The organism is Rhodococcus sp. KBW08 (genome assembly GCF_003852455.1).
Classification (GTDB): domain Bacteria; phylum Actinomycetota; class Actinomycetes; order Mycobacteriales; family Mycobacteriaceae; genus Rhodococcus_F; species Rhodococcus_F baikonurensis.
In genome coordinates, this window is sequence record NZ_QAJJ01000005.1 from 346,029 (window position 1) to 461,371 (window position 115,343).

Below are 115,343 nucleotides of genomic sequence, written 5' to 3' on the forward strand. Positions count from 1 at the left end.
TCCTCGGTTGCCAGGTCCTCACCCGCGGAGTCGTAGAACGAGAATATGGTTGACACCTGGCGGTCCCGATTGCCGAAGCCCTTCTTCGCATACCGCCACTCGAATACCGCCGGGATACTCATCCCCGTCGACTTCTGAGCAGTCTGCTCCGGAAGCGAGCCACCCTGGTTCTCCATGCCCTTGAGCAGAAGTTCCAGATCCGAGGAGAGTCCCGCCTTGCCGCCGGGGGAATCGATCGACGCCTGGAATCGCTGCGCAATAGTGGTGTAGAGATCGCGCTGCAGGACTGCCAGCATCACCGTCTTGCCGGATCCGCGGACCCCGACCAGACCGAACATCGGCGAGTCGCTGTCGAAGTTGCGCGGCAGTCGGGAGTGGCAATGCGGACACACTCGAATTGCACTTTCAGAACCACAGAGACCGCATGTCGCCTCGTTGCGACTCAGCTTCTGGGCTCCCGCGGCATCAACGATGGTCGGACGAACAGGAGTCGCGTCACCGAAGTACTTCACCCGATTCTGATCGGTGGCTTCACCGCAGGCCTGCTTGCCGGGCGCCGCCTTGCCCGAGCAGCGCACCGCCAACGCGTTCGGGTTGATCTGGTCGTAACAGTAAGGGCATGCCGTTGTCCGCTGGAAGATTCCCACAGTCAACCTTTCAACATTGCAGTCGGAGGATCTTGAACTTTGAAGTCGCTGCCGTCGGCGGCGAACAGCCGCACCCAGAACGGACTCGGCATCTTCGGAAGGTCGAACTGTCCCGTGGTGGTCGATCCCGACGAAAAGTCAAGGCGCAGAGGCACTGTGACGTCGTCGATTTCGACGCGCGTCGGCATGATCTTTCCCGCCCGCACAACCGCAACCAACGACACCGGTCCGGAATGGGACTGCGACGTCGCAGTGACTTCGACGGGCTTGCGCTTGCCGAATCGACTCCCCGGAATATGCAATTGGTAGCTGACAACCGGCGTAGGCACGTCCACCGGGATCGATACCGGAGCCGAAGTCCATTCGCGCCCGTTTCCGAACGCAATTGTCGCAACTTCCAGCGCCCGGATCGACCCCGCCGACGGCAACCGGACTCCGCCGCTCTGCCGGTACTCGGCCCGGGTAACTACCGTGACCTGCGCTCCACCCGCACCCTGCCACGTCAACCGACTCGCATAGTCGCCGTGCGGCCATACCCAGGACACAACCAGTTCGTCACCGAAGCGGTCTCCGCGTGCATCTTTCGGCGATGGTGCAGATCCCGCGATGTGTGATGCGCCGATGACACTCCGGCCGGAATCGACGGTGACGGCAACAAGGATTCGAATATCCGAAAAACCCGCGAACTCGAGAGTCGTGGATCCACCGGCGTCCCCGATGATTCCGCTGACCTTTCGGCCACCCATGCCGTCGAGAGCTTCGATATCCATCACCGTTCCGACCGGCGGAACCTTCTCGTCGACCGGCAACGCCCACAGCTCGACCGGGACACCGTCGACCCGGGCCCACGCTGCGCGAAATCCCTGCCGCCCGTTCTTCAAGGTGGTCTCGTAGATCTGGAGATCTTGTACTGCAGCGATGGTCCCGCGCGGCGTCGCGTCGACCGTAACCTTGTTCGACAGGACTTTCGACCCGTCGGCCAGTACGTAAACTGCCTCCAGAACAATGCGATAGCGCTGCCCGGTCACCAACCCGGACAATGTCACGTGCGATGCCCCGCCGGTATCAACCGGAGTACTGGTGCCCGCCGTGTCGATCACAGCGCATCGAACGCCGATGGCATCGGCTGAAATTCGCCACGATGCGGTGATCTCGGTCAGACCTGCTGTCGCCGTCAACTCGGTCGGCGGCGGTACCGCGACAACGCTCGCCGTGCCGGGGAGGGAATAGACCGATTCGCGGAGCGCGAACACCGCATATTGGAGAGTGCGGCCGATCGGTGCGCCCTTGTCGACGTGGGTCTGTGCTTTGACCGTCGCGATACGAGTGCCGTCACCAGGATTCGCCGGCACATGCCCGTCACCTCGAACGACGGCAAAACTGCAGTCGTCAACACCCTCGAAACGCCAGGTAAGCGCGACATCTCCGGCCGCATTCAGCTTCGCTGTCACCGGAGTGGGCGTAGGGGGCGGGAGCTTGCCGAGCAAACCGACCAACCGCTCGTCCGTCGTGTCGATCCGGACCGCTTCGCGGAGCGCGACCTCGGCCGCACCGAAATCCTGCCGCACACGAGCATCTTCGTACGACGCAACCAGCAACTGCTTCTTGTGCTCCGCAGCTCCGACAACCGACGCGATGCGGGCCAGTTCGGCAGCATCGTGCAGCTCAGGATTGGCTATCGCGTCGAGCATCCGGCGAGCATCAGCGAGGGCACCGCTGGCAACCAGATCGGCTACCTCGTCGAGACCCCGACCGGAATGGTTGTCCACCGACAGATGGGCGACGATTCTGGCTGCCTCGACCCGATCCAAACCGGTTTCGGCGAGCCGCTCGACAACCGTCGCGGACGGCAACTTCTCACCGAGAATCGCTTTGGCTTGGTAGAGCGCCGCCGCAAAAACCATCTCATGCAACGCTGTCGGATCGGTAAAGTCCGACCTCACCAGCGTCAATACCTTCTGCGCGACCTGCATCGCGTCGGAGTCCTTGGCTGTCGTCGCTTTTCGCTGCGCCGCATCGACCTGCGCCGAACCGACGCTTTTGCCACCGTCATAGCTGAATCCGTCGACGACTTTGACGTCCTGTGGCGAACTCGCCTCTCCGAGCAGGAGAACGTCGACGACGCTGCGGAACTCCGGATGCTTGAGCGCCTGCTGAACCACGTTGGGTACTGCGCCGGTCGGAGGCACGATCGCCGGCCGCACGGCAACCCCATTCGCCTCCACTGCCTTGCACAGATCCGAAATACTCGCATCCGGCAACGACTGCGCGCGCTCGGCGAGCTCCTCCTTGGTGACAAGCTTGAGTGCCTGATGCTCGAGCGAAATAGCCTTGCCGAATTCCGTGATCCGCTTCGCGAGCGCCTCACTCTTTGCCGACCGAATCGCCGCCCAGAAGGCCGGATCGCCAAGATCTCGGCCCTGCTCCTCGAGGACATCGAGCAGGCTGGACAGCAGCACCACGCCGCCGTCCGATGTCCGTTTGTTGAAAACGCTCTGCCGCAGTGCCGCCAAGTGCTGCCGAATATCCGACATCCCGGGCGTCACCGCAAACATTTCGGCGATGTCCACCACCCCGAGGGCCGTGAGGTCACCGGTCTCCCGAAGATCGCGGAGCGCGCGCGCCAATTCTCCCTTCTGCGCGCGGAGCCGCTTCTTCAGAACGTCGGCGATATAGGCGTTCTTGTCGAAAGTCATGACCGGGTCATCAGGCCTGACACGATTTCCTTCGCCAGCTCGACTTCCTTCTCCTCGAGCACGGAAATTCTCGCCTCGATCTCGAGTTCTTTACCGGACTGCGGTTCACGCGCCGAAAGCCGGATCAGTCCCTCGTTGTTCACATTCAGCACCAATTCGATAGTCGATCCCCTTGGTAACGGCGGAAGACCGGTGATATCGGCGTCCTTGAGTAATGTATTGGCCTCGATCTCCTCGGATTCGACCTCGCCACCCTGCTCGAAGAGGGCCACATTCACCTGTGACTGATTGTCGACAACAGTGCCTGCCTGCAACACCTCGTCGACGATGGGGAGGGCGTCGTTTGCGTGAACCATAAACCCGACGTACGGGGTTCGCGCAGCGTCTTGCTTGACGAACTTGACGCCGATACCGCGCGAGAGCACATTCTTGATGTTCAATGTCGAAGCGCCACCGAGGAAGTACTTCGGCTCGGCATTGACCGGCACATCGCCCACAGAATCCGAAGAGCCAGCTTCACCCGAAGCGTCGAACGGAACAGCACCGCTCAGCAGAGCCTGTCCGTAGATCGCAGCACCCTTGGCCACCGCAAGGTCGTACTCGGTCGGTACCGGATCCCAACCCTTGGCCCGCAAAGCGCGATCGACCATCGGCATACGCGACGATCCACCCACCAGAATTACCCGGTCGATCTGAAGTCCCGGCTTGATCTGCTGAGCAGTGGCCACCGTTCGTTCGGCAATGTCGACCGTCTGGCTGATCAAATGCGCAGTCACTGCCTCGAAATCAGCGACCGTGATGACGACCTTCTCGTCGTAGTCTTCGAACCTGCAGCGGACCGTCGTCTCACTCCGCTTGGTCAGCGAAATCTTCTTGTCTTCGACGAGTTGCAAGAGTTCGGTCATGAAGTCCGGGTCCTCGCCAGGGTCTGCGTCCGTAATCCCGGCCTGCTCCACGAAACGCTTCACGACGAGCTGCGCAAGCTCACTGTCCCAGTCAGCGCCACCGAGCACCCGGTTTCCGTCAACAGCAACAACTTCCACATTGCCTGGCTCGGCAATCATGACCGTCGTATCAAATGTTCCACCGCCGAGGTCGTACACCAGTAGTGTTTCTTTTTTCTCGCCACGCACACCCACCGACAGAGCGGCTGCGATCGGCTCGGCAATTATGCCCACAACCTCGAGCCCCGCAATTTCGCCGGCCTGCTTTGTCGCTTCTTTCTCTCGCACGCCGAAATACGCCGGCACCGTGATGACGGCCTTGACGATGTCCGTGCCACCCTCGGCGTTGGCAGCGTTCACCATCTCCTTGAGTATCAACGCCGACAACGACTCCGGCGTATACGTGGTTCCGAAGTACTCGAGTGGATGCGTCGTTCCGACGTGCCGCTTGATCAACGAACAACCGTCGTCCGGGCTCGCGATAATCTCGGACTTGGCTTCCGCTCCGACGATCACATTGCCGCCCGGCTCGAAAAAGAGCACCGACGGCGTGGTGTCCAACCCGCTCGCGTTCTTCAGAACCTCGGCCTGGTCGAGGTCATTGATCTTGGCGACCGCCGAGTACGTGGTTCCCAGGTCGATACCGAAAACATCACCGGACACTAGTTCACTCCTTCTGATTCTGCGAAAGGCTCGTTGTTTGATGGCTGCATATCTTGCAGCACAACAGAATTGGGATCGAAGCGATAGACTTTGACCAATGCAGGCAGAAAAACACGCTCGGCACCCACGTACGTGAATCCCTGTCGAACTACGCTGGCCACCTTGCGGTCCAGGCTCTGATCGCCGGTGACGGCGGTACCCCGTGCCGCATGTCGGGTAGCATCGAACTCGTCGTACACCTGTGTATCAAGTGACTCGATATCCAACATGCCGAGCCCTTCTTCGACCTCGTCCGCGAAATAGCCGAAGTCCTTCTGCGACTTCAGATCGCCACGGTCTGCAGCTCGTTGCGCAGCTGAGACAGCTTCGGTGTACAGCACAGCGAGCCGGTTGATCACCGGCTTCAACAGCGTTCGCACCTGGTCACTTTGCAGATCCTCGATCTTGGACTGCATCCGCCGAATAATCGACTCGTACTGTTCAGAGCGCGCATGGAACATTTCGAGTTGGGCTCCCATGGCGCCCAACTTTTCACCGATATCGCCTAAATCGCAGAATTCCACAGTGGAGTTGTCATCGTCTCGAGAGCCGACGTCGACAAGTTTCAGTTCCTCGTCCGCAGTACTGTTTCGCGAATCCTCCTCGTTTCCCGAAACCCCACTGACTAGCGGTTCCTCACTCACGTCGCCGTTTGCCTTTCGTTTGGTGTACCAACCAACAGTTAGTTACTCATGAGAGAATTACGTGCACGCACGAGTGACGCGGCGAGCGCGGGCGCGACAGCCGAAGCAAAATCGAAATGGGAATCGTCCCAGTAAGAAGTAGCCAAACGGAACGTTTGAATATCCGACAATCGCCTCTACCCATACCTTATTTTTCGCAGGTCTCAACTAGCAATCAATGTCCCCATCAGAACCGTCTCACCTTCGGATACAACCAACCATTTCTCCCCCAGGCCAGAATAGAGCCGGTTCGAGCATATTAAACCATGTCCACTTTGTCTGTCGTTCGAATGAAGGACACCACGCAAACCGCACTGTCATTCAAACGGAGGACAATTCGAGACAAGAATATCGTTCAGCTATTCTTACGTGTTTAGTCGACGCGTCTCTGACCCGAAACCACCGATACTGAATTATGTATGGCGTTCCCTAGCGCCCACGACGGCCGATCGCAGGCCAGATCCTCGTCTACAAGTACAGATGCGTCGCCGCGAATATTGTGCCCGATCCGACCGACCCGGTTACCGGCGTGCTGGATCGGGAAGTCCCGGCGAAAGTCGTTGGCGTCGTACTGTTCACGGAAGGCGACCGCGCCGCCTACGAAGCTCGAATATCCGGTCTGTAAGACCCAAACCTTGCCGGCGCACACAAATTCGATTGCTTCGACCACGCAGCGACGAGGACGAGCATCGAGACAAGCACACCATGCGCATGTTCACTGATTCCCGGAGCACGGACGCAGTCAAACGTCTACGCCAAACTTCAAAGATTTGACGCCTTCAATACGCTAGACGCCAAGTAATCGATAGAAGTTGGCCACTTGCCTCAGCCAAACACAAAGGTCGCAGACCCCGTGAGGGTCCGCGACCTTTGTTTGGTGGGCGAAGGGGGACTTGAACCCCCACGTCCCGAAGGACACTGGCACCTGAAGCCAGCGCGTCTGCCATTCCGCCACTCGCCCGAGCAACGCCGAAACATTATCACGACAAACTTTGAAAGTTCTATTCGTGCAGCTCAGGGCACGAATCGATGAACACCGAGCACCCGAAAGCCCAGAACCGATACCATGCTGAAACAGCGGCCAGGTACTGCCGAAGCGACATTTGACAGTACCGTGGAACCTGTACAGCAGTTTGGACGACACGCGACAAGGCGGTGCCGGCGCCACTTGCCGAGCATTTTGCCGTCGTAGATGTGAGGCGAGAGGAGGGCCCGATGGGCATCGTGCAGCGATTCGAACGAAAGCTCCAAGGAGCTGTCGGCGACGCATTCGCGCGGGTCTTCGGTGGTGGTGTTGTGCCGCAGGAAGTAGAGGCGGCGCTCCAGCAGGAGGCACGTGACCGCGTCGAGCACCTCGGCGGCGGAATCCTTCTCGCCCCCAACAACTACGTGATCACCATCAACAACTCCGATCACGAAGAGTTGGCAGCCGATCGCGAACTGACGACAAAAGCTTTCAGCCGACACCTGCAGGATTTCATCCGCGATCAGGGTTGGCAGACGTACGGCGACATCTCGGTCACTTTCGAGCCTTCGCCTACGCTCCACACCGGTCAGTTCCGCACCCGCGGAACCGTCGACCCGGATGGTGACGCCGAGCAGGCATCACCGCCGTCGCATGTTCCGCAGGTTTCGTCGCGGCCTCCACAACGGCCGCCTCAGCGACCCGCACCGATTGTTCCCCCTGTTTCCAATCCAGTCCCGTCACAACCAGGAGCCGGCCCCATGACGCAGAACTCAGGCTACGAACCAAGCCGCGAACCGGCGGGTCGCCAGCCCGAACCGCAGCAGCCGGCACGGAACGGGTACTCGCACGACGACGGCGGTTACGCCGCTCCGCAGGGCCAGGAAGCGCCGTACCAGAACGGTTACGACCGCGGCGACGGTTACCGCACGGGCGACGACCAGCAGGGCTACAACCAGCAGCAGGGTGGCTACGACCAGCAGGCGTACCCGAACCAGCAGCAGCCGTACGAGCAGGCCGGTTACGACCAGCAGGGTTATGACCAGCAGGGCGGCGGCTACGACCAGCAGGGCTACCAGCAGCAGCCGTACGACCAGCAGGGCTACGGCCAGCAGGCGTACCAGGGTGGGTACGACCAGCAGGGTTACCAGCAGGGCGGCTACGACCAGCAGGGTTACCAGCAGCCGTACAACGGCCAGTCCTACGATCAGCCGGGCTACGACCAGCAGAGCTACCAGCAGGGCGGCTACGACCAGCAGGCGTACACACAGCAGCCGTACGAGCAGGCCGGCTACGAGCAGGGCGGCAACTTCGAGCAGACGCAGGCCTACCCGCAGCAGGGCTACGCCCAGCCGCAGGGCGGTTACGCACCGACGGCCCAGAGCCTGACGGCAACCCTGCAGCTCGAGGACGGCAGCGGACGTCACTTCCAGCTTCGCGACGGCAGCAATGTCATCGGCCGCGGCCAGGAAGCTCAGTTCCGCCTCCCGGACACGGGCGTCTCACGTCGCCACATCGACATCCGTTGGGACGGCCGCACCGCGATGCTGTCCGATTTGGGATCCACGAACGGCACCACCGTCAACGGAGCACCGGTCCAGGACTGGCAGCTGGCAGACGGCGACATCATTCGCGCAGGTCACTCGGAGATTCTGGTTCGCATTCTCTGAGCTGAGAAACGGACGCCAGGATTTTTCCGATAACAATCGAACATTCGGCGGTCCGTCGGCGCGCCGCCGTCACGCGGCTGTCAGTATCGTGATCTTCGGGGCCCAGAGCCCCCTATGATGCTGCCAGTCGACAATGCTCGAACCCCGCTGCGGCGGGGCTCGAGCCATAGAAGGAGGTGGACAGCCGTGCAGGGCCTGATTCTGCAACTCACACGGGCGGGCTTCCTGCTCCTACTGTGGCTGTTCGTCTGGGCAGTCCTCCGCACTCTCCGCTCCGACATCTATGCCGGTTCCGGGGTCAGGGTTCCGCCGCGGTACACCCGTGCCGGAAAGGTCCTGCCCTCGCTGGGCAAGGCGAAGGTGCCTCGGTACCTGGTGGTCACGCAGGGCGCCCTCGCCGGTACCCGCATCACCCTCGGTTCTCAACCCGTCATGATCGGCCGCGCCGACGATTCGACGCTCGTTCTCACCGACGATTACGCGTCGACGCGCCATGCGCGGCTCTCGCAGCGTGGCGCTGACTGGTACGTCGAGGATCTCGGTTCGACCAACGGCACCTATCTGGACCGCGCCAAGGTCACCACTGCGGTGCGCGTCCCGCTGGGCACCCCGGTTCGCGTCGGCAAGACGGTAATCGAGCTACGCCCGTGACCCTTGTTCTCCGCTACGCGGCGCGCAGCGACCGCGGTCTCGTGCGCTCCAACAACGAAGATTCCGTGTACGCCGGTGCACGCCTGTTGGCTTTGGCCGACGGCATGGGCGGACACGCGGCCGGTGAGGTCGCGTCGCAGTTGATGATTGCCGCCCTGGCGCATCTCGACGACGACGAGCCCGGCGAGGATCTGCTCGGCAAGCTCGAGGCAGCCACCCGCGAGGGCAACGATTCCATCGCCGATCACGTCGAGGAAGAACCCGAACTCGACGGCATGGGCACCACGCTCACCGCGATCCTCTTCTCCGGCAGCAAGCTCGGTCTCGTGCACATCGGCGACTCGCGCGCCTACCTTCTGCGCGACGACCACCTGACGCAGATCACCCGCGACGACACTTTCGTGCAGTCGTTGGTCGACGAGGGCAGGATCACCGCCGAACAGGCACACACGCACCCGCAGCGATCCCTGATCATGCGGGCGTTGACCGGCAACGAGATCGAGCCGACGCTCACCGTGCGCGAAGCCCGCGCCGGCGATCGCTACCTGCTCTGCTCCGACGGCCTCTCCGATGTGGTCAGCGACGAGACCATCGAGAACACGATGCGCGAAGGCTCGCAGGAGCAGTGCGCCGACCGTCTGATCGAATTGGCGCTGCGCAGCGGCGGTCCCGACAACGTCACCGTCGTCGTTGCCGATGTCATCGACCTCGATTACGGCCAGTCGCATCCCATCGTCGCGGGCGCCGCGTCGACGGAAGAGGAAGAGGACTCCCCTCCCCCCAACACCGCAGCCGGCCGCGCCGCTGCCATGCGTCCGCCGCGCGCGACGCCCAAGCGAGTTGTCTCACAACCCGAACCGGAACCGAAGAAGAAGCGGAACCGGTTGTGGTGGGTGGTCCTCGCCGTGGTGCTGATCGCACTGGTCGGCGTCGGCGCCGTGATCGGCCGCGCCGTCATCCGCAACAACTACTACGTCGGCGAAGACAACGGCCGCGTGACGGTGCTGCGCGGAATCCCCGGTTCGGTGCTCGGCTACTCGCTGCAAGACGCGGATCTGGTGGGTTGCGTCGGCGACGACGACGTCCTGACCCTCGTCTCCCCCGACGCGATTCCCAGCAACTGCAACATCCTCGAGGTCACCGATCTGCAGCCGTCGGCGCAGGAGCAGGTGCGCGCCGGGCTGCCGTCCGGCAAGCGTGAAGATGCGCAGAGCCAGATGATCCGTCTCATCGGCGGCGATCTGCTGCCTCGTTGTGAGCCGGTTCCGACAACGACGGCCACGCCCACTCCCCCGCCTGCACCGGAGACCACGCCGCCCCCCGCACCACCCGGGGAGCCTGCTGCGCCGACGACGGCAGCACCCACGACTACGCCGACGCCGACCGAAGTTCCCGGTCAGACTTGCAGGACGGTCAACTGATGTCGTCCAACGCAGCTGCGGGGACGGCTTTTCCGAGTCCGCCCGGAGGTTTTGCCCCGGCGCCGGTCCAGTCGACCCGTCGAAACATGGAGCTACTGCTCCTGGGCTTTGCCGTCATCATCACGACGGTCTCGCTTCTGCTCGTCGAGGCGAGCCAGGAACAGAAGATCACGCTGGACCTCGCCAAGTACGCGCTTGCGTACACGGGCTTGTTCCTGATCGCGCACTTGGCAATTCGGCGGTATGCGCCGTACGCCGATCCGCTGCTGCTGCCGATCGTCGCCCTGCTCAACGGCCTCGGGTTGGTGCTCATCCACCGACTCGACCTCGCCGACGAACAGACAGCGCTCTACAACGGCGTCGAGGCACCGTCTCCGGATGCGAACCAGCAGGTCATGTGGACTGCGCTGGCGATCACCGGTTTCGTGCTACTGCTGGTGTTCTTGAAGGACTACCGCCTGATGGCGCGGTTCAGCTACACCCTCGGCCTCGCAGGTCTGGTGTTCCTGGCGATTCCCGCGATCCTGCCGGCGAAGTTCTCGAGCGTGAACGGCGCAAAAATCTGGATTCGCCTGCCCGGATTCAGCATTCAGCCAGGTGAGTTCGCGAAGATCCTGCTCATCATCTTCTTCGCGTCCGTGCTCGTCGCCAAGCGCGACCTGTTCACCTCGGCCGGTAAACACTTCCTGGGCATGGACTTTCCGCGTGCCCGCGACCTCGGCCCGATTCTGCTCGCCTGGATCGTCTCGGTGGGCGTGCTCGTCTTCGAAACCGACCTCGGTACGTCGCTGCTGCTCTTCAGCACCGTGCTGGTGATGCTCTACATCGCGACCGAACGTGTGGGCTGGCTGGTGATCGGCGGCGGACTGCTCGCCATCGGATTCTTCTTCGCCTACAAGATGTTCGGTCACGTCCGCGTGCGCGTCGACACCTGGCTGGACCCGCTCGGCGATTACGCCAACACCGGGTATCAGATCTCGCAATCGCTGTTCGGCCTGGCCACCGGTGGTATCGCCGGAACAGGTCTGGGCAGTGGCCGACCCAACCAGGTGCCGTTCGCGAAGACAGACTTCATCATCGCGACCATCGGCGAAGAGCTGGGCCTGATCGGCCTGGCCGCTGTGCTGATGCTGTTCCTGCTTCTCATCGTGCGCGGCCTGCGTACGGCGTTGGCAGTGCGCGACAGCTTCGGCAAACTGCTCGCCGCCGGTCTGTCGTTCACCATCGCGATCCAGATTTTCGTCGTCGTCGGCGGCGTCACCAAGTTGATCCCGCTGACGGGTCTGACAACACCGTTCATGTCGTACGGCGGCTCGTCGCTGCTCGCGAACTACCTACTGCTGGCCATCCTCGTCCGGATCTCGGACGCGGCTCGTGCGCCGGTAGTGACGAAGAAGAAAGGTCCGCCCCCAATCGCTGACGCCAATACCGAGATGATGCCGCGCGTATGAACACTCCACTGCGCCGCGTCGCGATGGCCGTCATGGTGATGGTCGTCGCGCTCCTCGCCAACGCCACGTACGTACAGGTCATCAAGGCTGACGACCTGCGAGCCGACCCGCGCAACTCGCGGGTGCTGCTCGACGAGTACTCACGCCAGCGAGGTCAGATCTCGGCTTCCGGTCAGGTGCTTGCCGCCTCCCGCGCCACCGACGACCGGTACAAGTATCTGCGCGAGTATCCGAATCCGTACCCGTACGCACCGGTCACGGGCTTCTACTCGATGCAGTACGGCAGCGCCGGCCTCGAACGCACCGAAGATCCGATTCTCAACGGCTCGGACAACCGGCTGTTCAGTCAGCGCTTCTTCGACCTGGTGTCCGGACGCGATCCGCGCGGGGGCAACGTCGTCACGACGCTCAATCCGGCGATGCAGCAGGTGGCGTACGACCAGCTGACCAGCAAGGGCTACACCGGTTCCGTCGTCGCGATCGAGCCGAGCACCGGACGCATCCTGACGATGGTCAGCACCCCGAGCTACGACCCGAACCTGCTTGCCAGCCACGACGGCGCCGAAACCACGAAGGCGTGGGACGAGCTCAACGCCGATCCCAACGATCCGTTGGTCAACCGCGCTATCTCGCAGACCTACCCGCCCGGTTCGACGTTCAAGGTGCTCACCACTGCCGCAGCTCTGGGCAACGGTGCGACGCCGGACGACCAGCTGACCGCGGCTCCGCAGATCACGCTGCCCGGCACCAGCACGACCCTCGAGAACTACAACGGCAGCACCTGTGGCCCCAACCCGACGGCGTCGTTGCGCGACGCGTTTGCGCGCTCGTGCAACACGGCGTTCGTCGAACTGGGCATCAAGGACGGCGCCGATGCCATCAAGGACGAGGCCAGCGCCTTCGGCATCGGACCCAACACTCCCGCGATCCCGCTGCCGGTTGCTGACAGCACCGTCGGCGACATCTCCGACGACGCGGCTCTCGGCCAGACCAGCATCGGCCAGCGCGACGTCGCGGTGACCCCGCTCGAGAACGCAGTGATCGCCGCGACCGTCGCCAACGGTGGTGTGCGGATGCAGCCCAACCTGATCTCCCAGTTGCAGGCACCGGATCTGACCGATCTCAGTACGCCGTCACCGGTGTCGATGGGTCAGGCCATCTCGCCGGCAGTGGCCGCAACGCTGACCGATCTGATGATCGGCTCGGAGAACTTCACCGGCGGCGACGGCAAGATCCCCGGGGTTCAGATCGCGTCCAAGACCGGTACCGCCGAGCACGGCGTGAACCCGCGGGAAACTCCGCCGCACGCCTGGTACATCGCTTTTGCACCGGCGCAGAATCCGACGGTCGCCGTGGCCGTCATCGTCGAGAACGGTGGTGACCGCGGACTCGCCGCTACCGGTGGCTCGGTTGCTGCGCCGATCGGTCGTGCAGTCATCGCAGCCGGAATCCAAGGGGGCTGAACCGTGGCGTTGAACAACGGCGCTTTGATCGCCGATCGTTACCGATTGATCCGTCTCATCGCCACCGGTGGGATGGGTCAGGTGTGGGAAGCCACCGACTCCCGCCTCAACCGTCGCGTCGCCGTCAAGGTACTCAAGTCCGAGTTCTCTTCCGATCCGGAGTTCTTGGAGCGCTTCCGCTTCGAGGCCCGCACCACCGCGCAGCTCAACCACCCCGGTATCGCCGGAATCTACGACTACGGCGAGACCCGCGACAGCTCGGGCGATTCCACGGCGTACCTGGTGATGGAACTCGTCAACGGTGAACCGCTCAACGCCGTCCTGGCACGCGTCGGCCGCCTGGCGGTTCCGCATGCCCTCGACATGCTCGAGCAGACCGGCCGCGCTCTGCAGGTCGCACACGACGCCGGTGTCGTGCACCGCGACGTGAAGCCGGGCAACATCCTCATCACGCCGACCGGCCAGGTGAAGATCACGGACTTCGGCATCGCCAAGGCCGTCGAGAACTCTCCTGTCACGCGTACGGGAATGGTGATGGGCACCGCCCAGTACATCGCGCCCGAGCAGGCCCTCGGTCAGGACGCGACCGCGGCGAGCGACGTGTACTCGTTGGGAATCGTCGGATACGAAGCACTTTCGGGTCGACGCCCGTTCACCGGTGACGGCGCGCTGACCGTCGCGATGAAGCACGTGCAGGAAACCCCGGCACCGATGCCGGCCGACCTGCCGCCGAACATCCGCGAGCTCATCGACATCACGTTGACCAAGGATCCGGCCGGCCGCTACGCCAGTGGCGGTGAGTTCGCCGACGCCGTTGCAGCCGTTCGGGCAGGGAGGCGTCCACCGCCGCCCGGTCTGCTCGCCACCGGTGCCGCGAGCGCGTTGCCGGCAACAGGTGCCACGCAGGTCATGCCGCCGACGTACGCGGGCCCGGTGACGGGCGCAGCTGCTGCGGACGACGCGGCAGCCGGCGGAATGACCAGTGGGCAGAAGGCCGTGGCATGGGCCGGCGGCGGATTGATCTTGTTGGCGTTGATCATCGGCGGAGTCTGGATCGCGACCGACGGTCCGAGCGACCCGACGCCGCCCGTCGTCACGTCCACGACGTTGCCGACCACCACGACGACCAAGCCCACCACGACGACAACTCGGCCGACGACGACGACCACCGAGCCGACAACAACGACGACTCGGCCGACGACAACCACGACCGAGCCGACAACCACCACGACAACGCCGACCACGACAACAACAACTCCGACGACCACAACCACCACCACGACGACAACGACGACCACAACGACCACTGAGCCGTTGGCGGATCCCGGAGACGCTGAAGAACCGCTAGGACAAGACCAATGACGACACCCCGCAATCTCTCCTCCCGCTACGAGCTGGGTGAGATTCTCGGCTTCGGCGGAATGTCCGAGGTTCACCTGGCGCGCGACCTCCGACTCAGCCGCGACGTCGCGATCAAGGTGCTGCGTGCAGACCTCGCGCGCGACCCCACGTTCTACTTGCGGTTCCGTCGTGAGGCGCAGAACGCTGCCGCGCTGAACCATCCGGCGATCGTGGCCGTCTACGACACCGGTGAAGCCGAGACCGACGCCGGGCCGCTGCCGTACATCGTCATGGAGTACGTCGACGGCGACACGTTGCGTGACATCGTGCGCAGCACCGGGCCGATGGCGCCGCGCAAGGCGATGGAAGTGATCGCGGACGTCTGTGCCGCTTTGGACTTCAGCCACCGCAACGGCATCGTGCACCGCGACGTCAAGCCCGCCAACATCATGATCAACCGTGCCGGCGCCGTGAAGGTGATGGACTTCGGCATCGCCCGCGCGATCTCCGACGCGTCGAGCCCGATGACGCAGACGGCCGCCGTGATCGGCACCGCTCAGTACCTGTCGCCGGAACAGGCGCGAGGTGAGCAGGTGGACGCGCGTTCGGACGTCTACTCGCTCGGTTGTGTGCTGTTCGAGATTCTGACGGGAGAGCCGCCCTTCAAGGGTGATTCACCGGTCGCCGTGGCGTACCAGCACGTTCGTGAAGATCCGCAGACGCCGTCGGAGATCAATCCCGACATTCCGCGCGAGCTGGATTCGATCATTCTCAAGGCGATGAGCAAGAACCCGGCCAACCGCTACCAGAGCGCCGGCGACATGCGCAGCGACTTGGTACGCGTTCTGGGCGGTCAGCGTCCGAGTGCGCCGATGGTGATGAACGACGAGGACCGCACCACCATCCTCGGCGCCGTCGGCTCCGATACCGGGAACTACCGCACTGCGCCTGATCCGGTCGAGCCGGTTCCTGCGCGGACTACTCGCGCCGCCGAGCCGCCTGCCAAGAAGAAGGGCGGACGCTACGCCCTGATGGGCATCGCGGCGCTTCTGGTGATCGGCCTGGTGACGTTCTTCCTCATTCGGGTGAACTCGCCGAAGGTCGAGATGGTGACCGTTCCGGGTGACCTGACCAACCAGCCCGCCGACGTCGCCGAGGCGACGCTGACCAACGCCGGATTCCAGGTGGAGCGTCAGCAGAAGACCGACAAGGTGATCGCTGCCGGAAACGTCATCACGACGCGTCCGGTTGCCGGGGTTCGCATCGAGAAGGGCAGCACCGTCACCATCGACGTGTCCACCGGCCCCGAGCAGGTCGCGATCCCGCGCTTGACCGGCCTGAGCCAGGACGACGCCGAGAAGAAGCTCAACTCCGTCGGTCTCCGACTTGATCCGACCATCGGCAAGGCGGCATCGACCGTCGCCGAGGTCGACAAGATCGTCAATCAGGATCCGGCCGTCGGAGTATCGGTGGTTCTCGATTCCGCGGTCTCGATCACCGTGGGCACCGGACCGGAGCAGGTTCGTGTCCCGGATGTGACCGGTCAGCGTGAAGAGGTGGCGAGGCCCAACATCGAAGGTGCCGGGTTCGTCGTCCAGATCACGGAGATCGATTCGGGTCTGCCGAAGGGACAGGTCGTTTCGACCGACCCGACCGGTGGCACGTCGGCCACCAAGGGTTCGACCGTGACGCTGCGAGTGTCCAACGGCAACCAGGTCGCGATGCCTGATCTGACCAACAAGACGGTGTCCGAGGCGTTGAGCACGCTTCGCGCAGCCGGTTGGGCGGGAACTGCGTCGCAGCTGGTGCAGAACCAGAGCACGACGCTCACCCCGGAAATGGTGGGCAAGATCGTCTCGCAGACCCAGCCTCCGGGATCGGAGATCTCCAAGGACGCGGTCATCACCGTCAGCGTCGGAGCGCTCGGAATCCCCGGCCGCTAGCAAACTGAAAAAGTGCCTCCCGGAGATTTCCGGGAGGCACTTTTTTGTGGACAGATGTCAGAGAATTGCGGGCAATGCGCCGCCGAGCGCCGACGCGACCTCGGCCTCGAGGGCTGCGACGAGTCCTTCCGGGGGCGCCTCACCGCAGACTGCGAGCCAGTTCGCGAGCATCCGGTGCCCACCCTGGGTGAGTACGGACTCGGGGTGGAATTGGACGCCGTGAATCGGCAGTTCCCGGTGACGCATCGCCATCACGACGCCGCTCTCGGTGTGGGCAGTCACCTCGAGTTCCTCGGGAATGGTGTCCTCGAGAACCGTCAGCGAGTGGTATCGGGTAGCGGTGAACGGATCGGGTAGCCCGGCCAGGACGCCGACGTCCTTGTGGTGAACCAGACTCGTCTTGCCGTGGAGCAGTTCGGGCGCGCGGTCGACGGTTCCGCCGAAAGCCGCACCGATCGCCTGGTGTCCGAGGCAGACGCCGAGCAACGGGGTCTTGGTGTCGGCGCAGACCTTCACCAGATCCATCGTCGCTCCCGCGCGCTGCGGGGTACCGGGGCCGGGGCTCAGGAGAATGCCGTCGAACTGCGCTACTGCACCCTCGAGGTCGGCCGTCAGTTGTGGATCGTCGTTGCGCCAGACCACGGCTTCGGTTCCGAGCTGGCCGAGGTACTGCACCAGATTGAACACAAAGCTGTCGTAGTTGTCGACGACGAGAATCCTCATGAGAGCAGGGTAAACGCCCGTGCTATCCGCCGGTATAGGCGGGGACCGTGATCTGCGACGGCGTCGCCTGCGTGTACCCGAGGCCGAAGCGGGTCGCGTACTGCTTGTAGATCCGAATGCCCGGTTCGGCGGCGAGTGCCGCCTCGAGGCGCGCAACATCGCCGATCGCGCTCATCACGTACGGCGGACTGTAGGTACGGCCGTGAAGAAGGAGGGTGTTTCCGATGCACCGCGGCGCCGACGTACTGATGATCCGTTGGTCCTGCATGCCCACCGCTTCGGCCCCGCCGGCCCACAGTGCGTTCAGGACGCTCTGGACGTCCTGCTGATGCACGACGAGGTCGTCCGGGGTGGCGTCGACCGGATACTTGCCGTCGGCGTTGCGCGGGGCGTCCGTCATGGTGACCACGACACCGGGGCCGGTCATCTCCGTCAGTCCTGCGTCGGCGGAGATGTTCTTGATGTCACCGAGAGCCGCTGCCACGCCGGCGTCGGACCGAGCGGCGTCTTCCTGCAGCGAATCGAGCTGAGCGGCAAGTTCGTCCCGGTCGGCCGAAACTTTCTCGGCATTGGCCTGGGCGCTGCGGACCAGATCGGAGAGCCTGGTGCTTTCGGTGACCTGGAGCTGATTTTCCTCGGCGGATCTCTGCGCCGTGGCGACCATCAGACCGGCTACCAGGCAGACGGCAAGTACACCGATGTGCCAGACGGTTCGTGAAGATTCACCCGAAGACACGTGGCTCCTCCCGGATTGTGCAGGTCGGCCGGTGACCAACTGGACACAGCTACGTTAGCGTGTAGGTAACACATGCAGGTCACACCGTAGAGCGAGGACGTCATGCCCAAGTCGAAGGTCCGTAAGAAGAACGACTACACAGTCAACCCGGCAAACCGCACTCCGGTGAAGGTGAAGATGGGTCCGTCGAGCACGTTGTACGTCTCGGTGATGCTCGGATTCATGCTTGTCGGCCTGGCGTGGCTGATTGTGTACTACTTGGCCGCGGATTCGATCACGTGGATGAACGACTTGGGAAACTATAACTTCCTCGTCGGCTTCGGCTTCATGGTTGTGGGCCTTGTGATGACCATGAGATGGCGCTGACCAGCGAGTATCTGATTCGACCCGGATCGTGACCGTCATTCAATTACATGGGTGTCATTCATCCCCATTGTGGATAACTCCTGTGGACAACCTAGGAAGTTATCCACATGCTCGAGGATGAATTTCATCCACAGCCTCGTGACAACGCCACGGAGGTCGTCTCGTGGGCCACACCGATGGGTGTTGTCTACGCGATGTTCGGCGGCGGAATTGCCCTCGCGATCGCCTCGATAATCGCGCCCACCGAGCCTGCCGGACGCTTCCTGCTCGCCCTCGCGGTGATCGGGCTGTTCGTGATGGGCGGACTCGCCCTGCGTCAGCGTCCCCGCCTGGCGGTGATCGAAGACGCGGGAACCAAGTCGATCGCGGTGCAGCGATTGCGCGCCCGCCACGAGTTCACCCGCGAACAGATCGACCGCGTGCGGCTAGTCCGCTACCCGCGTCTAGGTCGACGCGTCCCGATGCTCGAGATCGACATCGTCGACCGGCCCACCGACACGGAGAAGCTGTTGATCTTCGGACGCTGGGATCTCGGCACGTCGCCGGACGATGTCCTGGACGTGCTTACCGTCCACGGTTTGGTGCCGCCGGAGAAGTAAGCGCGGGTTACATGGCCAGTGCCGCGAGGTCCGGCTGCACGATGTCGAGCGCTTGCTGCGGCACCGCGACGGCGTCGCTCGACCATCCCCAGATCGAGTACAGCTCGCGGCCGGGGTCGGTATACCCATCGCGGCCGTGCAGCACCCGGTAATTGTCGATGCAGATCATCTCGCCGGCTTCGGCACGGAACATCGGCCCGCTGTCTCGCACGTGAATCACGGCCTCACTCCACTGCTTCACCAGCGGCCACTGCGCTTCCTCCGATTCACCGGCGATCGGCGCGAGGTACGGGTGATAGCGAACCTGGTTGCGTCCACTCGGCACCGTCCGGGCGATCGGCGCAAATGTGTTCTGCGGGAAGTTCGGTTCCGAATGGTCGATGTCTGTGCTCCAACAGAATTCGGCCAGCTCCGCTGTTGCGGGATCGAAGGCGAGCAATCGCGTCAGTTTGACCGCGTCGATGAGAAACGAGTCGCCGCCACTCGGGTACGCCGGACGCTTGCACCACAGAAATAGATAGTCGGGCGCGTAATCACCGAAAGCAAACCCGTCGTTGTGGGCGGTCATCCGCTCGCCGGAGATCCCGAACGAGCGCTTACGGCCGCGTTCGTCCACCGGTTGCGTGTCGACGACAGCGGCTTCGGCATCCTGGCTTCTGGCGCTCGCCTCGAACTGTCGGCCGACGCGAATGCACTTCTCACCGAGCAACTTCGACGCGAATGCAATGGCATCTTCCTCGGTGTGCAGCCCACCGAAGACCGCGGCGCCGTCGAGAGCGATTGCCGCCCGGACGGCCTCGACCGTGTCCACGCGCCGCGGAACAACACTTGCCAGCGTCAATTCGGAAGAGAACATTCATGACTCCATACGTCGAGTTGGCCAAACGGTTCAACTCGAGCGTAGGAACTCGTCATTTCGACGGCGTAACCCCGGAAACCGATTCGGTTACGGAGCTAGCCTTCCTTCAGATCACCTTGCCGGGGTTCATGATTCCGTGCGGGTCGAGTGCGCCCTTGATTGCATGATGCATCGCGACGACGGCCGGCGACAGTTCTTGCGCGAGGCCGCCCATCTTCAGCAGGCCGACGCCGTGTTCACCGGTGACGGTTCCGCCCAACTCGAGGGCGTTGTCGATGATCTCGGCAAAAGCCGCCTGAGCACGCCTCCGCGCCGCTTCGTCGTCGTGTGGCGTGATCAGCAGCGGATGCAGGTTGCCGTCACCCGCATGCGCGATGTTCGCGATGTGCGTGTCGTGCCTGGCCGAGATGGCCTCGATGCGCGCCAACATCTCCGGAACCGCCGCCTTGGGAACACAGATGTCCTCGGTGAGCACCGGGCCGAGCCGCTCGAGGGCGGGGTAAGCCAGACGCCGGGCAGAGAACAAAGCGTCGGCTTCCTCCTGATCGGTGGATCTGGCGCTCCAGGTTGCCCCGGAACGGTTGAAGCAGGCCAACATTCGCTCGGCTTCGGCGTCACCGATCTCGCCCGGTGTGTCGATGCGGCCGAGCAGGACAACCTCGGCGTCGGCCGAGAGGCCCATGTTCTTCCAGGCGTCGACGGCAAGCAGGCACTGTCGATCGATCAACTCGAGGGCAGACGGCGTGAGACCGTCGGCAGCTACGGCTTCGACGGCCTTGCCCGCAGCGACGATGGAGTCGAAGTATCCGACGATGGTGCGTTCGGGATCGCGCTGAGGACGAAGCTTGACGGTCACCTCGGTGATCACGCCGAGAGTGCCTTCGGAGCCGACCATGAGCGCCGAGAGATCAAATCCTGCCACTCCCTTGGCAGTTCGACGCCCGAGCCGAACCAGCTCACCGGTTCCGGTGACCACCTGCATGCCCAGCACGTAATCCTTGGTGACGCCGTACTTGACGCAGCACAGGCCACCGGCATTGGTCGCGACGTTGCCTCCGATCGTCGACCAGGGCGCGCTGGCTGGATCGGGCGGATACCAGAGGCCGTGCTCGGCGCAGGCGTCGCGGAGGTGATCATTGACCACTCCGGGTTCAACCACGGCCAAACGCTCGAGGGTGTTGATCTCCTTGATGGCGTTCATCGCGTCGAAGGCGATCACGACGCCACCGGCAACTGCGTTGGCTCCACCCGACAGACCGGTGCCGGCGCCGCGCGTGACGACGGGCGCACCGTGGGCGATGCACGCCTGCACAACTGTCTGTACCTGCTCGGCTGTGCGCGGACGGACCACCGCTACGGGCATCTCGTACGGAGCCCACTCGGCGTCGTCGTGGATGTAGCTCGCCATGATGTCGGGGTCGGTGATCAGTCGATCCGCATCGATCTGCGAGCCGAGCGCCTCGAGGAGTGTCATGCCTCCACGATAGTGACGGCGGCTACACCACCCCATGTAGATTTACTCCGAGAAACCGGAAACCGTATGGGCATTCTCTCCATACTCGCCGTTCGTCTGACAAGGGAGTGCCGATGCACGAGAACTGGCTGCAGCTTCTCCTGGCCGAGGCATCCACCGAGGAACTGATCGAGCATCGCGATCAGTTGGCCGCCGGGTCAGCCCCGGAGGCCGCTGCCGAGATCGAGCGAGAAGCCCGATCGGCGCTTCAACTACGAAGTCTCCTGGCTCAGCGCCGACAGCGCGCCACCGAACTGGGGGCGCTCAACGACATCGCGTCGCTGCTCACCACGATGCACGATCACCACGCCCTCCTGCAGGAGATCGTGGATCAGGCCAAACGACTACTCGGCGTCGACCTTTCGTACCTTGCTCTCATTCATGACGACATCTTGATCATCGAAGTCACGAGCGGGGCGTATACGTCGCAGCTGCTCGGCCTCACGGTTCCGTTCCGCGAAGGTCTGATCGGTCGTGTGGTCGAGAACTCCTCTCCTGCTTGGTCTTCGGACTATCGCAACGATCCATCGTTTGCACACATCGGGCCGGCCGACGACGCAGCACGGGCCGAGAACATGCGCGGCCTGCTGGCCGTGCCACTGACGTTGAACGGCAAGATTCTGGGTGCTCTGTGCGCGTGCAAACGTCAGGAGCGCCGATTCGGCAACGAGGAAGTTGCGTTGCTGTCCGCCCTCGCAGCTCATGCCTCGGTGGCGATCGAGAATGCCCGTTCTCTCGAACGCTATCGCGCGACGGTTGCAGAAGTGAATGCAGCGAACACCGAACTTGCCGAGCGCACAGCACTTCTCGAACAGACACTGACCTGGGACCGCTCGCTCACACAAGTTGTCCTGCGCGGCGGTGGAGTCCGTGAACTCGTGGAAGAAACCTCGGCGTCGACGGGTTCGCCGGTGTTCTTCGTGACCGGAACATCCGAGATTCCACCGGGATTGCAACGGGTGAGCGAGAGTGTTCGTCGAGTTTTCGACATCTTCGCCGCAGACCGACGCGAGCAGGAAGTGACGCTCATCGTCGGTGAGCAGTTCCTCTTCGCCACCGAAGTGCGCAGCGCCGGTGACCAACTCGGGGTTCTGTTCCTGCTCTCGCGCCGAGAACCCACCGCCGCCATGAGATTGGCACTCGAAAGGTCAGCCCCGGCCATTGCGCTTGCGCTGGTGGGCGAACGGGCGGCCCGGGAAGCCACCCGTCGAGCACGCGACGCATTTCTGGTCGATCTGATCACCAGGCCCGCGCCGACGCCGGCCGAAGTCACCGGCCAGTTCCGTCTGGCCGGGCTCAACCCCGACCGCTCGTACACCGTCGTGGTGGCCCGCCCGGCAGACGCCGTCGACCGTACTCGTCGCAGTATCGAGGAAATTGCATTTCCCTCGGGAACTGTTGTTGCCGAGCATGGTTCACGGGTCATCGCATTGATTCCCGGAATGTCACCGGCAGAGGTCGCGGCGGTGTGGGTGCAGCCGGCGGAGAACCCGACCGTCGGAATCGCCGATCCCGCAGTGGGAGCGGAAGGTCTGGCGCGAGCCTATGTCGAGGCGCAGCACACTGTCGACGTCCTCGAGACGCTCGGGCGGGCCTCACACGTGGAACCGGCAAGTTCACTCGGCATCTACCGAATTCTGCTCAGCCGCACCGGCCGCGAAGAACTGGAAGCACTGACGCAGCGGTCCCTCGGCCCACTCCTCGAGGAGGAGCAGCGACGCGGCGTTCCGCTATTGGACACCCTCGCGTCGTACCTGTCGCACAATTGCAAGCACTCCGCGACCGCCGCAGCGCTCGCGATTCACGCCAACACCCTGTACCAACGCCTCGAATCGATCGACCGGTTGATCGGCACACAGTGGCGTCAGCCGGACCAGGCGCTCGATCTTGCGCTCCTGATCCGGCTGCGTGCCAGTGCGGGGAAACTCGGTCAGATCTGAGCGGGCTTGCTCGATCGCTTGGCCAGAACCACTACAAGGATTGCGGCGCAGAGCATCACGGCGCCCACCACCCACAAACCTGCCTTGGCATTTCCGGTCACATCGGTGAGCCAGCCGGTGATGTACGGAGCGCCGAAGCCCGACGCATTGCCGATCGAGTTGATCATCGCGATACCCGCAGCCGCGCTGGCGCCCGTCAGGAACGTGGTGGGCAGGTACCAGAAGACGGGGAGCGCGCACAGGACGCCGACGGCCGTGAGCGAGACCGCAATCATGACGGTGAACGGTGAATCCAGATACAGCGCAATCGGAATGGATACCGCGCCCAGGAGCGTCGGAGCTGCAACGTGCCACATCCGTTCACCCGTCTTGTCGGAATGGCGGCTCCACAGCACCATCGCGACAGCGCCGATCGCGTAGGGGACGGCCACGATCAGACCCGTCTCGACGAGCGAGAAATCAGTATTGAACGTCTGCTTGAATCCCGCGACGATGCTCGGCAGGAAGAAGCTCAAAGCGTAGAGGCCGTAGGTGATTCCGAAGTAGACCAGACCGAACCCGATGACGCGGGGATCACGCAGGGTCTTGCCGGCAGACTGGTGACCGGCGTCGCCGAGTTCCTTTTCCTCATCCGCCATGGACTTCATCAACCACGTGCGCTCCTCGAGGGTCAACCACTTGGCGTCGGCGGGACGATCGGTGAGGTAGAACCAGACGACAAACGCCAAGATCACGGCGGGCAGACCCTCGATCAGGTACATCACGCGCCATCCAGCCAGGCCGAACAGACCGTCGCCGTACTGGATGATGGCGGCCGAGAGCGGGGCGCCGAGCGCCGACGAGAGCGGAAGCGTCAGCAGGAACAAGCCCATCAGGCGTACGCGGTACTTCTTCGGGAACCAGAAGGTCAGGTAGAGAAGGACTCCGGGGAAGAAGCCGGCCTCGGCGATACCCAGCAGGATGCGCAGGAAGTAGAGGCTGCCGACATTCGGCACGAATGCCAACGCGGCGGCGAGGATGCCCCAGGTGAGCATGATGCGCGCGATCCACAGCCGGGCGCCGAAGCGGTGCAGGGCCAGGTTGCTCGGCACCTCGAACAGTAGATAGCCGACGAAGAAGAGCCCGGAGGCGAGGCCGAACATAGTCTCGGTCATCCCGAGGTCGGCGCTCATGGTGAGCTTCGCGAAGGCGATGTTCGTACGATCCAGATAGTTCACGAAATAGAGCAGGATCAGAAAGGGGATCAGCCGTCGCGCTACCTTCTTCACCACGCGAGATTCGATCTCGCTCGGTGCAACCCCACCGTCAGTGGTGGTGCTATCGGTGGAGGTCATGGCAGGGGTACTCCTCGGAAAAGGTCAGCGGTGCTATCGACGAAGTGACTCAAGCCACAGTAGAAGCACCACCGAGCTCAACCTATGTGGACAATCTCTACAGAAGCCGTCCCCGCATGTGCGATTACTCCCGACGATCCGGCAAATGATTCCGGGCAGCTTGACGAACGTCCTTGAACAGTCGAACGCGACAAAACCGTCTGAGCTGCGGGTTTAGAGCTACTGGCATCGAGTCAGTGGCTAGTGTTGTCGGCGAAATAGCCGGAGCAAGTGCGCACGCACCGCATGACTTGAAGGACAGAACATGACGAAGTTGGTTCGGACCACGATGACCCGCCGGTCCTCCACCGCAGCCGCTGCCACCATCGCGGCGGTCGCTTTTTTCACCGCCGCCTGCGGCAGCGACTCCGACAAGACTGACTCGGAAAAGACCGCTACCGGCGCTTCGTCCGCTACGTCCTCGGTCAGCGTCGGTGGGAAGGCACTTGACGCCAAATTCGAGACGAAGTGCGCAAAGGACGGCGGCACGACAGTGATGACACTGCTCGACGCGGAAAATGCGACCTACGGCGTATTGACCGCCTCGGCCATCATCGATGAATCCGGCACGGTTCAGACTGCTGGAATCGCCGGAAGCGAGGGTGGATCGAACGGTTTGCCGTACACCGCCGGATTCGCACCGGGTCTGCCCGGCGGGTCTGCCAGTGCCAAGCAGGACGGCAATACCTTCGTGGTGACGGGCGAGGGAATCGGCGCCCGGGACGGGAGCAACCCGACGGAGACGTCGAGCTTCGAGATCACGTTCGCCTGCGAGTCCGTCATCGGCGGCTGAACGATAGAAGCAGGAGAATCGTGCACCTGTGCTCAGGTGCACGATTCTTGCTAGCTGATCCCCAACTGTTCGCGCAGTTGGACGACGCGGAGCACGATGACTCCGATTGTCACCACGGTGACGGCACCAAAAGCGATCCAGCCGATCCGCACTGCTTTCACTCGGTTCTCGCCGGCGCCCAACCACTGCGGGACGTACAGGAAGGCAGCTGCCGTTGCGGCACCGGCCACCAGGCCTCCCGCGTGACCCCAGAACGAGATCCCGGGCAGCGAGATGCTGATGATCACGTTGATCGCGATCACCGAGATGATCGGGACCGGGCTTCGACGCAAACGCAGGAGAAGAACTGCCTGTGCACCCATGATGCCGAAGATCGCACCCGACGCCCCAGCAGTCCAGGACAGGGCCGTGAGCGAGGAGAACACCGGCTGGAACGCCATCACCGAGGCGGAACCGCCGAGGAGCGAAACCAGGTAGATGCCGATGTACCGGGAGCGGCCCATCACTATTTCGGTGTCGCGCCCTAGGATGTAGAGCGCGTACATGTTGACCGCGAGATGCAAGATGCCGAAGTGCAGGAACCCGGAGCCGATGAGCCGGAACCAGTCGCCGCTGGCGACCAGACCCGGATTGAGTGCCCAGTTCGCGAAGATCGACGAGCCGACCTGATTGTTCATGATGCTTCGCGACTGCGCGAAGGTCGCGAGGAACGCCAGGACGTTGAGCCCCATCAAGGTGTACGTCACGACCGGGACCGCTCGGGTGGGGCTCACGGTGTTTCCGGCGACGCCCCGAACGGGACGGACATCGCGTTGACCGGCAGCTACACAGTCGACACATTGGTATCCCACCGCCGCCTCGCGAAGGCAGTCCGGGCACGCCGGGCGTCCACAACGATTGCAGGAAAGTGCGGTAGGTCGATCTGGATGGCGGACGCACCGCGGTTGGGGCGGGATGCCCTCACTCGCACCGCCGCCCCAACCGGGGTTCGTCATCTGCTTGTTTTACCTGTTCAGGAGATGGTGATGCTGTTGATCACGACGGGCTCGACCGGACGATCGCCACGATCGACGGCGGTCGAGGAGATAGCGTCGACAACCTTCTTGGAATCGTCGTCGAGAACCTCACCGAAGATGGTGTGGCGACGGTTCAGGTGCGGCGTCGGGCCGGTAGTGATGAAGAACTGCGAGCCGTTGGTTCCCGGGCCTGCGTTGGCCATGGCCAGCAGGTAGGAGCGGTCGAACTGCAGTTCCGGGTGGAACTCGTCACCGAACTTGTAGCCCGGGCCGCCGGTGCCGGTGCCGGTGGGGTCGCCACCCTGGATCATGAAGCCGTCGATGACGCGGTGGAAGATGGCACCGTCGTAGAACGGGCCGGTCTTGGTGCCGGCGGCGTTTGCGGTGGTGTACTCCTTCGAGCCGTCGGCGAGGCCGACGAAGTTCTCGACGGTCTTCGGCGCATGGTTGCCGAACAGAGCGATCTTGATGTCGCCGCGGTTCGTGTGCAGCGTTGCGGTTGCGGTCTGATGAGTTGAAGTCACACCACCATCGTGCCATTGCCGACGTTCTCGCGGATGTGAGCCCGCCAATTCCGCTCGACGGAGCACGCGTCACTGCAATTCGATGTCGGCGGCGACGACCGGATCGGAAATGTCGATTCCGTCCGCAGCGGCGCGTTGGTACAGCCGGTACAGAGCATGATCGAACTCGTCGCGCGTTCGCCCCGCCGACCAGTACGGCAATGCGATCATCCGGGACGGCGGTAGGCCGTTTTCGATCGCTTGGTTGCGCAAGCGGGCGACACGACTTTTCTCGCCGCCGATCCACAACATCGTCGATTCCGTCCGCACCTTGGTCCGATCCAGTATGTCCACCCATTCGATATCAGGGAATCCGTGCTCGCCTGACGGACCCGTGAAGCTGTGTATTCGAACTTGTTCGGCGAAATTCGTCAGGGATCCGACAGCCGGGCGCGCAGATCTGTCGCCCACTGCAACGACGTCAGTGACGCCCGGAACAAGCACGAGTTCGTGTTTGAACCCGATCACCCCAACGCGACTTCCTACGCCCGTACGGTTGAGCCACCAATCCGGCTTCCCGAGATCTATGACATCGAATGTGATCTGATGATCGCCCGGATTGAAATCGATTGCCGTGTACGAACGTCCGATCGGACGCCGGGAATCGGCCTCCCAGCTGGGAACCGCGAGTTTGTCCGACCCCAACGTGGGGAGCATCATCTCGTCCGCCGGATCCCGAGGCACGAACAACTTGAACACCGGCGCTGCCCCGCGAACGATCAGGTTCCCGAACTCACTCGACTGCAACACAACTCGAGCGGTGTCGTCCGCGCGCTGTTCCACCTCGGCAATCGAGGCAACGGTCATGACCATGCCCTCAGGTAGCCGAGATTCTCTTGCACTGTCCATGCTCGGCTAACCCAGTCCGCTCAACGCGGTGCCCAGATTTCCCGGCAGCCACGTCTTTCCGAGTACACCGGCATTGTTGATCGCCTCTCCTTGTGCATCACTGAGCCATACGACGCGGGGTTTGAGATTCGACTCCCAGAAGGGCGATTGTTCGAGGCTCGCGATGGAATCCCGGGGTGACGGCATCAGAAGTACGGCTTCGCCGTCGACGTCGCCGGCGGTCTCACCCGAATACGTCACCGGAGTTCCCGTCGATTCCACCGTCGCCTGGTCCTCAGCCGGTCTCATTCCGAAGAGGCGCAGAATGTTTCCCCCTGAACCCAGCGAAATCTGCTCCTTGTAGTAGAGCCCGAATGAGTACGGCCGCTTCGCAAGTCCCGGGTTCGCCGCTGCCACACCGGTGAACTCGTCGACTGCCGCGGAGATCAGCGCCTGGCCTTGCTCGGATTTGCCCAACGCATCCGCGACCTGCTGAACGCCGACTCTCCAATCGTTGTCTGCGTCCTGCATGTCGAATATCAAAGTGGGAGCGATTGTTCGGAGCCGCTCCAACGTAGCGGGCTCGGTGAAAACCGGCCAAGCAGGCGCGATGATGAGATCCGGTTCGACCGCAAGCATCCGCTCGAAATTCACTTGCCCTGCATAGATGTCAGCCAAGGACTCGTCGAGCGCCTCGTTTCCCACGTAGTCCGCCAGATAGGGAAGCTTGTCGATGTTGGTCACGCTCGCGGCCACGGGGTGCGATCCCAGCGCCACGACGTTCTCGAACGCCGGGTTTCCCAGAGTCACGATCCGTTCAGGTGCCGACTCGATGATCACGTCTCCGGATTCCGTACTGATGGTCACCGGATAACTTCCACTCGCTGCCGGACTTCCATCGTCGTCCACGTCCGTGTTCGATGAACATCCAGCGAGCGCGAGCACTAACGCAGCCCCGGCTGCAACCAGGAATCTTGGCCTCCACCTGTGTCTATTCATAATTGCCACAGTAGCAATAATTAATGTGGGTTGCCTTACCTTCCTATCGAGGGCATGGCATCTAGTGATCTGAAATGTGAGTCCACGAAGCGTCAGGAGTTGGAACGACCGTGGGTATGAGACCGGAGTCGATCATCTTCTCGGCACCGACCAGGAAGGCGTCGAGCGTCCAGGAAACAACAGCCGAGAGGGTGTCAGGCTTCGGATACCGCGAATCCGGGTAACGATTGCGCGCCGGTGTATGCAGTGCCGCCGAAATGATCAATGTCCGAGAACCGAGTAAATGTGCTGTTGCACGGTCGAATTCGGGATTCCGTAGAAGTACCTCATTCATGATTCGCTCGAACTGCTCCAGAGTGCCCTCTTCGTAAGGCCCTCGAAGCACATAGTCCTCGAGCCCAGGCGTAGCAGTCACGAGTTCAGCGAACCGCTGACCTAGCGTCCGAAGGTAGTCCTGCCAGGACTTCGAATCCGAATCCAACTGCAGACGTCCGAAAGCTCTCGCGCATGCCAACGAGTACAGACGATCGGTCGAGTCGACGTGATGGCGAATCGTCGCGGCAGAAACGCCCAGGACCTGTGCGACCTCCGCCCTCGTCAAGCGGTCCAAACCCACCCGCTCCGCTGCATCGAGAATCTCGTCAGTCGACGTAATCGCAGGTCGGCCTGGGCTTCGACGGGACCGTGCAGGGGAGGTCGACATTCACCCATCGTAGGTCCGATCTGCGACCGACCGACCCCGGTACAGCCGTTGTGGCAAAGTGAAGTCATGACACGAGTGACCGAGTCCCTCAGCACGCAGTTGCCCGACACCTTCGATCACGCGCGCGCCCGCGTCGAAGACACCTTCGACGAGACTGCCGCCTACCTCGAAGAGACAGCGGCTCGTATCAAAGAGTCCGAGGCAGCCGACAACGCTCGCCGCATCGCTGCGGTGGTCGCCACTTCGGTTGCTCGCGGCGCCGGGCAGGTCGGGTTGTTCCTGGGTCGCCAGGGCAAAGTCCTCGCCAAGAAGGGCGTCGAGCGCGCCAAGGCCATCCCCGCCAAGTCCGCGGAACGCACCGAGAAGCCTCGCGGCCGCAAGCGCGTCACCGTGTTCGTCATCGCCGGCGTCGCGGTGATCGGCGGCGCGGTGTTCTTCAAGAGCCGCCGACGCGAACATCCGCCGGTCGCTTCCGCACCCCCTCGCCTCGAGGAGAACTCGGCCGAAAAGACCGCTTAGTCGACATGAGAAAAGCCCCGGAACATATTGCGTTCCGGGGCTTTTCGATGTTCACGTTCAGCAGTTGGACGGTGCCGGGACGTTGTTGAAGCGATCGATCATGTATCCGACGGATTCGGGGGTGCCCACCAGGTACGGCGTCGCGTGATTGATTGCCAAGCCCGGAATGATCGGGGGCAGTTCGTTGACGGAGAACTGCACCGTTGCGCCCTTACCGCACCAGTCTCGCGCCAGTTGCTGTCCCTGGCCGAACGGAACGATGTCATCGGAGCGGCCATGCTGAATGAGCACGGGCGACTCCGGCGTCAGCTTGCCGATCTTCTGCTCGTCGAGGATCGCCTGCGCCATGGGCAGACGGGCCAGAACCGCGGACAGTGATTCACCGGAATTGGTGAAGCTCGACGACTGCTGGAAGCCGAACTGCAATCCACTTTCGGCGACGCACTGGTTCTTGGTGGCGGCCAACATCTGTCGGCCACGATCGTTGATCTCGGCGTCGAGCAGCGGCTGAACCTCGGGGTACTGCGCAAGGATCCCGTTGAGCGCGTAGCCGATCACTCCGGTGAGGAACGTGCCGTCGACCTGCTGCAGCGTCGCCGCCAGATCGGCGGGCGGTGCACCTGCGTAGGTGCCCTTGAGATCAAGCTCGGGAGCGTACGACGGCTTCAATTCCGTTGCGGCAGCGGCAGCTCCACCACCTTGCGAGTAGCCCCACAGTCCGACGGGGCCGTCGGCGGGAATGCTCGTGTTCGGGAGCTGCTGAGCGGCGCGCACCGAGTCCAGAACCGCATGTGCTTCGGCTTCACGGTTGACGTAGGTGTGATCGCCCGGAGTCCCGAGGCCCTCGTAATCGGTGACTACGACGGCAATGCCGTTGAGCAGCAACGTGTTCACCCAGATGGACTCGTAGCCGACCATGACGTCCGTCGGGAACTGGTACTCGATGCCGGTGTTGAACAGCTTGGACGGTGCGCACTGATCGCCCTGTCCGTGCGTTCCCACCGCCGCGGCAACCAGTGGACGCGCCCCCTGCCCGGTCCACGGATTCGACGGTTCGAGATAGGTGCCCGTCACGGCAACGGGGGCACCCTTGGCGTCCTCGCTTCGGTACATGATCTTGGTGGCGGTTGCCGGCCATGCACCATTCGATCCGGGCACGCTCAGCAGCAGTGGTGACGGCTCACTCTTGATGAGATCTCCGTTGGCACCGTCCGGGAGCTCGGACGGCGGCGTGTAGAAATCCGCCGGTTCAGCCATTGCGGCGGGGGCCGTCACAGCACCCATGACCAGTGCTGCGACGGAGACCCCGGCCGCCCACCATGCTCTGCTCTTCACGTTTCGATCTCCCCACGTTCGCCTGCGCTGTGGCTTGGCACACAGCGAACGCAGAGTAACACATACCTCACGTAACACTTTTTCGTGAGGTTTTCGCCTTAACAGGCTGTATTACAACCGTTTACGACTACTTCGTGGGCTCCAGATTAGTGGTCAGCAGCGCACGAAGCTTGTCGGTATCGGTCGAGGTCCAGGCCTCGGGATGCAGGATCTTGGCCCACATGTCCGCTGCATCCTCGCCGTAATTGTGACCATGCCCGGACGGGACGTCCGCCGAGAAGACCATGTCGAGGGTGACCTGCCAGAAGGTCACGAGAGGCACCCACGTCATTCCCGGATCCACGTCGCGGCCCAGCGGTTCCTTGAGCCAATCCGGCTTGTTGAGCAGCAGGTCGAAGGACCACCACGTGATCGGGTCGCTGGCGTGCTGCCAGTACACGATGCGATCGTCGTCCCAATCCGACTTCAGCTCCAGATCCTCCGGATCACCGGCAAACCGAATGGCGCGTCCACCGTCGATCACCGGCAGAATTTCCTTCGACCCCGAGTCGCGACTGTCCGTGATTTCCTGCCATTGGGCAGTGAAGTTGGGGGTTCCGACCCACAGTGCGCCGTCGACGCGCGTCATCATGTCCTGGGCGCCGGCAAATGCGGCCTGGCCACCGTAGGAGCCGAGGCTCTCACCGAAGACAACCAGCTCCGGCCGCGTCTCCACGGGCAGGTCGATCCACTTGGCGTAGACCGCGTTGAAGAGTGCCCGCCCGGCGATCATCGGCGTCTCGCGGTCTGCGATGAAGGCCAACGGACTCGGAAGGAACGAGTACTGCATCGACGCGATCGCCGTGTCGCCGCCCTCGACGTACTCGAATGCCGACGCGACGTCCTCGTTCACCCAACCACGACCGGTGGTCGTCACGACTGCGAGAGTTCCGCGGTCGAAGCCGCCTGTGCGCTCCAACTCGTCGACGACGCGCTCTGCAACACCGTTGATCGAGTCCGAGGATTCACGTCCGGCGTACACGCGGATGGGTTGTTTCGCTTCACGTCCGGTCAGCGCAGAGATCTCGGCTGCGGTGGGACCGCTGCCCATGAAGGTGCGCCCCTCCTGGCCCAGGGAATCCCAGGCTTCCGCCGACATCGGCGAACCACTGCGCTCGGCGATCATGGGTTGCTCGATGCCGTCCGGTGTTTCGTGATCGGCACCGGAGAAACTCCAGTTCGCGAACGCGATCAGCCCGTTGTACAGCGCACCGTTCACGATGAAGATGCCGAGCGCGAAGATGACGATCAAGCTGCCGACCTTCGCCGCCTCGAGGGGAACGAACCGAAGTGCGACTGCGGTGAGCTTGTTGGTGGTGAAACGAAGACCGCGACCGGCCTCGAGCAGGATGAACCAGATGCCGAGCGAAATCATCAGCACCAGAAGGTAATTCGCCTGATTGGTGCGGGGAGCTTCGACAAGATCCCGGACGATCTGCTGCCACCACGAACCGAGGACCAAGAACGTCGGAACAAGAATGACGGCCGCGACCAACAGGACTCGCCAGCCGGTCTTCTTGGTGCGATCCGACCACTGCGGTTCGACGCCGCACTTGCGGATCATCCAGGCAACCGTCACGCCGACGCCGTACCCCATCGCGAGCGAGATGCCTGTCGCAACGCCCTGCAGGTACCACGCGCGCGGCAACAGGGAGGGACTCATCGACCAGGTGAAGAAGACCAGAGCAAAGGCAAGCCCGACCGGATGCAGCGTCTTGCAATAGAGGCGCAGCCGTTCCCACACACGTTTCATGCCGGAATCGTATGCGCCCCGTGCCCGAATAAGGTCACGAGGCGCACACGCGTCCAGTCTGTTTACGGGGCGAAGCGCAAAATCGCGGCAACTGCGCCGCCGCCCGGAATGTCCTCTGCGCGTACAGCGAGTACCCGAGCACCCGTCAGGAGCGCACGACGAGCGATCTCGTCGACGACCCCGTAGGTGCTTCCGTTGGTCGACGCGCCGGTCGTGAGAGCGCCCGTCTGGGGATCGAGACTTCCGGGTACGACGGAATCGATGTCGATGAAGACGGTGTCGACCTGGCCGTAGGTCGCGGCGGTGGCCACGTCGGCTACGTCGGTTTGAGTGCGTCCCTGTTCGGTGCGCACGTTGAAGGTGTCACGCACCGCCGCGAGCTGCTCGGCGTGGAAATCGTCGAGCGCAGGACGCGAACCGTCCGCCACTTCCTGCGTCGACAAGGCTTCCGGGTTTCCCTCGACGGTTTTGTCGACCAGGTGGCGGTACGAGTTCACGGAGCGGTACACCGACGCGATGGGTTCCGCAGCGGCCAGAATCAAGGGGACGTCACGGCCGGCGAGCACACCGCGAACCTCGTGATCGACTGCGCGGGCGTACTGATTGACGCGCAACTTTCGGCTGTCCGACCCCGACAGTCGACCCGCTTCGGTGCGACTGTTGATCGAGGACTTGCCCGCGTGATCCGCAGCGTTCTTCGGCATTCCCTGGACACGAACCTCGTCGGCGGGCTGATCGGCGGCAATCTCGATCAGTCGCACCGACCCCTCTGCCAGAGCGAGAACGAACGCCGTCTGGGGGAAGGTCACAGAACGAAGCAGCGGCTTGAGATGGAACCGATCGCTGACCGTTTCGAGCGCTTGCAGACGGTTGGGGAGGCGGAAGGTCACCAGACGCTCCGGCGTCGCGTACGTGACCAATGAGCGCGACTGGAAGCGCCAGAAATCGTCGTCGTCGTCGAGCTCTGCGTATTCGGCCTCGAACAGTTTGCGCTCGGCCGGATCCTCCACCGATGCGAGTGCCGAGCGGACCTGGTCCTTGAAGGCGATGCGCGCTTTGTCATGATCCTGCGGCGCATCTTCAGTCGGAGTCACGATGGTGATGCAGGTGGGCCCTTCCACCTCCGCGAGTGCGGCAATTTCACCGTGGCTGGGAATGTCGTTGTGAAGCACTACGAACCTCCTGAAATTGGGTTCTCCTCACGCTACGCCCGGCTGGTTATGACCACTAGACTTTCCGGAGAATTCGGGACGAACGGTCCATAGTGGGCGCGGTTCTAGCCACCCCACTCCGAGCGAACGGCATGTTCATCGCCTTCAGTGCGCCGAAAGTGCCGTTCGCTCAAAAGGGGGAGGGCCACGAGACCGTCGGTGGGTCGACAAACAGAGGGTCGACAAACAGAGGGTCGACAAACGGTGGGTGGAGATACAAAAACACCCTCCCGGATCCCGGGAGGGTGTTTTCTTACTGTGGAGCCTAGGAGATTCGAACTCCTGACATCTGCCTTGCAAAGGCAGCGCTCTACCAACTGAGCTAAGGCCCCGTTCGGTTTTCTGACCGGAGTCAGAGTACCTAGGTTCTATCCTGTTTCCAAATCGTGCCAAACCTTGTCCCCGCGCTGACTTTTGATCAGCTTGGTGACCCCGAGAGCTACCAGAATTCCGGCCCCGACAAGCAGGAAAACCTTCATTCCAGCAACCCTTCTTCGGCACATGGGAGTGGGCCTAGGAGGACTTGAACCTCCGACCTCTTCATTATCAGTAAAGCGCTCTAACCACCTGAGCTATAGGCCCCTGAACCGATTCCAAAGATTACCCCACCGGGCCGCTGACACCAAAACGGGCCCGGCGGAGCAATGTTTTCGCAGGTCAGTCGCGGTCGGCGAGAGTTACCTCGACGCCACCAACCAGGTCGCTGCAGAGGTTGTAGATGAACGATCCGATCGTGACGAGCGCCGTGAAAAGCACCATGTTCGCGATACCGATCAGCGCGGCGTAGCCGAACACCTGGCCGGCCGTCACCAGACCGTCCGAGCCGCCGTCGGCAACGATGTCGGTGAACGCGTTGTTCAGGCGATCCCAGACGCCCATACCGTCGAGGACGACGTAGAGCAGTCCGACGGCCACCATCCACACGAAGAACAGCGACACCGAGATCACGGAGGTGATCTTGAGCGTGGACCACGGGTCGATCCGACGGATCTGGACCGTTGCGCGCAGCGGCGCACCGTCGACAACCGAAGCCGGTCCGGCGTGAGTTTTCTCACCCTTCACCGCAGCAGGCAACGGATGCTTGGCCTCGGAGAGGTCAGGCATGTCCTTCGGCAGATCCTTGCGATCGATGTGCCGGGTGGGCCCGTCGATCGCGGCGGCTTTTGCTTTCGGATTTGCAGCCCTCGGATCTGCGCCCGCGGGTGCAACTGCCTTGGCTGCGACGGTCGGTGCGTTGCTCTTGGCTGCTGCCGCGCCGGCGATACCACCGGTAGCTGCAGCCGCTGCCGTTCCTGTCACGACGGGACGTGCCGGCTGTGCACCGGTGGGTCGGCCCGATTGCGGCTGTCCCTTGGGTGCGGGAGATTTAGCCGGGCCACCCTGCGCCGGGCCGGCCGCGGCAGGACGCTGCGGACCCGTAGGCGGCTTACCCCCGGCCGGAGCTGCCGGTCGACCCGCAGGGGCACCAGCGCCGGCAGGGCGCGTGATGTTGGTCTGCGGCTGACTTTGCGGAACCTGGTTCTGCGGTGCCGGAGCCTTGACTGGGTTCTGAACAGCCGGGTTCTGAGCACTCGGGTTCTGAGCAGGAGCCTTCGGCGCCTGAGACGGCTGACCCTGGGGCTGGCCTGACGGCTGGGGTCCGCGCTGCCACGGCGGTGCCTGGCTGCCACGAGCCTGATTGGCAACCGGTTGCGGCGGAGCCTGACCATCACCCTTCGCCGGAGTTACCGGCGCAGCCGGAGCCACAGAAGGAGCAGAAGGAGCCTGTCCCTTGGCCGCACCCGCACCCGCGGCCTCGGGAGCCGCAGCCGCCGGCTTCTGAGCCGAATCCGACGGGCCGCGAGGCGGCTCCGGTGCCTTGGGCGCCGGAGCTGCCTCGGAAGCTTTGGGTCCGCCGTCCGCTGGAGCTGCAGGTTTCGAGGTCTGCGGCCCCGCCGGAGCAGTTGCCTGCTCCGGCTTCGGTGGCACCTGACCTGAAGGGCTTTCGCTCTTCCGGTCACTGCCCGGCTGGTTGGGAGTGCTCACTAGGACTCCTTAGCTCCATCGGCATTGTCTGCGTTGTCGGTGGTCTCTGCAGCGAGCTCTTCGGGCTCGTCGGCGTTGCGCGCAATCGCGAGCAGTGTGTCGCCTTCGCCGAGGTTCATCAGACGCACGCCCTTGGTCTGGCGTCCCGCCTTACGAACCTGCTTGGCAGCCGTCCTGATGACGCCGCCGCCCGAGGTGATCGCGTACAGCTCGTCGTCGTCGTCGACAATGAGCGCACCGACCAGAGTGCCACGTTTCTTGTCGTACTGAATCGTGAGTACGCCCTTGCCGCCGCGACCCTGCACCGGGTAATCCTCCATGCCGGTTCGCTTGGAGTAACCGCCCGAGGTGGCGACCAGGAGGAATGTTCCTTCACGAACGACGTTGAGCGAAAGCAGCTCGTCGTCGCCGTTGAAACGCATGCCCTGGACACCGGAAGTGGCGCGGCCCATCGGACGCAGTGCCTCGTCGGTGGCAGAGAAGCGGATCGACTGGCCCTGTGCCGAGACCAGGAGCAGGTCGTCGTCGGCGGAGCAGAGAACAGCGCCGACCAGTTCGTCCTCACCACGCAGGTTGATGGCGACGATGCCACCGCTGCGGTTGGAGTCGAAGTCGGTGAGCTTGGACTTCTTGACCAGACCGTTGCGTGTGGCGAGCACCAGGTATGGCGCGTCTTCGTACGTCTTGATCTGGATGACGGACTGGATGCGCTCGTCCGGCTGGAAGGCCAGCAGGTTGGCAACGTGCTGGCCGCGAGCGGTACGGCTCGCCTCGGGCAGCTCGTAAGCCTTCGCGCGGTAGACGCGGCCCTTCGTGGTGAAGAACAGCAGCCAGTCGTGCGTCGAGGTGACGAAGAAGTGCGAGACGATGTCGTCCTGCTTGAGGCCGGCACCCTGAACACCCTTGCCGCCGCGCTTCTGCGAGCGGTAAAGATCGGTCTTGGTGCGCTTGGCGTAGCCGGTCTCGGTGATCGTGACGACAACGTCTTCGCGGGCGATCAGATCCTCGTCGTTGACGTCTCCGTCGGCGGCGATGATGCGAGTACGACGGTCGTCGCCGTACTTGTCGACGATTTCCTTGAGCTCGTCACGAACGATCGCGCGCTGACGCTCCGGGCGAGCCAGAATGTCTTCGAGGTCCGCGATTTCGAGTTCGATCTCGGCCAACTCGTCGACGATCTTCTGACGCTCGAGGGCGGCCAGACGACGCAACTGCATTCCGAGGATGGCGTCGGCCTGGATCTCGTCGACGTCGAGGAGCTCCATCAATCCGGCGCGAGCGATGTCGACGGTCTGCGACGCACGGATCAAGGCGATGACCTCGTCCAGAGCATCGAGGGCCTTGACCAGACCGCGCAGGATGTGGGCGCGCTCCTGTGCCTTGCGAAGCAGGTACCTGGTACGACGAACGATGACCTCGAGCTGATGCGCCGTGTACAGACGGATCATCTGGTCGAGGCGCAGCGTGCGCGGCACTCCGTCGACGATGGAGAGCATGTTGCAGCCGAAGCTGGTCTGCAGCTGGGTGTGCTTGTAAAGGTTGTTCAGCACGACCTTGGCAACGGCGTCACGCTTGACGGTGACGACGATGCGCATGCCGACGCGGTCCGAGGACTCGTCGTGGATGTCGGAGATGCCACCGATCTTGGCGTCACGAACCTGCTCCGCGATGGAGGTGATCAGGTTGTCCGGGTTGACCTGGTAGGGCAGCTCGGTGATGACGATCGTGGTGCGGCCCTTGGCATCTTCTTCGATCTCGACGACGCCGCGCATACGAACGGAGCCACGGCCGGTGGTGTAGGCGTCCTGGATGCCCTGTCCACCGACGATGAGCCCGTGCGTCGGGAAGTCGGGTCCCTTGATGCGCTCCATGACGGCCGCGAGGGTGGCTTCCTCGTCCGCTTCGAAGTTGTCGAGCGCCCAGTAGATGGCCTCGGCAACTTCACGCAGGTTGTGCGGCGGAATGTTGGTGGCCATACCGACGGCGATGCCGTTGGAACCGTTGATCAGAAGGTTCGGGATACGGCTGGGCAGAACCGTCGGTTCCTGCGTCTTGCCGTCGTAGTTCGGGGTGAAATCGACTGTCTCGTGGTCGATTTCGCGCAGCATTTCCATCGCGAGCGGCGTGAGCCTGCACTCGGTGTAACGCATGGCGGCTGCGCCGTCGTTGCCGCGGGAGCCGAAGTTTCCCTGACCGTCGACGAGCGGGTAACGCAGCGACCACGGCTGGGCCATACGGACCAACGTGTCGTAGATCGAGGAGTCGCCGTGGGGGTGGTAGTTACCCATGGTCTCGGCGACCGGTCGGGCAGACTTCACGTATCCGCGGTCCGGACGATATCCGTTGTCGTACATCGCGTAGAGCACGCGGCGGTGCACCGGCTTCAGTCCGTCGCGGACATCCGGCAGAGCGCGACCGACGATGACGCTCATGGCGTAGTCGATGTAGCTGTTCTGCATTTCCTGCTGGATGTCGACCGGTTCGATCCGGTCGTGTTGCGGACCGTCCGGTGGCAACGTGGTGTCGGTCATGAGCTCACTTTCTTAAAAGAGGGGGCAAGCCCCTGTGCGCGGAAAGGGAGTCCAGGGACTCCTCAACCGCGCACAGGGCTGCAGGCCCTACACGTCGAGGAAACGAACGTCCCGGGCATTGCGGGTGATGAAGCTGCGTCGCGCTTCGACGTCTTCGCCCATCAGCACGCTGAACAGCTCGTCGGCAGCAGCCGCGTCGTCGAGCGTGACGAGACGCAGAACGCGCACCGTCGGGTCCATCGTGGTTTCCCACAGCTCCTTGGCGTTCATCTCGCCGAGGCCTTTGTAGCGCTGGATGCCGTCGTCCTTGTTGATCTTCTTGCCGGACTCGAGGCCGGCCTTGACCATCGCGTCGCGCTCACGGTCGGAGTACGCGAATTCCGGCTGCGCACCCTTCTGCCACTTGAGCTTGTACAGCGGCGGCTGCGCGAGGTAGACCTTGCCGTGCTCGACGAGCGGCCGCATGAAGCGGAACAGCAGCGTGAGCAGCAGCGTTGCGATGTGCTGACCGTCGACGTCGGCGTCGGCCATGAGCACGATCTTGTGATAGCGCAGCTTGGCGATGTCGAACTCGTCGTGGATGCCCGTGCCGAACGCGGTGATGATCGACTGGACTTCGGTGTTCTTGAGGACGCGATCGATACGCGCCTTCTCGACGTTGATGATCTTTCCGCGAAGCGGGAGGATCGCCTGGTACATCGAGTCTCGGCCGGACTTGGCCGAGCCGCCTGCGGAGTCGCCCTCCACGATGTAGATCTCGGACTTCTCCGGATCGTTGGAGCGGCAATCGGCGAGCTTGCCCGGCAGGCCACCGAGGTCTGTCGCGCTCTTACGACGGACCAGCTCACGCGCCTTACGTGCGGCGACGCGGGCCTGCGCCGACGAAACAGCCTTGTTCACAATGGTTTTCGCGTCGGCGGGGTTCGCCTCGAACCAGTGCGCGAGGTGCTCGTTGCACGCTTTCTGCACGAAGGACTTGACCTCGGTGTTGCCGAGCTTGGTCTTGGTCTGACCCTCGAACTGGGGTTCACCGACCTTCACCGAGATGATGGCCGCGAGTCCCTCACGGATGTCGTCACCGGTGAGCTTGGGATCCTTGTCCTTGAGCAGCTTCTTCTCGAGCGCGTACTTGTTGACCGTTGCGGTCAGTGCGGCGCGGAAGCCCTCTTCGTGGGTGCCACCCTCGTGGGTGTTGATCGTGTTGGCGAAGGTGTGCACGGACTCCGAGTAGCCGGAGTTCCACTGCATCGCGACCTCGAGCTCGTGGCCGGTGCCCTTGGCGGTGAAGCCCACGACCGAGTTGTGGATCGGGGTCTTGCTCTTGTTGATGTGCCGGACGTAGTCCTCGAGTCCACCGGGGTAGTGGTAGATGCGAGTCTTGGACTTACGCGGCGCTGCCTGAGCAGCTTCTTCGGCTTCTTCGGCAGCAGACTTGGGAGCCTCGGCCACCTCGGCGGCTTCGTCGTCGATGACCTCGGCGCGCTCGTCGGTCAGCGTGATGGTCAGGCCCTTGTTGAGGAAGGCCATTTCCTGCAGACGACGCGCAACGGTCTCGAAGTTGTAGCGGGTGGTCTCGAAGATCTCGGGATCGGCCCAGAAACTGACGGTGGTGCCGGTCTCCTTCGTCGGATCGCCCTGTACGAGCTCTCCCGGCTTGGAATCGGTGTACGTCTGCTGCCACCGGTAGCCGTCGACCTTGATGTCGACGTCGAGCCGGGTGGAAAGCGCGTTGACCACCGAGATACCGACGCCGTGCAGACCACCGGAGACAGCGTAGGAGTCGGAGTCGAACTTGCCGCCGGCGTGCAGCTGGGTCAGCACGACCTCGACGGTGGGGACTCCGGAGGCGTGCATGCCGACCGGGATGCCACGGCCGTCGTCGATGACGCGGATTCCGCCGTCTTCGAGGAGGGTGACCTCGACCTTGGTGGCGTGTCCGGCCATCGCCTCGTCGACCGAGTTGTCGACGACCTCCCAAATGAGGTGGTGCAGGCCGCGTTCACCGGTGGAACCGATGTACATGCCTGGACGCTTACGTACCGCCTCGAGTCCTTCGAGGACGGTGATGGACGACGCGTTGTAGTCCTTGCTGGAAGTGCTTGTATCTGACTTCTGGGCAGCCACGGGTGGGTAGCTCTCCTTCTCCGTCAATACTCGAGCGCAGCCGTCAGCAAGCCCTTGCGGGTGTCGTCGGAGCGGGTTCGAGAATGTTGCCGCTAGTTACCGTTGACCATCTTACTGGTAAGCACCGACTAGAAGCGGCCAATGACACCCCTGGCTGCGCCGCAGACGAATTTTTACGATCCCCTGAAGGTGAAACGCTAGGAACTTTGCTTCTCCGAGCGACGCTCTCTCAGGCTCGCGATAAATGCCCGCGCATGTTCGGCAACTTCGCCCGGATGTGAAAACGGCGACCAGTGTCCCGCGGCAATTTCGCGTCGCTGCAGGTCGGAGACCCATTTTTCGGTGTCTTCGTATCCCACCGGACGAACGGCTTTGTCGTACTTGTTCAAAATGAGCTGAACAGGCACGTCCGTGTACCGATCCCGCGGCTTGCCGAGAGACGGCCGGATATTCGCGCGATAGAGCTTGAGTCCGTTCACCATGTCGTCCGCGATGGTGGGCGCGGTGTTGACCACACGGGGGTCCAGACCGTCGAAGAAGCCCAGAAATGCCGGCCAGTGCTTGGAGAACCACAGACGCAGCGGAAGGGTGCAGAGGCCCGGAATCTGGAACAGAACGGTGTAGGCCGACGCGATTCCCTGCGCCGCCGGACCGAGGAAACGACGCTTGGACGCGCTCGCCCGGATCCACTTGCCGAGATGATCGAGATTCGGGCCCGAGATGGACGAGAACGACGCGATCTTCTCCTCTGCACCCGGCTCGCAGACCGCTTCCCAGGTTTCGACGGACCCCCAGTCATGCGCCAGGACGTGCACCGGCTTGCCGGGGCTGACCGCGTCGATGACGGCAAACAGATCGCCGGCCAGTGCGCTCAGTTGGTAGTCCTGCACCCTCGAGGGGATCGTGCTCTCACCGGCCCCGCGGCTGTCGTAGCTGACGACGCGGAAATCGTCCGCCAGCAACGGCACGATGCGGTTCCACAGTTCATGGGTGTCGGGCCACCCATGCACCAGGACGATGGTCTCGCCGTCCGCTTTGCCCTGCTCGAACACAGCCAGGCTGACGGAACCGTTGGTCACGCGACGCGCGGTCACGGCATGGACAGGAGAGTGCTTCGACATTGTCGAACCCTTCGGAGTCGGGAATATCTAGAGATCGAGAACGAGACGTCCACCGTCGGAACGGGATACGCAGATGAGCATTTCCGTTTCCTGTTCGGTGTCGGTCAGACGCCTTTCGCGGTGATCGGGTTTACCCGCGAGCACCTTCACACGACAGGTTCCGCAGAAACCCTGCTGACACGAGTACCCGACACCGGGCAACGTCTTCTTGATGACGTCGAGCGCGGACTCGTCGGCGGGCACGGTGAGCACCTGTCCCGAATTGACCAGCTGCACTTCGAATTCTTTGCCGTCGATCACCGGCGGAGCCCCGAACCGCTCGAAATGCAAAGCAGTGGATGGTGTATCGCGGAAACCGCGGCGGACGGCGTCGAGCATGGGCGTCGGGCCACAGCAGTACACGGCACCGCCGACCGGTGCTCGCCCGAGAAGGTCTGCGGTGGTGGGCAATCCGAACTCGTCGTCCGGACGCACGAAGACACGCTCGGGATCCCAGGTTGCGATCTCGTCGAGGAACGGCATGGATTCACGGGAGCGGCCCGAGTACACGAAGTACCAGTCCATTCCCAATTCTCTTGCTGCACGGACCATTGCGATGATCGGCGTGATGCCGATGCCACCGGCAACGAACAGAGCGCTACCTTCTCCGACGAAAGGGAATCCGTTACGAGGGCCGCGAACAGTGACGTGCTCGCCGGGCTGCAGGGCGTGCATCTCGATGGAACCGCCACCGCCGTCGGGGATTCGGCGCACCGCGACGCTGTATCCCGTGCGATCGGCAGGGTCGCCGCACAGCGAGTACTGCCGCCGCAGACCCGAAGGTAGATGGAAGTCCAAGTGCGAACCCGGATGCCACTGCGGGATCGCTGAACCGTCGGCAGATTCGAAACGGAGGCGAACGACGTTCTCGTCGGTGGCCACCACCTCACGCGTGGTGACCACCATGGTCATGGCCGTGTCGGGGTTGTGGCCCGCGATCTCGGGGTTGTAGTCGTAGGCCGTCAACACCCGAAGGTACTTGTCCGCCAACAATTCCGTGATGCGCATGGCACGGTCGGGACGGCTCTTGCCGGACAGATCGGGTGGCGCCGGAAAACGCGGCAACCCGTCGTGACCGGAGATGACGTCCTTGACCCTCGAGAGTGAAATCACCGTGCGGCCGCCTGCGCTGCGGGTGACGACGCCAGGTATTGCACCGCCTGGGCGGTCGAGCCCTCTTTGCTGGGGTGGTACGACTTGCTGAAGTACGTCGACATCCGTTTGGCCAGCTCGAACGACGTGGGAACCGTGCCTCGTTTACCCGCCGCGATGAAATCGGACAGGTGAGGGCGTCGACGGCTGGGAGCCTGAGCGGCCAGTTCGGGATCGTTGCGCATGAGGAACCTGGTGCCACGAATCCACAGCCACACCAGTACCGGCGTGACGACGATCTGCGTTCGGATGCGGCGTGTCTCGCGCTTGTCGAAGTAGCGCATCACGTCGTACGCGACGGAGCGGTGTTCGACCTCTTCGGCGCCGTGCCAGCGGAGCAGATCGAGCATGGTCGGGTGCATACCGGCTTTGTCGAGTCCCTTGGCGTTGAGCACCCAGTCACCGAGGAAAGCCGTGATGTGTTCGATGGCCGCGATGATCGCCAAGCGCTCCACCAGGTGATTCTCGGCACGCAGTCCTGTCATCGGACGCGGTCCGAGCAGTTTCGAGAAGGTCCACTCCATCTGCTGCGTGTACGGCGTCGGATCGAGACCGTTTTCCTTGAGATGGACCAGGACGCCCGAGTGCGCGTTGGAGTGCATCGCCTCTTGGCCGATGAATCCGACGACGTCTTCACGGAGTTTCTCGTCCTCGATGAGAGGAAGAGCTTCCTTGAAGGTCTCGACAAACCATTCCTCACCGGCAGGGAGGAGAAGATGGAGCACGTTGAGAACGTGTGTGCTGAACGGATCGCCCGGAATCCAGTGCATGGGCAGATCGGACCAGTCGAACTCGACATTGCGAGCCTGCAACAGGATGTGATCCGGCTCGGCGAACGACGAAGCGGGTGTCGATATCTTCTGCGACATCTAGCTACTCCTTCATGCCTGCCGATCGGTAGGGAACGACAGCCTTGTGACACAGTTCACTCACTAGCGAGTTTTAACTGTAACACGAAGTAATAGGTAGAACCAGGGCCTGGTTGAGTTTTCCTCAGCCGTACGTATCGCGAGGTCCGCGGCCTTTCACATGCCTTTCACCCTTGCGCCAGCTAGGCGCGCTCGGACCGGTGATGCGCAGCGTCTTCACGACACCGTCACCGACGGCAGCAGCGATCTTGGCCAGGATCTGGGACTGCATCATGCGCAACTGGGTAGCCCACGCCGTCGACTCGGCGGAGATACTGAGAACACCTTCTTTCAGAGAAATCGGCTCGGCGTGCGCGGAGATGTCTTCACCGACGACCTGCGGCCACCGACCGAGGACCGTGCCCTCGGACACCTTGGGGGACCACCCACGCGACTTGGAGATAGCGCTGGTGAGAGCACCGAACGGCTGAGGGTCCCGCGCATCCGGGCCGGGGCCGGACCAACCGCTGCGCCGACGCGGGCGGCCGCTTCCGTATTTGGGCGAAGAACGCCCCTGCCCGACGGCCTTGCCGTTGGCCTTGGCTGTCGCGCGCGCCTCCTCGAGGGCACGGCGCGCCAGATCGATCCCCTTGAGCTCGGGCTCCGGAGCCGCGCTGCTGTCTTCAGTCATCGATCTCGACCTCCTGATCCGTCGAGCCTACGGGCACTATCCGCGATATCCGACCGTCTCCGGTATCGGAAGCTTCGACGCCGAACTTGGTCGCCTCGAGTTCGTCCGGCACGTCCTCGGGAACAGCGGCCGTGATCAGCACCTGTTCTGCGGTGGCGGCAACGGTGGCGAGCGCACGACGCCGACGACGGTCCAATTCTGCGAACACGTCGTCGAGCATCAATACCGGGTCGCTGCCGTCGGCGCGTAGCAGGGCGAAACCTGCCAGTCTCAGCGAAAGCGCAAAAGACCACGATTCACCATGGCTGGCAAAGCCTTTCGCCGGACTGTCGCCGAGAATCAGCTCCAGGTCGTCCCGATGCGGACCGACCAGACACACTCCGCGATCAATTTCCTTCGATCGCATCTGCGCCAACTCGAGATGGAATCTCTCCTCGAGGTACGCAACGTCGTCGATACCGGAAATCCTTGCAGGGTCGGTGAATTCGGGATCCAACGACGCACCCAGGCTGCTCTTGTATCGAATCGAGGCCGGCCGGGATTCGGGCGCGATGGAACGATACGACTCCGCCAGGTGCGGCGCCAGATCGTGGACCAACTCGAGGCGCCCAGCCAACAATTGTGCGCCGTGAGCGGCCAGATGCCCGTCCCACACCTCGAGGGTGGAGAGGACGTTGTCCGACTCACCACCACGAGAACCGCGGCGCAAAGCCGCACCGGCAGTTTTGAGCAGCGCCGAACGCTGGCGTAAAACTTTGTCGTAATCCGCACGGACAGCAGCCATTCGGGGAATCCGCGACGTCAACAACTCGTCGAGATAGCGTCGACGATCACCAGGATCACCACGTACCAACGACAGATCTTCCGGCGCGAACATCACCGACTGCAAAATCCCCAGCACTTCGCGTGGGCGACGCGTCGGAGACTGATTTATCCTGGCGCGGTTGGACTTTCCCTCGATCAGTTCGACGTCGATGGTCAGTTCGCGCCCGTTGTTGACCACTGTTGCACCGGCAAAAGCACTGGCGGAACCGCTGCGGATCATCGGTGCATCCGTGGACACTCGATGAGACGACAGCGTCGACAGATACCCGAGTGACTCGAGGACGTTCGTTTTACCGTGCCCGTTCGAACCGAGGAAAACGGTTGTTCCCGGTGTGAGGTCAAGCGTCAGCGAATCCCAGGATCGGAAGTCCCGCAGCGAAAATCTACGAACGAACACTTAGCTTCCAGAAGCCGAATTCTTGGGCGAAGCGCTCTTTACCGCGTGACCACCGAACTGATTGCGCAAGGCGGACACAGCCTTCATGGCCGGTGAATCATCCTGTCGTGAAGCAAATCTCGCGAACAGAGCAGCGGAGATGACGGGAGCGGGCACAGCGTGCTTGATGGCTTCCTCGACGGTCCAGCGGCCCTCGCCGGAATCCTCGGTATAGCCCGTGATCTGCGCAAGCTCCGGATCCTCCTCGAGGGCGTCGACAAGCAGATCGAGCAACCACGAACGTACGACGGTTCCCTTCGACCAGGCTCGGAGCACACCGGGAACGTCCGCGATCAGGCTTTCCGCCTCGAGGAGCTCGTACCCTTCGGCATACGCCTGCATCAGGCCGTATTCGATGCCGTTGTGCACCATCTTTGCGTAATGACCAGCACCGACCGGGCCGGCATGGACAAAACCGTCGGCCGCGTCGCCGTCGGGGCGAAGGGCGTCGAAGATCGGCATTGCCTTCGCCACGTCGGGTTCGGATCCGCCCACCATCAGTCCGTAGCCGTTCTCACGGCCCCAGATGCCACCGGAGACACCGCAGTCGAGGAAACCGATCTCACGGGCGCCCAACAGCTCGGCATGAACGGCGTCGTCGGTGAAGCGAGAGTTTCCACCGTCGATGACCAGATCGCCGCCCTCGAGGGCATCCGCCAGTTCGGCAATGGTGCTCTGAGTGATTTCGCCGGCAGGAACCATCACCCACACGACTCGAGGTCCCTCGAGGGAAGCAGCGAGTTCGGCAAGAGACCCGACGTCGGTGACTTCAGGTCGAGGGTCGTATCCGATCACCTCGAGGCCATGCGCGCGCAAGCGCTCACGCATGTTGAAGCCCATCTTGCCGAGACCTACGAGTCCGATCTTCATACTGTTCTCCCTGGTCAGGCGCGAACTGAAGTGCGGGGTACCACTCAGCCCGGAAGGCGAACCGGCATCAGCAGGTACGTGTACTCGCTCGAGGGCGCCGCGAAGTTACCGGACTCGTCTGCCGTGGGCTCTTCCTCGGCCGCGGGGCGAAGAACAGCCGGGCGGCTGGGAGTGGTGAAGCCGAACAGAACGTTTTCGCTGTGAAGCGAGTTCAACCCGTCGATCAGGTAACCGGGGTTGAACGCAATGGTGAGTGCTTCGCCCTGGAACGAGGCGTTGAGCGTCTCTTCCGCGCGGCCGGCGTCGTCGCCACCAGCGGAGAGGAGCAGGCCGTCAGCGGAGAACTGCATGCGAACCTGTGCGCCACGCTCGGCGACGAGTGCCACACGCTTGATGGCCTCGATGAGAGGCGTGACCTCGACCGTTGCCATCGCGGTGTGCTGAGCGGGCAGCAGCTGACGGAACTTCGGGAACTCGGCGTCGAGGAGACGCGTCGTGGTGCGGCGTCCGTCGTTGACGATGCCGAGAAGTCCGTCGTTTCCGATGGTCGTGCCGGAACCGAGAGCCAACTCGACCGGCGAATTTGCATTGCCGGCAAGCGTTTTCGCGGACTCCGACAGAGTCTTGGCCGGGATGAGAACAGCAGCCTGGACGTCGGGATTTGCCGGAGTCCACTCGAGTTCACGCACAGCGAGACGGAAACGGTCGGTAGCGGCGAGGACGATCGAATTCTGTTCGATCTCGACACGGATACCCGTGAGCATCGGAAGGGTGTCGTCCTTGCCGGCTGCAACGGCTACCTGGCTGATGGCTTCGGAGAACAGGTCGACGGGAATGGACCCGGACTGCTGCGGAAGCGTCGGAAGCTGGGGGTAGTCCTCGACCGGCATCGTGGGCAGGGAGAACTTGGCGCTTCCGCACGAGATGAGCACGCGAGTGCCCTCGAGGGTCACATCGACCGGCTTGTTGGGAAGCGACTTGGTGATATCGGCAAGGAGGCGACCCGAGACGAGTGCCTGGCCTGCAGTTGTGACATCTGCCGAGACGCGGACCTGCGCAGATACCTCGTAGTCGAACCCGGAAACGGTGAGGCCGGCTTCGGTTGCGTCGAGAAGAACTCCGCCGAGAACCGGCACAGGCGGCCTCGAGGGCAGGCTACGAGCAACCCACGCTACTGAATCAGCGAACTCTTCCCGGGAAACGCGAAACTTCAGGCTTCCAAGCTCCATCGCCGGGTTATTCCTCTCGGTAGGCATGTTCGTCTGCTGCGGATCTGCATCAGCTCACTTGAAGTCTGACACAGACCAAGCGATGCCCACCGTATGCCCTCGAGGGCGCAAGTGGAAAGCCGAAGCCGGGACGAGCGCAGCCTGAGGCGAGGTTCTCAACAGGAGTTGTCCCCAGAACTATTTTCAAAGAGCTTTTCCTAGGAAATTCTCAGTAGTAGTAATAAGTCCTGTGCAATCTGTGGAGCAACGGTTGTCGACGCTGGTAGGTCCCCTCGAGGGCCTGTGCACTTCTCGAGGACAGACTCGAGGACCAATCGACCCCCTCTGTGCACTCTCTGAAAGTTTTCGGATTCCTCCTCGAGAACTCCACAGACTTTGAGAGTTATCAACACAGTTATCCACAGATGTGAATACTTTTCACAAGAAACGAAGAGTTTGTTCTCATCGGCGTGTCCGACTCCGGCGTGTCGTCCCTCGAGGTGGACAACCGCCCTCGAGGGACCGCATGTGGAACCCTTCGAATACACCGATGCCGCTCGAGGGAAACCTCTGCCTCGAGCGGCATCGATCGAAATAAGTGCAGGTCAACGCTTGGAGCGCTGCTTGATCCTTGCGGTCAACTCCTGAACCTGGTCGTACACCTTGCGACGTTCCGTCATTTCTTTACGGATCTTCTTGTCGGCGTACATGACCGTCGTGTGGTCACGGCCGAACGTCTGACCGATCTTCGGCAATGACAAATCGGTGAGCTCACGGCACAGATACATCGAGATCTGGCGGGCCTGAGCGAGTGGCCTGGCCTTACCCGGCCCACACAGGTCGTCGATCGACATGTTGAAGTATTCGGCCGTCACCGCCATGATCGTCGCCGCGTTGATCTCGAGGCTCGACGAATCGGGCATCAGATCTCGCAGGACCACCTCGGCCAACGTCAGATCCAACGGCTGACGGTTGAGCGAGGCAAAAGCCGTCACGCGGATCAACGCGCCCTCGAGTTCACGAATGTTGCGCTCGATACGGCTGGCGATCAGCTCGAGGACGTCGTGCGGGACCTCGAGGCGATCCATCCTCGCCTTCTTGCTCAGAATCGCGATGCGCGTCTCGAGCTCAGGCGGCTGAACGTCGGTGATCAGGCCCCACTCGAAGCGCGTCCGCAGACGCTCCTCGAGGGTTGCCAACTGCTTTGGCGGACGGTCCGAGGAGACGACGATCTGCTTGTTCGCGTTGTGCAAGGTGTTGAAGGTATGGAAGAACTCCTCCTGGATACCTTCCTTGCCCTCGATGAACTGGATGTCGTCGACCAGCAGGACATCCGTTTCCCGGTATCGACGCTTGAACGCGACCTTGCGGTCGTCACGAAGACTGTTGATGAAGTCGTTGGTGAATTCTTCGGTCGAGACGTACTTGACCCGCATGCCGGGGAACAGTCGCTGTGCGTAGTGGCCGGCGGCGTGAAGAAGGTGCGTCTTGCCCAGGCCCGAAGCTCCCCAGATGAACAAGGGGTTGTACGCACGCGCCGGCGCCTCCGCGATCGCGACGGCAGCGGCATGCGCGAATCGGTTGGACGATCCGATCACGAAAGTGTCGAAGGTGTACTTCGCGTTGAGACTGTTCGCGCCGGACCCAGAAGCAGAAGGAGTAGCGGGCGGCTTCGTGAAGTACGACGGCCACGATTCGTGAACGCTTGCCAGTGCTTCGCGGTCGTCGTCGACTTCTTCGGACTCGGCAGTCTCGGAGTCCGACGGTTCGCCGTCGCCTTCGGTGAACCGTCGACGACGGTATGCGCCGGAGGAGTTGACCGACTCGAACTGACGGCTGCCCGTGCGCTCCTCGACCGGTTCGGCGGGTGCGTCGGCATCGTCTTCGAGTGCGATGCGGACACCGAGTCCCTCGACCTGGCCGCCGAGGTGGCGGCCGAGTGCCTGCAGGATCGGCTCGCGGAGATCGCGCTCGATCGTTTCTTGAGCAAATGGCGATGGAACCGAGAGGAGTGCAAAACCCTGAGCAAGTGTGAGAGGCCTCACCAGACGGACGAATGCCTTCTGCTTGCTGCTCAAAGCCGGAAGATTACTTCCGGGGTCATCACTCGTGAGTTCTGCAACCACGTCGACCCAGACCCGTGCGAGCGCGTTGGGATCGTCGTTCACGTGGTTCCTTCCCGTGTTTCGCCGACAGTGGGTGTGCTGCAGCTGCCGAGCGTATGGCTGCGGCGTCGAATGATTCGGTGGATTACCACCCGGGGTGAGAACCCCGTAACAGGCTACGAATATGCCACCTGGGCTGTGTTTCCACACAATTATCCACAGATGTGGACAAACCTGCACTGAGTCGGTTTTTTCGTCAACCAAATTCGTCAAAGTGATCGAGAAATTGATCTACCTGCAACTTTGCTGGAACTCGAGGCGTTCGCCACTTGGTGTCGGGGATGCGTCAACACTCACAGCCCTGTGGATGAATGTGGAAACTCGGGATTCGGGGTCGCGTCCGGCGCTCATCCCCGTATGTGCTGATGAGGCCTTGTCGAGAGCACGCGCAGGTGGAACTGTCCGGGTTGCCCGCAGGCCACCTGCGGTCCGTAGCGGAACTGTTGCCAAGGTCACACTTGCCGCCTCGCTCGAGGTCACGGCCGTATGCACACCGAGAATGGAATCTGCGGAATAATGGAAGTGTCGGCGTGTCGCCGCAGTTGCCGCGGAAGGGCTCCGAATCGGGCTGGTTTGACCTTGGCAACGGTGGTAAGTAACCTCGAACGGTCACCCGCTGGTGGTGATCGCTTCGTGCTGGCTACATATGTCAGGTCGGATCGGTCTTCCAAGCCACAACGAGTGAAGTTGATTGTTCTGTACCTGTTGGATCCAAAGACGCCGTAAGGCGTCGATCACTGAATGACGCCGGGAGGCGTCAATGAACTTCGAGGAGTGTTGACCGTGGCCAAGGGCAAGCGGACGTTCCAGCCGAATAATCGCCGCCGCGCGCGTGTTCACGGCTTCCGTCTTCGTATGCGTACCCGTGCGGGTCGTGCAATCGTTTCGGCGCGTCGCCGTAAGGGCCGCGATTCCCTCACCGCCTGATCTGATTTCGAGTTCAGGAGCTCGGGGTGTTGCCTGAGCCGTTCCGGTTGCGTCGCCACGCGGATTTCTCCGTGGCGGTGCGACGTGGGCGTCGTATGGGAAGACGCGACCTTGTCGTGCACGCGTTCGATCGCGAGCAAGTAGAGGCGCTGGTAGTAACAAATCACGGTCCCCGTTTCGGGCTGATCGTGAGCAAGGCTGTCGGGCCGGCGGTGATTCGACATCGAGTCGCACGCCGGCTTCGTCATATCTGTGCAGATTTCGTCGGACAGGTTTCACCGGAGACGGACGTGGTAATCCGCGCACTTCCGGGCGCAGCTACCGCCAGTTCAGCTGAACTGGCCAAGCAGTTGCGTGGGGGCCTGACCAAAATGAACCTATTGGTGTCGGTAAGTGAAGAGCCATGAGTACTCCGCTCTCTGAGCAGATCGAGACTCCCAGAGCCTCCCGTGTCATCACGGTGTTGAAGGCTGTGCGTCGCGCTCCCGCCACTGTTCTCATCTTCTGTATCGAGTTGTACCGGACGTATGTGTCGCCCTTGAGGATGCCGACCTGCCGGTTCACCCCCACCTGCAGTGAATACGCAGTCGAAGCGCTGCGCACTCACGGGGCGATCAAAGGCCTTTTCTTGACTGTGGTGCGGTTGGCGAAGTGTGCCCCCTGGCATTCTGGAGGGTGGGACCCTGTCCCTGCCCGTCGTGACCGTGATGCGGGTAGCCGCCATAGCTGTCCGGAAGCACGCGCAGCGTGTCACAGTCCGACGGACGAACAGAGGAGTACTTAGAGCCGTGCTCAATTTCATCTACTATCCGGTATCCGCGATTCTGTGGGTCTGGCACAAGGTCTTCGGGTTCATTCTCGGCCCGGACAACGGAATAGCCTGGGCGCTTTCCGTGGTGTTCCTGGTGTTCACCTTGCGTGCGGTTCTGTACAAGCCGTTCGTGAAGCAGGTCCGCACGACCCGCCAGATGCAGGAACTGCAGCCACAGATCAAGGCATTGCAGAAGAAGTATTCGGGCGACCGTCAGCGCCAGGCCGTCGAGATGCAGAAGCTCCAGAAGGAGCACGGATTCAACCCGATCATGGGCTGTCTGCCGGTCTTGGCTCAGGCACCGGTGTTCATCGGTCTGTTCCACGTCCTGCGCTCGTTCAACCGCACCGGCACCGGCATGGGCCAGCTGGGCATGAGCGCCGAGGACAACCTCAACACCCCGAACTACGTCTTCTCGGCCACTGACGTCCAGTCGTTCCTGGATGCTCGTCTGTTCGGCGCACCCATCTCGGCGGCAATCACGACGCCGGTTGCTCAGCTCCAGGCTTACGTCACCGAGAACGTTCCCGAGCTTCCGTCACGCCTGAACATCATTCTCGTGGCAGCTCCGCTGATGATCATCGCCAGCATCGCGACGCACTTCAACTCCCGCGCTTCGGTTGCACGTCAGAGCGAAGCAGCTGCCGCGAACCCGCAATCCGCGATCATGAACAAGCTCGCGCTGTACGTCTTCCCGCTCGGCGTTCTGGTCGGTGGACCGTTCCTTCCGATCGCGATCCTCCTGTACTGGGTGTCGAACAACATCTGGACCTACGGTCAGCAGCACCTCGTCTTCCGCAAGATCGACGCCGAAGAAGAAGCCAAGAAGCAGGAAGCGATTACCCGTCGCAACGACAATGCGCCCAAGCCCGGTGCCCGTCCCGATCCCAGTAAGAAGAAGGGATCCCCGGCTGCGCTGAAGACCGCGGATTCAGCCGACGACGACGGCGATGCCCCGGAAGTTTCGCTCAAGAAGCCACAGCCGAAGCCCTCGGGTTCCAGTGGTGGTTCCACGTCGAAACCGAAACAGAACCGGCCACAGAGCAACCGCGGCAACTCCCCCAAGCGCAATAAACGGCGCTGATCCAGGAAAGAGAACGACCAATGTCCAGTGAAGCTGACATCGTTGTGGATGGAGAGAACGCAGACGTGAGCACCGAGACCACTGCGCCGGTTACCGATGTGGATGTAGACATCGACGATTCCGATGACGATTTGATCGAAGAGGGCGAGATCGCCGGCGACTACCTCGAGCAGTTGCTCGACGTTCTCGATTTCGACGGAGACATCGACCTTGACGTCGAGGGCGATCGGGCGATCGTCAGCATCGACGGCGGCGACGACCTGACCAAGCTCGTGGGACGCAAGGGTGAGGTTCTGGATGCTCTTCAGGAGCTGACTCGTCTGGCTGTTCAGCAGTCGACCGGAGAGCGCAGCCGCTTGATGCTCGACATCGCCGGGTGGCGTGCGGGCCGGCGCGAGGCACTCAGTGCTCTCGGTGCGGAAGCTGCACAGCGTGTTCTCGAGACCGGCGAACGCGAAGAGCTTGCTCCGATGACGCCGTTCGAACGCAAGATCGTGCACGACGCCGTCGCCAAGGTCGCCGGTGTTTCCAGCGAGAGCGAAGGCGCTGAGCCGTCTCGCCGAGTGGTTGTCCTCAAGGACTGACACTCCCCCTTGATCGAATGCGGGCCCCGGATTTTCCGGGGCCCGCTTTTGTGTCCGAGAGGTGTTTCACGTGAAACCGAATCCGGCGGCACGGTGAAGGTCGGGTGCTTATCGTTGTCGACATGTCCTACGAGCGCTCCGGATTCCCTCTCGGATTGATGACCCTTGGGGCCTTGATAGGGATGCTCGTGTGCGGCCTGAGTTATTGGCCCGTGGTCTTCGAACTGCAGCAGAAAATGAAAGTCCAGCCTTTCCCGCCGGGCGGTCTGAAGTATTGGCTCTGTTGGTTGTTGCCGCTGGGAGTAGTCGCCGTCGTATTCATTCCACTTGCACTGGCGTGGCGATCCGGGAGACCGGTCATGCTCAGCTTCGCGATTGCCTTCTTGTTCGTCGGGGGTGCACTGTGCATGTTCGGATATTCGATCGACAACATGCCGTACTACATGTGAGCCCCTCCCCTCCCCCAGACCGAATAGTCGGCCTTCGTTTCACGTGAAACCAGATCGTTGGTTGTTGCCCCGCGCCCTGGATCTCCGCCCCAGATTACCGCCACAATGGATCACCGACGTGACGTCGTCAGGCCTGCTGGCAAGGTCGTCGCCTTCGGCACTGGCATCCGATGACCGACAACCCGCCAGCCTTCACCTCCTCCGCCTCCCGATCGGGCCGTCGTCAACAACGATCAAGAAGTAAGTAGCATCCACACATGCACGTCGACATCGAAGGCGCCACCCGTATCGCCCGCCTCGCCGCAGAATTCGACTGGACCTGGGCCGTCGACGACCTGGAACCCTTCTGCGCACAGGCTGGATGGGAACTCGTCGAACTCAGGCAAGGTGGCGGCTCGATACGAACGAACCTTCATGTCAGCCGGCCGAAGGCGAACATGTTCAGGCGGAACCGTTCGATGCACTACATCTCAATCTTCGTCTCGGACCTGGCAGATCTAGGTATTCCCAAGGCAAAAGTTCGCCCGTTGCTGGTCGAGGGGTTCACGAACCTCGATGTGGCATTTACCGCACTCCTGGGGACAGCCACGAGCGCCGAACCCGGACCTGAAGCAACTATCCGGTGGGATCTGCCGAAAGCGGTCATTACGCTGAACCTGGGTTTCAGTGCGAGTCACCTCGCTCTGAAGAGTCCGAAGTATCAGGCATGGATGGATGAGCCTGAACCGGAGTACGAGGACGAGGACTAGCGATCGAGGTCAGCGAGATCGCATCCGGTGTGGGAACAGGTTTGCGCGCTCCTCACACGAATCGGACCACTCACATCGAATGGGCTTCGTCGCCACGCAAAGTCGATGATGCTGTTGTGTGCTTCGGGGGTGAGATCGGCGGCGACTACTTTGCCGAGCAAGCAGGAATCGACCTCATTTACAAGGGCTCCGGTCAATACACTGCGGACCGGGTCGGGGTAATCACGGGACCGCCCTGAGCTCGGTTGACTCGCGGGGTGTGCGCGATCGGCGTCGCGCCCACACCCACTGCTGGTGTCGGCACGAGAGCGGGTCCGGGCTGTTCGAGGTGGAATGACTTGGCGGTGCCCGGATCGAACTAGTAAGCGGTGATCTTGTTGGTTCCGGGTTCGGTATGCACCAACAGATAGTCGTAGTCCTTGCCGTCCAACAACTCCTGCTCCAAGCGCGGATCGTAATCGCGCAGAGCCTGAAGCGCTTTCGAATCCAGGCGCAGGAATTCATCCTGCACATAGGCCAGTGTCACCTGCTCGACTTTGATCTTCCCGCCGACATCGGGCTCCACATCGAAGGCGAACTCTCCGATGAGCGATATGTGTTGCGAAGCTCTTCGGATTGATTCGCGGTTTGTGATGCCAATTCTCCGGTCCCCCGCAACGGGAGAGTCATGCCGACGCGATGAGATATCGGAACTGTCCGAGACTTGGTATCGAAGACCATCCGCGTCAAAAAATGGACTGCGTCAGACTGACCGAGTCGGCTCGGCAGCCCGACGTCCGCGATTTTGTGCAACCGCTTTTTCGTTGAAAATTGCCCATTTTGGATCAGAATTCCATCCATGTAACTACCCACTGCAGTTTCGTCACTGTGATGATACTAGGAATCGCGTTGCCATCCGCATTCGATCGCCCGGCTATGTTTCACGTGAAACGCATCAGAATTGGAAGATTCGTCAGCGCGATGTTTCACGTGGAACGTGAACCCCTCCCCTCCCTCGCTTGAATTTCGGTCTGAATACTTCCCAAAGAATGAGCGAGTCGGCAGACTCACAGCGAGTCGGTGTGCAGAAGCGAACACATGTCGGCTTCAGAGCGGATAATGATTTCGGTCTTGATTGTTGATTTCGCGGTTTACGCGGGAGGATGTTTCACGTGGAACAGAATGGTGCGGCGTCGGTTGACTGGGACGAACAAGAGACTGCGCGCGCAGTGTTCGGTGACAGATACGAGATCGCGGAACGGTACTACCAATCCCTTGCGACGGATGGTGTCGAGCGCGGGCTCATTGGTCCCCGTGAGGTTCCTCGGCTGTGGGAGCGCCACCTTCTCAATTGCGCAGTGATCGGTGAACTGATCGCCGAAGGTGAGTCGGTTGTGGACGTAGGAAGCGGCGCCGGCCTACCCGGAATCCCTCTCGCGATCGCCCGCCCGGACTTGAAGGTGACTCTCGTCGAACCATTGCTTCGACGTTCGGTGTACCTCGCGGAGTTCATCGAGTCGAACGGATTGGACGTACTGGTTGTCCGCGGGCGAGCCGAGGAATCGGGTGTCGTGAAGGAAGCAGGCGGTGCGGACGTGGTCACCTCACGGGCCGTGGCGCCTCTGGAGAAGCTCGCACGTTGGTCCCTTCCGCTCATCCACGAGCACGGTCGGATGCTGGCACTCAAGGGTTCGAGCGCCGCCGAGGAGATCGAGCGGGACCGAACGGCGCTCACCAAATTGGGCGCAGGTAAGTTGGAAATACTCGAATGTGGAGCCAAGATTCTCCGCACCCCCACCGTGGTGGTGAAGGCCGAACGTCTCCCGAAGCGTCGCCAGCGTTGATGATTTACACGCATGCAATCGAGAGCAATGTACAGATGATGAGAGCACCTAGTGATCGATTCCCAATCGAAGGAGCAGTCAATGTCGGGTCGATCTGAATCCGCCGTTTCACGTGAAACACCGAAGCAGCACACGAGCGCGGGTGCGGATCAGATTGTCAACGACGACGACAATTTCACCGCCCCCTACGCGGCGATCTCTTCGGAGGAGACTCCCATCGGGGCGGCCGCGCATCGAGCGAGCCAGGTGCTTCATCCACATTCGGTGACACTGCCGAAACCGGCGTTCCGTCGCGTAATCACCATCGCGAACCAGAAGGGTGGCGTCGGTAAGACGACGACCACGGTGAACCTTGCGTCAGCGCTCGCTCTTCAAGGACTCACGGTCCTGGTAGTCGATTTGGACCCTCAGGGCAACGCCAGCACGGCGCTGGGCGTCGTCCATACCTCGGGCACCCCGTCGAGCTACGAGTTGCTCATAGGCGAAGTGAAGGCCCCGGAGGCGATTCAGACCAGCCCGCACAGTGAGCGGCTTCTCTGCATTCCCGCGACGATCGATCTGGCAGGCGCCGAGATCGAATTGGTCTCCATGGTTGCCCGCGAGAATCGACTCAAAGGCGCGCTCAACGACAAGGTGCTCGCAGAGCTAGACGTCGACTTCGTCCTCATCGACTGCCCGCCCTCGCTGGGACTGCTGACCGTCAACGCGATGGTCGCTGCCAAGGAAGTTCTGATCCCGATCCAGTGCGAGTACTACGCCCTCGAGGGGGTCGGTCAGCTGCTCCGCAACATCGAACTCGTCCAGGCTCATCTGAACCCGGATCTGCATGTCTCCACCGTCCTTCTGACGATGTACGACGGGCGTACCAAGCTGGCCGATCAGGTCGCCGAAGAAGTACGCAAACACTTCGGCGAGGCCGTCCTACGCGCAGTGATTCCACGCAGCGTGAAGGTTTCCGAGGCTCCCGGATACGGAATGACAGTTCTCGATTACGACCCAGGTTCACGTGGCGCCATGAGTTACCTCGACGCCGGACGCGAACTTGCCGCCCGCTCTGCCACCACGACGACCCAGGAGCAGTGAGATGAGTCAAGCACGCAAAGGTGGATTGGGCCGCGGCTTGGCTGCTCTCATTCCCACTGGGCCGGCGACGGCGCCGGGTCTGGGATCGGCTGCAGCGGACGTCGTAATCGGCGTCGACAAGCGCAACCCCTCCCCTCCCCCACCGACGAAGGCCGCCCCGAAAACGCCGAAAGCCACCAAGGCGACGGCTGCCAAGGCCGCCGTCGAAGCGGAGCCGGAGACAGAACTCGAGCCGACCGGCGCGGTCTATCTCGAGATCGAACCGAGCCTGATCGAGACGAACCCGAAGCAGCCTCGCAGCGTTTTCGACGAGGAAGCACTCGCGGAGTTGGTTCACTCGATCCGCGAGTTCGGCTTGATGCAGCCGATCGTGGTCCGTCGTCACGGTGACAAGTACCAACTTGTCATGGGTGAGCGTCGCTGGCGTGCGAGCCAGGAAGCCGGGCTGGAGAAGATTCCGGCGATCATTCGTGAAACCGATGACGACTCGATGTTGCGCGACGCGCTCCTCGAGAACATCCATCGAGTGCAGTTGAACCCCCTCGAGGAGGCAGCGGCGTATCAGCAGTTGCTCGAGGAGTTCGAAGTAACGCACGAAGAATTGGCCAATCGGATCGGACGTTCGCGTCCCGTCGTGACCAACATGATTCGTCTGCTGAAGCTGCCGGTGGCGGTTCAGCGCCGTGTGGCGGCCGGCGTACTTTCGGCCGGCCATGCTCGCGCACTACTGTCCCTCGAGGCGGGTGCCGACGCGCAGGAAGTCATGGCGGCGCGCATCGTCGCGGAAGGAATGTCGGTTCGGGCGACGGAGGAAGCCGTCACTCTTGCCAACCGGGCGGACAATGAGATCGCTCCCCCGCAGAAGCGCAAGCCCATCGTGATGCCGGGTCTGCAGGATGTGGCCGAACGTTTGTCGGACTCGTTCGACACCCGGGTGACTGTCAGTCTGGGCAAGCGGAAGGGAAAGATTGTGGTCGAATTCGGCTCGGTCGACGACCTACAACGCATCGTCGGAATGATGGAAGCGCAGAAATCGACGTAGTGAACTCGGACGCCCGTTTGGTGACGTAATGACGATGACCGGGCACACCACCTATTTTCGTCACTGTGACGAATTTAGGTGGTCCGAGCTTCTCGAAATCTTGAACCGGGACGAAAGATGTTGAACAGCAATACATTAGAGCGATCAACTCTCGCGCCACTGCCGACTCGGTACAGCTGGCCTATCCTGGAGAAGAAAATAGCGGCGGGCGAGCATCGAAACCGCTTCGGGGACCTACGGAGAGTGAGTTAGTCAGTGTCGACTCACGTCATCACCTCTCTCACGCTCGACAGCCTCGATCAGCTTTCCGCCCATGCGCGTCGATGCGTGTTCTGGGAGATGGACCCGGGCGCGCTTCACGACGCCCGAGGATTCTGCGATCAGGAATTCGAGAAGGAAGCCTGGCTGTCGATGGTCATGCTCGAGTGGGGTTCGTGCGGACAGGTCGCCGTCCGCGACGGAAAGCCGCTCGGCAGCGCGCTGTACGCCCCTCCCCGCATGATCCCACGCGCGCAACTGTTTCCCACCAGTCCGGTCAGTTCGGACGCAGTGCTTCTCACAAGCCTTCGCCTCGAGCCCTCGGGCATAGAGGAAGAGCTAGGGCCAAGCCTGCTGGCCGCTGTCGTGACAGATCTGGTTCGACGCGGAGTTCGTGCGCTCGAAGCATTCGGTATCCGTAGCGACGACCTGGGACCTGCTTCCGACGTGGCCAGTGCAACGGCAGCTCTGGAATGTTCACCCGCAGAATGCATGATCAGTGCCGAGTTCCTCGAGGATTACGGTTTCGAGGTTGTGGCACCGCACCATCGTTACCCGCGCCTTCGCCTCGAGCTAAATCGAGACCACGAATGGAAAGTCGACGTCGAAGAAGCCCTCGACCGTCTACTGAAGGCCGCAGCTCTCGAGATGGTGGAGATCAGCGAACTCGCCAGAGTGTGAACAGGTGCCGACCGCAGGACCTACGAAATGCGGTCGGCTACCGAAAGTTCTTCTGCGAGAAGCTCGGCGAAGGTGAAGGTGCCGGTCGGCTGATCGTCTTGACCCAGCAGATACAGCCGCTTGACCGAGATCAAGATGGCTTCGGCGATGGTGTCACGCATCCGCGGATTCGTCAGTACCGCAACGTCGGACGCGTTTGACAGGTAGCCGAGATCGATCTGCACCGTCGGCATGTTGGTGAGGCGCAACAACTCCCACGTCCGACCGTGAGTTCTGCAGTCCCGCAACGGGGTTCGCGCAACGATCTCGCGCTGAACGAAACCGGTCAACACCTGCCCGATCATCGAGACCGAACCGTGCGAATTGCCGAAGTGGAAGCTCGCGACGCCGTTCGCCGATGGGCTCGAGTTACTGTCGCAGCGCAGCGAGATCATCAGATCGGCGTCGAATGCGTTGGACGTCAGTGCGCGCTCGGCCTCGGTCGGATCGGCGTTGTGCGGTCGGGAGAGGAAGGTTTCCATCCCGGTTGCAGCCATCCGCCCCTCGAGGCGCATGGCCAGATCCCAGAGGATGTCGGCTTCGGAGATGCCGTTGACGATGGTGCCGGTGGACGGCCCACCGAGGCCTGGGTCGATGACGATGCGCTTTCCACCCAGCTGCGGGCCCTTGCGCCTGACCAATTCCTCTTCGCTGATCGCATGTGGCGATCCGCCGGTGACGCGAGTTCCCAGCAGTTCCAGTGAGCGCAGTGTCTGCGGTCCGCAGATACCGTCGGCCGCAATCCCGATTTCGCGCTGGAAAGACGAGAGAGATTCGTGGGTCTGCGGGCCGAAGAAACCGTCGACCCGGCCTGCGTAGAAGCCGAGGTCCTGCAGTTTGGCCTGCAGAGCTGCGACGTCGTCGCCGTAGAGCGGCGCTGACAACTGGTAAATCAACGTGCGGGCACCCAGGCGGTACGAGGCCTCACGAAGTGACCGATAGGTTGCCGGACCCACAATGCCGTCGACAAGGAGCCCACGCTGCTGCTGGAAGGCACGAACGGCACTGTCAAGTTGATGATCGAAGATGGCGTCGGGTGCAACCCAGTGGGCACCGTCGGCGCTTTCACGTCGAATGCCGGAAGTTCCGTGATGGAGGTATCCCAGCTTCGTCAATGTGCCCCGAATCTCGGCGACGGCCGGGCCGTGATCGCCGTGTCGGAGTCTGTGCATGCGTGAAAGCCTCTCGGATCGGTCAACGAATTCGATCGATGTGCCTGGTCGTAGACCCGATCAGGCACATCGATCGATTATCTCAGAAATTCTGTGGATTGCGAGAATCCACGATGCTCACTCGCTCGTCAGAGAACGTCTGCGAGGTCCTTGAGCAGCGCGGCCTTGCCCTTGGCGCCGACGATCGTCTTGATCGGCTTGCCGTCCTTGAACAGGATCATCGTCGGGATCGACATGACCTGGAAATCGCGCGCGGCCGCCGGGTTGGCATCGATGTCGAGCTTCGCAACGGTCAGCTTCTCGCTGTTCTCGCCGGCGATCTCCTCGAGGACCGGGGCGACCATCTTGCACGGGCCGCACCAGGTTGCCCAGAAATCGACCAGAACGGGCTTGTCGCTGCCCAGGACGTCCTGCTTGAAGGAATCGTCGGTGATGGTGACGGTATTCGACACTGTTACTCCTCGAGGGTTGGGTACGACAGCTTGGTGAATCAGGGAGCGCCGACGACGTCGACCGTGTGGCCGGCTGCGTCGAGCGTGTTGGCGGTGATGTCGCCGCGGTCGGCCAGCCAGCGTTCGGCGTCGATAGCTGCGGAGCATCCGGTGCCGGCAGCGGTGATCGCCTGACGGTACGTGTGATCGACCAGGTCACCGGCAGCGAAGACGCCGTCGACGGAGGTCGCGGTGGAACCGGGGGCGACGCGGACGTATCCGGCGTCGTCGAGGTCTACCTGGCCCTTGACGAGCTCACTGCGCGGGTCGTGGCCGATGGCGACGAACATGCCGGTGATCTCGAGTGTGGAGGTCTCGCCGGTGACGGTGTCGCGCACGACGAGGCCGGTGACGCAGTTCTCACCAAGCACCTCGACGGGCTCTGCATTGGTCAGGAAGCGGATCTTCTCGTTCGCCTTGGCGCGCTCGAGCATGATCCGTGAGGCGCGGAACTCCTCGCGGCGGTGCACCAGGGTGACCGAGCGAGCGAAGCGGGTGAGGAAGGTTGCTTCTTCCATCGCGGAGTCGCCGCCGCCGACCACGACGATGTCCTGGTCACGGAAGAAGAAGCCGTCGCAGGTGGCGCAGGCGCTGACGCCGCGGCCGAGGAGGCGTTCTTCACCGGGAATGCCGAGGTAACGGGCAGCCGCACCCATGGCAAGAATGATCGCGTGCGCGGCGTATGTTTCGCCGTTCGCGACAACAGTCTTGATCGGGCCGCTGAGATCGATCTCCTCGACGTCCTCGGTGCGGATGTCGGTGTCGAAGCGAAGTGCCTGCTCACGCATCTGTTCCATCAGGTCGGGGCCCATGATTCCTTCGCGGAATCCGGGGAAGTTCTCGACCTCGGTGGTGGTCATCAGGGCGCCACCGAACTGGGTTCCCTCGAAGAGCAGGGGCTGGAGCTCAGCGCGCGCGGTGTAGACACCAGCGGTGTAGCCGGCCGGTCCGGAACCGACAATGATGACGTCATGGACCGCGGGCGTGTTTTCCAGCTGGGTGGTCATGCGAGCCTTCCAATAGTGAGTGCAGACCCTCCGCTTCTTGGAGAGCCGTACCGATCAACACCAGGATAAGGGGTGTTGTTCCCGCACTCGGCTGGAAAGTGGCTCACAGCCGGCAGCTCACAGCGCGGGGCTCACTGGGCGGGGCGCAGTGCCTCCCGAACCACCAGCGCGTCCCGAACCACACAGCGCGTGCCGGTGTAGATGGTGGGCATGCACTTGTTGCAGTGGATGCACAGTCCCTCGTCGGCGCTCTCGGCCTGGAATTTGTTGACCAGTTGCGGGTCCCTGAGGAGCGCACGCGCCATGGCGACGAATTCGAATCCTTCATCCAGTGCGTGGTTGACGGTGTCGACGCGGTTGATGCCGCCGAGCAGGATCAGCGGCATCCTCAGTGCCTGCCGGAACTGACGGGCGTAGGGAAGGAAGAAGCCCTCCTCGAACGGGTACGTCGGAAAGAGTTTGGGACCGTAGAACTTCAACCCGTACCCGACGAGTTTCGGTTGGGAGGCGACGAATTCAGCCAGTGGTACCTCGCCACGGAAGAAGTACATTCCGTTGAGAAGTGAACTGCCACCGGTCAATTGCATCGCGTCCAGGTGGCCGTCGCCTTCGAGGATCTGTGCGATCGGCAGACTCTGGTCGAGCCACAGACCTTTCGGCACCCCGTCGGACATGTTGAATTTCGCGGTGACCGCTACGTTGGATCCAGCGGCCCGTCGCACCGCTTCGATGACTCGACGCGGATACTCGGCGCGCTTGGCGACGCTGCCACCGTATCGATCGTGGCGCTTGTTCAGATTGGGGCTCATGAAGGAACTGAGGAGATAGTTGTGACCGAGATGGACCTCGATGGCGTCGAATCCTGCGTCCACTGCGACGCGGGCGGTCCGTTCGAAGTCGGAGACGACACCGTCGAGTTCGGCAAGTGTCGCGCCTTTGGCGAGGCCCATCGCGGGCGGACTCAGCCGGGTCGACGGCGCCAGAGTCTTCGTCTTGTTGGAAAGTGTATTGGCGACCAGTCCCGCGTGGCCGATCTGCGCCGCGGCAAGTGCGCCTTCGGCGTGGACGGCGTCGGTCAGCCTGCGCAGTCCCGGCAGCGCGCGCTCGTCCATGACAAGGGTGTCGCGGTGGACGCGTCCACCTGGTGAGACGGCGCAGTAGGCGACAGTGGTCATCGCGGCCCCGCCCCGAGCCACTTCGGCGTGGAAGTTGATCAGATCGTCCGAGACCGCTCCCCTGGGCATGACGCCCTCGAACGTCGCAGCCTTGACGATGCGGTTACGCAAGGTCAGGGGGCCGAGACGTGCGGGTTCGAATATCGACGGTGTGGGCGCTGTGGTCATTTTCAACTTCCTGCGGCGGCCTGATCTTTACGATGCCAGTGGACTCGTAACTACGACGATATAGCGCCTACTCCCAATCTGTCCGACAATTCGACACGATGAACGCCACAGGATCAGGTCGCCCACGAGACCCACGCATCGACGACACAGTCCTCGAGGTCACCCGAGCGATGCTCCTCGAGGTCGGATGGGAGCAACTCAGTCTCCGGGCGATCGCGGCACGGGCAGGGGTCAGCCGAGCTTCGATGTCACGGCGATGGCCGTCGAAGGCACATCTTGTTCTCGGGTCCATTCTGGGCGCGACACCAGACCTGACACCGTTCGAGGGCACCGACCGTGACGGTTGGATCCGTTGGGTGGTGGAGGGAAGTGCTCAGCTGTTCTCGCGGCCCGAGGTTCGCGCCGCGTCGCCGGGGCTGCTGGCTGCGCTGCGTGACCATGACGACTTACGTAACGAATTGTGGCGCGGTTTCAGCGGGCCGAGCACGCAACTCTTCCTTCAGAATGCCGAAGATCCCGAATCGGCACTGCTCGATGCCAAGGCCGTGCTGGTATTGGCGGCCGGAGCAGCGATGTTTTCGAGTCTGATAGCGGTCGAGGACGATACGGATGCATTGCGCGGGAGAATCCTCGAGCTCCTGCTTCCCGCGGCAACGCCGCGCTGACACCGTCAACCGATGTTCTTGATTGACAACGTATTCGGATTCTCGTCGCTGCAGTTGATGCCAACAGTCAGTGCGGTGATCTGACGCGGCTGCGATCCCGCGAAGAGGATGACTATCGCAGGTGCACCGTCGATGCGAACCTCACCGGAGCCGAGGACAGGCCTGCCCTCGTCGATGCCATTGGCGCTGAGGCAGCCGGCAAGCTTGGACGGATCTTCCAGTGGTCCAAGGTTTTCCGAGCCGATGAGTGAGAGAAGGGACGCCGAATCCGGATCGTCGACAGCAGACGTCGCCGGTGTGCTTGGTTGAGCGACAACGCTTTCGGCAGGCTCGGAATCTCGGGTTCCGACCACTACGATCACGAAGGCCACCAACACGGCTGCTGCGGCACCGAGCACCCACGCTTGTGGGCGTCGCCGGAACGGCACGACGGTTGTCTCTGCTGGCGGCTCGACCTGGCTGGACTGTTTATCCAGTGCCGAATTGATTCGCTCGGCAAGCGAATTCGGAATCCGTTCGTGAGAGGCCTCGCGCGAGTTCAGTGTCGCGAGTGATGCTGTGACGCTGTCGAGAGTAATGACAAATGCATGGGCGTCGGGGTCTGCGTGCACCCGCGGCCACAGGGCCGCACTGGTTTCGGGATCGAGAACCCCGGCGTGAAGATCCGCTAGTAGGTCTTCCGAATACGGAGGCGACGGAACACGAACAGACGGATCTGTCATGAACCCTCCCTCGGCAGTCGGTGTGGACGCTTACAAGATAGGACGCGTCCGGTTCACGAATGGTTCCCGCCTTCGCGAAAGTCTTCCAACTGGGTGGCGAGGCGCTTACGCGCGCGGGCGCAGCGACTCTTCACGGTCCCTACGGGCACTCCCAATCTCTCGGCGGCCTCGGCCACCGGATACCCCTCGACATCGACGGCGACGACGGCAGCACGCTGCTCAGGGGGCAGCGATGCCAGTGCCTGTTCGACGGTCAGGCTCATGTCCACTCCTGCCGCGTAATCGCGGTGATCGCGGGGTTCCTCCGCATTCTCGGAAGACAGAGAGAATGCGGCCCGCGATTTGTTGCGTCGGATCCGGTCGAGGCAGGCATTGACCACGATGGTGTGGAGCCAGCTACGCACCGCCGCGTCACCGCGAAACTTCGCCGCCTTGCGGTGCGCGGACAGCAGACCCTCCTGGAGAGCGTCTGCCGCGTCCTCCTCCGAGTAGCTCGTTCGCCGGGCAACGTGCCACAGATGATCCTGATGCCGGAGCAGTAGTTCACGGAACGCGTGTCGATCGCCCGCGACATGAGCGGTCAACAATTCGAAATCCGTCGCCTCGAGATTTTTGTTCTCGAGACTTCTGGATTCGAAATTTCCGGCTCCGCCCCCGGTGCCCCCCCGATAACTGTGCACGGGCGGATATTAGCCCAGTCGGTAGGTTTCGGAAGGGCCAAGGGCGATCACTTTGCAGCAGTGAAAGCAATCTCCGAGATGGATGTCTGGTTTTGTCCGGATTCGGTGCTGAGCTGCGTAATCCAAACCAGGACATACTGACCCGAGCCATCCGAAGTGACTGGAATGTCGGTCACACCGTTCTTCAGGACACCCGATCCGATTTCCTTGGTCTGATCCAGTGAAGTATTCGCAGAAGGGGCAGAACGGATTTCAACGACGGTTCCCGGCGAATCAGACGTGATTGCAACGTTCTTCAGGTTGGCTGCATCGGCAAGACTCACCATCAGGCCGACACCGTTCTTCAGTGACGGGAACGGCTGGAAGTACGAGTCCGACGACCACGCAGTGGCCGGATTGCCGTCGATGGCGTTCTTGGCCGTTGCCGGTTGATCCGGCGTGCCCTGGGGTGAGAACACCGTTACGGCCGAGGCAGCTACCGGCACGGTTGCCGCCGCCGGTGCGGGCGCGGGTGAATTGTTCTCGGGCGCAGTGGCTTCGGTGGTCAATCCGAAACTCTGCTCGCTGAGAGGGGTGTCGTTACTACCACCCGAGAGGAAGCTCGCCACCCACACCACAAGGAGAATCAGGACGATCACGGTGAAGACACCGAGCGCCGTCAGTGCCGCGAGCATCCGCGTCGACTTCTTCTTCTCGGCCTCGATGGCTTCGGGGTCGTTCAGTGCATGACCGGACGCTCCCTGTTCGCGGTGGCCGAGACGAAGTGCCGGAATCATTTCCGTCTTGTCGTTGACGACGGATGCCTGATCGAGGATGTGCTGCACGGTGGCAGCAGTGCGGATTCCACTCTCCGACTGCAACGCTCGAACTGCCACGGCCGAGATGTCGAACGGGACCTCCGGACGGACGACTCGAGGCTCGACGATGTTGCCGTCGGCGCCGCGTCCGGCGGGAAGCAAACCACCGACGGGACCGGCGGACGGTTCGGCCAGCGGCCAGCGCGCCGTGATGAGCGAGTACAGCATGGCGCCGAGACCGCGAACGTCGCTGGTGGAATCGGCGTCGGCAAGCGTCGCCGGGAACGCCAGTACGGCGTCACCGTTGATGCTGATGCGAACGCGGTCCGGGTGATCGATGGACAGTGCGCCGCCGGTGCGGTGAGCAGCTTCGGCAGCGGCCGCGAGGGCGCGAATGGCGCGGGCAGCACCGATCGGTGACGGCGTGGTCTCGGCCATCTCACGCAGCGAGCGACCGGGAGTCCATTCGGCGACGACGATGCCGCCCGAGCTTCCGCGGACGACGTCGAGGACGCGAGCCAGACCGGGCGAGTTGATCCGTCCCAGGCGCAGCGTGCGCGAGAGAACCGCCTGTGGTCCGGCCTGGCTGTCGTCGTCGCCGCGCTGATCGGCGTCGACGAACGTCAGGGCTACTTCACGGTCGAGCTTGACGTCGAGAGCTTCCCAGAACTGCAATCCGCGGGTTCCGCCGTGCGGCGCGAGCAGACGGTAGCGTCCGCCGGCAACAGAGGCGCCCGGGATGAGCTTGGGTCCACGGGGCATCGGTCGCTGGGCCGGTCGTGATGCGGATCCGGCGGCAGGTGTGCGAGGCGCAGCTGGCGGCGGTGTCTGAGCGGCAGCCGTCTTCTGAGGTTCGGGTGCCTTCTTGTCCGGAGCAGGTGTCTTCGACACGGGTGCCGCGGGTGTCTTCGACACACTAACCGGAGGCACCGGCGGAGCGGCCTTCTGCACCGGCTGCTGCGGCTTCTGACCCTGCGGGCTTTGGCCCTGCTGCGGCTTCTGACCCTGCGGGCTTTGGCCCTGCTGCGGTCGCTGTGCAGGCTTCTGACCCTGCTGTGGTTTCTGGCCGGCAGAGGCGGAGGAACTCGTGGATGCAGGTGTGCCCGACGATGCCGTTGACTTCTGTTCGGACGCTTTCACGGCAGAAGTCCCGGCACTCTTGTTGCCGGAAACGTTGTCGTCGCTCACCCTCGCTCCTTCTCCATCGATAGCCCGTCCCCGAATACGCGCGGGTTGCGATCCTGTACGCCCATGACCAGGGTACGGGAGCGCACCCGGTCGTTCTTGCTCGTTTGATTCCGTTCTGATTGCAGGAATCAGCTCGGTGACGTCGTCGTCGGTGTTGTTACGTGTGTCCGGTTCGGCGCGACCTGTCAGTGAACGAATCTTGCGGGAGACCGCAACCGTTACCGACAGAACCTCCGGAACCTTCTTGAAGTAGAGAATCGTGAAGGTGATCGCGAGCATCAGGATGCCGCCGACGGCAACGCGAACCATCGAGCCAGGTCCGCCGAAACGCTCGGTGAGTTGATCGAATCCGAGGACTCGGTCGACCGCGAGCATGGTCAGCGAACCGGCCAGCGAGGCGAGTACGACGGACCAGACCGTCTTGCCCACGTTGGCCATCTGCAGGTTTCCGAGGCTGCGGTGCAGGAGGTATCCGCCGATGACGGCGCCGGTGATGTAGCCGAGACCGTTGGCCGCACCGAGCAGGATCACGACCTGATCGCTGTTGGAGGCGAAGACCGGAGCCAGCGCCGAGAAAGCGATCTTCACTGCAGTGATGCCGAGAACGATCCACGTCGGCGTCCAGGCCTGTTCGCGGGCGTAGAACACTCGAAGTTGGATCAGGACCAGCGCGTACGGAATCAACGTGAATGCCGACCAACTCACGGCGGTACCGAGTCGTTCGGCCTGTTCGGGCCCGAAGCGTCCGTAACCGTAGAGCGCTTCACCGACCTGCGGACCCATGAAGGTCAGGAACATGATGATCGGAACCAGCGTGATCATTGTCAGACGCGTCGCGACCGACAGATCGTCCACGACAGCCGGGGTGTCGTCGGCAGCTGCGTTGCGGCTCAAGCGCGGCATGATCGCCGTCAGTACCGTCACTCCGAGCACGCCGTACGGGAGCTGCAGGAGTAGCCAGGCCTGGCTGTAGATGGCAGGGCCGGCTTCGTCGGCGTGGGAGGAGATCTTGGTCGCGAAGATCATGCCCATCTGGCTGATCAGGACGTACAAGACGATGGCGACGGCCATGCCGCCGAACTGGCGCAGGCGATCGTCGAGACCCCACAGCGGCTTGAGCGAGATCTTCTCGCGGCGAAGCGCGGGGATCAGGCTGGCTGCCTGCACGATGACGCCGATGGTGATGCCGATGCCGAGGGTGAGCAGCTTTGCATCGCCCATCGAGACCGGATCGAGCGAGATCTCGCCCGGAGTCAGGCGGTAGACCACGAGCACCACGAGGACGACGACATTGTTGAGTACGGGAGCCCAGGCGCCGGGCTTGAAGATCTGTCTGGTGTTCAGAAACGCTGTGAACAGCGCCGACAGCCCGTAGAACAGGATCGCCGGCAGAAGCAGATACGACAGCGCGGTGGTCAGGTCGGTGCTGACCTTGCCGTCTTCGGACAGGAAGACGTATTTGGTGAGTACGGGTGCTGCCAGGGTCGCGAGCAACGCGGCCATGCCGAGTAGAACTAGCGACGCCGTGAAGAGGCGTCGGACGAACGCTTCGCCGTGATCGGCGTCCTCCCGCTCGGCGCGAACCAGCACGGGGACGACGATGGCGGTGAGCACGGCGCCCAGAACCAGTTCCGCGATCATGTTCGGGATTTGGCTGGCGACGGTGAACGAGCTGGCGATGGCCGGACCGAGGACCATCAGGATCATCAACTGCTTGGCGAATCCCGTGATGCGGCTCGTCAGCGTCGCGATCGCGATGGAACCCGTTGCCGCGAGGAGTCGTGAGTTCGTCTCCTTGCGTTCCCCGACCTGGACATGGGCGTCGGTGTCGAACTCGTCCGACTTGGTCGTCTGCCGGTCCGCGAACTCCATCTCGGCTTCGCGGTACCTGGGGTAGTCGCGGATCACCGGGATGGTCATGGTGGGTGCGTCGTCGAAACGTGCGTCCGGGTTGACCGGCTGAATCGGGTAACCGCGCTCCCACGGTGGCATCCGAGGATGCGAGCGGGTCGTGGCACTCTTGCGGGTGATCGCCGAGCGGCGACCCTCCTCGGGTGGATTCCCGGTCATGAGCGTTCGTACCCTTCATCTGCTGGGTCCGGCTGACCCTTGAATCGATGCCACAGCCGTCGCCCTGCCAGGAACAGCAGCAACCCTCCCGCTGTCGCCGTCACGGCGGCCAGGGGACGACCGTACGCATTCGACCGTACGGTCACGCTGGTCGGCGTACCCAATTGGCGGCCATCTGTCGTGGTCAGCGAGAAGTTGACTTCCAGCTTGCGAGAATCGTTCATTTCCGCGGGCACAGTCAACTGTCGGCTACCTCGCGGCGGCAGCTGTTTGGGACCGATGTCACTGATCTGCATCTCGGGTGGGGCTTCCACACGCAGGTCGACGTTGATGGCGATGGGCAGCTCGTTGCGCGCCACCAGCAGGAGCGGACTCTGCCCCGACGCGAGGGTGTAGACGCCGCCCGGCGACACGACACTGACGGCCCGGTACATCCCGTCTACGGCTTCGGTGACGTTGTCGGCGCGGATGGTCGCGGCGCGCTCCGCCCGATTGACCGAGGCGGAGTCGACGTTGCGGCGATCGGCCAAAGTCATCGAGCGGAGTAGATCTTCGCGGAGCGGCGCCGTGAATCCCCGGGGGGTGAGCAACACCGCCGGATCGTCCACGAGCGAAGCTTCGAGTCCGTCGATACGCGGAAGTTGGGTGGTTGCGGTCTCGACGACGGACGTCTGCGGGCCGTCCTGGGTAGCTCGGTCCGGGTAGTCGAGCGTGGCGGCGTCCGTGGCACCCGGTTGTCTGCCGAGCAGCGCCGGCAGGGCCTGCGGTGAGGCGAGACCGGAGCGGATGAGGGTCGCGAGCATCGAGAGCACCGCGGTGGCGTCGTTGCTGTCTGCGGTCCACAGCTGCGGCGGCGCGAAGATCTGATTGCGCGGCAATGACGTCGGCGTCAGCGCCGCCCAGGCCATCGCTCCCAGCGCGTCCTGACGCCGGGCGCTGCGCGATTCGATGTCGATGGTCGGCGCGGTGTCGTCGGGGATGTACGACGGGACCTGCGGTTCCGAGCCGGTGGCGGCCAATGCTGCGGCTGCCGAGGTGTCGAAGGCAAGCGCGTCGAGTGAGCCGGTTATCCGCGACGACAGTTGCGGGGCTGCCGAGTCGACGGAGGTGTCAGCCACCATCGCTGTGGTGGGATTCACGCTCAGCACCTCTGCGGTGGCCGAGTCGAGGACACCTGAATCGGGCCATACGAAATCTCGCAGTGAAGTCACGCCGAGGATGTTGTCGACGATGTCTGCCGGGCGTGCGAGCGCGGTAGCCGTCAGTTCCGGATTGGCCACCGAGGTGACCGCGGCGAGATCGGCTTGCGCGAACGGAACCGCCGTCGTGCACATCGAGGACGCGAGAGTCTTCACCCGGCCGAGCCATTGGTTGGCGGCGTCGCTGCCACGGCCTTCGTGCGACGGCCCGGTGGGATCGGACGAGTTGTCGGCCACGAGGTATCCGCGAGTCATGTTCTCGACGGTGATCAGAAGATCCGGGTCGATTGCCAGGCAGAGCGCGTCGGTGACGCGGCGATCGGTATCGCTCTCGGGCTTGGTGGCGCTCTCCACCGCGTCGACCAACGCGTCCAGGCGGCCGCCGTCGGAAAGTTCGGTGGCAAGTTCGTCGTCGATCAGGCGGACGGGCTCGTTGACCGAGCCGGGGATTCCGCCGACGAGTCGGGGAGAGTCGGCCAGCGGCCACATGAGCGTGACGCCGATCGGGGCGGACGTGTCGGGGGGAACGACGGCCGTCGCCGACGAACTGGGTGTTCCGGATGTGGCGTTCGATTCGGCTGCGGCCGGCACACCGAGGACGGGGAGCAGGAAGCGTGCGTCGTCGAGCCGGGCGGCACCGCCGTACTCGGGGGTGCCGTTCACGTTGACGAGCATCGGGTACACGCCGGGTTCGGTGATGTCGAGAGACAGACCGGTGGTGCTTCGGAGCGGCAAGGTGAGTGTGAACTGTTTGGATTGTCCGGTGTCGAGGGTGGTGGCAACGGTGTCGAATTCGCCGACCGTGTCGAAAACAGCCTGATCGAAATCGAGTGCTGCGCGCACGTCCGAACTGGAGTCGATCGCGGGAGCGCGTTGCAGCCTCACTCCGACGTCCTCGACGGGACGGTCACCGACATTCTTCACCGTGCCTTTGACCACGACGTTGCGGTCACTGGTGGTCGTCACCGTGGTCGGTGCGGTGGAGTCGATGGTCAGCTGCAGAAATTTGGCATCGTTGGTGTTTCGCGCCGGGGCGCGCTCACTGGGCTGGCTGGACGGAGCGGCCCAGGAGACGGCAGTCGTTGCAGGCCCGAAACCGACAGCGGCCATCACCAGAGCGGCCACACCGGCCCGCCGCAGAGCCATTCTCATCCGGCGTCCGGTTCCTTCGGGTGCTGTTCTTGTCGTATTTCCGTTCGCGGCATTTCGGCGATCATCTGCGATGCGAGTTCGGCCAGCTTGCGCTCGTCGGCGTACGCGAGTCTCGAGTGCAGTTCCGTCAGTGGCACCCAGGCGACTTCGGTGACCTCGATGTCCTCGTCGGAGAGTTCACCGCCGAGAAAGCGGAGGAGATAGTGGTGCACGGTCTTGTGGACGCGTCGACCTTCGGTCACGAACCAGTAGTCGATGCTGCCCAGCGGTGCCAGGACAGTTCCCTGAATGCCGGTTTCTTCTTCGACCTCACGCATCGCGGTCTGTTCGGCGGTCTCACCCTGCTCGATATGGCCCTTGGGTAGCGACCAGAGCAGGCGTCCACGGCGGTCGGTTCGACCGATCAGTGCAGCGCAGAGGCGTTCCGGGGGTCCTCCCCAGCCATCGACGACCAAGCCGCCCGCAGAAGTTTCACGGACGGTTCGCATCAGAGGTTTATCGGGGTTGCCGACGGCAGGTCGACGCCGCGGGTTGCGGCGACTCCTGTTTGTTCGTTCGGCACCAGACACCTCATCGATACTAGTTGGCCTTGCTGCGTTGCCCGGTAACCCGCGCAAAGCGGTCTATCGCGTTCGTATGCGCGTTCTGCTATTTGCGCACCTTAAGTAAGCTCCTTTCACGTGACTGTCCCTACCTCCGACGCTGATCGCCGCCTACGACTGCTTGCCGACGCCACTGCAACGCTCGGCACGTTGTCCGACGTGTTGAACCCGCTCGGTGAGCGTTTTGCTGCGGCCGGTCACGAGCTGTTCCTGGTGGGTGGCAGTGTTCGCGACGCGATCCTCGGCCGCTTCAGTGGCGATCTGGACTTCACGACGGACGCGAGGCCGGAGAAGGTTCAGGCTCTGCTCAAGGGCTGGGTGGACAAGCAGTGGGACACCGGCATCGAGTTCGGGACCATCAGCGCCATCAAGCACGGCCAGGAGATCGAGATCACGACCTTCCGGGCCGACGCTTACGACCGCGTCTCCCGCAATCCGATAGTCGAGTACGGAACGACATTGGCCGACGATCTGGTGCGCCGCGATTTCACCGTCAACGCGATGGCGATGAAGATCGGCGCGGACGGTTCCTACACTTTTGTCGATCCGCTGAACGGCATGGACGCCCTGCTGGCCGGAGAGCTCGATACGCCGTCGGCGCCGGAGAACTCGTTCAACGACGATCCATTGCGGATGCTGCGCGCAGCCCGGTTCGTCTCGCAGCTTGGTTTCACGTTGAACAATCGTGTTTTCGAGGCCATCAAGGAGATGGCGTCGCAGATCGAGCGGATCACCGCCGAGCGCGTGCAGGTGGAGCTGAACAAACTGATGCTGGGCATGTACCCGGTGGACGGCATCAACATGATGGTCGACTCCGGGCTGGCCGCGTACGTGCTGCCCGAGGTTCCGCAGATGAAGCTCGAGATCGACGAGCATCACCAGCACAAGGACGTCTACCAGCACTCTCTCACCGTGCTCCAGCAGGCGATCGACCTCGAAGAAGGCGATCCCGACCTCGTATTGCGTTGGGCTGCACTGCTCCACGACATCGGGAAGCCGGACACCAAGCGCAACGAGCCGGGCGGCGGCGTCAGCTTCCACCACCACGAGGTGGTCGGCGCCAAGCTGGTGCGCAAGCGCATGCGGGCCTTGAAGTTCTCGAAGCAGATGGTCGACGACGTTTCGCAGCTCGTGTTCCTGCACTTGCGTTTTCACGGTTACGGCAAGGGGCAGTGGACCGATTCGGCGGTGCGGCGGTACGTCACCGACGCGGGCGAGTTGCTCCCCCGCTTGCACAAGCTCGTCCGGGCCGACTGCACCACGCGCAACAAGCGCCGCGCCGCGCAGTTGCAGGCCACGTACGACGACATCGAAGAGCGGATCGCGCGCATTGCGGAGCAGGAAGACCTCGCTCGGGTGCGTCCGGATCTCGATGGCAACGCCATCATGGAACTGCTCGGCATCCCGGCCGGCCCGCAGGTGGGCAAGGCATGGACGTTCCTCAAGGAACTACGTCTGGATCGCGGGCCGCTCGAACGGGACGAGGCCGAAGCCGAACTGCTGAAGTGGTGGGCTACCCAGTAGGGCTGGTTTCTCGTTTCTTGCGGTTGATCAGTACCGCCGACAACCCCGCGGCGTAGACGCCCGCGCCGGCGAGGGCCAGGCCGACGCTCTTGCCGTCGGGCGCGATCACCGTCGACGCCGCCGCGATCGCACCGATGAACGCGACGTTGAACACGGTGTCCTGCAAGGCGAATACCTGGCCACGACGGTCGTCGTCGATGTCGATCTGCATGGCCGCGTCGCCGCTGAGTTTCACGGACTGGCCGGCGATGCCGAGCAGGAATGCGGCGATCAACAGCGAGCCTTGCGTCAGGGTGGTCACGAAGACGAGCTGGACGAGAACCGCGCACACCAGGGCGTACGTGATCGTCCGTGAGCGGCCGATCCGCGGAATGAGGAACGGTGTGATCAAGGCCGCGATCAGCATTCCGATGGCCGTTGCACCGACGGCGACGCCGAATCCGGCCATCCCTCCAGGTAATTGGGAGCCGTTCGAGGTGTCGCGTAGGACCAGCACCATGATGAGGGTGTTGATGCCGAAGCAGATGCGGTGTGCGCCGATTCCGATCATTGCCGTGGTGACGCCGGGCGCCTCCCAGACAGCGGTTGCACCGGTGCGCAGTCCGGCTGTTACCGAACGAACGGCGCTGGCGCGGACCACCTCGTCGGCCACCGGACCAAGCGAGCGGGCCGTGAACCTGGCCGCGGCGAGGGCAGCAATCACGGACCCCAGCGCTGCGATCGCCACGGCTGCGCCCGACGCTCGATCCCCGGCGCCGATCACGCCGATGATCGCCACCGCAGCCGAAGCGCCTAGAGCAGCTACCACCGAACCAGCCGTTGTGAGAACGGAATTGGTTGCCACCAGCCACGATTGCCGGACGACCTTCGGCAGGGCTGCGGATACCCCTGCCCCGACGAAGCGGCTGACTCCGATGGCAGCAAGCGCACACGTCAACAACAGAGTGTCACCGCCGCCGGCCACCAACAACACCGCGGTGGTCAGGATGAAGAGCCCGCGGAGCACGCTCGCCCACAGGAGCACCAGGCGGCGGTCCCAACGATCCAGCAGGGCCCCGGCAAAGGGGCCGATCACCGAATAGGGAAGGAGCAGTACGGCAAAGCCGGCCGCTATCGCCACCGGATCGGTTTCGCGTTCCGGGTTGAAGAGGATTGCGCCGCCGAGCGCGGCCTGGAACATTCCGTCACCGAACTGGCTGGAAAAGCGGACGAGCGCCAGCCTTCCGAGGCCGGGTGATTCACGCAGGGTGTGCAGTACGCGCTGCCAGGCCTCGCGGCGGTTCGAGGCTCGGTTCATAAGCGGAAACTGTAGTGGGTGGGTCAGGCGCCGATCTTGACGGTCGCCCGCTCGAGGATCGGCGCGATGTCGATTCCCCTCGGCAGCGTTCCGAACACGCTCCCCCAGTCGCTTCCGAGTCGACTCGCGCAGAACGCGTCGGCCACCGCGGGGTGCCCGTAGCGGAGCAGCAGCGAGGCTTGCAGTGCGAGTGCCATGTCACCGACGATCTTTCGCGCCCGGTATTCGATGTCGTCGAAATCGCCGAATGCCGTTTCGAGACTCCGCACGGCCTGATCGAAGCGGGCGTCCACGCCACTCGCTTCTTTCAGTTCGTCGAAGAACACCTGCAGCGTTTCGGGTTGCTTCGCCATCGCCCGGAGTGTGTCGAGCGCCGCGACGTTGCCCGACCCCTCCCACACCGAGAGCAGCGGAGCCTCGCGATAGAGGCGCGGCATCCGGGATTCCTCCACGTATCCGTTTCCGCCCAGACATTCGAGTGCCTCGGCAGCGTGGATCGGTCCGCGCTTGCAGACGAAGTACTTGCTCACGGCCAACGAAATGCGTCGTAGTGCGGTGGCGTGGGGATCGCCTGCGGTTGCGCGGTCGGTCAGAGCGGCCAGCCACATCGCGACGGTAGTCGACGCCTCCGATTCCGCCGCCAGATCAGCCAGAACATTGCGCATCAGAGGTTGGTCGATCAGGTTGGCGCCGAACGCACTTCGGTGATTCGCATGGTGAACTGCCTGCAGAGTGCCGACGCGCATGCCGGTGGCCGTGCCGATCGTGCAGTCCAGCCTGGTCATGTTGACCATCTCGATGATGGTGCGCACGCCCCGGCCTTCCTCGCCCACCATCCACGCGAGAGCGTCGCGGTACTCGACCTCGCTGCTCGCGTTGGAATGATTCCCCAACTTGTCCTTCAGGCGCTGTAGGTACATGTTGTTGAGCGAGCCGTCCGGCAGTACCCGCGGAAGAAAGAAGCACGACAGGCCACCCGGTGCCTGGGCGAGGACGAGGAACACGTCCGACATCGGCGCGGAGGTGAACCACTTGTGACCCGTCAGCAGGTAGCTGCCGTCGGATTGTGGTACCGCTCTTGTGGTTCCGGCACGAACGTCCGAACCGCCCTGCTTTTCCGTCATCGACATACCGGCGATCAATCCGGGCTTGGTGAGGGGAGCTTTCAGCTCTGGATCGTAGTGCCGGGCGGTCAGGAGTGGTTCGTACTGCTCTGCCAGCTCGGTGTTGTGCCGCAGCGCGGGCACCACCGCGTACGTCATCGAGATGGGGCAGCCGTGGCCGGCGTCGGTTTGACCCCACACGGCCATCTTCGCGGCTCGGACGAGGTGTGCGTGTGGGTCCGGGTCAGCCCACGGAGCACCGTGCAGTCCCAATTCGACTGCGGTGATCATGAGTTGGTGATAGGCGGGGTCGTAGCGGACCTCGTCGATACGGTTGCCGTAGCGGTCGTAGGTTCGCAGGACGGGCGGGTGCTCCTCGGCCAGATCGCCCCACTCTTGGGCTTGCGCGCTTCCGGCGCGGACCCCGACGCGATGAACCTCTTCGAGCGCCTCCGATGCTCCCTCACGGTGCAGTGCCTCGAGGATCGGCGCGTATTCGGCTGCGTCGTAATCGATCAGGGGCGGCACCTGATTGGTGACTTCATGCGTGGGTGTCATCGAAACTCCCTAACGATCGAAGGGTGAAGGCGAGGATGGCATCGATCGCAGCGGGATCCGTGGTGCCGCCGCGCAACGGAAGGATCAGGGCCTCACCGATTGCCCCGACGATGCACGCTGCCGTCAGAGTGGCGTCCTGCGGAGGTATCTCACCGGTGTCTACGGCCGAGCGGATTGCGGTGGCCAGGCAATCGCGGAACGATTCGCGAAACATGAGTCGCTGTTCGTCGACGAGTGGATCCACCGGTTCCACCAGCAGTGCATAGGCGAGAACCGGTGCACGCATGGCGCGTTCGGCGAACGTGCGAACCGACGCTGATACGGCGGAGCGATGGTTGCCTTCCAGGATTCGGGCGCTGTCTCCGGCGTCCCGAGCCGCGGATACCTCACGGCTGCAGACTGATTGGAATACTTCGGCGAACAGTTCGCCCTTGCCGTCGAAATGTCGATACAGCGTCCCGGTGCCGACGCCGGCGTTCTTGGCCACCGTGGCGATGGAACACCCCGCATAGCCGTGGGTTGCCACTGCCGTCGTGGCGGCCTCGAGCAGTCGGGCGCGTTGGGCGTCCAATCGTTCCTGTACTGCCGGAGTGCGGCGATAGGCCATGTGAAGAAGTGAACACCCGTTCCGTTCTTGCGTCAAGAGCCCCTGCCTGCAGATTCAGGCAGCAGCGGTGCGATCCTGTTCCGCGCGCCACCACGCGACGGTCTCCTCGGCGGCCTGATCGATCGGTGTCGGTGAGAGTCCGAGCAGCACTTCACTGGCACTCGAGTCCATGACAAACGGCTTGGTGAACTGGTAATTCATCTCCGCGAGTTCGCGGCTGTCGGTGTTGACCTTGCCGACTGCGTCGAGCACCCAGGCGGGCAGGACGCCCACCTTGGCGGGGGATGTCCCGGCGGCTCGGGCGAAGGCTTCGGCGATCTTGCGTTGGGTGAGCGCGGGGCCGGTGGGTGCGTGGATGACGGAGTTCCAGAGTTCGGGGTTGTGTGCTGCGGCGATCATCGCTGCGGCGAGATCGGGGATGTAGGTGAAGGAGTGCGGCTGGTCTGCGGAACCGATGACACGAATCTTCTTACCTGCCATGACCTTCGGAACCATGCGCTCGCCGGCGTGGGCGGTGCGGACGCGGGGGCCGAAGAAGTCCGAGGCGACGACGCTGACGGTAGGTGTTGCCGAAGCCTCGCGAGCACGCAGCAGCGCGGTCCGCACGCCACGCTTGCCGCCGGTGGCGTTGCGTGGATCGGATTCGGTCATCAAGGTGTCGGAGTTGTAGGCGTAGAGGCTTTCGGGGAAGACCACGACGGCGCCGATGGATGCGGCCGCGTCGAGCACGACCTTCTCGGCCGCCGGGAGTTCCCGCTCCCAATCGGCTGCGTTGTAGGCGGCGTGGATGCAGTGGTAGATGGCCGTGGCGCCTTCGCTGACCGAGCGCAGGGCCTCGGAATCCGAGACGTCGACGCGTCGACGGTCGATCAACGGGTGCTCCGGCCCGCTGCCGGACCTGGTCAGGAGGCGGACATTGATGCCCTGCTCGGCGAGCTGTAGCGCGACGGCGGATCCGACAGGTCCTGCTCCGGTGACGATTTCGAGGTTCGACATGGTGTGCTCCTTCTCGTTTCGGGTGAACTGAGAGCACTGCTCTCGTTTTCAAGAATGCACCCGCGCCCTAGCACTGTCAAGAGCAGTGCTCTCTTTTGTTGATACTGCTCTCGACCATGGGGCAAGATGGACTCATGGTTGGGACTCCCCGTGAGCGGGCGCGCGAACAGACGCTGCAGGACATCACCCGGATCGGACGCGAGCATCTTGCTGCCGTCGGCGCCGCAGCTTTGTCTCTGCGGGCCGTCGCACGTGACCTGGGAGTCGTGTCCTCAGCGGTGTACCGCTACGTCGCCAGTCGCGACGAACTGCTGACCTTGCTGGTGGTGGACGGGTACACGGAACTGGGCTCGGAAGTGGACGCCGCCGTGAATGCCGTTGCAGCAGAAGACTTTCGCGGACAGTTCGTTGCCCTCGGGCGTGCCGTCCGGAGTTGGGCGATCCGGGAACCGGCCCGCTACGGTCTGCTGTTCGGCAGCCCCGTCCCCGGTTACGACGCTCCGGGCGAGCAGACCACCGGTCCTGGCACTCTCGTCGTGACCCGGCTGATCGGGATCATCGACGCCGCACATCGAGCGGGCGCACTCACGGTGCGAGAGGGTCCGGACCTGAGTGACACGCTGGCAATGGACCTCGAGGGAGTGCGGAAAGAACTGGGCACCGACCTGCCGCCGGATGCCGCAGTGCGCGCAACTCTCGTCTGGGTATCGCTGTTCGGCTCGGTGAACTTCGAGGTGTTCGGGCAGTACGGAAGCGATACGTTCAGCGACGCGAGCGAGATTTTCGAGCGGCATCTGGCACTACTTGCCGATGTGGCGGGTCTGACCTGAACACGCCTGTGTCTCGTTCCTCCGCACGCAGTTGTCGGTGAGATGATGTCTTTGTGGCGCACGCAGAAGAACCCGAGGATCGAATGGCCTGGATAGAACCGGAGGTTCGTCCGGGCAGTTTGTTGGTGTCGTCGACCGATCTCACGGAACCTGCATTTCGCCGCACCGTCATCTACATGATCGAGCACAACGACGCCGGGAGCTTGGGCGTCGTCGTCAATCGGCCGAGTGAGACGGCCGTGCAGAACGTGTTGCCGCAGTGGGCGCCGTTGACCGCGCATCCTTCGGCGCTGTACATCGGTGGACCAGTCAAGCGTGACTCGGCGCTTTGCCTGGGAATCGCTCGCAACGGTGCACGGATCGACGGCGTCGCCGGCCTGCGGCGGGTGGACGGCAAGGTAGTCATGGTGGATCTGGACTCGGACCCGGAGGTGATCGCTCCTCTGGTCGAAGGGATCCGCATTTTTGCCGGGTACTCGGGTTGGACTCTGGGGCAGCTGGATTCGGAGCTCGAGCGTGAAGACTGGATGGTGATCAGCTCACTGCCGTCGGATGTGCTGACGCCGCCCCGAGTCGATGTCTGGGCACGGGTGCTACGACGCCAGCCGCTGCCCGTAGCGATGCTGGCCAGTCACCCCATCGAGGTCGAACGGAACTGATCTGTCGGAGGTCGATGATATTCCTGTGTCATCGTTTTCGAGAAAGGTGGCAGTAATGATCGCTGAGCGTCAGATCCAGTGCGCGGATTGTGTTTCGGATGTCGATCACTGCCACGATTCTCTGCTGCGACATGTCGACGGATCGCTCGAATGCACCGGGGTGAACTGTGTCGACCTGGCATCGAGTCGCCATGCGTTGTCCATCGATTGTGCTGAACTGCAGGGCGGTTGTGGCTGCGTCGACGCGACCCGGGACGCGTTGCTCGCTAGCTGACGCTCACCGGATCCCGATTCGCGAAGCGTTGCGCCATGGCAGCACAGACGATCAGTTGGATCTGATGGAAGATCATCAGCGGCAACACGATCAGGCCGACGGGCTGGCCCGCGAACAGCACGGCCGCCATCGGTAGGCCCGTTGCCAAGGACTTCTTCGACCCGCAGAAGATGATGACGATCTGATCGGGAAGATCGAAGCCGAGTTTGCGCCCCGCGAAGGCAGTGACGCCGAGAACCAGCGCGAGGATCAGGCAGCACACGATTGTGAGGATCACGATCTGCCAGATCGTGACGGTGCTCCAGATCCCCTCTTTCATGCTTTCACTGAAGGCGGCGAAGACAACAAGGATGATCGATCCACGATCGACGTACTTGGTGGGTTCGGCGTACTTCTGCAGCCATCCGATCACCAGCGGGCGGATCAGCTGGCCCACGATGAACGGGATCAGCAGCTGCACGACGATGTCGAGGATCGACGAGAAGTCGACGGTTGCCTGGCCGGTGGTGTTCATCAGCAGAACCACCAGCAGCGGCGTGACGAAGACGCCGATCAGGTTGGAGAACGACGCACTGACTATCGCGCCGGCGACGTTTCCCTTGGCGATCGAGGTAAACGCGATCGACGACTGAACCGTCGACGGAACGAGGCACATGTAGAGGAGGCCGGTGTAGAGGTCGTCGCTGATCAGGGTCGGCGACAGGAATCGCAGAGCTAGGCCGATCAACGGGAAGAGCACAAATGTCGCGGCAAGGACGACGGTGTGCAGTCGCCAGTGCTTGACGCCCTTCCAGGCTTCCTGCGGCGAGAGTCGTGCGCCGTAGAGCAGGAACAGGAAGCCGATGGCGATCTTGGTGGCCCAGTTCAGAATGCTCTCCGCGGTACCCGATACCGGGAACACACTTCCGAGCACGCCGGCGATGATGATGCCGAGGATGAACCCGTCGATGTAGAACCTACTGAGAAACTTCACCTGGCTAAGGATAACGGCGTGCGTCGACGGGCTCCCGAGCCCCACGAAGGTTGAAGCCCATCACGGCCAGGCACAGCAGCGCCCCGACGATCGACAGCTCGATGATGGCCGTCTGCATTCCTTGGATGGTGATGGCGATACCCGCGATGATCGACGGGATCGCGAGTCCCGCGTAGCTGACGGTGAAGAACGCGGCCAGAACTCCGCCGTGGCTCTCGCGTGCGTGGTTCCGGGCGGCGGCGTTGACGCGCTTCATGCCGCCGGCAAACGCCAGACCGTGCCCGGCGCCGACCACGACGGTGATGGCGCCCAGCAGCGCGAGGCTGGGTACGAGATCGACCACGAGCAACCCGATCATTCCGAGGGCGAGGATTCCCAGGCCGACGGTGACGGACGCCCTCGGGTCCATGCGGCTTCCGCCGAGTTGCGCGACCACCGAGCAGATCATGACCAGTGCGGCTGCCCCACCGCCGAGTAGAAGGTTGTCGATGTTCAGCAGGCTGGTCATCCACGACGGGACCACCGACTGGAAGAGCCCGACTGCGCCCCACGACAGCGCGACGGCGAGCGAGCTGAGCCAGAAAGTCTCTCGAATGGTGGCGGGAACATGTGGCATCTGGAAGAACCGCTTCGGGCGTGTGACGTCCCCGATCCGCGGCAGCAGCAGCAACACGATCAGTGCCGGGATGAACGCGACAAGGAAGATCAGATACGGCAACCGCAGTGGTTGCGGAAGGTACTGGGCGATCGCACCGGACACGAGTGGTCCGAGTGCACCGCCCAACGCACCCGTCACCGTCGAGACGAGCGCTGCCCGTCGGTGATCGAACGTCGGTTCCTGCTCCACCAGTGCGGCACTACCCGCCGCACTGGCTGCGCCCACCGCGATGCCCTGAGCGACGCGTCCGACGAACAACCACACCGTCGCGTCGGCGAATGCCAGGACGAGCGTGCCGACGACGCTCAGTGCGAGCGCAGCCAGAAGCACGGTGCGTCGACCGAGGGCGTCGGACAGCGGTCCGAAGAAGAGCAATGCCGGAACGAGCCCGGCGACGTAGACGCCGTAGATGAGCGTCTGGACGGTGGGCGTGAATCCGAACTCGGTCCGGTACAGCCCGTAGACGGAGGTGGGCATGTTCGCGCCCAGAAGGATCACGGTGAGGACGTAGCCCACGCCGTAGAAGTGTCGGTTGGTGCGGCGTGTGCGTTGTTCGGTGGCGACAGCGGTGGCGGACGTGGGAAGCCCCTCCTGAAGACTGAGTTCGAAAATACGTGGGTCGTCCTACGTATCGTAGGTGAGTGGAATGATCGCCGCGAATGCTGTGAGGATGAGTAGATGACCGTTGTTCGCAAGGAGTCCGCGTACGAGCAATCCCTCGACTGGATGCGCGCGCAGATCTCCGACGGCGCCTGGACCGTCGGCAACCGGGTTCCGACCGAGCCGGAGTTGATGAGTGTTCTCGGCGTCGGCCGGAACACCGTGCGCGAAGCGATCAAGACACTGACGTCGACGGGAGTCCTCGAGATCCGTCGCGGATCAGGGACCTTCGTGCGTGCTCGGACCGACATCGGCGGCCTGCTCGGCAAACACGCGTCCGTCGACGAGATGAAATACGTCTTCGAAGTGCGTCGTGCGCTCGAGATGGAAGCAGTCCGCTTGGCGTGTGAGCGTCGCAGCGCCGACGATGTTCGGACACTTCGTGAGCTGGCCGCCAAGCGTGACGTCCCAGCGGAGAACTTCGTCGACGTGGATCTCGCATTTCACATTGCCGTCGTCGATGCCGCTCACAATCCGGTTCTGAAAGATCTGTTTGCCGGGATCCTCGAAACCGTTCGCGCCACCTACGAGGTGACCGAAGGGGTGCATCCGCCGTCGCTGACGTCCTCGCATCACCGGGGAGTCGCCGAAGCAATTGCCGAACGAGATGTCAGCAAAGCCAGGGCGGCGGCGTGTGGGTACCTGGAAAAGACTCAGGAAGCGATCGGTTCAGGCTCGGCGGTTACCGAGTCCGGGCGTCGGCCAATCGGTTGAGGGACCCGGCGATGTCTTCGGCCTTCGGTGTCGTGATCGTGAGCCGGTCGCCACCGGCGAAGGTGACAACCACCGCCGGCCCGGTGCGGGTGACCACGCCGTAGTTGCGACGACCCTTGGTCTTGAGTCCCCAGCCGCCGAAGTCCGCGAACGGTTTGATCTCCGCGACGTCGGCTTCGACAACTTCGTCGATGCCGTAGGTCATCGCAGCCACCCCCATGTTGATCACCCGAATTTCCCGTTCGTCGACGATCACCCGGAAGCGAACCAGGCTGACGACGAACAGTCCGAGTGCGCCGAAGATGAACAGCGGCCAGAGTGACCGCATCGACAACGCCATGACGACTCCGGGTGCCAGAGTGATCGCAGTGAGGATCGCCGAGCCTTTGGTGCTGAATCCGACGTCGTCGGAGATGGGTAGAGGGCAGCTGCTTCGAGGCAACCCGGCCGATGGTTTGGTCGCGGCAAGCGTGCGGCCGCGGTAGTCGCGCAGGAATGAGGCACCGATCCAACCCAGCACCGCGCCGACGACAAAGCCGACACCGAGAGACCACAGCGGGAGTGACGTCGTAGTCGGATCGGTGACATCGAGTTGGGTGTAGAGCAGAGCGAAGTTCACTGTCGTGATGAGCCCGACCACGCTCAGTCCGACAACCAACATGAATCGACGCATCATCAACATCGCGGGAGCAAGAGCGGCAATTGCGCTGAGACCGCCACCGAAGAGCAGCGTCAGAAGTGCGATGGTCCACGCGTTGGAAGACGGGGTGGAGAAGCCGTCCGGCGAGGTAGTGGTCCAGTGAGTCGCGATCTGCTCCGGGAGGCGAGGCTCCCACATTTTTGTCAGGACGAAGCCGAAGACCGCACACAACAGCGGAACGACTAGCCCGAAAACGACCCCGGCCGGGTCGACCACGCGATGTTTCACGTGAATCAATGAGCCGGCTGACAAGCATCCTTGAGCGCGCAGGCACCGCAGGAAGCGGTGCCGCAAGCGGCAGCGTTCGCCTTGGCCTCGGGGGTCTCCGCCACCGGCTCGTCTGCGGCAGGCTCGGAGTGTCCGCCGCAGTTGCAGTCGTTACCGCATCCGCTCTGCTGCGGGAGTGCGGCGGCAGCGCGGGCACCGATGCCTCCACCGAAACCGGCAGTGAGGACGGCGACGACGACGGCGATGATCGCGACCGCGACGCCGAAGACTCCGCCGATGGTCAATGCTGCGACTCCGCCGATGACCAACATTCCGGCGGCCGCGAGCATGGTCGGACCGGCCACCTTGTTGGCGAGGGCGAACGACTCCTCGCTCCGCAGGGAATCTTCGGTGCGGACACCGGCCCAGCGGTTGCGCGGGAGTTTGCCGATCAGTCCGGCGACAGCAACTCCACCGACGGCGACAGCGAGCACGAATAGCACCACAGCGACAACGATCACCCATACAGGATAGGCGCGAGTGGACTTGATGGTATGCCCGGGTCGCGCAGGCTCTACCCTGGTTATCGGTATTTCCGTCAGCCAAGTAGATAGCGACCACAGTGACCGAGTCTCCGCAGTCCCCCGATTCACCAGCCGACGCAACTCCGCAGCACCGCTACACCGCGGAGCTCGCCGGCCAGATCGAGCAGCACTGGCAGGACCGCTGGAGTGAGGAAGGCACGTTCAACGCGCCCAATCCGGTCGGTCCGCTCTCCTCGCCCGACGGTGTTCCTGCCGACAAGCTCTTCGTTCAGGACATGTTCCCGTACCCCTCGGGTTCGGGCCTGCACGTCGGTCACCCACTCGGATACATCGCCACGGACGTCTTCGCGCGCTTCCATCGCATGCAGGGCCGCAATGTCCTGCACACCCTCGGCTACGACGCCTTCGGGCTCCCGGCCGAGCAGTACGCCGTGCAGACGGGTACCCACCCGCGGACCACCACCGAGTCCAACATCGCCAACATGAAGCGCCAGCTGCGACGCCTGGGTCTGGGACACGACGAGCGTCGTAGCCTCGCGACGACCGACGTCGACTTCTACCACTGGACGCAGTGGATCTTCCTGCAGATCCACGGCGCCTGGTACGACAAGGCTGCCGGTAAGGCGCGTCGTATCTCCGAGCTGGAAGCCGAGTTCGATTCCGGTGAGCGCGCTCTGGAAGACGGACGCGAGTGGACGTCGCTGACAGTGGCCGAAAAGGCCAAGGTTCTGGATTCGTACCGCCTTGTCTACCAGTCGGATTCGATGGTCAACTGGTGCCCCGGTTTGGGTACCGTGCTGGCCAACGAGGAAGTTACCGCCGACGGTCGTAGTGACCGCGGAAACTTCCCGGTCTTCCGCAAGCACCTCCAGCAGTGGATGATGCGCATCACCGCGTACTCCGATCGCCTGGTCGACGACCTCGAGTACCTGGATTGGCCGGACAAGGTCAAGGCCATGCAGCGCAACTGGATCGGACGCTCCTACGGCGCCGAGGTTACTTTCGCCGCAGGCGAATACGGCATCGATGTATTTACGACGCGCCCCGACACGCTGTTCGGTGCCACCTACGTGACGTTGGCTCCCGAGCATGCTCTGGTCGACAAGCTCGTTGCGGACGAGTGGCCCGAAGGTGTCGACGCACGCTGGACCGGCGGCGCTACGACGCCGGCGGAAGCTGTTGCTGCATACCGTAAGTCGATTGCCGCCAAGACCGACCTGGAGCGTCAGGAAAACAAGGAGAAGACGGGCGTCTTCCTCGGTTCCTACGCCGTCAATCCGGTCAACGGCCACAAGGTCCCGATCTTCATCGCCGACTACGTGCTGACCGGCTACGGCACCGGCGCGATCATGGCAGTTCCGGGACACGATCACCGTGACTGGGAGTTCGCGAACGCGTTCGGTCTGGAGATTCTCGAAGTTATTGCCGGTGGCAATGTTTCGGAGGCGCCGTATTCGGGCGACGGCGCGCTGGTGAACTCCGACTACCTCGACGGTCTGGACGTGGCCGAGGCCAAGGCGACCGTCATCAGCCGCCTCGAGGAGAGTGGCCAGGGCAAGGGCACCATCCAGTACAAGCTGCGCGACTGGCTCTTCGCGCGTCAGCGTTACTGGGGTGAGCCTTTCCCGATCGTCTACGACGCGGACGGCAACGCGCACGCCCTGCCGGATTCGGCTCTGCCCGTGGTGCTTCCGGAGGTCGAGGACTACGCACCCGTGTCCTTCGATCCGGACGACGCCAACTCCGAGCCCTCTCCCCCGCTGAACAAGGCGACCGACTGGGTCAACGTCGAGCTCGATCTCGGCGACGGACTGCAGACCTACCACCGCGACACCAATGTCATGCCGCAGTGGGCGGGCAGCTCGTGGTACCAGCTGCGTTACATCGACCCCACCAACCAGGACGCCTTCTGCGACCCGCAGAACGAGGCGTACTGGACGGGTCCCCGTCCGGAACTGCACGGCCCCAACGATCCCGGTGGAGTCGACCTGTACGTCGGCGGCGTCGAGCATGCGGTGCTGCACCTGCTGTACTCGCGCTTCTGGCACAAGGTCCTGTTCGACCTGGGCTACGTGTCCTCGAGCGAGCCGTACCGCCGCCTCTACAACCAGGGCTACATCCAGGCATTCGCGTACACCGATGCCCGCGGCGTCTACGTGCCCGCAGAAGACGTCGTCGAGCGTGACGGCAAGTTCTTCTACGAGGGCGCCGAGGTCAACCGCGAGTACGGCAAGATGGGCAAGAGCCTGAAGAATGCCGTTGCGCCGGACGAGATCTGCGCCGAGTTCGGTGCAGACACCCTGCGTGTGTACGAGATGTCGATGGGTCCGCTGGACACCTCGCGTCCGTGGGCGACCAAGGATGTCGTCGGTGCTGCGCGATTCCTGCAGCGCGTGTGGCGCGTCGTCATCGACGAGGAAACCGGCAAGCCCCGTGTCACCGACGAAGCACCCGGTGAGGAGACGCTGCGTGCGCTCAACAAGGCGATTTCCGGTGTCATCGAGGATTACACGGCGCTGCGCGACAACACGGCCGCTGCGAAGCTGATCGAGTACAACAACCACCTCACCAAGGCGTTCCCGGGTGGCGCGCCCCGTGCTGCCGTCGAACCTTTGGTGCTGATGCTCGCTCCCCTGGCGCCGCACCTCGCGGAGGAACTGTGGTCGCGTCTGGGACACACGGAATCTCTTGCGCACGGCCCCTTCCCCGCTGTCGAGGAGAAGTGGCTCGTCGAGGACACCGTCGAGTACCCGATCCAGGTCAACGGCAAGGTCCGTAGCCGCATCAGCGTCCCGGCGGATGCCGATCGCAAGGCAGTCGAGGAGATCGCCCTGGCCGACGAGAAGATCGTCGCGCTGCTCGAGGGCAACGCACCACGCAAGGTGATCGTTGTGCCGGGCAAGATGGTGAACATAGTTCTCTAAGGCCTTCGGCCTCTGTGCGCCGTTTTGGTAGTTACCGCTACCGAAACGGCGCACAGTCGTATCTGGGGCTGACGTCTGATTGATTGCGAGATAGGTTGTCGAGCAGAGAAGTTACATTCAGTCGGTGGTTACAGAAATGGATCAAGTGTGCTCAGTGCTGCCAAGGTGTTCCGCATCGACGGACAAAATGCCCGCCCATTCGGTCAGTCCACTCTCAAGCGCCACAACCTAGTGGAATCCGATTTGGAGCGCTGGGTAGTCGCTAACCCCGAGGTTCTCGGCGCGGGTGTGCAGATAGTCGCGACCCAGTATGACAAGTGGGCACTACCGTCTGGCGATCGTGAAAAGTCCCGCCTCGATGTGCTTGCTCTTGACCCATCTGGTCAACTCATCGTCGCCGAATTGAAGCGCGGGTCCGACAGCAAGATTCATCTGCAGGCGCTCACGTACGCCGCGATGGTCGCGTCATTCACCATGGATACGCTTGCCGAAGCGCACGCGGACTGGTGCAACCAGCAGAAACTTGAAAACACACCGACGATCACCAGCGCCGAAGCGCTGAATAGGTTGCGTTCGGTGGTGGTTGGAGAGGGAGAATGGACTCCTGACCTCCTCACGCGCCCCAAAATCGTACTCATCGCCGAGAGTTTCCATCCGCAGGTTTACACGACCGTCAAATGGCTTACAGAACTTGCGCCGACGGCACTCGACATCGAAATTCACACGGCAACGCTCTTCGCAATCGATTGCTCGGAAACCGAAGAGACACAACAGTTGTGCCTGACATTTCGGTGCGAGTTCCCGGCTGAGGGAATCGAGACGAGAATCCTTACGGCGGGCATTCCGCCAGAAGCCGTGGACCATGTGACGATGGAAATCGTCGAACGTCGGCGCAACAAGAAATCGGTTCACATCATTCAGCAATATGGGCTCATCGAACCTGGTGAACTTCTCACTCTTGATCTAGGCACATCAGTCAATTCTGCCGTTCGTGAGGATGTCGCACGCTGGATTTCGGAAGACAAGAATCGTGGGCGTGCCGAATGGATTGACGCTCCAACCAAAGTGCTGCGTTGGTGTGCGGAACCGGACGGTACATCATGGTCGCTGACGGGACTTGGAAAGCACATCGTCGAACAGGCAACGCAATCGAAGCCACGCGTCCTTTCGGGGCCGGGCGTGTGGCTGCGAGGTGGCCGGAGCCTCTACGACATTGCCAGCAGCTTCCAGGAAACGGATGAGGACAGCTGAGTTCAAGAAATGCGATCGGCGCGGTTCATGTGGAGCATCCAGTACGCAGAGTTGTCATATCGAGCCGAGAGCAGGGCGCTCGACAGCATAGGTGGGGCGGAGGTGTCCGAGGTCGATATCAATGCATTTCGGCCATGAACGCAGAATCCCAATCTCATTCTCTTGCGCATAGATCAGATCGGTATGCCGACTTTCGGCGACGTCCGTACGTCGGATGGTGAATCGCAATGATCGATGTCACCGGAAGAATCTCGACGCCTATGCATTCGACCTCTCTGCGAATCCCACCGGTGAGCAGTAGCAATTCGCGCATGTCGAGTGTCGCCTGAAAATCGTTGCCTTTGCTCATAATCCACGGGCAGGAGTTCGTGGCGACAATCAGACCTTGTCCTGATTGTCCCGCTCCGCGGAACATTCTGTAGCGCGTGTTCGACGTGAGGGCTGTGATGCAGGTAACACGTTGCCGTGAGTGGTAGCTGTCGTTCCACTGCACTTCCCCGCAAGGCCCCGGCCGACGGTATTCGGCAGGGGGTCAATCGAATTCGCAGGTGTCCCGAAAGGATTCTTCAGCCATGGCGTCTCATGTCCACAGCGACGGTTCGTCTCCCAGTCTGCCCGAATCGACGTCGATGCCGGAGCGGTGGACTCCGCGACTGGTGTTCTCGCTGGCGTCGATCGTTCTACTTCTCGAAATGCTCGCGGTGAGCTACATGATGATTTCCACTGCGCTGCCCGCCATCTCGGTGCATTATCAAACGACGCAGGGAGCTTGGCTGCTCACGTCGTTCCTGCTGCTGGGCGCGGTCGCGTCTCCTCTGCTCGGCAAGCTCGCCGACATGTACGGCAAGCGGAAAGTCCTGCTCCTGGCGGTCGCCGGCGCGGCAGTCGGATCCTTCATTTCGGCGATTGCGCCGAGCTATGCCGTCTTGATTCTGGGCCGGTCCCTGACTGGTCTGCTCGTTCCCTGTCTCTTCCTGAGCTACTCCCTCATTCGAGATGTCTTTCCGCCGAAAACCGTTGCGCTGGCTGTCAGTATTGCAACCTCCGGCATGGGCCTGATCGCTATTCCGGCACCGTTCCTCACTGGTTGGTTGATCGACAACCACGGGTTCCGGAGCATCTTCTGGTTCTTCGTCATCGGTTTGGTTCTGCTCGGTGGCATGATTTTCGCTTCGACGGCGGAATCAGCTGTGCGACTGCGCTCTTCGCTGGATCTGATCGGTGCGGTACTGCTCGGATCAGGCATCGCCGGAATTCTGATCGGCGTCAGCTTCGGACCGACCTGGGGCTGGAAGAACGGCTCGACACTGGCCTATCTGATCGGCGGCGTCGCACTGCTGGTGGCGTGGGTTGCCTCTGCCCGGGCCATCCGTGAACCCTTGATCGACCTGCGCTACTTCGGCAAGCGTTCGGTGATGCTCACCGCCGTCGGAGCCGGGTTCTGCTACGGCGCGTCGGGAGTCTTCACGATTCTGCTGCCGATGATGGTGATGACCCCCGCAGTTCTCGGCCTGGGATACGGATTCGGTGTCACGGCAGAAGGATTCGCGATCTTCCAGGCGCCGCTGGGTGGCATGGTGGTGGTCGGTGGTTTGATCGTGGGCTTCCTCGTGGGCCGCAACATCCGGCCGCGCTTGCTGATGATCATCGGAATGATCCTCATGGCAGTCGGATTCACCTTGACGGCTACCATTCACGACAACAAGCCGCTGCTCATCATCTTTGCCGGAATATTCGGCGTCGGTATGGGTATGGGCTACGCCTCCATCCCGAACCTGCTCATCGAAGCAGTGCCGCCGCAGTTGCAGGCAACCACGGCGAGCATGGTTGCGGTCTTCCAGAGCATCTTCCCCGCGGTGCTTCCTGTCATCGCTTTCACGGTCTTGAACTCGCACATCGCGATGGCGATGGAGGGTGCTGTGTTCTACACCGACGAGGGCATGCGCATCGCGTTCCTGATCGGTGCTGCTGCAGCGGTTCTCGGCGCGATCGCAGCTGTGTTCCTGCCGCGAAATATCGTCCAGATCGGTGCGGAGGACGGCGCGGCGCAGGAGACGTCCCTCCTTCCGGCTCACTGATCATGCGATGACCTGCGGCTACGAGCCAACGCCCGTAGCCGCACGTCTCCATGGTCGCACCTCGACGTCATGCAAGATGAATCTTCTGCAGCGAGATCTCACCCCGCAGCGGACGCTCTGCAACTTGTGCCAGATCAGAGACGAATGTGTCCGCGATCGATCGGGTAGTGGTGAGTTGAACCGACAGAACGTTGTTCGCCTGACTGCACACGGTTGCGCCGTGCCGGTACGCCACGAGCGCGACTGGATCGACGCGTTGGAAAGTCGCGGTGACGTGTAGGCCGACCTGTGGTGTCACCGGAACGAACGGACCGTGGTCCGTCTTGATTCGAACTATCCCGACGATCTTGTTGAGACGCTTGATCAACATGGCGTCGGAAATCGTTGCCGGGCAACTGTATGCGATCGACATCCCGCTGACTCCCGGCGATGTCACGGACACCCACGTCGACAGACTGACGACCTCGACGCCGAGCTTCCACCCCAGCGAAGAAATACGGGCGAGAACTGCTGCGGTGTCATGGCATTCGACGACCATGGTGCCAACCCGTGTCGGTTCACCCATTCCCACGACCTCTTTCGGCTCAGAGAGGCAGTCCGGGCGCATCGACACCGACGATTCGCGATCCCCGGAAGAAGTCGAGAAGCTCTTTGTCGCCGTGTGCGCCGATACCGCTTCCGCCCCAGAAACTCTGGGTCGAGTGATCGTCGAGGTCCAGGAGACTGGTGCTGTTGATCTTGTTCTCGCCGCACTCGATCCGGGTCGCAAGTTCACGAGCGGCGTCGACGTCCGCACCGAACACGTAACCGGCCAGGCCGGTATCGAGAGCGTTCGCCTCGAGCAGTGCCTGCTCGTCGGTTGACGCGCGGTGCACGGTCAGGATCGGTCCGAAGGTCTCCGACTTGGTGTGCTCCGACGAGATCCCGTGCACCACTGTCGGAGGGAAGAACCATCCGGAAAGGTCCGGCACAGGAGTGCTCGAGACAGCTGTGCCGCCCACGCCGTGGAGGAAGTCGACAGTCGCGCGCATTCGTTGCAGTTGAGGCTCGTTCGCCTGCGGACCCATCGTAGTGTTGTCGTCACCGGTTCGCCCGAGCACGATTTCGGCCGTGCGGTCGAGTATTGCGTCGACAAGACGGTCGTGAAGGTGCGGTGGCACGAAGACGCTTCCCGGACTCTCACACCATTGCCCGTTGAGTTTGGTGAACCCGTCGACGAGTGCGGTCGCAGTCAGATCGATATCGGCGTCGGCGCGGACGATCACGGGATTGTTGCTGCCGAGTTCGAGTTGAAGCGCCTTGAAGTCGGCCGAGGCCGCAGCGGCGATGGAACTGCCGGCTGCTCGGCCGCCGGTGAACGCCAGTGCTCGGATTCGTCGATCGGCGGCCAGTAGATGCCCGACGTCCCCGCCGCCGTGAACGAGTTGAAACAGAGCTTTCGGTGCGTCGAGTTCGGCAATGGCACGCGAGATCGCCTCGGCGAGCACATTGGGGCCTGACGGAGCCCAGTTGGAGGGCTTGGCGATGACAGGAGCGCCCGCGGCCAATGCGAATGCGGTCTTCTTCGCGGTGATGAAGCTCGGTGCATTCCACGGTGCGATCACAGCGGTCGGGCCCCAAGCCAGACGATGTAATTGTGCGCCCGACGCCAACTGCTCGAACCCCGAGGAGTCCTCCAGATGCTTTGCAGCACTACGGAACAGATCGGGAAGTCCGCTCGCGAACAGTGTGCTGATCGAAAGCGGAAGACCGTTGTTCTTCGAGTCCTCACGAGCGATCGCCGTTGTTCGTTCCTCGACAAGTTCGGCAGTTCTCTCGAGTAAGAGCACTCGGTCGGCTACCGATCGACGGGTCCAGACACCCGATCGATGGAGTTCTGTCGCGGCGGTGATTGCCCTCTCCACCTGATCGGCGGAAGACGAGAGTTGGGCTTGCAGTTTCTCTCCGGTGTCGGGATCGGTGAGAAATTGGCCGAGTTCGACAGCTGGTGGTTCGACGTTTCCGTCGATCGTGTTGTTCTGGGGCACGAGTGAGCATGAAGTGGTCATGACTGTCCTTCGTGGCGAAATCGTGTGTAGGTCAGATGTTGTCGAGGTAGCGTTCGCGTTCCCAGTCGGTGACCGCGGACATGAAGGAATCCCATTCGTCCTTGGCGACAGCCGCGTAGTGCGACACGACCTCGGCGCCGAACGCCGCGAGTGCGAACTCACTGGCTTCGAGCGCACGCGCCGCCTCGTCGAGTGTGCTGGGCAGCGGTTGCTGCTTCACCTTCTCGAGTGTGTCCGTGTCGCTGTACCCGTCGCGTCGTACCGGTGCGCCGGGATCGAGCTTTCGTGTCAGACCGTCGTTCATCGATGCCAAGACTGCGGCCAGTGCGAGATATGGATTTGCGTCCGCCCCTGGCAGTCTCATTTCGAGACGGTTGGCGGACGGCGCCCCGGTAATGAGTCGGCAGGTAGTCGTCCTGTTATCGAAACCCCAGGTCAAGCCGTTCCCCGAGAAATCGTGACTGGCTCGGGTCCGGCGCATCGAGTTGATGGTCGGCGTGTAGAACAGCATGAGTTCCGGGCAATGTTCGAGAACGCCGCCGACCGCGTGCAGCAGTTCGGTACTCGCCGTGTTTTCTGCGTTTTCGTCGTGGAACGGGAAGGTGTCGTCGCTACGCATGGACGCGTGAATATGACACGACGAGCCCATGCCGTCGGTGCTCGGGCGTGCCATGAAGGTCGCAGTGAGCCCTTCCGCCGCCGCGACATCGTGGACCACCTGCTTGAAGAGCACATGGCGGTCGGCCATCTCGAGAGCCGTTCCGTATTCGAGGTTGATCTCCCACTGGCCCAGCCCGTACTCGACCTGAGAGACCTCGACGGGAATTGCGCTCTCCTCCAGGGCGGTTCGTACCTTGCGGAAGAAGGGTTCCATCGCATTGCCGGCGGTGATGGTGTAGTCCGAGGGTACCAGGGTGGTGGGTTCGAGATCCCGATAGCCGCTTCGCCTCAACGTATCGGGGGTACCCCGATAGAGGTGGAACTCGAGTTCCGTTGCCGCATAGACGGTGTGACCGTCGGATTCGAGCTTGTCGATCTGTTTGCGCAGGATCGTGCGCGGTGCGATCGGGACCAGCTCGCCGGTGTGTTCGTCTACCGAGTCGGCGATGACGATGGCAGTGGACTCCAGCCACGACGCGCGTCGTAGTGTTCCCAGATCAGGGCGCAAGCGGAAGTCGTGCCAGCCGGTGTGCCCGCCGGCGTAGTCGACAACCAGTTTGTCCATGCGCTGGTTGGCATCCCAGGCATATACGCAGGTGCACACATGCAGGCCCTCGTCGATATTCCCGAGGAAAATTCGCGTCGGGACCCGCTTGCCGATCAATCGTCCGTAGAGGTCGATACCGGCGATGAGGACGGTGTCGATGTCGGACTCGGCCAGCTCGGCTGTGGTGAGCCGGCCTTTCATCGGGCGAGCCATCCGCCGTCGACGGGCAGCTGGACTCCACTGATGTAGGAGGCGTCGTCGGACAGGAGGAAGGAGACTGCAGCACCCATGTCCTCGGGGCGTCCGACGCGCGGCACCAGGAGCCTGGACTTCATGAAGTCGAGAACTTCGCCGGAGGAGACGTCTATGCCGGGTAGGAAGGCGGTGGGGACCGGGCCCGGGGCGATTGCGTTGACCCGTACGTTGTACCGCGAGAGTTCGACGGCCAGAGCCTTCGTCAGCATCTTCACTCCACCCTTCGACGCGTTGTAGTGGACCTGGGCGAAGCCCTGAGAGGACACGACGACGTCCGCTTCCACCGTCGACAAGTTCACCACAGCGCCGCTGTTGCCGTCGCGGAAGTACGGGGTGGCGATCTGCGTGACGATGAACATGCCCTTGAGATTGACGTCGAGGACAAGATCCCACTCTTCGTCGGTGAGGTTCTCCAGAGAACTCATCGTGATCAGACCGGCATTGTTGACGAGGTAGTCGAAGCGTCCCCATTCGGCGACGGTGGCCTCGAAAGCGGCGCTCACGGCGGCGCGGTCGCGCACGTCGGCCTCGAGAGCGAGCGCGGGTGTGCCGTACTGTGATTCGATCAGTGCGACGGTCTCTTTTGCACTTTCGATGTGAAGGTCAACGACCGCGACGCGGGCACCATCGGAGGCAAGGCGCAGTGCGATACCGCGGCCGATTCCGGAACCTGCACCGGTGATGAGGGCGACCTTGTTCTCATGCGTACGTGACATTGTTGTCTTCCATTCTGTAAGGATCGGTCTGGCGTGAAGGATCGGTCTGGTGAGAGGTTGCAGCGTCGACGAGCCACGAGAAGAGCGGGTCGATGTCGACGAAGAATTCGGGGTGCCACTGCACGCCCACCACGGGGCGATCGTCGGCCTGGATGGCTTCGGCGACGCCGTCGAGCGCGCGTCCGACGATCCGAAGGCCGTTCCCCGGGGCGTCCACGGCTTGGTGGTGAAGGCTGTTCACGTGAATGCTGTTGCCGAACAGACTGTGTGGGACGGAACCGGATTCCAGAGCGACGTGTTGCGGTCGGTACGAACGCGGGTAACCGAAGAAACTGTGTGCCTCACCGGCGTCGGTCGGAAGGTCGGCAATCAGTGTGCCCCCGCGCGCGACGTTGACGACCTGGTGTCCTCGACACACACCCAGGATCGGCAGTCCGATTTCCCAGGCCGCATCGACCAGGGAGAACTCGAATTCGTCCCGAGCGGGGTCGATCATCGAGGAGTTTGGTCCGGGGGTGCGCCCGTATCGCCTGGGGTCCACGTCGGAACCACCGCTGAGTACGAGGGCGTCGAGATGCTCGACGATTCGGCGCGGATCACTGTGGATACTCAGCAGGATCGGTTGACCACCGGCCGCGCGGATTTTCGAGGGAAAATCGGTGAAGAACATTTCCATCAACGCGTCGCCGACGACGTTGGGTAGTGACGGCCCGCCGCGGTCGACCCGGCCGGTGACTCCGATCAGGGGCATGGCGGGGAGTGCCTCCGCCGTCATCGTGAATTGGGTCATAGGAGCGAGCATAGAACCATTGAATGGCTTTTCGCTAGAGTTTGGCTTGTAAAGTTGGGGTAACGGGTTCGAAGTGCCGCGCGCTGCTGTATCTATTCAAGGACAGTTGCGAATGGGAGCGTTCGATTTCGTAGGTCAAGACGAAGCGTAAGAGTCGGTCCAGGCACCGAGTAGGGGGTACGAGACGTGCAGATCGACAAGCTGCCGGCCATTGAATTCATGGTCAGTGCACCGACGTTGGGGGAGGATATCGCTCGACGCTTGCGACTGCTCATTCACAGCGGCGCGCTCAGCCCCGGTGATCGCCTGCCGTCCGAGCGTGAACTGTCTCAGCAACTCGAAGTCGGTCGAGTCAGTGTGCGAGAAGCGATCCGAATCCTTCAGGCGATGGGATACATCGAGGTTCGGCGAGGAGCCACCGGCGGATCGTTCGTTTCGGAGTTGACCAGGCCTTATGAAGACTGGGTTGGCCAGTTGAAAGCGCGAGAGGCAGATATCGACGAGATCGTCGACCTCCGTATCGGGTTGGAAATGCGCACGGCGAGCCTCGCGGCGGTCCGGCGAACCGATCGTCATCTTCTCGAGTTGCTCGAATCCATTGAGCAATTGGGGGTTTCCGGAAGTCGGGGATCGTTCCGGGCTTGTGACGCCAGGTTCCACGGCGGTATCGCCAGAGCGGCGGGAAATAGCAGGTTGGAGGCCGCTGTGGTCGAGGCTCGCGGCGAAATGTTCGTCCCCGTCGATCATCTCGTATTCGAAGACCAGGTCGAGGCTTCGAGGGTGGAGCACAAGGAGATCTTCGAGGCGATCAAGCGGGGCGACAGCGCTCGCGCGGCGGAAGCGATGGAACGTCACATTCTGCACGCAAAAGACGAGCTCAAACGCTTGGCGCTGCAGGAAGAAGGCTGACGGGAGCGCGACGAACGGACGGTTCGTCCCGTTTTTCGCAAGTAAAAGTTTTGTGAATTGGGTCCCGAACCCACTTCAATGGTTCTAACATCGCCGGTATGACCCATACTTCCGTCAATGCTTCACGCGATGCATCCGGCGATGACCGAACTCTTCGAGGCTCGCTGGGTACCGGTTCGATAGTCCTTATGGTCGTTGCGGCGGCCGCTCCCCTGACTGTGATCAGTGGGCTTGTGCCGCTGGGCATTTCCGGGGGTAACGGTGCAGGCTTCCCGATGACCTTCGCCGTGACAACCGGTGTGCTTCTGCTCTTCGCAGTCGGATTCACCGCGATGTCGCGTTACATCCCGGGAACCGGCGCGTTCTATCTCTACATCGGACATGGTCTCGGCCGTGGTGCCGGCGTTGGCAGTGCGATGTTGGCGCTTGTCAGTTACAGCACAGTGCAATTGGCCGTTTACGGCTACCTCGGCCCGGCAATGAGTTCGTTGATCACCTCGTACGGTGGTCCGGAGGTGCCGTGGTGGATCTTCTCGCTCGCCTCGTTGGCTCTGGTCGCAGTCCTCGGATTTCGTCATATCGAATTGTCGGGCAAGGTGCTCGGCATCCTGTTGATCGCAGAGGTCGGGATCGTCGTCGTCCTCGACGCTTTCATCATCGCCGACGGTGGTCCCGAAGGCCCGTCGACGGCAATGTTCTCTCCGTCGGAAATCTTCTCCGGATCCCCCGGCGTCGCATTGGTATTCGCGCTTGCCGGTTACATCGGCTTCGAGTCGACGGCGATCTTCCGCGACGAGGCGAAGGATCCGGCGCGGACGATCCCACGAGCGACGTACGCTGCCTTGATCCTCATCGGAGGCTTCTATGCTCTCTCCAGTTGGGCGGTCGTGACGGCTTGGGGTGATACGGGTGCCGTGGACATTGCGGGCACCGACCCCGACGGCATGTTGATCACCACTGCCACCGACTTTGCCGGATCGGTGACGGCCCATCTGATTCAAATTCTGTTGGTGTCCAGTCTCTTTGCCGCAGTTTTGTCTCTCCACAATGTCTTGGCCAGGTACATCTTTGTTCTGTCGAACACCGGCGTTCTGCCAGGTGCAGGTGGGCGTACGCACCGCGTGCATGGTTCGCCGCACATCGCGTCTGTGGTGCAGTCCTGCTGTGCTCTGGTGCTTCTCGGCGCTTGCATCGCCATCGGTCTGGATCCGGTGACACAGATCTTCGCGTGGTTCGCCGGTGTCGCAACGGTGGGGATCGTGGCTCTCATGTTGCTCACGTGCCTTGCAGTTCTCGTCTTCTTTCATCGTACGAAGGTCGATCAGCGCTTCTGGCACACCAAACTTGCCCCGAGCCTGGGGCTCGTCGGACTCATCGGATTTGCGATCGCCATTGCCGGAAACCTCCCGCTTCTTCTGGGTGGCAACGTACTGGCAGTAGTGATGACCGGGGTGCTGATGCTCGCGTTTGTCGGCGGGTTCCTCTATGCGCGTCGACGGAAGCAAGTGAGCTTCGAACTCCCGTCGTGAGTGGGCTTCGGTGAGATGATGGGTGCGCCCGCACTCGAGAAAGTAGGACTCCCCATGACGTTCGCGGATCTGGACGGCGATGAACTGTGGAGTTATCTGCAGGAGCGTTCAGGATTGCCCGGCCCGCGCGCGAATCTCGCGCTCATGCTCGAGTTCGCGCGCGGCGCCGACAGTGACGACATCCTGCAGGCGGTGGAGTCCGAAGACGAATACATCCGCTGCTGCGGGATCGTCGGGCTCGGATTCATCCTTGTTCGTTCACGCGACGAGGCTGTTCTGGTCAGTCTGACGGCGGCGACCACCAGTGCGTCGTGGCGTGCACGTGAAGCTGCCGCGATGGCCGTTCAGGCGATCGGTGACACGGATCCGGAATTGTTGCGGGCGATCATCGAGCAGTGGGCACGTTCCGCCCATCCATTGACGCTGCGCGCAGCAGCCGCCGGGATCTGCGAGCCGCGGTTGCTGAAGGACAAGACCAACGCTGCGCTGGCCGTTCAGGTGTGCCGAGACGCTACCGAATGGATTGTCTCGCAACCGGCTGATGCCCGTCGTGAAGCCGACACACGCACTCTCCGGCAGGCGCTCGGATACTGCTGGAGCGTCGCGGTCGCAGCGGACCCGAAGAATGCACTGTCGGCATTCGTCTCCCTGGAGGCGTCGGACGACGCCGATGTCGTCTGGATCGTGCGGGAGAACCGGAAGAAGGCCCGCCTGCGCAAGGTGCTCGAAACCTGACCCGTGGATCAGAGACGTAGGTTATCCTCAGAATTAGAACCTGTTCTAACTACGAGGGGTAGACCATGGCACCGTCCGCAGAGGTAATCCGCAAGACCGTCGACGCCTACATCGAGACAGTTGCCACGGGCACTGCCGCACAGGTTGTGGCCCTGTACGCCGAGGGTGCAACGGTCGAAGACCCGGTTGGCACCGACGTGCGCACCACTCGCGAGTCCATTCTCGAGTTCTACTCCGTGATCGAGAACTTCGACCAGGAAGCTCACCTTCACACCCTCCGCATCGCCGGAAACGAAGCGGCATTCCACTTCTCGCTGATCACCAAGCTCGGCGAGCAGACGCTGACCATCGCACCCATCGACGTCATGACTTTCGACGACGACGGCAAGATCCTGTCGATGCGCGCATTCTGGAACCAGGAAGACATGATCACCGCCTGATATGACGGTGAAGACGATCGACGTCGACGGATTCCGTTGGCAGATCGACGATTCCGGTTCTGGGACAGCCGTGGTTATGTGCCACGGCTTTCCCGGCCTCGGATACAGCTATCGCCATCAGTCGGCGGCGTTGGCGGAAGCCGGCTTTCGAGCGATTGCGCTCGACATGCCCGGTTACGGCGGCACTACCCGCCCCGACGCGATCGAGAACTACACCAACGATGCCGTCGCGAACCGGCTGATCGACCTACTCGATGCTCTCGGAATCGACAAGGCGGTATTCGTCGGTCACGATTTCGGCGCGCCGGTCGCGTGGACCACTGCTCTGCGCCACCCCGATCGTGTTGCGGGACTGGTCTCGTTGGCGGTCCCCTATGCGCCCGACCGGTTCCCGGCCAAGCCGTCGACGATCTACGCCGGCATGGCGCGCAAGCACTTTCTGCACATTCACTATTTCCAGGAACCGGGTGTCGCGGAGCGCGAACTCGACGCCCGTCCACGTGAATTCCTTCAACGGCTCTTCCATGCCTTGTCCGGGGCTTGCCGGTACCTCGACGTCTGGAAGAATCCGTCCGAAGGAAACGGCTACCTCGACGTACTTCCCGAGGCGCCTGCATTGCCGTGGTCGTGGCTCACCGAGGGCGATCTGGACGTCTATGTAAAATCCTTTACGGCAACAGGTTTCACAGGTGGCTTGAACTGGTACCGGGCGTACGACGCCAACTGGGAACGCAGTGCGGATCTGGACGGCGCGCACATCGGCGTCCCGACGCTCTTCGTCGCGGGAGCCGAAGATCCGGTCATCGCGATGAGCGGCCCCAAGGCGCTGGAACGGATGAAGGACACCGTCCCCGACCTGCGGGGTGTGCACCTCCTCAGTGGCGCGGGGCACTTCGTCCAACAGGAACGTGCTGCCGAGGTCAATGAACTTTTGATCTCTTTCCTTCGGTCTCTCTAGGCGAAATCGGGCAGAAGGTCTAGCGTTGCGCAGATGCGCACCAGGATCTTCGATCGCAGTATTCGGGTAGGTGTCACCGGTGCTCTTGTTGCCGGTTCGCTTCTGGCTCTAGGTGTGTCCGGTGCCGCCGCCGCGGCGCCCTGCCCCGGATCGTCCCCCGCCGTCCTCAGCGTTCAGATTCCGGGCGCAGCTCTCGAGGGTGTCACGGTGGACGGGCAGGGGCGCCTGTACACGACAGACCTGGTGAGTGGGCGAATCTTCCGCGTCGACGCGCCTGGTCAGGCTGCAGTTCCGATCGCGACGGTTCCCGGCGGTGCGGGCGCGCTGGCGTGGAGCTCGGACGGTTCACTGCTGGTGGGAACCGGAGCAAACGCCGGCGTGCTGATCGGCGATCTGACGCGGGCTGCGTCGGTCGCTCGGGTGGACGTGAACTCCGGTGCCGTGACACCTATAGCCGGTGGTCTGAGCGCTGCAAACGGCCTCGCCGTCGCGCACGACGGAACGATTTATGCCACCAACGATTTCGGTTCGCTGATCGGAAAGGTCAGCCCAGGCGGTGCCGTCGACCCGGCGTGGGCAACCTTCCCGAGTGCAAACGGCGCCGCCCTGAGTGCCGATAATCGCTGGCTCTACGTGTCGCGCACGTTCGCAAACCCGGGCGTCAGCCGCATCTCCGTGGACAATCCGGGGTATTCGGAATCGTTGGTCGATCTCGGCGGTCTCGAAACCTTCTCTGCCCCAGATGGTTTGACCTTGGATTCGCGCGATCGCGCGATTGTCCCCACGGACATCAGTGGTGAGGTGTGGCGGATCGACGGGCCCGGCCAGTACTGCTCGCTCACCAGCGGACTGCAAGCGTCGAGCGTGTTGACCTACGGGCGTGGCAATTCCGGTTTCGCGGCCGGGCATCTCTACCGCGCCGGATTCGACGGAAAGATCTTCGAGATTCCGGCCGGCTTCGACGCGGGCGCCCAGGCGGCAACCCCGTAACGCGACACCCTGACGCGACTTACCCACTACTGATGCCGGGACTGCCGGAATCGTCCATACTGGTCTGCATGGCGGAAACGAGTGAGATCGACGAGGCCGAGGTGGCCCTTCCCGCGATACCGCAGCCGTTGCTGACCCCGCTCACGGAAGCTGCGATCTTCCTGGTTTTCACCATCGACGAGGGTGGTGAGCAGGCAGTTCACGACGTTCTGGCGGATATTTCCGGGCTGCAGCGCTCGATCGGATTCCGGGTTCCCGCAGGTGGCTTGGCTGCCGTCGTCGGCATCGGTTCGGACGCATGGGACCGGCTTTTCGACGGACCGCGCCCGGCGGAATTGCACCCGTTCATCGAGTTGACCGGTGACAAACACCACGCTCCCCGCACACCGGGCGATCTGTTGTTCCACATCCGGGCCCGTCAGATGGACCTGTGCTTCGAGTTCGCCACGGTCGTGACCAACAGGTTGGCCGGCGCCGCGTCGGTGATCGACGAGGTCCACGGGTTCAAGTACTTCGAGCAACGCGACCTCATGGGTTTTGTCGACGGCACCGAGAACCCGTCCGGGCAGGCCGCATACGTCGCGGTCACCGTCGGTGACGAGGATCCGGACTTCGCGGGCAGCAGTTACGTCATCGTCCAGAAGTACCTCCACGACATGTCGGAGTGGAATTCCCTGCCCGTCGAGGAGCAGGAGAACGTGATCGGGCGCTCCAAGCTCGAAGACCTCGAGATGGACGACGACACCAAACCGGCCAACTCGCACACCGCACTCACCGTCATCGAGGACGAATCCGGTGAGCAGATCCAGATCCTGCGCGACAACATGCCGTTCGGCCACGTCGGCTCCGCTGAAATGGGAACCTACTTCATCGGTTACTCGGCGTCGCCGACGGTGACCGAGCAGATGCTCACCAACATGTTCATCGGGAATCCCGTCGGCAACTACGACCGCATTCTCGATTTCTCGACGGCCGTCACCGGAATCAATTTCTTCGTTCCGACGGCGGACTTTCTCGACGATCCCCCGGACCTGCCGACCAGGCTCGTTCCCGAAGCGACGTTCACAGCGCCCATCTCTGACGGTTCTCTCGGAATCGGCAGCCTCAAAAGGAGTGCCCAGCAATGACAAACCTGCACCGCGACCTAGCACCCATTTCGGCAGCAGCCTGGGCCGAGATCGAAGAAGAGGCCAGCCGCACCTTCAAGCGTCACGTCGCCGGTCGTCGTGTCGTGGATGTGGAGGGACCGTCGGGTGACGATCTCGCGGCCATCCCACTCGGGCATCAGGTGCCGATCAATCCCTTGGCCGACGGCGTCATCGCACACGCTCGTCAGTCGCAGCCGATCATCGAACTGCGGGTCCCCTTCACCGTCAGCCGTCAGGCCATCGACGACGTCGAACGCGGCGCCAAGGACTCCGACTGGCAGCCCGTCAAGGACGCGGCCAAGCAGATCGCGTTCGCCGAGGATCGCGCCATCTTCGAGGGATACCCCGCAGCCAGCATCACCGGCGTGCGGGCCAGCGGTTCCAACCCGGAACTGAAGCTCCCCGTCGACGCCAAGGACTACCCGGAAGCCATCAGCCAGGCGATCACGTCGCTGCGACTGGCCGGTGTCAACGGACCGTACTCACTGCTCCTGAACGCCGACGCGTTCACCGCGATCAACGAGACCTCCGATCACGGCTACCCGATCCGCGAGCACCTGCGACGCGTCCTCGACGGCGAGATCATCTGGGCCCCGGCCATCGACGGCGCTTTCCTGCTCTCGACCCGTGGCGGCGACTACGAACTGCATCTGGGCCAGGACCTGTCCATCGGCTATCTCTCGCACGATGCGAACTCCGTCGAGCTGTATTTCCAGGAATCGATGACGTTCCTCATGTACACCAGCGAAGCTGTTGTCTCACTTGCGTGAGAGCTTTCGAAACCTCTGATACCAGGGCGGGCGAGGCAGTTCGCCGATGTCCTGGAGGTGGGCGACAAAGGCCTGGGCGTCCGCGTGTGAAGTCGTCTTCGGCCGTCCGTCTGCCCACGCTGTGAACAATCGAAGATACCGATCGCCGAGAGTGTGGCGCACGACCGGAAGGTGGTGCGCCACTTCTCCTGCGCGCTTTCGGAGCAGTGCCGCCGAGACAACGGCGGCATCGTCTGTGTCGAAGCCTTCGGGTAGTTCGCCGCCTGCCACCAGTGCCCGAATCAGCGCCTCTTGACGCTCACCGAGCGTGCTCATGTGCGTGACCAATCGGTGCCCGCGGTGATGCGATCCAGACCCGCTGCGTCGGCGATGGCATCGAGCTCGTCGAGCAATTCCAGTGCCGGCGGGTAGTTTCCGTCGCGCTCGAGCATGATCGCGGGACGGTGACCGGCGGCGGTGAATTGCGCAAGAAGTTCCAGCACTGCTTCGGGCACCGGATCGGTATGCGTGTCGTGGTATTTGCTGTCGCTGATACTGCCACCGGCGATGTGGCAGTACGCGATTCGTTCGAGTGGTAGCCGGCTCAGCTCGGCCCAGGGATCACGCCCTCGGTTGAGAGCATTGGCGTAGACGTTCGCGATGTCGAGAACCAGCAGGGCTCCAGTGCGCTCGACGATCTCCGAGAGAAACTCCCCTTCGGTCAACTCGTCGTCGGGCCAGTCGAAAAGGGCGGCAACGTTTTCGACGGCAAACGGCACCGGTAGACCGTCCTGAGTGCGAGTGATGTTGCGTGCCAAGACGTCGATGGCTTCGTAGGTGCGTGGCAGTGGGAGCAGGTGCCCGGCCTCGATGCCGCCTGCACGCACGAAGGCGATGTGCTCGCTCGCCAAGGGGGCGTCCAGTAGCTGGGCTGCATGCGCAAGGTGATCGATCCGTGCCTGATCTACCGCCTCGGCCCCGCCAAGGGAGAGCGAGATTCCGTGCGGGATCACCGGAACTCCCAGCGAACCGAGGTGCGGCGGTATCCCGTTTCCGATGGATTCGGCAATGACTTCGCAGAATGCCAGGCCGTCTAGCTGCGCGATGATTCCGGATACCTCGGGACGCCAACCGATTCCCAGGCCGTACAGGGTCATTCGAGTCACCTCCCGTGTGCAACTGCTAACGGCGACTATAGACGGATCAGCCGGGCAGCCAGTTGGGTCCTGGACCGTTGCCTTCTTCGAAGATCAGCCACGTTTTGGTCGAGAGAACCCCGTCGAGTCCCTGGAGTTCTTCGAGAACGGTGTGGCGTAGTTCGTGGTTGTCCGGGGCTCGAACCAACACCAGAACGTCGAAGTCGCCGCCGAGGAGGGAGAAATGCTCGACAAACGGCAGTGCCTTCAACGACGCCGCCAGACCTCGCCACGAGTGCTGCCTGATCGAAAGTGCCACGTACGCCGAGGAGCCGAGTCCGGCCCTCTCGTGGGCGATCCGCGTCGTGAATCCGGTGATGATTCCGGCGTCCTCGAGCCTTTCGATGCGGACGTAGGCGTGAGCGCGAGATATGTGCGCCTTCTCGGCCAGTGCACGCATGGAGATGCGACTGTCTGCGACCAGTTCGGCGATGATGCGGCGGTCGATCGCATCGAGAGCGTGCGGTTCGGTGGCCATCTGTCCATTCCTGCTTCGGTAGTCGAGTCGGTTCATGGACAGATTGCTGCCCGAATCCTCATAATAGGCCGTTTGTCTTGAATCTTCGACGCCTTCTGCTATTACGTCGCCGAAGTGCGAATACTGATGGACACAACGTCTTCTGGAGGTAGAAGTGACTCTTGTCGAGCCCTTGGGGGCGCTGCGGTATCAGAAGTTCCTGCCCGCCGATTCCGCGGTGCAGTACCTCGACCCCGCTGGAGAACTGACTCGCAGTGAGGCCCGCTACGCAAAACCGAGCGACGATCGCCTGATCGAGATGTATCGAAAGATGTTCCTGGGCAGGCGCTTCGACCAGCAGGCGACGGCGCTCACCAAACAGGGGCGTCTGGCTGTGTATCCGTCCTCGCGGGGGCAGGAGGCATGTCAGATCGCGGCAGCGATGAGTTTGGAGCCGAGTGACTGGCTCTTCCCCACATACCGGGATTCGATGGCGTTGGCGGCCAGAGGTGTCGATCCGGTTCAGATTCTGAGCATGCTTGCCGGCGACTGGCATTGCGGGTACGACCCCGTCGCACTGCGCAGTGCGCCGCAGTGCACCCCGCTGGCGACGCAGTTGCTGCACGCAGCGGGAGTGGCGTACGGGGAGTCGCGACGGGGCCTGAACACCGTCGCGCTCGCGCTCTGCGGTGACGGGGCCACCAGTGAGGGTGACTTCCACGAAGCGCTGAACTTCGCCGCCGTCTTCAAGGCGCCGGTGATCTTTCTGGTGCAGAACAACGGATTTGCGATCAGCGTCCCGTTGTCACGTCAAAGCGCAGCACCGACGTTGGCGCACAAGGGCGTCGGCTACGGGATCGGCAGCGAGCAGGTCGACGGCAACGATCCTGTTGCGATGATGGCCGTCATGGACGAGGCGGCGCGCTTCGTTCGGAGCGGAAACGGACCGGTGATCGTCGAAGCACACACCTATCGCATCGACGCCCACACCAACGCCGACGACGCCACCCGCTACCGCGACAGCGCGGAGGTGGAATCGTGGCTCGGCCGAGATCCGTTGCCGCGACTCGAAAAGTATCTGCGCGCACACGATCTGATCGACGACGCGTTCGTGGAATCACTGACCGCCGAGGCCGAGGCCGAGGCCGCCACACTGCGCGCCGGCATGAACGTCGACCGCCCACACGACCCGCTCGATCTGTTCCGGTTCGTCTTCGCCGAGCAGACACCGCAATTGCGTGAGCAACAGGCGCAACTCGAAACCGAACTTGCCGCCGAAGCCGCTGACACAGGGGGAAACTGACCATGCCCATGCTCACGATGGCTCAAGCCCTCAACACCGCACTACGGGACTCGTTGGCCGCCGACGACAACGTCGTCGTCTTCGGTGAGGACGTCGGCACCCTGGGCGGGGTTTTCCGCGTCACCGACGGCCTTACCCGCGACTTCGGCGACGACCGATGCTTCGACACTCCCCTCGCCGAGTCCGGCATCATCGGATTCGCAATCGGCATGGCCATGGCCGGTTTTCGTCCGGTCGTGGAAATGCAGTTCGACGCGTTTGCCTATCCGGCATTCGAGCAGATCGCCTCCCACGTCGCAAAGATCCGCAACCGCACGAAGGGCGCACTGTCGATACCGATCGTCATCCGTGTTCCTTTTGCCGGTGGTATCGGCGGGGTGGAGCATCACTGTGATTCCAGCGAGGGCTACTACGCACACACGCCCGGCCTGAAGGTCGTGGCGCCGTCCACGGTGGAAGATGCGTACTCGCTGCTACGTTCGGCGATCGAGGACCCCGACCCGGTGATCTTCCTCGAACCCAAGAAGCTGTATTTCTCCCGTGCCGATGTCGAACTGACCGCACTTGAGCCGATCGGTCGCGCCGTCGTCCGGCGCCCCGGTCGTGACGCGACGCTCATTGCCTACGGCCCGTCCGTGGAGGTTGCACTGAAGTCGGCCGAGGCCGCTGCGGCCGAGGGCCGCGACATCGAGGTGATCGACATACGCTCGATAGTGCCGTTCGACGACGAGACGGTCACTGCATCGGTGCGAAAGACCGGACGCTGCATCGTCATCCAGGAGGCGCAAGGTTTTGCCGGCGTTGGCGCGGAAATTGCTGCTCGCGTGCAGGAGCGGTGCTTCCACCATCTCCACGCCCCGGTACTCCGGGTCAGCGGATTCGACATCCCCTACCCCGCGCCGAAGCTCGAGCGTCACCACCTGCCGAGCGTCGATCGCGTCCTCGATGCCGTCGATCGTCTGCAGTGGAACGACACTCCCGATACCCGTTGGGCGGTGACGGCATGAGCAATCAGGTATTCATGCTCCCGGACCTGGGTGAAGGATTGGCCGAGGCCGACATTGCGGAGTGGCACGTCAAGGTAGGCGACGTGGTCACCATCGATCAGATCGTCGTCGAGGTCGAGACTGCGAAAGCTGCTGTCGACGTGCCCATCCCGTTCGCCGGGACCGTGATCGGACTCCACGGCAAAGACGGTGACACCGTGAAGGTGGGTACGCCGCTGATCACTGTGAGTGGTGGCGACAGTGTCGACGCGGTCGTCTCGGCTAACCACGAGCGATACCGCGAAGAAGAACGTGCCGGTTCGGGTAACGTCCTGATCGGCTACGGCACCAGTGAGGATGCACCGAGACGCCGACGTCGGACTTCTTCGTCGGTACGCGTGATCTCACCAATCGTTCGTAAACTGGCTGCCGACAACGATATCGACCTGTCCATCCTCTCCGGATCCGGTGCAGGCGGGGTTATCACGCGCGCTGATGTCGAGGCAGGGTCGAACACCGGCACGGAAACGGAAATGTCGCATGTGGGCGACCAGCGGATCCCGATCAAGGGTCTACGCAAGGTGGTGGCCGACAAGCTGTCCACCAGCCGCCGCGAGATTCCCGACGCGACAACCTGGGTCGACGTCGACGCCACCGAACTGTTGGCGGCGCGAGGCGAGATCAACAAGTCACTGCCCGATTCCGACAAGATCAGCCTGATGGCGCTGCTGGCTCGGCTGACCACCGCCGCATTGGCGCAGTACCCCGAACTGAACTCGTCGGTCGACACGGCTCGAGGCGAGATAGTTCGACACGCCCGCATCCACCTCGGAATCGCCGCACAGACACCGAAGGGATTGATGGTGTCGGTCATTCGCAATGCGGACACCCTGAGCACCGCCGAACTCGCACAAGCACTTCGGGTAACCACCGACCTTGCCCGCGACGGCAAACTCGAACCCGCCCGCTTGACCGGCGGCACCTTCACACTCAACAACTACGGGGTATTCGGGGTCGACGGATCGACTCCGATCATCAACCACCCCGAGGCGGCAATTCTGGGGATCGGACGCATCATCGACAAGCCGTGGGTGGTGAACGGCGAGTTGACCGTCCGTAAGGTCACTCAGATCTCGTTGAGCTTCGACCACCGCGTCTGTGACGGCGGCGAAGCCGGCGGATTCCTGAGGCTGTTCGGCGACTACATCGAGAACCCGATCCGCATCCTGGGAAGGCTCTGATGACCAAGGCTCCGATGACCAAGGCTTCGATGACGGCCGGCAAACAGCACAGTGATGTCGTGATCCTCGGTGGCGGATCTGGCGGCTATGCCTGCGCCATCCGCGCCGCCCAACTCGGATTGTCGGTCACGCTGATCGAGGCAGACAAGGTCGGCGGAACGTGCCTACACCGCGGATGCATCCCGACCAAGGCGCTGCTGCATTCCGCCGAGGTCGCCGACTCGGCACGCACCAGTGAGCAATTCGGAGTCCGGGCATCTTTTGACGGCATCGACATCGCGCAGGTGCACGACTACAAGAACGGGACAGTCGAGCGGCTGTACAGCGGTCTGCAAGGTTTGTTGGCGCAACACAAGATCACTATTGTCAACGGATACGGAACGTACGTCGGTGGGCGGAGCATCGACGTCGACGGAACCCGCTACACCGGAACATCACTCGTTCTGGCCACCGGTTCGTATCCGCGGGAACTGCCCGGCGTAGAACTCGGCCGCCGGATCCTCACCAGTGACCAGGCGCTCGAACTCGACCGGGTGCCCACCAGCGCGACAGTGCTCGGTGGCGGTGTCATCGGCGTCGAGTTCGCGAGCCTGTGGCGCTCGTTCGGCGCCGAAGTCACGATCGTCGAGGCACTCCCCCGACTGATCGCCGCCGAGGATCCGTGGTCGTCGAAGCAGCTGGAGCGGGCCTACCGGAAACGCGGAATCGTCTGTAAGACAGACACAAAGATCGCTTCCGCGAAAGAAGCAGCCGATTCCGTCCGCGTCGAACTGGGCGACGGAACGACGCTCGATACCGACCTACTGTTGGTCGCCGTCGGCCGCGAACCCCGCACGGACGGTAACGGTTTCGAAGAAAACGGAATCAGCCTCGACAAGGGTTTTGTCGTCACCGACGAACGCCTCCGTACGTCCGTGGACGGTGTGTACGCGGTCGGCGACATCGTGCCCGGTCTTGCGTTGGCGCACCGAGGTTTCCAACAAGGAATCTTTGTGGCTGAACAGATCGCCGGGAAGGATCCGCTACCGGTCGCCGAACACTTGATTCCTCGCGTGACGTACTCACATCCCGAAGTTGCATCAGTCGGACTCGGCGAAGAGGCGGCGCGCACGCAGTACGGCGACATCTCCACCGTCGTCTACGACCTGGCGGGTAACGGCAAGAGTCAGATCCTGCGAACCACCGGGGGAATCAAAGTGATTCACAGAAGAACCAGAGGTCCCGTCGTCGGCGTCCACCTGGTGGGCGACCGGGTTGGTGAGCTGATCGGTGAAGCGCAGTTGGCCGTTGCCTGGGAAGCGCTTCCCGATGAAGTGGGGCGTTTCATCCACGCTCACCCCAGCCAGAGCGAAGCGTTGGGTGAGGCCATGCTCGCCCTCGCGGGAACACCACTGCACGCGCACGGTTGACCCATAACCAGGAGAGGATCTGCAATGAGCATCGACGACGAACTGCGCTGGGACGGTGAACTGACCGTCACCCGACATGATCGGGAGACCGACACGACCTTTGTGATCCGAATCGACTCCACCCGACTGGGACCGGCGTCGGGTGGCACGCGGGCCGCGCATTATCCCTCGATCGGTCACGCTCTGGCGGACGCCGGGAAGCTCGCCGGCGCAATGACATTGAAAATGGCGGTCTCCGACCTGCCGATGGGTGGCGGGAAGTCGGTGATAGCACTGCCCGCACCGCGCAATCGGATCGACTCGGCGACTTGGACTCGTATTCTCGACATTCACGCGGAGAACATCGACAAGCTCGAGGGAAACTACTGGACCGGTCCTGACGTCAACACCAACTCCTCGGACATGGATCAGCTCAGTCGAACCACCAAGTACGTCTTCGGGCGTTCGGTCGACAACGGTGGCGCCGGTTCCAGCGCGCACGCAACGGCTCTGGGCGTGTTCGAAGCGATGAAGGCCACGGCGCGTCGTCGTGGACTCGGAACACTCGACGGCCGAACGGTACTGGTGCAGGGACTCGGCGCCGTCGGCGGGGATGTTGTCCGTCTCGCAGCCCAGGCTGGGGCACGCCTGCTGGTTGCAGATACGGACCCGCAGCGCCTCGAGGCTGCTTCTCTCGCGGGGCACACGGTCGTTCCTGTAGGCGAGGTACTCCGAACACCGTGTGATCTCTTCGCTCCCTGCGCGATGGGAGGCATCATCGATTCCGCTGCCGCTGCGTCGATTCCGACTCTGGCCGTGGCGGGCGCAGCAAACAACATCTTGACCGATGCTGCGGCGGGCGAGGTTCTGCGAAGCCGCGGGGTTCTCTGTGCCCCTGATTTCGTCGCGAACGCAGGCGGAGCCTTTCACCTCGTCGGGCGAGAAGTACTGGGGTGGAACGAAGACGACGTCGTCGAACGAACCCGAGGGATCGGTCGAACTCTGGACGAGGTGTATTCCTTGAGTGAGGAACGTGGCATCACTACCGAGGCGGCAGCGCTTCTGCTCGCCCGGGCGCGGTTATCCCCCGCATCCGCCACCGCCGCTGCCACATCCGCCGCCCCCGCTGCAGCTGCCGCCTCCCCCGTCTGAACTACCGCCGTCCGAACCCCCGCTACCTCCGCTGCCGTCGGCACCGATTCCGGCGGCGGAGGCCAAGGCGGGATTGATCATCAGCATTGCCGAACCGGCGAACAGGGCGGCGGACATCCCCGCCAAGCGCGGTCCGTAAGCGGAGAAGGCAGGCTTGTTGCGCGGGGACAGGTAGGCGTGTGCTGTGGTCAGTTCCGACCGTGCTGCATTGCCCGAGGTGGTGCGATCGAAGTAGAGCCCGAGCAGCGGGATGCTGAACCCGGTGACGAGTACGGCGAGAATCAGAAACTCGACGGGCTTGTCGTTGTGCAGGCCGAAGGCAATGCGGACGATACCCACGGCCACCAGGATCTTCAGCGGAACTGTGGAGAGAAAGATCGAACGCCTGGTGCTGTCGGAGGTCAGGTACCCCCGGTCCGCCAAAGAGTTTCGTAGGCGAGCTGTTTCCACCGTCATGCGCTCGGCGAGTTGCCGCCGACGATGGGGCAGGGCCTGCTGGGCCAGGCGCTGGTACACGGTGAGGGTGTACCAGTCCAGGGTCTCGTCGGCAGGGCCCAACGGGCGCAGGACAGCGCCGTCGGTGGTGATCAGATCAGCGCTACGTAGGATTGCCAATGATGCTGCGATGGCGCGTGACTCGCCGGTCAGCATGCCGACTTCGGGAGGGGTCAGTTGCTCGGCGGAATACCCGCGCTCGGTTGAGTACCCGTACCGGCGTGCTCGAATCATCAGACGCCACACCAGAGTGAGAACCATGAGCGTGACCGAAACGGCTACGTAGCCGTACAGGAAATCCTCACTGGGGATCCCCCACGTGTCGCCGGCACGAGTGCTCATCCCCCACACCCCCCGCCGCCGCAACTGCTACCACTGCCGCCACCGCCGTCCGAGCCGGATGATCCGGAAGAGGAGCCACAACTGTAGTAGCTCGAACTTCCGCCGCCCGGGCTGTACGCGGCGCCCGCAGCCACCGCTCCTGCCAGCGCCGGATCGATCAGAACCAGAGCGCCCGAACCGAAGAGCGCGGCCGAGAGCCCGGCGAGTGAGGGACCGTAGCTTGTATAGGCGGGCCGTAGTTTCGGTGAGAGGTACGAGTTTTCGTGCTTGAGACGTCGAAGCTCACTGTCGCCCAAAGCTGTCCGACGACGCTTGATGCGAAGAAGTGGAATCATCAGCGCGAGAAAGATGATGGTCAGGAGAAGAAACCCGACCGGCTTCCCGCCGATGATCCCCGCGATAAGCCGGATCACGCCGAGAGCGATTACCGCCACGATCGGAACGGTCCGAAGAGCGGCAGCCGGGCCGTCCTGCGGGCGTTGCAAGTAGCCCTCGTCGATCAGCGTCGTACGTAGTTGTGCGAGTGCGACGTTCAGTCGTCCCATCAGGCGCACCTGTCGCAGCGGGACCTTTCCGTTGCCGAGCCGCTTGTGCACCGTGCGGGTGAACCAGTCGAGACGACTCTTGTCCTCCGCGGTGAGTGCCAGCTTGGTCTTTCCTTCGGTGCTGATCAGCTCGGCGCTGCGCAGTATGGCCATCGACGCGAGCACCGCTTGGTAATCACTGGTCAAGGCACCGATCTCGGGCGGAGTGAGCGGCCGACGAACCGCGTCGACGATCGCGGGTGAGCGGCGCGCGGACATCCTGCTGTAGAGCGAGAGTCCGACCGCGACGGCTGCGGCCACCAGATACCACTGCAAGAAGGTCTGGCTGGGGATCCCCCATGTGTCAGCTGAGTAGTAGTTGTTCACAGCACTCACCCCCCACAGCTGACGGTGCTCGCGTAGGTCGAGCAACGGGACGGTGAAGACCCGCTGCCATGTCGACCCTGGCAGGCAGTATGTGCAGCACTCTCGAGTTCTGCCACGGCAGCGCGTACTGCAGGCTCGTCGCTGGTCGGTACACCCATCTCCGGTGGGGTGAGCGTGCGCAATTCCGGTGTGGGCTTGCGCAGGCCGACGCCGCGGATCACAAGCGCGATCACCACCGCTCCGGTGGCAGCGGCGACGTAGCACCCGAGGAAAGCCTCGGTGGAAATTCCCCACGTATTCGTATGATCATGCATCGCACACCGCCTCTCGATGAACTCCTGAGAACAAGTCCAGTCCCTTTGTCCGACAACTGATGTCAGTATCGGGCCAGTGCCCGGAAAAGCGATATCCGGATGCCCATCGTCATCATTCCGTTACCGGCGAACTGGGGATTTACCGGCCGGTGGGTCGAAGCACGATCTCCGTGGGGTGTGCGTCGGACGGTGTTTCGACGGCAGTGAGTACGGCACGCGCCACGGTGGAGGCCTTCAGGAAGCGCTCCGGGTCGTACTCGTCGCCCTCACCGGCGACGATGTCGCGCTGCATATCGGTGTCGATCCGGCCGGGATGAATGGAGGTGACCCGCAAGGACGGCTCTTCCAGGCGCAGTGCGTCTCCGAAAGCACGCAGCGCGAACTTGCTGGCCGCGTACGAGCCCCAGCCGGCGTTGGCGCGCAACCCGGCACCCGAATTGATCAGCACTACGTGGCCTCCGGCAGCACGAAGCGCGGGCAGGAGCACACGCGTGAGCTCGGCGACGGCGATGACGTTGGCCTCGAGGGTTCGTCGCCACTGATCGACCGAGGATTCCTCGATGGTGCCGATGTCGGCCACTCCGGCGTTGTGTACCAGCACGTCGAGCGTCGTGACGGTCGAGGCGGCGGCCGCGACGGCGTCGTAGTCCGTGAGGTCGAGGGGTAAGGGCGTCGACCCGGGCAGTTCGGCGCAGATCGGCTCGAGGGCCTGCGCGGATCGTGCACCGAGCAGCAGGTCGTGGGTCGGCGCCAGCTCGCGTGCGATGGCAGCTCCGAGGCCGCGACTGGAACCGGTGATCAAGGCAGTAGGACGCATGGTTCGAGCCTATCGAGTGAAGAATGTTCGGCCGGACGAACTTGTGTATTTGTTTACCCACATATTAGAGTTCGATCATGACGACTCGCGACGCGAAGAATTTCCGCCGCCTGGGAATTGCTGCCCTCGCCGCCCTGCTTCTTTCCAGCTGTTCGGCAATGAATTCCGCTTCCGACGACGGCCGCCCGGTAGTGCTCACCACGTTCACCGTGCTCTCGGACATCGCCCAGAACGTCGCAGGTGATCATCTGCGCGTCGAGTCGATCACCAAGGCGGGAGCGGAGATTCACGGTTACGAGCCGACACCCGGCGACATTCGCCGGGCCAACGAAGCCGATCTGATCCTCGACAACGGCATGAACCTCGAAGCATGGTTCGCCAAGTTCGTCGACGGACTGGATGTGCCGCACGTCGTGGTCAGCGATGGTGTCGAAGGCATTCCGATCGCCGGCGACGCCTATGCGGGCAAGCCGAATCCGCATGCGTGGATGTCTCCGTTGAATACGCAGATCTACGTCGACAACATGGTGACTGCTTTCAGTGACCTCGACCCGGACAACGCCTCGGCATTTGCGGAGAACGGCGCGAAGTACAAAGCGGAACTACAAGCAG

103 protein-coding genes and 3 tRNA genes (2 of these 106 cut by a window edge) are annotated in these 115,343 nt (G+C 62.7%); 45 read left to right on the forward strand and 61 right to left on the reverse strand.

Annotation, left to right across the window (positions count from 1 at the left end):
• From DBV08_RS07120 to DBV08_RS07140, 5 genes are all read right to left on the reverse strand, one after another.
• On the reverse strand, positions 1-653 hold the 5' portion of the coding sequence (locus DBV08_RS07120; RefSeq protein WP_221621590.1) for a hypothetical protein. The gene continues 553 nt to the left of window position 1, outside the view; the window shows 653 of its 1,206 coding nt (coding positions 1-653); its start codon is at positions 651-653; its stop codon lies beyond the left edge, outside the window.
• On the reverse strand, positions 650-3,343 hold the full coding sequence (locus DBV08_RS07125; RefSeq protein ID WP_095969332.1) for a hypothetical protein: 2,694 nt from the start codon (positions 3,341-3,343) through the stop codon (positions 650-652). Before DBV08_RS07125 ends, DBV08_RS07120 begins: the two co-directional genes overlap by 4 nt.
• Positions 3,340-4,950, reverse strand: a complete 1,611-nt coding sequence (locus tag DBV08_RS07130) for an Hsp70 family protein (protein WP_095969331.1) — start codon at positions 4,948-4,950, stop codon at positions 3,340-3,342. The genes DBV08_RS07125 and DBV08_RS07130 overlap by 4 nt, the downstream gene beginning before the upstream one ends.
• A complete protein-coding gene (gene grpE / locus DBV08_RS07135) occupies positions 4,950-5,633 on the reverse strand; it encodes a nucleotide exchange factor GrpE (protein WP_221621591.1) in 684 nt (227 codons plus the stop codon). Before grpE ends, DBV08_RS07130 begins: the two co-directional genes overlap by 1 nt.
• Positions 5,634-6,547: 914 nt before the next feature.
• Positions 6,548-6,633 (reverse strand) — tRNA-Leu (locus tag DBV08_RS07140).
• A 254-nt stretch (positions 6,634-6,887) separates the two neighbouring features.
• Here DBV08_RS07140 and DBV08_RS07145 point away from each other — a divergent pair.
• The 7 genes from DBV08_RS07145 (at position 6,888) to pknB (ending at position 16,576) form a co-directional block, all read left to right on the forward strand.
• Positions 6,888-8,306, forward strand: coding sequence for a DUF3662 and FHA domain-containing protein (locus tag DBV08_RS07145; RefSeq protein ID WP_020905627.1), 1,419 nt, complete (start codon positions 6,888-6,890; stop codon positions 8,304-8,306).
• Between the two features lie 186 nt (positions 8,307-8,492).
• Positions 8,493-8,957, forward strand: coding sequence for an FHA domain-containing protein (locus tag DBV08_RS07150; RefSeq protein ID WP_003943418.1), 465 nt, complete (start codon positions 8,493-8,495; stop codon positions 8,955-8,957).
• Positions 8,954-10,378 carry a PP2C family serine/threonine-protein phosphatase gene (locus DBV08_RS07155; protein ID WP_116057577.1) on the forward strand — a complete coding sequence of 475 codons (1,425 nt, stop codon included), beginning with the start codon at positions 8,954-8,956 and terminating at the stop codon, positions 10,376-10,378. The genes DBV08_RS07150 and DBV08_RS07155 overlap by 4 nt, the downstream gene beginning before the upstream one ends.
• Positions 10,378-11,829: an FtsW/RodA/SpoVE family cell cycle protein gene (locus DBV08_RS07160; RefSeq protein ID WP_007735775.1), complete on the forward strand. Its 1,452-nt coding sequence runs from the start codon at positions 10,378-10,380 to the stop codon at positions 11,827-11,829. Before DBV08_RS07155 ends, DBV08_RS07160 begins: the two co-directional genes overlap by 1 nt.
• The gene (locus tag DBV08_RS07165; RefSeq protein ID WP_007735774.1) at positions 11,826-13,292 is read left to right on the forward strand and encodes a penicillin-binding protein 2; all 1,467 of its coding nucleotides are present in this window, start codon (positions 11,826-11,828) and stop codon (positions 13,290-13,292) included. The genes DBV08_RS07160 and DBV08_RS07165 overlap by 4 nt, the downstream gene beginning before the upstream one ends.
• A 3-nt stretch (positions 13,293-13,295) precedes the next feature.
• Positions 13,296-14,654: a protein kinase domain-containing protein gene (locus DBV08_RS07170; RefSeq protein ID WP_095969327.1), complete on the forward strand. Its 1,359-nt coding sequence runs from the start codon at positions 13,296-13,298 to the stop codon at positions 14,652-14,654.
• A complete protein-coding gene (gene pknB, locus DBV08_RS07175) occupies positions 14,651-16,576 on the forward strand; it encodes a Stk1 family PASTA domain-containing Ser/Thr kinase (protein ID WP_042453355.1) in 1,926 nt (641 codons plus the stop codon). The genes DBV08_RS07170 and pknB overlap by 4 nt, the downstream gene beginning before the upstream one ends.
• A gap of 57 nt (positions 16,577-16,633) precedes the next feature.
• On the opposite strand, the gene DBV08_RS07180 is transcribed toward pknB, so the two are convergent.
• Both DBV08_RS07180 and DBV08_RS07185 read right to left on the reverse strand, forming a co-directional pair.
• Positions 16,634-17,299, reverse strand: a complete 666-nt coding sequence (locus DBV08_RS07180; RefSeq protein WP_003942537.1) for an aminodeoxychorismate/anthranilate synthase component II — start codon at positions 17,297-17,299, stop codon at positions 16,634-16,636.
• Between the two features lie 22 nt (positions 17,300-17,321).
• Complete coding sequence (locus DBV08_RS07185; protein WP_020967993.1) at positions 17,322-18,035, reverse strand: DUF881 domain-containing protein; 714 nt, start codon at positions 18,033-18,035, stop codon at positions 17,322-17,324.
• 102 nt (positions 18,036-18,137) lie between these two features.
• On the opposite strand from DBV08_RS07185, the gene crgA reads away from it, so the two are divergent.
• Together crgA and DBV08_RS07195 are read left to right on the forward strand one after the other, a co-directional pair.
• Positions 18,138-18,401 carry a cell division protein CrgA gene (gene crgA, locus DBV08_RS07190; RefSeq protein ID WP_003942576.1) on the forward strand — a complete coding sequence of 88 codons (264 nt, stop codon included), beginning with the start codon at positions 18,138-18,140 and terminating at the stop codon, positions 18,399-18,401.
• Between the two features lie 107 nt (positions 18,402-18,508).
• Positions 18,509-19,000, forward strand: a complete 492-nt coding sequence (locus DBV08_RS07195) for a PH domain-containing protein (protein ID WP_124566972.1) — start codon at positions 18,509-18,511, stop codon at positions 18,998-19,000.
• Positions 19,001-19,007: 7 nt separating this feature from the next.
• Here DBV08_RS07195 and DBV08_RS07200 read toward each other — a convergent pair whose 3' ends face one another.
• Positions 19,008-19,856 (reverse strand): TauD/TfdA family dioxygenase, encoded by an 849-nt coding sequence (locus DBV08_RS07200; protein ID WP_124566973.1) that lies wholly within the window; start codon positions 19,854-19,856, stop codon positions 19,008-19,010.
• Positions 19,857-19,965: 109 nt separating this feature from the next.
• Positions 19,966-21,333, reverse strand: a complete 1,368-nt coding sequence (locus DBV08_RS07205; RefSeq protein ID WP_024487653.1) for an FAD-binding oxidoreductase — start codon at positions 21,331-21,333, stop codon at positions 19,966-19,968.
• A gap of 113 nt (positions 21,334-21,446) precedes the next feature.
• Here DBV08_RS07205 and DBV08_RS07210 point away from each other — a divergent pair, with 113 nt between their 5' ends.
• Positions 21,447-23,312 carry a GAF domain-containing protein gene (locus DBV08_RS07210; RefSeq protein WP_124566974.1) on the forward strand — a complete coding sequence of 622 codons (1,866 nt, stop codon included), beginning with the start codon at positions 21,447-21,449 and terminating at the stop codon, positions 23,310-23,312.
• Here the strand turns inward: DBV08_RS07210 and DBV08_RS07215 are convergent.
• On the reverse strand, positions 23,303-24,646 hold the full coding sequence (locus tag DBV08_RS07215; RefSeq protein ID WP_095969324.1) for an MFS transporter: 1,344 nt from the start codon (positions 24,644-24,646) through the stop codon (positions 23,303-23,305). The genes DBV08_RS07210 and DBV08_RS07215 overlap by 10 nt on opposite strands.
• A gap of 304 nt (positions 24,647-24,950) precedes the next feature.
• Here DBV08_RS07215 and DBV08_RS07220 point away from each other — a divergent pair, with 304 nt between their 5' ends.
• On the forward strand, positions 24,951-25,478 hold the full coding sequence (locus DBV08_RS07220) for a lipoprotein LpqH (RefSeq protein ID WP_124566975.1): 528 nt from the start codon (positions 24,951-24,953) through the stop codon (positions 25,476-25,478).
• A 50-nt stretch (positions 25,479-25,528) separates the two neighbouring features.
• Here DBV08_RS07220 and DBV08_RS07225 read toward each other — a convergent pair whose 3' ends face one another.
• From DBV08_RS07225 to DBV08_RS07245, 5 genes are all read right to left on the reverse strand, one after another.
• The gene (locus DBV08_RS07225) at positions 25,529-26,473 is read right to left on the reverse strand and encodes a rhomboid family intramembrane serine protease (protein WP_124566976.1); all 945 of its coding nucleotides are present in this window, start codon (positions 26,471-26,473) and stop codon (positions 25,529-25,531) included.
• A 17-nt stretch (positions 26,474-26,490) separates the two neighbouring features.
• A complete protein-coding gene (locus DBV08_RS07230; protein WP_007729190.1) occupies positions 26,491-27,018 on the reverse strand; it encodes a peptidylprolyl isomerase in 528 nt (175 codons plus the stop codon).
• A gap of 69 nt (positions 27,019-27,087) precedes the next feature.
• Positions 27,088-27,906: a siderophore-interacting protein gene (locus DBV08_RS07235; RefSeq protein WP_124566977.1), complete on the reverse strand. Its 819-nt coding sequence runs from the start codon at positions 27,904-27,906 to the stop codon at positions 27,088-27,090.
• Positions 27,907-27,912: 6 nt separating this feature from the next.
• A complete protein-coding gene (locus tag DBV08_RS07240; protein ID WP_185564493.1) occupies positions 27,913-28,752 on the reverse strand; it encodes an ABC transporter substrate-binding protein in 840 nt (279 codons plus the stop codon).
• 193 nt (positions 28,753-28,945) lie between these two features.
• Positions 28,946-29,587, reverse strand: coding sequence for a TetR/AcrR family transcriptional regulator (locus tag DBV08_RS07245; protein WP_124566979.1), 642 nt, complete (start codon positions 29,585-29,587; stop codon positions 28,946-28,948).
• Positions 29,588-29,653: 66 nt separating this feature from the next.
• Between DBV08_RS07245 and DBV08_RS07250 the strand changes: the two genes are divergently transcribed.
• A complete protein-coding gene (locus DBV08_RS07250) occupies positions 29,654-30,106 on the forward strand; it encodes a hypothetical protein (protein WP_206029279.1) in 453 nt (150 codons plus the stop codon).
• Between the two features lie 57 nt (positions 30,107-30,163).
• On the opposite strand, the gene DBV08_RS07255 is transcribed toward DBV08_RS07250, so the two are convergent.
• The 16 genes from DBV08_RS07255 to dnaA form a co-directional block, all read right to left on the reverse strand.
• Entirely contained in the window at positions 30,164-31,441 is a 1,278-nt protein-coding gene (locus DBV08_RS07255; protein ID WP_095969319.1) for a lipase family protein, read from the reverse strand.
• 127 nt (positions 31,442-31,568) lie between these two features.
• Entirely contained in the window at positions 31,569-33,233 is a 1,665-nt protein-coding gene (locus tag DBV08_RS07260) for an alpha/beta-hydrolase family protein (protein WP_124566980.1), read from the reverse strand.
• Between the two features lie 62 nt (positions 33,234-33,295).
• Positions 33,296-34,405 carry a hypothetical protein gene (locus DBV08_RS07265; protein WP_124566981.1) on the reverse strand — a complete coding sequence of 370 codons (1,110 nt, stop codon included), beginning with the start codon at positions 34,403-34,405 and terminating at the stop codon, positions 33,296-33,298.
• 298 nt (positions 34,406-34,703) lie between these two features.
• Positions 34,704-34,776: transfer RNA gene (locus DBV08_RS07270), tRNA-Ala, on the reverse strand.
• A gap of 176 nt (positions 34,777-34,952) precedes the next feature.
• A tRNA-Ile gene (locus tag DBV08_RS07275) sits at positions 34,953-35,026 on the reverse strand.
• A 75-nt stretch (positions 35,027-35,101) separates the two neighbouring features.
• A complete protein-coding gene (locus DBV08_RS07280) occupies positions 35,102-36,469 on the reverse strand; it encodes a DUF3566 domain-containing protein (protein ID WP_124566982.1) in 1,368 nt (455 codons plus the stop codon).
• Complete coding sequence (gyrA, locus tag DBV08_RS07285; protein ID WP_095969316.1) at positions 36,469-39,000, reverse strand: DNA gyrase subunit A; 2,532 nt, start codon at positions 38,998-39,000, stop codon at positions 36,469-36,471. Before gyrA ends, DBV08_RS07280 begins: the two co-directional genes overlap by 1 nt.
• Positions 39,001-39,087: 87 nt before the next feature.
• Positions 39,088-41,124: a DNA topoisomerase (ATP-hydrolyzing) subunit B gene (gene gyrB, locus DBV08_RS07290; protein ID WP_003942515.1), complete on the reverse strand. Its 2,037-nt coding sequence runs from the start codon at positions 41,122-41,124 to the stop codon at positions 39,088-39,090.
• Positions 41,125-41,321: 197 nt separating this feature from the next.
• A complete protein-coding gene (locus DBV08_RS07295) occupies positions 41,322-42,245 on the reverse strand; it encodes an alpha/beta fold hydrolase (RefSeq protein ID WP_007729179.1) in 924 nt (307 codons plus the stop codon).
• 27 nt (positions 42,246-42,272) lie between these two features.
• A complete protein-coding gene (locus DBV08_RS07300) occupies positions 42,273-43,394 on the reverse strand; it encodes a PDR/VanB family oxidoreductase (protein WP_095969667.1) in 1,122 nt (373 codons plus the stop codon).
• Positions 43,394-44,305: a metal-dependent hydrolase gene (locus DBV08_RS07305; RefSeq protein ID WP_003942578.1), complete on the reverse strand. Its 912-nt coding sequence runs from the start codon at positions 44,303-44,305 to the stop codon at positions 43,394-43,396. The genes DBV08_RS07300 and DBV08_RS07305 overlap by 1 nt, the downstream gene beginning before the upstream one ends.
• 124 nt (positions 44,306-44,429) lie before the next feature.
• Entirely contained in the window at positions 44,430-44,975 is a 546-nt protein-coding gene (locus DBV08_RS07310; RefSeq protein ID WP_003942471.1) for a DUF721 family protein, read from the reverse strand.
• Positions 44,968-46,197 carry a DNA replication/repair protein RecF gene (gene recF, locus DBV08_RS07315; protein WP_124566983.1) on the reverse strand — a complete coding sequence of 410 codons (1,230 nt, stop codon included), beginning with the start codon at positions 46,195-46,197 and terminating at the stop codon, positions 44,968-44,970. The genes DBV08_RS07310 and recF overlap by 8 nt, the downstream gene beginning before the upstream one ends.
• The gene (gene gnd / locus DBV08_RS07320; protein ID WP_124566984.1) at positions 46,198-47,106 is read right to left on the reverse strand and encodes a phosphogluconate dehydrogenase (NAD(+)-dependent, decarboxylating); all 909 of its coding nucleotides are present in this window, start codon (positions 47,104-47,106) and stop codon (positions 46,198-46,200) included. It lies immediately after the preceding gene.
• Between the two features lie 44 nt (positions 47,107-47,150).
• Positions 47,151-48,335 (reverse strand): DNA polymerase III subunit beta, encoded by a 1,185-nt coding sequence (gene dnaN, locus DBV08_RS07325; RefSeq protein WP_007729165.1) that lies wholly within the window; start codon positions 48,333-48,335, stop codon positions 47,151-47,153.
• A gap of 584 nt (positions 48,336-48,919) precedes the next feature.
• Entirely contained in the window at positions 48,920-50,482 is a 1,563-nt protein-coding gene (dnaA, locus tag DBV08_RS07330) for a chromosomal replication initiator protein DnaA (RefSeq protein ID WP_095969313.1), read from the reverse strand.
• Positions 50,483-51,262: 780 nt separating this feature from the next.
• On the opposite strand from dnaA, the gene rpmH reads away from it, so the two are divergent.
• The 7 genes from rpmH to DBV08_RS07365 all read left to right on the forward strand — a co-directional run bounded on the left by rpmH (position 51,263) and on the right by DBV08_RS07365 (position 55,083).
• The gene (rpmH, locus tag DBV08_RS07335) at positions 51,263-51,406 is read left to right on the forward strand and encodes a 50S ribosomal protein L34 (protein ID WP_003942540.1); all 144 of its coding nucleotides are present in this window, start codon (positions 51,263-51,265) and stop codon (positions 51,404-51,406) included.
• Between the two features lie 26 nt (positions 51,407-51,432).
• Positions 51,433-51,813, forward strand: a complete 381-nt coding sequence (gene rnpA / locus DBV08_RS07340; protein WP_003942450.1) for a ribonuclease P protein component — start codon at positions 51,433-51,435, stop codon at positions 51,811-51,813.
• Positions 51,810-52,190, forward strand: coding sequence for a membrane protein insertion efficiency factor YidD (gene yidD, locus DBV08_RS07345; RefSeq protein WP_007729147.1), 381 nt, complete (start codon positions 51,810-51,812; stop codon positions 52,188-52,190). The genes rnpA and yidD overlap by 4 nt, the downstream gene beginning before the upstream one ends.
• A 4-nt stretch (positions 52,191-52,194) precedes the next feature.
• Positions 52,195-53,301, forward strand: coding sequence for a membrane protein insertase YidC (gene yidC / locus DBV08_RS07350; RefSeq protein ID WP_003942570.1), 1,107 nt, complete (start codon positions 52,195-52,197; stop codon positions 53,299-53,301).
• A 20-nt stretch (positions 53,302-53,321) separates the two neighbouring features.
• Complete coding sequence (locus DBV08_RS07355; protein WP_003942504.1) at positions 53,322-53,885, forward strand: protein jag; 564 nt, start codon at positions 53,322-53,324, stop codon at positions 53,883-53,885.
• A 122-nt stretch (positions 53,886-54,007) separates the two neighbouring features.
• On the forward strand, positions 54,008-54,334 hold the full coding sequence (locus DBV08_RS07360) for a hypothetical protein (protein ID WP_124566985.1): 327 nt from the start codon (positions 54,008-54,010) through the stop codon (positions 54,332-54,334).
• A 257-nt stretch (positions 54,335-54,591) separates the two neighbouring features.
• Positions 54,592-55,083 (forward strand): DUF6301 family protein, encoded by a 492-nt coding sequence (locus DBV08_RS07365; protein ID WP_124566986.1) that lies wholly within the window; start codon positions 54,592-54,594, stop codon positions 55,081-55,083.
• Between the two features lie 358 nt (positions 55,084-55,441).
• On the opposite strand, the gene DBV08_RS32245 is transcribed toward DBV08_RS07365, so the two are convergent.
• Complete coding sequence (locus DBV08_RS32245) at positions 55,442-55,609, reverse strand: hypothetical protein (protein ID WP_185564495.1); 168 nt, start codon at positions 55,607-55,609, stop codon at positions 55,442-55,444.
• A gap of 616 nt (positions 55,610-56,225) precedes the next feature.
• On the opposite strand from DBV08_RS32245, the gene rsmG reads away from it, so the two are divergent.
• From rsmG to DBV08_RS07385, 4 genes are all read left to right on the forward strand, one after another.
• Positions 56,226-56,906 (forward strand): 16S rRNA (guanine(527)-N(7))-methyltransferase RsmG, encoded by a 681-nt coding sequence (rsmG, locus tag DBV08_RS07370; RefSeq protein WP_019746204.1) that lies wholly within the window; start codon positions 56,226-56,228, stop codon positions 56,904-56,906.
• A gap of 81 nt (positions 56,907-56,987) precedes the next feature.
• Positions 56,988-57,989: a ParA family protein gene (locus tag DBV08_RS07375; protein ID WP_003942510.1), complete on the forward strand. Its 1,002-nt coding sequence runs from the start codon at positions 56,988-56,990 to the stop codon at positions 57,987-57,989.
• Between the two features lies 1 nt (position 57,990).
• Positions 57,991-59,031: a ParB/RepB/Spo0J family partition protein gene (locus DBV08_RS07380; RefSeq protein ID WP_124566987.1), complete on the forward strand. Its 1,041-nt coding sequence runs from the start codon at positions 57,991-57,993 to the stop codon at positions 59,029-59,031.
• Positions 59,032-59,286: 255 nt separating this feature from the next.
• Positions 59,287-59,970: a hypothetical protein gene (locus tag DBV08_RS07385; RefSeq protein ID WP_007729135.1), complete on the forward strand. Its 684-nt coding sequence runs from the start codon at positions 59,287-59,289 to the stop codon at positions 59,968-59,970.
• Between the two features lie 20 nt (positions 59,971-59,990).
• Here DBV08_RS07385 and DBV08_RS07390 read toward each other — a convergent pair whose 3' ends face one another.
• From DBV08_RS07390 to nox, 4 genes are all read right to left on the reverse strand, one after another.
• Positions 59,991-61,181, reverse strand: coding sequence for an N-acetylmuramoyl-L-alanine amidase (locus tag DBV08_RS07390; RefSeq protein WP_124566988.1), 1,191 nt, complete (start codon positions 61,179-61,181; stop codon positions 59,991-59,993).
• Positions 61,182-61,309: 128 nt separating this feature from the next.
• Positions 61,310-61,633: a thioredoxin gene (trxA, locus tag DBV08_RS07395; protein WP_003942530.1), complete on the reverse strand. Its 324-nt coding sequence runs from the start codon at positions 61,631-61,633 to the stop codon at positions 61,310-61,312.
• A 38-nt stretch (positions 61,634-61,671) separates the two neighbouring features.
• Entirely contained in the window at positions 61,672-62,679 is a 1,008-nt protein-coding gene (gene trxB / locus DBV08_RS07400; RefSeq protein ID WP_124566989.1) for a thioredoxin-disulfide reductase, read from the reverse strand.
• A 131-nt stretch (positions 62,680-62,810) separates the two neighbouring features.
• Positions 62,811-64,022, reverse strand: a complete 1,212-nt coding sequence (gene nox, locus DBV08_RS07405; protein WP_124566990.1) for a 4,4'-dithiodibutanoate disulfide reductase — start codon at positions 64,020-64,022, stop codon at positions 62,811-62,813.
• A 98-nt stretch (positions 64,023-64,120) separates the two neighbouring features.
• On the opposite strand from nox, the gene DBV08_RS07410 reads away from it, so the two are divergent.
• On the forward strand, positions 64,121-64,687 hold the full coding sequence (locus tag DBV08_RS07410) for a helix-turn-helix domain-containing protein (protein ID WP_020909857.1): 567 nt from the start codon (positions 64,121-64,123) through the stop codon (positions 64,685-64,687).
• 5 nt (positions 64,688-64,692) lie between these two features.
• Here DBV08_RS07410 and DBV08_RS07415 read toward each other — a convergent pair whose 3' ends face one another.
• From DBV08_RS07415 to DBV08_RS07435, 5 genes are read right to left on the reverse strand one after another with little or no spacing between them, the layout of a single operon-like run.
• The gene (locus DBV08_RS07415) at positions 64,693-65,409 is read right to left on the reverse strand and encodes a hypothetical protein (protein ID WP_124566991.1); all 717 of its coding nucleotides are present in this window, start codon (positions 65,407-65,409) and stop codon (positions 64,693-64,695) included.
• Between the two features lie 53 nt (positions 65,410-65,462).
• Positions 65,463-66,089, reverse strand: coding sequence for an RNA polymerase sigma factor SigM (gene sigM / locus DBV08_RS07420; protein ID WP_124566992.1), 627 nt, complete (start codon positions 66,087-66,089; stop codon positions 65,463-65,465).
• A 47-nt stretch (positions 66,090-66,136) separates the two neighbouring features.
• The gene (locus DBV08_RS07425) at positions 66,137-70,144 is read right to left on the reverse strand and encodes a murein biosynthesis integral membrane protein MurJ (protein WP_124566993.1); all 4,008 of its coding nucleotides are present in this window, start codon (positions 70,142-70,144) and stop codon (positions 66,137-66,139) included.
• On the reverse strand, positions 70,141-72,495 hold the full coding sequence (locus DBV08_RS07430; RefSeq protein ID WP_095973480.1) for a DUF6049 family protein: 2,355 nt from the start codon (positions 72,493-72,495) through the stop codon (positions 70,141-70,143). Before DBV08_RS07430 ends, DBV08_RS07425 begins: the two co-directional genes overlap by 4 nt.
• Entirely contained in the window at positions 72,492-73,064 is a 573-nt protein-coding gene (locus DBV08_RS07435) for an NUDIX hydrolase (RefSeq protein WP_166810406.1), read from the reverse strand. Before DBV08_RS07435 ends, DBV08_RS07430 begins: the two co-directional genes overlap by 4 nt.
• Before the next feature lie 111 nt (positions 73,065-73,175).
• On the opposite strand from DBV08_RS07435, the gene DBV08_RS07440 reads away from it, so the two are divergent.
• Positions 73,176-74,621 (forward strand): CCA tRNA nucleotidyltransferase, encoded by a 1,446-nt coding sequence (locus DBV08_RS07440; RefSeq protein WP_095973478.1) that lies wholly within the window; start codon positions 73,176-73,178, stop codon positions 74,619-74,621.
• Here DBV08_RS07440 and DBV08_RS07445 read toward each other — a convergent pair.
• From DBV08_RS07445 to DBV08_RS07460, 4 genes are read right to left on the reverse strand one after another with little or no spacing between them, the layout of a single operon-like run.
• Entirely contained in the window at positions 74,611-75,918 is a 1,308-nt protein-coding gene (locus tag DBV08_RS07445) for an MFS transporter (RefSeq protein ID WP_095973477.1), read from the reverse strand. The genes DBV08_RS07440 and DBV08_RS07445 overlap by 11 nt on opposite strands.
• 23 nt (positions 75,919-75,941) lie before the next feature.
• Positions 75,942-77,579 carry an acyl-CoA dehydrogenase family protein gene (locus DBV08_RS07450; protein WP_124566994.1) on the reverse strand — a complete coding sequence of 546 codons (1,638 nt, stop codon included), beginning with the start codon at positions 77,577-77,579 and terminating at the stop codon, positions 75,942-75,944.
• Positions 77,563-78,186: a TetR/AcrR family transcriptional regulator gene (locus DBV08_RS07455; RefSeq protein WP_124566995.1), complete on the reverse strand. Its 624-nt coding sequence runs from the start codon at positions 78,184-78,186 to the stop codon at positions 77,563-77,565. The genes DBV08_RS07450 and DBV08_RS07455 overlap by 17 nt, the downstream gene beginning before the upstream one ends.
• 54 nt (positions 78,187-78,240) lie before the next feature.
• Positions 78,241-79,182, reverse strand: coding sequence for an NAD-dependent epimerase/dehydratase family protein (locus tag DBV08_RS07460; protein ID WP_124566996.1), 942 nt, complete (start codon positions 79,180-79,182; stop codon positions 78,241-78,243).
• Between the two features lie 134 nt (positions 79,183-79,316).
• Here DBV08_RS07460 and DBV08_RS07465 point away from each other — a divergent pair, with 134 nt between their 5' ends.
• Together DBV08_RS07465 and DBV08_RS07470 are read left to right on the forward strand one after the other, a co-directional pair.
• The gene (locus DBV08_RS07465; RefSeq protein WP_095973471.1) at positions 79,317-80,012 is read left to right on the forward strand and encodes a TetR/AcrR family transcriptional regulator; all 696 of its coding nucleotides are present in this window, start codon (positions 79,317-79,319) and stop codon (positions 80,010-80,012) included.
• Between the two features lie 53 nt (positions 80,013-80,065).
• The gene (locus DBV08_RS07470; protein ID WP_124566997.1) at positions 80,066-80,671 is read left to right on the forward strand and encodes a YqgE/AlgH family protein; all 606 of its coding nucleotides are present in this window, start codon (positions 80,066-80,068) and stop codon (positions 80,669-80,671) included.
• A gap of 266 nt (positions 80,672-80,937) precedes the next feature.
• Here DBV08_RS07470 and DBV08_RS07480 read toward each other — a convergent pair whose 3' ends face one another.
• The gene (locus tag DBV08_RS07480) at positions 80,938-81,918 is read right to left on the reverse strand and encodes a bile acid:sodium symporter family protein (protein ID WP_095973468.1); all 981 of its coding nucleotides are present in this window, start codon (positions 81,916-81,918) and stop codon (positions 80,938-80,940) included.
• 4 nt (positions 81,919-81,922) lie between these two features.
• The gene (locus DBV08_RS07485; RefSeq protein WP_124566999.1) at positions 81,923-83,092 is read right to left on the reverse strand and encodes an MFS transporter; all 1,170 of its coding nucleotides are present in this window, start codon (positions 83,090-83,092) and stop codon (positions 81,923-81,925) included.
• A 162-nt stretch (positions 83,093-83,254) separates the two neighbouring features.
• Here DBV08_RS07485 and DBV08_RS07490 point away from each other — a divergent pair, with 162 nt between their 5' ends.
• Positions 83,255-83,950, forward strand: a complete 696-nt coding sequence (locus DBV08_RS07490; protein ID WP_124567000.1) for a FadR/GntR family transcriptional regulator — start codon at positions 83,255-83,257, stop codon at positions 83,948-83,950.
• Here DBV08_RS07490 and DBV08_RS07495 read toward each other — a convergent pair.
• Entirely contained in the window at positions 83,919-84,878 is a 960-nt protein-coding gene (locus DBV08_RS07495; RefSeq protein WP_260395344.1) for a DUF1648 domain-containing protein, read from the reverse strand. The genes DBV08_RS07490 and DBV08_RS07495 overlap by 32 nt on opposite strands.
• A gap of 5 nt (positions 84,879-84,883) precedes the next feature.
• On the reverse strand, positions 84,884-85,378 hold the full coding sequence (locus DBV08_RS07500; RefSeq protein ID WP_030537477.1) for an SdpI family protein: 495 nt from the start codon (positions 85,376-85,378) through the stop codon (positions 84,884-84,886).
• 101 nt (positions 85,379-85,479) lie between these two features.
• Here DBV08_RS07500 and leuS point away from each other — a divergent pair, with 101 nt between their 5' ends.
• The 3 genes from leuS to DBV08_RS07515 all read left to right on the forward strand — a co-directional run bounded on the left by leuS (position 85,480) and on the right by DBV08_RS07515 (position 91,655).
• Entirely contained in the window at positions 85,480-88,326 is a 2,847-nt protein-coding gene (leuS, locus tag DBV08_RS07505) for a leucine--tRNA ligase (protein ID WP_124567001.1), read from the forward strand.
• Between the two features lie 147 nt (positions 88,327-88,473).
• Positions 88,474-89,577 carry a DNA-binding protein gene (locus DBV08_RS07510; RefSeq protein ID WP_124567002.1) on the forward strand — a complete coding sequence of 368 codons (1,104 nt, stop codon included), beginning with the start codon at positions 88,474-88,476 and terminating at the stop codon, positions 89,575-89,577.
• A gap of 629 nt (positions 89,578-90,206) precedes the next feature.
• Positions 90,207-91,655 carry an MFS transporter gene (locus DBV08_RS07515; RefSeq protein WP_185564507.1) on the forward strand — a complete coding sequence of 483 codons (1,449 nt, stop codon included), beginning with the start codon at positions 90,207-90,209 and terminating at the stop codon, positions 91,653-91,655.
• Between the two features lie 67 nt (positions 91,656-91,722).
• Here DBV08_RS07515 and DBV08_RS07520 read toward each other — a convergent pair whose 3' ends face one another.
• Genes DBV08_RS07520 through DBV08_RS07540 form a run of 5 tightly spaced genes read right to left on the reverse strand, consistent with a single transcriptional unit; the run spans position 91,723 to position 96,671 of the window.
• Complete coding sequence (locus DBV08_RS07520) at positions 91,723-92,220, reverse strand: hypothetical protein (RefSeq protein WP_124567004.1); 498 nt, start codon at positions 92,218-92,220, stop codon at positions 91,723-91,725.
• Positions 92,221-92,239: 19 nt separating this feature from the next.
• Positions 92,240-93,703, reverse strand: coding sequence for an aldehyde dehydrogenase (locus DBV08_RS07525; protein ID WP_095973461.1), 1,464 nt, complete (start codon positions 93,701-93,703; stop codon positions 92,240-92,242).
• 31 nt (positions 93,704-93,734) lie between these two features.
• Positions 93,735-95,111 (reverse strand): glutamine synthetase family protein, encoded by a 1,377-nt coding sequence (locus DBV08_RS07530; RefSeq protein ID WP_124567005.1) that lies wholly within the window; start codon positions 95,109-95,111, stop codon positions 93,735-93,737.
• Entirely contained in the window at positions 95,108-95,881 is a 774-nt protein-coding gene (locus DBV08_RS07535; protein ID WP_021332597.1) for an SDR family NAD(P)-dependent oxidoreductase, read from the reverse strand. Before DBV08_RS07535 ends, DBV08_RS07530 begins: the two co-directional genes overlap by 4 nt.
• Positions 95,865-96,671: a gamma-glutamyl-gamma-aminobutyrate hydrolase family protein gene (locus DBV08_RS07540; RefSeq protein ID WP_234036905.1), complete on the reverse strand. Its 807-nt coding sequence runs from the start codon at positions 96,669-96,671 to the stop codon at positions 95,865-95,867. Before DBV08_RS07540 ends, DBV08_RS07535 begins: the two co-directional genes overlap by 17 nt.
• A 186-nt stretch (positions 96,672-96,857) precedes the next feature.
• Here DBV08_RS07540 and DBV08_RS07545 point away from each other — a divergent pair, with 186 nt between their 5' ends.
• The 8 genes from DBV08_RS07545 (at position 96,858) to DBV08_RS07580 (ending at position 104,150) form a co-directional block, all read left to right on the forward strand.
• Complete coding sequence (locus DBV08_RS07545; RefSeq protein WP_007729085.1) at positions 96,858-97,580, forward strand: FadR/GntR family transcriptional regulator; 723 nt, start codon at positions 96,858-96,860, stop codon at positions 97,578-97,580.
• A 98-nt stretch (positions 97,581-97,678) separates the two neighbouring features.
• Positions 97,679-99,109, forward strand: a complete 1,431-nt coding sequence (locus DBV08_RS07550; protein ID WP_234036904.1) for an APC family permease — start codon at positions 97,679-97,681, stop codon at positions 99,107-99,109.
• A gap of 54 nt (positions 99,110-99,163) precedes the next feature.
• On the forward strand, positions 99,164-99,844 hold the full coding sequence (locus tag DBV08_RS07555) for a hypothetical protein (RefSeq protein WP_124567007.1): 681 nt from the start codon (positions 99,164-99,166) through the stop codon (positions 99,842-99,844).
• Positions 99,845-99,909: 65 nt separating this feature from the next.
• On the forward strand, positions 99,910-100,284 hold the full coding sequence (locus tag DBV08_RS07560; protein WP_095973457.1) for a nuclear transport factor 2 family protein: 375 nt from the start codon (positions 99,910-99,912) through the stop codon (positions 100,282-100,284).
• Between the two features lies 1 nt (position 100,285).
• The gene (locus tag DBV08_RS07565) at positions 100,286-101,242 is read left to right on the forward strand and encodes an alpha/beta fold hydrolase (RefSeq protein ID WP_124567008.1); all 957 of its coding nucleotides are present in this window, start codon (positions 100,286-100,288) and stop codon (positions 101,240-101,242) included.
• Positions 101,243-101,275: 33 nt separating this feature from the next.
• Positions 101,276-102,232 carry an SMP-30/gluconolactonase/LRE family protein gene (locus DBV08_RS07570; protein WP_124567009.1) on the forward strand — a complete coding sequence of 319 codons (957 nt, stop codon included), beginning with the start codon at positions 101,276-101,278 and terminating at the stop codon, positions 102,230-102,232.
• 68 nt (positions 102,233-102,300) lie between these two features.
• Positions 102,301-103,359: a Dyp-type peroxidase gene (locus DBV08_RS07575; RefSeq protein WP_124567010.1), complete on the forward strand. Its 1,059-nt coding sequence runs from the start codon at positions 102,301-102,303 to the stop codon at positions 103,357-103,359.
• Entirely contained in the window at positions 103,356-104,150 is a 795-nt protein-coding gene (locus DBV08_RS07580; protein ID WP_095973453.1) for a family 1 encapsulin nanocompartment shell protein, read from the forward strand. The genes DBV08_RS07575 and DBV08_RS07580 overlap by 4 nt, the downstream gene beginning before the upstream one ends.
• Here the strand turns inward: DBV08_RS07580 and DBV08_RS07585 are convergent.
• Genes DBV08_RS07585 through DBV08_RS07595 form a run of 3 tightly spaced genes read right to left on the reverse strand, consistent with a single transcriptional unit; the run spans position 104,139 to position 105,803 of the window.
• A complete protein-coding gene (locus DBV08_RS07585) occupies positions 104,139-104,465 on the reverse strand; it encodes a hypothetical protein (protein ID WP_124567011.1) in 327 nt (108 codons plus the stop codon). The genes DBV08_RS07580 and DBV08_RS07585 overlap by 12 nt on opposite strands.
• Positions 104,462-105,286, reverse strand: a complete 825-nt coding sequence (locus DBV08_RS07590) for a DUF692 domain-containing protein (RefSeq protein WP_124567012.1) — start codon at positions 105,284-105,286, stop codon at positions 104,462-104,464. The genes DBV08_RS07585 and DBV08_RS07590 overlap by 4 nt, the downstream gene beginning before the upstream one ends.
• A 46-nt stretch (positions 105,287-105,332) precedes the next feature.
• On the reverse strand, positions 105,333-105,803 hold the full coding sequence (locus DBV08_RS07595; protein ID WP_260395347.1) for an Lrp/AsnC family transcriptional regulator: 471 nt from the start codon (positions 105,801-105,803) through the stop codon (positions 105,333-105,335).
• Positions 105,804-105,957: 154 nt separating this feature from the next.
• Between DBV08_RS07595 and pdhA the strand changes: the two genes are divergently transcribed.
• From pdhA to DBV08_RS07620, 5 genes are read left to right on the forward strand one after another with little or no spacing between them, the layout of a single operon-like run.
• Positions 105,958-107,085 carry a pyruvate dehydrogenase (acetyl-transferring) E1 component subunit alpha gene (pdhA, locus tag DBV08_RS07600; protein ID WP_124567014.1) on the forward strand — a complete coding sequence of 376 codons (1,128 nt, stop codon included), beginning with the start codon at positions 105,958-105,960 and terminating at the stop codon, positions 107,083-107,085.
• A 2-nt stretch (positions 107,086-107,087) separates the two neighbouring features.
• Complete coding sequence (locus tag DBV08_RS07605) at positions 107,088-108,092, forward strand: alpha-ketoacid dehydrogenase subunit beta (RefSeq protein WP_124567015.1); 1,005 nt, start codon at positions 107,088-107,090, stop codon at positions 108,090-108,092.
• Positions 108,089-109,312 (forward strand): dihydrolipoamide acetyltransferase family protein, encoded by a 1,224-nt coding sequence (locus DBV08_RS07610; protein WP_124567016.1) that lies wholly within the window; start codon positions 108,089-108,091, stop codon positions 109,310-109,312. Before DBV08_RS07605 ends, DBV08_RS07610 begins: the two co-directional genes overlap by 4 nt.
• Positions 109,312-110,721, forward strand: a complete 1,410-nt coding sequence (gene lpdA, locus DBV08_RS07615) for a dihydrolipoyl dehydrogenase (RefSeq protein ID WP_185564497.1) — start codon at positions 109,312-109,314, stop codon at positions 110,719-110,721. The genes DBV08_RS07610 and lpdA overlap by 1 nt, the downstream gene beginning before the upstream one ends.
• A gap of 24 nt (positions 110,722-110,745) precedes the next feature.
• A complete protein-coding gene (locus tag DBV08_RS07620) occupies positions 110,746-111,852 on the forward strand; it encodes a Glu/Leu/Phe/Val dehydrogenase dimerization domain-containing protein (protein ID WP_124567017.1) in 1,107 nt (368 codons plus the stop codon).
• On the opposite strand, the gene DBV08_RS07625 is transcribed toward DBV08_RS07620, so the two are convergent.
• The 4 genes from DBV08_RS07625 to DBV08_RS07640 all read right to left on the reverse strand — a co-directional run bounded on the left by DBV08_RS07625 (position 111,781) and on the right by DBV08_RS07640 (position 114,731).
• The gene (locus DBV08_RS07625; RefSeq protein ID WP_124567018.1) at positions 111,781-112,689 is read right to left on the reverse strand and encodes a TIGR04222 domain-containing membrane protein; all 909 of its coding nucleotides are present in this window, start codon (positions 112,687-112,689) and stop codon (positions 111,781-111,783) included. The genes DBV08_RS07620 and DBV08_RS07625 overlap by 72 nt on opposite strands.
• Positions 112,686-113,609 carry a TIGR04222 domain-containing membrane protein gene (locus DBV08_RS07630; RefSeq protein ID WP_124567019.1) on the reverse strand — a complete coding sequence of 308 codons (924 nt, stop codon included), beginning with the start codon at positions 113,607-113,609 and terminating at the stop codon, positions 112,686-112,688. The genes DBV08_RS07625 and DBV08_RS07630 overlap by 4 nt, the downstream gene beginning before the upstream one ends.
• Complete coding sequence (locus tag DBV08_RS07635; RefSeq protein WP_095973748.1) at positions 113,606-113,914, reverse strand: hypothetical protein; 309 nt, start codon at positions 113,912-113,914, stop codon at positions 113,606-113,608. Before DBV08_RS07635 ends, DBV08_RS07630 begins: the two co-directional genes overlap by 4 nt.
• 139 nt (positions 113,915-114,053) lie before the next feature.
• Positions 114,054-114,731 carry an SDR family oxidoreductase gene (locus DBV08_RS07640; protein WP_095973747.1) on the reverse strand — a complete coding sequence of 226 codons (678 nt, stop codon included), beginning with the start codon at positions 114,729-114,731 and terminating at the stop codon, positions 114,054-114,056.
• A 77-nt stretch (positions 114,732-114,808) separates the two neighbouring features.
• On the opposite strand from DBV08_RS07640, the gene DBV08_RS07645 reads away from it, so the two are divergent.
• Positions 114,809-115,343, forward strand: the 5' portion of a protein-coding gene (locus DBV08_RS07645; RefSeq protein ID WP_124567020.1) for a metal ABC transporter substrate-binding protein. It continues 392 nt past the right edge of the window; only the first 535 of its 927 coding nucleotides appear in the window; its start codon is at positions 114,809-114,811; the stop codon falls past the right edge of the window.

Coding starts and splice junctions, on each gene's coding strand:
- DBV08_RS07125 (WP_095969332.1), bottom strand. CDS start 3,343: ATGACTTTCGACAAGAACGCCTATATCGCCGACGTTCTGAAGAAGCGG.
- DBV08_RS07145 (WP_020905627.1), top strand. CDS start 6,888: ATGGGCATCGTGCAGCGATTCGAACGAAAGCTCCAAGGAGCTGTCGGC.
- DBV08_RS07160 (WP_007735775.1), top strand. CDS start 10,378: ATGTCGTCCAACGCAGCTGCGGGGACGGCTTTTCCGAGTCCGCCCGGA.
- DBV08_RS07165 (WP_007735774.1), top strand. CDS start 11,826: ATGAACACTCCACTGCGCCGCGTCGCGATGGCCGTCATGGTGATGGTC.
- pknB (WP_042453355.1), top strand. CDS start 14,651: ATGACGACACCCCGCAATCTCTCCTCCCGCTACGAGCTGGGTGAGATT.
- DBV08_RS07180 (WP_003942537.1), bottom strand. CDS start 17,299: ATGAGGATTCTCGTCGTCGACAACTACGACAGCTTTGTGTTCAATCTG.
- crgA (WP_003942576.1), top strand. CDS start 18,138: ATGCCCAAGTCGAAGGTCCGTAAGAAGAACGACTACACAGTCAACCCG.
- DBV08_RS07195 (WP_124566972.1), top strand. CDS start 18,509: ATGCTCGAGGATGAATTTCATCCACAGCCTCGTGACAACGCCACGGAG.
- DBV08_RS07200 (WP_124566973.1), bottom strand. CDS start 19,856: ATGTTCTCTTCCGAATTGACGCTGGCAAGTGTTGTTCCGCGGCGCGTG.
- DBV08_RS07205 (WP_024487653.1), bottom strand. CDS start 21,333: ATGACACTCCTCGAGGCGCTCGGCTCGCAGATCGATGCGGATCGACTG.
- DBV08_RS07210 (WP_124566974.1), top strand. CDS start 21,447: ATGCACGAGAACTGGCTGCAGCTTCTCCTGGCCGAGGCATCCACCGAG.
- DBV08_RS07215 (WP_095969324.1), bottom strand. CDS start 24,646: ATGACCTCCACCGATAGCACCACCACTGACGGTGGGGTTGCACCGAGC.
- DBV08_RS07220 (WP_124566975.1), top strand. CDS start 24,951: ATGACGAAGTTGGTTCGGACCACGATGACCCGCCGGTCCTCCACCGCA.
- DBV08_RS07225 (WP_124566976.1), bottom strand. CDS start 26,473: ATGACGAACCCCGGTTGGGGCGGCGGTGCGAGTGAGGGCATCCCGCCC.
- DBV08_RS07235 (WP_124566977.1), bottom strand. CDS start 27,906: ATGGACAGTGCAAGAGAATCTCGGCTACCTGAGGGCATGGTCATGACC.
- DBV08_RS07245 (WP_124566979.1), bottom strand. CDS start 29,587: ATGTCGACCTCCCCTGCACGGTCCCGTCGAAGCCCAGGCCGACCTGCG.
- DBV08_RS07250 (WP_206029279.1), top strand. CDS start 29,654: ATGACACGAGTGACCGAGTCCCTCAGCACGCAGTTGCCCGACACCTTC.
- DBV08_RS07260 (WP_124566980.1), bottom strand. CDS start 33,233: ATGAAACGTGTGTGGGAACGGCTGCGCCTCTATTGCAAGACGCTGCAT.
- gyrA (WP_095969316.1), bottom strand. CDS start 39,000: ATGACCGACACCACGTTGCCACCGGACGGTCCGCAACACGACCGGATC.
- DBV08_RS07295 (WP_007729179.1), bottom strand. CDS start 42,245: ATGTCGAAGCACTCTCCTGTCCATGCCGTGACCGCGCGTCGCGTGACC.
- DBV08_RS07305 (WP_003942578.1), bottom strand. CDS start 44,305: ATGTCGCAGAAGATATCGACACCCGCTTCGTCGTTCGCCGAGCCGGAT.
- DBV08_RS07310 (WP_003942471.1), bottom strand. CDS start 44,975: ATGACTGAAGACAGCAGCGCGGCTCCGGAGCCCGAGCTCAAGGGGATC.
- gnd (WP_124566984.1), bottom strand. CDS start 47,106: ATGAAGATCGGACTCGTAGGTCTCGGCAAGATGGGCTTCAACATGCGT.
- dnaN (WP_007729165.1), bottom strand. CDS start 48,335: ATGGAGCTTGGAAGCCTGAAGTTTCGCGTTTCCCGGGAAGAGTTCGCT.
- yidD (WP_007729147.1), top strand. CDS start 51,810: ATGAGTACTCCGCTCTCTGAGCAGATCGAGACTCCCAGAGCCTCCCGT.
- DBV08_RS07355 (WP_003942504.1), top strand. CDS start 53,322: ATGTCCAGTGAAGCTGACATCGTTGTGGATGGAGAGAACGCAGACGTG.
- DBV08_RS07360 (WP_124566985.1), top strand. CDS start 54,008: ATGTCCTACGAGCGCTCCGGATTCCCTCTCGGATTGATGACCCTTGGG.
- DBV08_RS07365 (WP_124566986.1), top strand. CDS start 54,592: ATGCACGTCGACATCGAAGGCGCCACCCGTATCGCCCGCCTCGCCGCA.
- rsmG (WP_019746204.1), top strand. CDS start 56,226: ATGTTTCACGTGGAACAGAATGGTGCGGCGTCGGTTGACTGGGACGAA.
- DBV08_RS07375 (WP_003942510.1), top strand. CDS start 56,988: ATGTCGGGTCGATCTGAATCCGCCGTTTCACGTGAAACACCGAAGCAG.
- DBV08_RS07380 (WP_124566987.1), top strand. CDS start 57,991: ATGAGTCAAGCACGCAAAGGTGGATTGGGCCGCGGCTTGGCTGCTCTC.
- DBV08_RS07390 (WP_124566988.1), bottom strand. CDS start 61,181: ATGCACAGACTCCGACACGGCGATCACGGCCCGGCCGTCGCCGAGATT.
- trxB (WP_124566989.1), bottom strand. CDS start 62,679: ATGACCACCCAGCTGGAAAACACGCCCGCGGTCCATGACGTCATCATT.
- nox (WP_124566990.1), bottom strand. CDS start 64,022: ATGACCACAGCGCCCACACCGTCGATATTCGAACCCGCACGTCTCGGC.
- DBV08_RS07410 (WP_020909857.1), top strand. CDS start 64,121: ATGAACGCCACAGGATCAGGTCGCCCACGAGACCCACGCATCGACGAC.
- DBV08_RS07415 (WP_124566991.1), bottom strand. CDS start 65,409: ATGACAGATCCGTCTGTTCGTGTTCCGTCGCCTCCGTATTCGGAAGAC.
- DBV08_RS07425 (WP_124566993.1), bottom strand. CDS start 70,144: ATGACCGGGAATCCACCCGAGGAGGGTCGCCGCTCGGCGATCACCCGC.
- DBV08_RS07430 (WP_095973480.1), bottom strand. CDS start 72,495: ATGAGAATGGCTCTGCGGCGGGCCGGTGTGGCCGCTCTGGTGATGGCC.
- DBV08_RS07445 (WP_095973477.1), bottom strand. CDS start 75,918: ATGAACCGAGCCTCGAACCGCCGCGAGGCCTGGCAGCGCGTACTGCAC.
- DBV08_RS07450 (WP_124566994.1), bottom strand. CDS start 77,579: ATGACACCCACGCATGAAGTCACCAATCAGGTGCCGCCCCTGATCGAT.
- DBV08_RS07455 (WP_124566995.1), bottom strand. CDS start 78,186: ATGGCCTATCGCCGCACTCCGGCAGTACAGGAACGATTGGACGCCCAA.
- DBV08_RS07460 (WP_124566996.1), bottom strand. CDS start 79,182: ATGTCGAACCTCGAAATCGTCACCGGAGCAGGACCTGTCGGATCCGCC.
- DBV08_RS07465 (WP_095973471.1), top strand. CDS start 79,317: ATGGTTGGGACTCCCCGTGAGCGGGCGCGCGAACAGACGCTGCAGGAC.
- DBV08_RS07490 (WP_124567000.1), top strand. CDS start 83,255: ATGACCGTTGTTCGCAAGGAGTCCGCGTACGAGCAATCCCTCGACTGG.
- DBV08_RS07515 (WP_185564507.1), top strand. CDS start 90,207: ATGCCGGAGCGGTGGACTCCGCGACTGGTGTTCTCGCTGGCGTCGATC.
- DBV08_RS07520 (WP_124567004.1), bottom strand. CDS start 92,220: ATGGGTGAACCGACACGGGTTGGCACCATGGTCGTCGAATGCCATGAC.
- DBV08_RS07525 (WP_095973461.1), bottom strand. CDS start 93,703: ATGACCACTTCATGCTCACTCGTGCCCCAGAACAACACGATCGACGGA.
- DBV08_RS07530 (WP_124567005.1), bottom strand. CDS start 95,111: ATGAAAGGCCGGCTCACCACAGCCGAGCTGGCCGAGTCCGACATCGAC.
- DBV08_RS07535 (WP_021332597.1), bottom strand. CDS start 95,881: ATGTCACGTACGCATGAGAACAAGGTCGCCCTCATCACCGGTGCAGGT.
- DBV08_RS07540 (WP_234036905.1), bottom strand. CDS start 96,671: ATGACCCAATTCACGATGACGGCGGAGGCACTCCCCGCCATGCCCCTG.
- DBV08_RS07550 (WP_234036904.1), top strand. CDS start 97,679: ATGACCCATACTTCCGTCAATGCTTCACGCGATGCATCCGGCGATGAC.
- DBV08_RS07555 (WP_124567007.1), top strand. CDS start 99,164: ATGACGTTCGCGGATCTGGACGGCGATGAACTGTGGAGTTATCTGCAG.
- DBV08_RS07560 (WP_095973457.1), top strand. CDS start 99,910: ATGGCACCGTCCGCAGAGGTAATCCGCAAGACCGTCGACGCCTACATC.
- DBV08_RS07565 (WP_124567008.1), top strand. CDS start 100,286: ATGACGGTGAAGACGATCGACGTCGACGGATTCCGTTGGCAGATCGAC.
- DBV08_RS07570 (WP_124567009.1), top strand. CDS start 101,276: ATGCGCACCAGGATCTTCGATCGCAGTATTCGGGTAGGTGTCACCGGT.
- DBV08_RS07575 (WP_124567010.1), top strand. CDS start 102,301: ATGGCGGAAACGAGTGAGATCGACGAGGCCGAGGTGGCCCTTCCCGCG.
- DBV08_RS07580 (WP_095973453.1), top strand. CDS start 103,356: ATGACAAACCTGCACCGCGACCTAGCACCCATTTCGGCAGCAGCCTGG.
- DBV08_RS07585 (WP_124567011.1), bottom strand. CDS start 104,465: ATGAGCACGCTCGGTGAGCGTCAAGAGGCGCTGATTCGGGCACTGGTG.
- DBV08_RS07590 (WP_124567012.1), bottom strand. CDS start 105,286: ATGACCCTGTACGGCCTGGGAATCGGTTGGCGTCCCGAGGTATCCGGA.
- DBV08_RS07595 (WP_260395347.1), bottom strand. CDS start 105,803: ATGGCCACCGAACCGCACGCTCTCGATGCGATCGACCGCCGCATCATC.
- DBV08_RS07605 (WP_124567015.1), top strand. CDS start 107,088: ATGCCCATGCTCACGATGGCTCAAGCCCTCAACACCGCACTACGGGAC.
- DBV08_RS07610 (WP_124567016.1), top strand. CDS start 108,089: ATGAGCAATCAGGTATTCATGCTCCCGGACCTGGGTGAAGGATTGGCC.
- lpdA (WP_185564497.1), top strand. CDS start 109,312: ATGACCAAGGCTCCGATGACCAAGGCTTCGATGACGGCCGGCAAACAG.
- DBV08_RS07620 (WP_124567017.1), top strand. CDS start 110,746: ATGAGCATCGACGACGAACTGCGCTGGGACGGTGAACTGACCGTCACC.
- DBV08_RS07625 (WP_124567018.1), bottom strand. CDS start 112,689: ATGAGCACTCGTGCCGGCGACACGTGGGGGATCCCCAGTGAGGATTTC.
- DBV08_RS07635 (WP_095973748.1), bottom strand. CDS start 113,914: ATGCATGATCATACGAATACGTGGGGAATTTCCACCGAGGCTTTCCTC.
- DBV08_RS07640 (WP_095973747.1), bottom strand. CDS start 114,731: ATGCGTCCTACTGCCTTGATCACCGGTTCCAGTCGCGGCCTCGGAGCT.